Raw genomic sequence first — 114,989 nt, 5'->3', positions numbered from 1 at the left:
AGAGAAAATCAGATGAGTAAAATCATTTTCAGTGAACACCAACAACGGATCTTGGAGGCGAACCCGAACGTTGCCTCCGTATCCAATCAGGCCATTCAGTACACACGGGAATTCAAAATCCATGCGGTGAAGGAATATCAGAAAGGCAAAGGCCCTGCCCAGATCTTTAGTGAAAGTGGGTTTAATGTTTTTTAGTATTATTTACTCTATTATGCTACTTGGCACATGTTTAAGACTTTTTTTGGTTAAGTATGCTGTTGAAAAAATAAAATGAGATAAAAGTCAAATAAAAGCTGTCATACTTGTTGATGGATATGTTGAAAAAACAATTATGTAGCGGTTAAAAAGGAGAATAATTTTGCATAATGAAGAAGGAAATTTATATATAACATCAGTTCATGCCATGAATTTACGAAAATTTAAAGAAATTAATGTAGAATTCAACAGAGGTTTTAATTTTTTAGTTGGCCCAAATGGAAGCGGAAAAACTTCAATTCTTAGAGCAATAGCGATGTGTCTTTCACATTCTTCAATCGAGGATTCGAGGATAGGAGATTCCTCAGAATTATGGACCGATTTCACTTGTAATAATAGAAATTATCGTATAGGGTTTGGCACAGGATGGGCTGAAACTACGAGTTATAGAAGTACGAGGTTTAAGAATCTTAATTATCCGGCTAGTCAAGAAAATCGGCAATCTTTTGTCTTTACTACAATTAAAGATGTTATTCCTGTGTTTGCTCCACTTTTTATAGGTGCATATAGAAAATTCTCGTATCAATTGATACAAGGAATGTCAAGAGAAGAAGGTCCGAGTCAACGTAGAGAATTTTATCGAGATAATGCTGCTGCTAGTTTGAACGGTACATATCTCCCGAATGTTAAACAGTGGCTGATAAATCGGTATTTTATTATTGATAAAGAGTGGGCTGAAATTGAAAAAGTAAATTGGAATTGGTTGCTTTTAAATTTGAAATTATTAGCTCCAGCAGATAGTGATTTTTCCTTTATAGAAATTGGAAGAGAATTGGAACCGAAATTTTCTCTATATGGAAAAGAAACTTACTTAGAAGAATTATCTTCAGGATTTCAGTCCATCCTTTCCATTGTGTTAAGTATTTTTGAATGGGTCGAATCAACAAATGAAAGAGAAGGGCAAGAAGTTAGAAAAGCGAAGGGCACTGTAATTATTGATGAATTAGACGTTCATCTTCATCCAGAATGGCAGTTAACAATCAGCAAATCTTTAAAGACTATATTTCCTGAATTACAATTTATAGTAACAACACATTCCCCTCATATTATTGCCTCTGCAGAAAGCGGAGAAATTATCACTATACCGAGTGAAGATACTTTTAATGTTAAACCTAAAGAACAAAGTTATTCGGGCTGGACCACGGATCAGATTTTAGAAGACATTATGAATGTTAATAGTCTCGAAAATAAAATTTATTCGCAATTAATAAATCAAGCATATAATTTTATAAAGAAAGAAGATAAAAATGGTTTGAAAGAGACGCTGCTTCAAATGGAAAATATAATTCATCCAGCTGATACAGTAGCAGAAGTGTTGAAAATGAAATTAGCACAATTAAACTTAACAGAGGAGGAAGGGAATTGATTTATTTAGAAAGGCCTAAATCCCCTCCCAATGCCCTAATTACTAATGCGGCTCAATGGAAGAGTGCCTTAATAGATGCAGTGAATCAATATGGCGGATATAAAAGTATTCCTAAAGACCTAAAAGAGGCTTTGATTGGACATTACAGACATGATGAAATTAAAGATGCTCTTTTTAAAATGAGTATTTATAAATGTGCATTTTGCGAGAGTAAGCCGGGGGAAAGCGGGAATATAGAAGTTGAGCACTTCGCTCCAAAGTCCGAATATCCAGAGCTAACTTTTGAATGGGGGAATCTTTTGCCTGTATGTAGAAAGTGTAATGGAGCAAAAGGAAATTTAGACACCAAAAGCTATCCAATAGTAAATCCTTGCGAAGTTGATCCAGAAGACTACTTTGAATATGAAAGCTTATTTATCATTCCGAAAAAAGATCAGCAAGTAAAAACAGAGGCCGATAGAACAATACAGGAAGTTGATTTGAATTCGCCGAGACTTTTTAAAGGAAGGGCAGATTTACTGGTCAGTTTAAGTGCGTATATAGTAGAATTAAACAACTGGTTATCAGAGTTGAAAAACTTAGAGAGTGGAAGAGCAAGGCATAACCGTATAATAAAATTGAATAATTCTTTAGAGTTAATCGAATCGCTAAAAACAAGTGAAGCAAAGTATTCTGCTTTTACAATAGCTTTTTTAAAAAACAACACAATCTACGAGGAAGCAAAAAATCTTGTTAACTCTGAATTATTAACATAAATGTAAGAGTCGCCTGTATAAAAGGACAGGATTACTAAATAAAATTGTAAAGAAAATAAAGTTTTGTCTAATGTTGCGGTCTTATATATGTTAATAAACTGCAATTGCATAGAGATAAAGCTACTTTCAATCGAACCAATCGATTTCGAAGGTGGTTTTCATATTTTCAGCGGAGTTCTAAGTATTCATAATTGAGCCATTCACAAAGACCTTTTTGGAGCAATACATAATTTTTGACTGTCTCTAGTAAAGGTTTGTTTCTCATAGCTGAAGCCTTAAAAAGCCCAATTTAGTTGGAATCTTCCACACTAAATTGGGCTTTCAAATTAAACGGTAATTTTTGATTTTTGGATGGTGAAATCCATTTCTGGGTAATAGGAATCTTTCACCAACGAATTCGGTCACCAAAGCATTTTGCCACCGGGCAATGGCAGCCGATCATTTTCGCTAACGGCCGTTCGAGCCAGCGGTCAAGCATGGCGGGCAGTGAATCATTCTGGATATTGCCCATCGCCGGTGTATCGTCAAAATCAGTGACGATGACTTCGCCGGTGAAAATATTGACGTTTAACCGGGAGCGGCTATCCGGGTCGTTGCGGACGGTGACGTTTTTGCTTGAGTGGATGCGATTCAATAATTTAGTGTCTTCTTCGTTTTGGTTGCATGGGTAAAACGGCAAGGTGCCGAATAACATCCAGACATTTTCGTCGCGCACGCATTTCATTTCTTCCATGATCTGCTTGTGGATGTTCTTTAAATGAGGCAATATTCGTTTGTTCAGCATCGTTTCTGCCGACACCATCATGCCTGCCTCGGACAATGCACGGCTGTTGTCGATCATACGCTGAAACTGTTCGGCCCGTCGTTCTCTGGAAGGTTTGCGTTCCATATTGGCAAACCCGCCATCGACAAAATCATCGATCGTGCCCCAGTTATGGGAAATGTGCAGGACATCCAAGTAAGGCGCGATTTCCATATAGCGGTCAAGCGGCCTCGTCAAATTCGAATTCATTTGGGTGCGGACGACGCGTGTAGATGTCATTCCAGGAATTGCCCGAGTTGAAGCTGATGCGGTCATATTTTTCGTAATCCAGAAAAGCCGTGAGTTCGGTCTGAAGGAGCGTAATAACTGCTGTCTCCAGATGCTTGCGGAAAACTTCGGAGATGTTTTCTTTTTTTACTAGAGCTTGCATGATATCTGTTGTAAACTCAGTCATAGGGAAGGCCTCTTTTCTGTGAATTGGTTGTGGTGACTTAATTCTACAAGAAAAGGCCTTCCTTTTTCTATTTATTCATTCATTTACACAAGATATTTTACGCTCTCGCCGAATCCTAAAAGTTAGATCTTTTTAACTGTTTATATATGAATAATTTTAATTACTATTTATACATTAATTGTAATATGATTGTTTTAGCAATTATAAAAAATAAAGAATCTATTATGGGGAATCTAACAATGGATTTTAATTATTCGTATTTTAAATTCTTGTAAAAGAATTACCAACTGGAAAAGTGTAAAATTAATACCTCACTTCTTTGAATATTGTCTAGGGTTTATTTTGTTTAGGAAATTCGGACGGCACTGTTTTTTCTATGCTCGTGTGTCGGTTCACAGCTCTTTAGCGTTTAAGAAAAACTATATTGGATCGGTTTACTTAATAATCATTAATTTTCTGTAAGACAAAAAGACGTTTCTCGACAACGTTATTTTACAGAAAGTTTTTAAGTTAGGAAGAGTCAAAGGATAATACCAATAACAACGAGTTAGAACATACTGGAAGGGGATTATGTGAGTAATTATGAAAGAGAGTAAAGAGAAATTTAATCGAAAAGAAGAGCACTTTAGTTTTTTAGGTCTTACTCTTGAACAAACTAGATTATTATATAGTCTTCAATATCGTTTAGTCTCCTCAGATATAGTGTTAGAATCAACCAGTTCTATTCGTCAAAAAAAAGGGGAATGGCTTTTGCAATGGAAAGAAACAATGGAGGAATCATTAAAGAGTTTTGCTGCTCGTGAGTTTGATGGCAAGACGCCAAGCGACAACTTTGTTGGTAGTGAAGCGATAGGAGAAGGTAGCAGTTACAGACCTTTATCTATACTCCAGGATAGCCAAGGAATTATTAAACTGATTAGAAAACTTAAATTGGAATCACAAAATTTAAATACTCAATTTTACTTGATTTTGTTGGAGACAACGTTATTCGTTCCATATACACCGCTAGATTTAGAAGATAAAAATAAATATAAAAAACTTAAAATGAATGAAAAGGTAGTAAGAGATGAACTTATTAAAATAGCTGCCATGCTAGAAATAGATCCTTCTTTCATAGATAAGTATAAAAGTACTTACAAAAGTTCTTTAAGGAGCATTTCAGGGTTTTGGACAAAGGTACTAGCAGGGGGAATCGCCGGGGCTATCGTCATTGGAATCACTGGCGGACTGGCAGCTCCTTTCGTTGCTGGATTAGCAGCACCTGCCGGATTAGCAGGCGCTGCAGCAATAAGTGCTGGGCTGGCAGCACTTGGAGGTGGAGCAATAGCTGCTGGTGGTTTTGGAATGGCTGGCGGAATAGCAGTAATCGTTGGGGGAGGAACTATATTAGGTGCTACTAGTGGAACGGTGGCAGGAGCTCTATTAAGTTCTTCATCTGATTTTACTCTACAGCAAGCAGCGAAACTTGAAGTTGTAATGAAGGAAATCATCCTCTTTGCACAAAAGGATGTAAAATATGCTCAAAAAGTATTGAAAGAACAGCAGAGATTTATCGAGGCGCAGAAACTAAGACTAATAGAACTTGAGCGAAATGAGAAAGGGAATGCTGAACAGATAAAAATTTTAAAGAAATCACTTGAATACTTGAAGAAAGTTTACAATCAGAATTCCGATTTAATCGAAGGAGCTATTTCAAATGGGTAAAATTATAGACTTTGATGGCGAATTTGATGAAATAGAAACGAAATTAAACGACTTAAATGAAGATACTAAAGAGGTGCAGGGAAGACAAATTGAGAACGAAAAAGAAATAAACGAAATGCAAAAGCAAATAGAAAAAATGTTAAAAAAAAATAATATAAAGGATTTTCCTTCGTATGATTCTCAGTTAGAGGGCCAATTAGAATGGGAAAATAATTTATTTCTCAAAATAAATAAAGAGAAAATCAGTGAACAAGTACAGAAAGAAATATACGAAAGCCCCTCCTTACTTCCTAGCCTTACAGCCACTGATTGGGCGATAGTTGGATCTGCTGGGATTCTTGCTGCATTGATTGATATTATTATGGTGCGAACACCCAATGGCAAGATAACTTTCAAGCTGTTTGGAGAGAAACTAATGGATGGAGAAGCTTATTCAGATAAGTTTCATCCCACTACTTTTTTAAAGAAAAATTTAGGAGTAGATGAAGAAGGAGACCTCACAGGTGTTTTTAAATGGTTGGAAGATAAATGTAAAGTTCCCTATGATCAGAGCATAAATCCCGACATTGCAGGTTTTACTCCTAAGACTCACCGACTTTTAAATTTAGCACATGACCCTTTGATTGGATTGTTTTTCAGCGTGTTTGATACAATAAATGGATCAATGACTGCTATCGATGCAAAAGGAAATTTTCATGTGGTAAAAACAGTAGCGGAAGAAGATCCTCTTGCTTTTGAATCTGTGCTTTTTACTCCTCTCGTTTGGATCGGACATTGTATTTCCGACGTTTGTACAAAAATGGGTTTGCCAATACCGGGATGGGGTTTAACACAGCTTCTTCAATTTGGGGAATTTGGAGAAAAGGATAGAACAGTCGCTGATATCACAAGGTATATGTATTTGAAGGGATATGATTTGAGACACTTTGCAACTATGTCGAGTGGTCCAGCAGTAATAGAAATTATTGTGAAAGCTTACCATTTATTGAGCGATCATCTGACCTCAAAAGAAGTACTTTCATTGAACATAAACGAATCAGTTTTAGAAAAAGAATACAGAGCTACACAATTGAATATGAAACTGCACAAAATGTTATTTTTCTCCCATCTAATCGCTACTAGTGGAAATGCTCTGAAAGTGTTTGCTTCTGGTAATGATCCTTTGTCTTTTAACCTACCTCAATGGATTGCATTTATAAAAGAATGTCACTCAATGATCTTGGTCTCTACAAGAACCAAAGAGCCGGAAATGATTATAAGGAATAGGGAGAGCATAGACATGGAATGGGATTCATTAAATTCTAAATGATTTATTGTTTAGTGTTTTTCATTGAACGACTCCTTCTTACGGAAACTATTTAGTTTATTTCTAGCGACGTGAGGTGAAAAATTGAGTCGCCAAATAATCAGTTTTTCGACGACTCTCTTATGTACCCAGAGTTGACCATTGGCTGGGATGAAATATTCTATTCAATCTTGAAAATACACTATATTATATATAGCATTCATTAATAGCTTTATAACATTACTGTTCTTAAATGGGTTTTCTATATTTGTTCACCATTATAAAATATTTGAGGGTTGTGACGCTCCTTCGGAAACTGGATTTAAACCAAAATTTAAGACCCACCATCCAATTTCGGGTGACAGGTCTTTTTTCTTATTTGAAGATATGTTATTCAGAAATCCCCTCCCAGGGAGAGAAACAATACTAAATGATTTTGACTATAAACTACAATTGCATATAAAAGATACTCTATCCTTTGAACATACGGTTCGCGGGATAGAGTTTTATTATTTGTGCAGAAATTGGAGTTGTCAGGAGATGTGCCGCTCCTAGAGAGGTGTTTACACGAATTTAGTAAATTCATTAAAAGCAAGATTATTATTTATTTTCAAATAATTATGATAACATTATTTTAAATGGGTTTCGTACTTTTAATAATGATATAGGATGCCTTAACCAATTTTGATACTGGGTTTCAAGAGGATGCACTTTAATAGATATTCAGCTTAATACTTTGAGAAGGGGAGGAAAAACGATGACGAAGGTTTCGTGGTCAAGGTTTTTATTCTTTTCAATGCTGATCTTTATATTGGCTTTGGCAGCATGTAACAATGAGGATACTTCAAATGAAGAATCAACTGAAGATCCGGATGTTGCAACAGAAGAAAGTGCTGGTGATTCAGCTGAAGAGTCAACTGAGGACTCAGATGCTGCAACAGAAGAAAGCTCAGATGCAGAGCCTGCAGAAACTGAACCTAAAGTTACTGAGTTTGAACCGGCATTTCCAGAACAAACAAGAGCACCTGCAGTAGTGACTGAAACAGAACTTAATGAGGAAGTTATTGTTGACGGTCTTGGCGTGTCTTGGGGGATGGAAGAGTTTGAACCGAACCGCTTGCTTGTTACGCAAAGAGATTCAGCAGAGCTTCTTATTGTAAACCTTGATGAGTTCGCTGTTTCTGAACCAATCGAAGGCACACCGGAAGTAAATAGCGAAGGTCAGGGCGGTTTGCTTGATGTCGCCATTGCACCTGATTTTGACGATTCAAGATTAGTATTTCTAACGTTTTCTCAAGACGTTGAAGGTGGTACTTTAACGGCTGTCGGTAAAGGTGTTTTATCAGAAGATGAAGCCTCACTTGAAGATTTTGAAGTAATCTTCCAAGCCGAACCAGCATATGATGGTGACTTGCACTATGGTGGACGTATTATCTTTGATGAAGAAGGAAACCTGTTCTTAACAACGGGTGAACGTTCCGATGATCCAATTCGTGAACGTGCGCAAGACTTAGATGCTTACTTAGGTAAAGTCATTCACATTACACAAGACGGGGAAGCAGTGGATACGAATCCATTTATCGAAGATGAAGACGCATTGGACGGTATTTACAGCTACGGTCACCGGAATATTCAAGGTGTGGACTTCCACCCTGAAACAGGAGACTTATGGATTGTCGAATTCGGTCCACAAGCCGGGGATGAACTGAATATTATTGAACCAGGCAATAACTATGGATGGCCGATTGTTTCTTATGGGATTGAATATACAGGTGAATTGATCAATGATGGGATTTCAGAGCACGAAGCGCAAGGTTTTATTGAACCAAGATATTATTGGGACCCAACAAGTGCACCAAGTGGCAGTTCATTTTATGATAACGACGCAATTCCTGAATGGGAGAATAACTTGTTCATCGGTGGTTTAGTATCGAGCTATATTGCACGTGTTGTTATTGAAGATGACACCATCGTTGGAGAAGAGCGTCTACTGACTGACGAAGGCGAACGTTTCCGCGATATTCTTGTAACGGAGGATGGCGCGCTTATTGCAGCCACTGATGGCGGTAAGATTTATAAGATTTCTGCTGCAGGTGAATAAAAGACGCGTCCCTGTGTCAAAAGGGTTCAGTGTACTAACTAGAAGTATATGAAGAAATAGCCGTATCCGCTAACCTCAATGGTTAGTGGATACGGCTTTCGTATTTTTATCAGTAAAATTTATTGTTCATGAATGTTTCGGCACAATAACGATTTGAAGACAGCTGGAAAGGTAATCTTCCTGTTGTGCTTTGGAGATTGCCTTCGTAAAGACATCCATTGTAAACATTCTGAAGCCCGGCTCTTGCAGTCGGTTTTTTTAGTAGCTATTTTTATTGATTATCGGCATGATGAAAGAAAAAGGGAGGCTGGATCATGGGCAAACGGGTTTTGATCGTTGGAGCGGGAATCGGTGGATTGACGGCGGGTTCGCTGCTCGCGAAGCATGGCATGGAGGTGACGCTGCTCGAAGCATCGGCGGAACTGGGCGGATGCGCGAGCAAGTTCAAGCGTAAAAAGCTGCTGTTTCCGGTCGGCGCCACGCTTGGCATGGGGCTGGAGGCGGGCGGCATTCATGAGCGGGTATTCCGTTTCCTGGACAAGTCAATGCCGCTCGAACCGCTCGACCAAGTGATGGAAATGGTGCATCCTCATGCAACATTTGTATTTTTGAAAGACCGCAAACAGCATGTCGATCGCATTGTACAGGAATTCCCAAAATATGAACATAATATTCGCAAGTTTTATAAAGAAATCTATCGGACCGCTTCAACTGTTCGGACGCTGATGGGGCCGCTTCCTGCTTTACCGCCTGCAACTCTCAAGGAATGGGCGTTTCTGTCCGCCTCCATCCGCCCTCGCCATGCGCGGCTTCTGCCATTTGCCAATCAAACCTTGGAGCAGCGCCTGCATAAGCATGGACTGGATCATCTGGCCGCTTTTCGTCACATGCTGGACGGCTTGTTGATCGACAGTATGCAAACCGGCAGCGAAGACGTCTCGTATCTGCTTGCAGCAGTGGCTCTCGATATCTACCATGAAGGCGCCTATTACGTGCCGGGTGGACTTTACCGTCTGGCAGAAGAGATGGCCGAAAGCATCAAAGAGCACGGCGGCACCATAAAAAAGCCGCGCACCGTCCAGAAACTCGAACGGCACGGCGGCGTGTGGCAAGCGTGGGATCATCGCGGCAATGTATATGAAGCGGAAGATGTGGTGCTCAACGTCCCGGTCCATCAGTTGCCGAAAATCCTGGCGCCGGATAAATTAAACCAACTGAAAAAAACGTTACGCGAAGCGACCGTAAAACCGATGTGGACGACGCTGACGCTGTATATTGCGGTGGATTCCACGAAGCTCGGCGAACCGCTGCCGCCGTTCCGCCAAATTTCCACTGGCGAAAGTATGTCGGAAGGCGGCCACTTTTTCATGTCAGCATCACTTCCGGATGACCGGCTGCGCGCCCCGGAAGGCATGCAGACTATGACGATTTCCACTCATTCCGAAGCGCAGCATTGGAATACGAAAGAAAAATACGACGCCACCCGCAGCAGGCTGACAGAACGGATGCTGGAAGCGATTGAAGCAGTAGTTCCCGGTTTCCGAGATGCGATCGTCCACATGGAAACCGGCGCGCCGAAAGGCTGGGAACGTTTCACCGGAAGGCCGAACGGCTTTGTCGGCGGATTTCCACAAACATTGGATGCCTCCCTCTTCAATTCCGTTTCCCACCACTCCGGGCTGCCGAATCTCTACATCTGCGGAGATCATGTGTTTCCGGGCGGCGGCACAATTGGCGCTGCAACCAGCGGTATCCATGCCGCGCGGTCGATTGCCGGACATCGGCTGATTTAATTTTGTTACTGCATACGTGCCAAAATGAATTGTATAACGGAGAAATCAGTATAATTTGAGTTTATTTCCTTCTAAGAGTAACCTTGAATTAGAACTGAGAGGAGTGAAAGTGAATGGAAAAAGCGATACCAGAAGTGACATTGAATGATGGAACGAAATTGCCGGTGACGGGGCTCGGTACATATGGACTTTGGGGCAATGCCGGAGCGAATGCGGTGAGCAGCGGAATCAACGCCGGTTATCGGCTGATCGATACGGCTTATAATTATGAGAACGAGGGAGCCGTCGGGGAAGGCATCAAGCGCAGCGGCATTTCTCGCGAAGAGTTATGGATTACTTCGAAGCTGCCGGGACGTTATCATAATTATGAAAAAGCAATGGTAGCGATTCAGGAATCGCTGTACCGTTCGAATCTCGATTACTTCGATCTTTACGTGATTCATTGGCCGCTTCCGAAACAGGATCTTTACGTAGAAGCGTGGCAAGCTTTGATTGATGCGCAGAAGTGGGGACTGGTCCGCTCGATCGGCGTCAGCAATTTCTTGCCGGAACATTTGGAGCGCATTATTCAAGAGACAGGTGTTACGCCGAGTATTAATCAGGTAGAACTGCATCCGTTCTTCAACCAGGAAGAGCAGCGGCGCGTGAACGAACAACTTGGGATTCAAACGCAGTCCTGGAGCCCGATTGCGCGAGCGGCTGATATCATGTCGGAAGAAACAGTTCGAAAGATTGCCGAAAACCACCATAAAACGATTGCGCAAGTAGTATTGCGCTGGCAATACCAAATCGGTTCGGTTTCGATTCCGCGTTCCACTTCGCCGCAGCGGCAACGGGAAAATATTAATATTTTTGATTTTGAGTTAAGCGAAGCGGAAATGACGGCAATTGCCGGAATGAGTCGTCCAGATGGCAGATTATTTGGGATGGATCCGGCGACGCATGAGGAGTTTTAAGGATTTTCAACTTGTTTGGTATACAGAATATGCAGAACCAAAATCATAATTTGTAAGGAAGTGCTCGGTTAGACTAGGCGCTTCTTTTTTTATGAACAGAACTAATAACAAAGTAAATCATAATTTCGAATTAGAGAATGAGATGATTAATTTAAGACTAATCGAATTAACCTTTGAGTAGAAACTTTGATATGAGATTAATTAATTTAGGAACAAATATGCTCCGCTCAATTTTTTCTGTCATTCCTTACTTTTTTATCCTTTTATTAAAAAATAAGGAGTTATTTTCTTGAACACCTGTTAAACTAAAATTCAATAAACTTAGTTTTATTTAGGAGGAATAGTGTGGCTGCAAATGAAGTTTCCATAGGTAAGATAGAAAAAATGTTGGATTGGGCATATGAAAAATCATTAGATGGTATTCCAGGAACGGATTCAGCTTATGAAATGGCCGAGAATTTTTTATCGAAACATGATACTGCTGATCAAGCTATCGACAGCTTAATTCGGTGGCAAAATACAAAAGCAGCCACTAGTGGCTTTCTTACGGGGTTAGGTGGGATAATTGTTCTGCCTGTTACATTACCCGCAAATATTGCTTCTGTAATGTATGTACAAGTTCGAATGATTGCAGCTATTGCACATATGAAAGGTTATGACTTAAAAGACGATCAAGTTAAAACTTTCGTTTTTGTATGTCTAACAGGAAAATCAGCTTCGGATATATTAAAAAAGACTGGCATCCAAGCAGGAAATGCCTTCGCTAAACAAGCCGTCCTGAGAATACCTGGTGAAGTCATTAAAGCAATAAATAAAAAAGTCGGTTTTAGACTGGTAACTAGGTTCGGGCAAAAAGGTGTAGTGAATTTAGGTAAAGCAATACCTATAGCTGGGGGAATTATCGGGGGGACAGTCGACGGAATAGGAACGGGGATAATTGGGAAGACTGCTAAGAAAGTGTTTGTTTGAGCAAAGTGTTTAAGAATATCTTCTAGGGACCATACTTCCTAAGCTTTATATTTAAAGACTGGCACTTCCAAACGTTAAGAAGTTTTACGAGATAAATTAATTTAATACATTCATTCGTATTAAAAGCAGAGAGACAGATTAATTTACTGCCCTATCAAGTGTAATAATATGTAAGGAGCACATACAGATGAAAAAAAGATTAGTCGGAGTTATTATTTCAATGTTACTCATCGTAATAGTTGGTTTAATTTTTTTACTTCAATTTAAGCCAATTGGAAGCAATGCTAGCCAAAGCTCTCATACATCCTTGCTACAAGAGAGAATTGTAGAAATATCAGAATTAGCTACGCTAGAGTATGAGTATAGTAAAGCAATGGTAAACCGGGATGACAAGAAAATTCCACTAACTGATATTCGCTTTGCAGAGACGATAAAGCTTATAGAGTATAAGGGATATTTGAAAGCCGGATCCGATCTATCGAAAGTAGAAATAATAGACGATGAAGAGGCAAACCGAGTGACAGTCAGAGTTCCAAAAGCAAAAATTCTCGATAATGTTGTGCAGACCGAGAACATGAAGATAGAAGATGTAAAAGGAAATATCTTCTCAGACCCTCCTACTCAGGAAATTATTGATGATATTAACGAAGAGAAAATGAAATTTGAAGAAGAGAAAATCGACCAAGGATTTTTGACGGAGGCAGATAAAAGAACAGCGGAAGTTTTGAAATCTTTCTTAAGAGTCGATGAAGATGAGGAAATTGTCATTGAGTTTTATTGAAAATATTGTTCTAGAAAAAGCTGAATTCTAAAAGATTTTTATCATTAAGTTAAAAAATGAATAAGACCTGCCATCTGTTTTCGAGAGGCAGGTCTTATTTTCATCTTTGAGGTGATTAATAATCATTGATGAACTTCCGTGACCTCTCTTATAAATTTAATCCAATCTTCCCGCTTAACCGCTCATTCAACTATGGAGCGGATTTTTTTATACCCACTTGTGTAAGCCCACCCAAAATAGGGAACCCTTTTAATTAGCAGGGAAACCTGAACGAATTTTGGAGGAGGCTTTCAAAATGCCAGATAAAAGAGATGAAATCATTTTGCGGGGACTCCGTGAAAATAACTTGAAGAATATCGATTTGAATATCCCGAAAGAAAAAATAAATGTGTTTACCGGGCTGTCTGGTTCGGGGAAAAGTTCGGTCGTCTTTGATACGCTTGCGACCGAAAGCAGAAGACAGATGACGTTGAATTATCCGCTTTATGTCCGGCACCAGATGCCGCGATATGAGCGGCCGGAAGCGGATTTGATGCAGAATTTAAGTCCGGTGGTCGTGGTGGAACAGAAACCGGTCCGGGGCAATTCGCGCTCGACGGTGGGCACGTATACAGACATTGATCCGCTCGTCCGGCTTCTGTTCTCACGGATCGGCAGCCCATCGATCGGTTCAGCTACTGAGTTTTCGAGTGACAGTTCTTTCGGGAAATGTCCGGAATGCAGTGGATTTGGAGAAATCGTGGCACCGGATGTCCACAAACTCATCGATCATTCGAAGTCACTGCGAGAGCGCGCGGTGAGATTCAAACCGCTCGCACCTCCTGGCTGGCAAGGGAGATGGATGGTGGACGGCGGATTGTTCGACCCTGATCTTCCCATCCAAGATTATCCGGAAGATAAATACAATCTGCTCGTTTATGGCCCGAAGGAAGGCGAGCAGGCATTCAGCAGATATTATTACAAAGTGGGCAGCCGGAACATCGAATGGGATGGCATTTTGCCGCGATTTATTCGCTTGTACATCAACCGGGACCTCACGAAGTTGAAAAACGTTTCCCAGGAAGATGTGCTCGCGGTGACTTCCCATACGCCGTGCCCGACCTGCGAAGGTTCTGGATTGAATCCGAAAGTGCTGGAATCCAAAATCAACGGCCTCAATATCGCTGATTATGCTCGGCTGGAACTGACGGAACTGCTCGGTGAACTGGAAAATATAAAAAATCCGGTCGGCACCTCCATCGCCGAGCAAGCCTACCCAAGTGTCAAACAATTGGTGGATCTCGGTCTAGGCTATTTGAGTCTGACACGGAAAATGGGGACATTGTCGGGCGGGGAAGCGCAGCGCGTGAAAATTGCACGGCACCTCGGCAGCAGCTTGAATAACATTACGTATATTTTCGATGAACCGAGTGCCGGGCTTCATTCAGAGGAGATTGATATGCTGACGCATATGCTGGAAGATTTACGGGACAACTACAATACCGTCGTCGTGATCGAGCACAATTTAGTGGTCATTAAAACGGCGGATGAAATCATCGAACTGGGTCCAAAAGCGGGCGTGGGCGGCGGCGAAGTGGTTTATCAAGGCACACAGGATGGCTTGAAGAAAGCTTCCGCCATCACCGATTTAGATCATAAAGTCATCATCAACAAAAATCCGCGAAAGGCGGACGAGAGCTTCTCCATTAAAAATGCCTCGGCCAATAACTTGAAGAATGTCAGTGTGGAAATCCCGAAAAATGTGTTGGTTTCGGTCTGCGGCGTTTCCGGTTCCGGCAAGAGTTCTTTATTGTTCGGCGCATTTGCAGACAACTATCCCGAAACCATTGCGGTGAATCAAGGCAGCATCGGAACGTCGAGCCGTTCGACACTTGCAACCTATATGGGGATCATGGATGACATCCGTTCGATTCTGGCAAAAGAAACCGGACAACCGGTCGGATTGTTCAGCTTTAACTCGACCGGAGCTTGTCCGGTCTGTGAAGGAAAAGGCGTCACCACGCCGGACGTGGCATTTGCGGATCCCGTGACGGTCACCTGTGAAGCCTGCAAAGGAACGCGGTATTCCGACGAAGCCTTGTCGCATCGTTACTTAGGAAAAAATATCGTGGAAATCTTAGAGCTGTCGATCGACGAAGCCAATCAGTATTTGAAAATGCCGAAAATCATCAAAAAAGTGGATACGCTAAAAGACGTCGGCTTAGGCTACCTGACACTCGGACAGACGACCAGTTCGCTCAGCGGGGGCGAAGTGCAGCGCCTCAAACTCGCCAGCCACCTAAAAAAAGAAGGACAGATCTATTTGCTGGATGAGCCGTCACTCGGTCTGCACACAAAGGATAATGCACTTCTATTAGACGTTTTCCAAGGGCTCGTCGATAAAGGAAATTCGGTCATCCTCATTGAACACAACTTGAACTTTATCGCTGCGAGCGATTGGGTCATCGAAATGGGTCCAGGTGGCGGGAAAAGGGGCGGCGAAGTCTTATTTGAAGGAACACCGGAAGAGATGTTAGAGGCTGATACGTTGACGGCGCAGTGGTTGAAGAAGGGTGTGGAGGGGTGAAAGATTCATTTTTAACTCTCTTTAGATGAACCATATAGAAAAACCTCCCCAAGCTTGGGAGGTTTTTTCCTTGTCTTATTTTCTTAGCTAAAGCAAACCACTATTCACTGATGAACTTCCGTAATCTCTTTCATCAACTCGATCCAGTCTTCCCGTTTAAAGTCATACAGGTCCAGTTCGATTTTTCGCAGAACCAAATGGATGCTGTCGAACTGTTCATTTGACCGGAATCGCCACCAACTTTTCACGGTCGGCGCTTTAACGCCTGGCGCGTAGTACATTAACGTGCGTTCAGGATTGACGATGTCTTCTACCCGGTCCGCGTCCAAGTAATCGTGCGGGAAATCGATATAGAGGCCAAGGGCTGCTTTATGGGGCGTGATGTACCCAATTTTATGCAGGGAATCCCGGTCCTTCTTTTCAAGAGAATCACTCCAAGGCACCGGTTTGCTGCTGGCAATCAAAAACCGGCCGTCCTCTTGCTGTTCAATCGTGCAATTCGGTAGGCTGTTAAATACTTCGAGCACTTCGCCCATTTGTTTCGTTACGGATTTGTTCACGTTGCCACTCCTTCAATTAAACTATTCGTCCTATCATAATTCAAAACCCTATTGCTGTAAATAACCATAGGCTCTCTATCAGAAGAATCCGCTTGATCGAAATGAAAAATCGCCCCGCTTTCATAAGATGAAAGAGTAGGCGATTTGAGAAGAATTTATTATCAGTCGGCTTTTGAAATGGTCCGTCCGCTTTTGCCGAGTGCATAATAGATGCCATGCTGCAGGCTTTTCAGGCATTCGAATTTGTTCAAGTCGTTGCCGGATTGGGCAATCACCATTGCCAGTTCCGGCGACACGCCGACCAATATCGTTTCGATGCCGAGCAGGCGGGCAGAAGCGCCGAGTTTATCGATCAGCCGTGCTGTGTGTTCGGAAATATGTTTGTGCAGTCCCGTCAGGTCAAGCAAAAGATAATGCGCCCGGTGTTTCGGCAATTCACTCAAAGTGTTAAGGATCAAATCTTCCGAACGGTCTTCATCGTAGTTGCCGATCATCGGCACGACAACGATATTTTCCAATACCGGAATGATCGGGGACGAAATTTCTTTCACCAAATTCTGCAGCATCTTCGTTTTCTCATCCACCATTCGCTCGAGTTCTTGAATCTTTAAAGCTTCCTGTCTTCTGGACATTTCGTGGATGTTCGATTGCACGGTGATGTCGGAAGGATAGTATTCAACGATGCTGTAGGCATTTTCTTCATTCTGATATTGGACGGTTTTGTACCAGAAGTTCGTGCCGAAAAGGCCGGTGAATACGCCGGCGTAATGGGAAGGCACAAATATGCCATCGAGGCCTTTCTGTTTTTGCTGGTTCATTTTAAATTCCCAGTCGTCCTGTAGATGAAGAGTGAAATGTTTCGTTTCCTCGTCTATCTTCACAATTTTGGCTTTCCCCCATCCAGCGGAAGCATATGTATTAGCTAACCATTCGACTACATTGGACGTGTTGATATTTTTCATGTGCAAAAACCCTTCGCCAACGACGACGCCTTGGCGGAAACCGGTCGTTTCCAACACGAGTTTTGTTGCTTCCGTCCCTGCTATTTCCCGGATGGAGTCAAAGAAAGTTTCCATGGCTGAAATCCAAAAGAACACGACGTCTCCGCCATCGAATAATACTTCCGCTGTCTCTAAATCCCATTTCAAATCCACATCGCCGACTGTAATTTGTTTTTTCGTCATCTTAAGTACTCCTCCGATTTGCTGGCTATTCTCATTAGTTAACTAATGTTGAACATAAGTTCCGTATGTTATTCCCTAAGCTGCAGAAAACTATGCACTCCAAAATAAATTTTTTTTGTCTATAGAGCGGAACCTACGCGGGTTATAATCACTCCAGGAGAATTCTCGGAAACTTAAATAATCGATAGATCTCTTGGAGGCATGGTGTACTCAAGGGGAAATCAATGGGGGGCAATATGAAAACACATTACTATTTAGGATGGTTCACGCAATTCTTTCCGGAACAACTCGGGAAGTGGATACAGAAGGATATTGCGGACAGAAAGTCGCTTGTGATGATCAGCGGGAATCCTTGGCTTGATGAGGAAGACGGGGCTGCGGAACTGTCGTGGCTTGCTCATGAAGGGATTCAATTTGATGAATATCATCGGATCCACTCTCAAGTGCCGATGGATGAGGCTCATACTTTGCTTCAGAATGCTTCCGTCATTTTCTTGTTGGGCGGCTATACACTTGAACAAAACCGCTTTTTGGCAGAATATGAACTACTGGATGTAATCCGAAAAAGCGAGGCTGTTGTGCTCGGAGCAAGTGCGGGTGCCATTAACATGTCAGCCAAATGGCTCTGCTCAAGAAACTTTGGATATGAAGTAGAGGAGAGTTCCGTTTACGATGGCGTGGGTCTTGACGATTTTTCAGTGCTGTCCCATTTTGATCTGGAAAACAATATGGACATGGTTCAAAAAGAGCTGTCCCATTTATCGAAGGAAATGAACATCTATGCGTCGAACAAGGATTGCGGCATTCGCGTTAATGGAGAAAAAATCGATATCTTCGGCGATGTATATTTGATTTCCCATGCAGAGATTCGGAAACTGGATGAAACGTCTGTTTCGGAGCTAATTTAATCCTTAATATATGCATATGACTTTCTTCTAAAGTGGTTGGTGGGAATGGAAGCGGCGACTCCTGCGGGAACAGCACGAGCGGAAGACCTCTGACTGAGCACAGCGAAGGAAGGTCTGAAGCCGTGCCCGCGGAAAGCGTCCGCTGGAATGGACACCAGCCACTTTTGGGACAACTCCGTTTTTAATCCATTAAACGCTTCCTGCTTTTATTCAAATTCCGAACGAGCCAAAGGATAAAAAGAAGCAGCAACGCCGAGCTGATAATTAGCGTAATAAGGTTTGGCACAGCTTTTGTATTCAAGTCGTTCATGCTCGTCACCACCAGCCATTCTGGAAAAGAAGGGTCGACGGCGTATTGGAAAACAAAGAGGACGTTGTTGAACAGGTGGAGCAGAATCGGTACCAGCAGCGTGCCGGTTTTCAGGTAAAGGAGCGACGCCACTACTGCAAATAGGAAAGCACCGAAGATATTGATGTGGAACGCGCTGAAAATGAGGCTGGATAAGCCGACGCCTTTCCATAAGCCGAGCGATGCGACGAGCCGGTGCATGAGCACGCCGCGGAAAACGAATTCTTCTGCAATCGGCGCAATGACCGCGATGATGAAACCATTCGCTGCGAGATACCAGAACCCGCCGGGGAGGGGCTGCGGTGTGAGCGCGATTTCCACTGCGGCCGGAGAGACGGACACGAGCCCACGCAGCATCAGCCAGTAGACGCTGATGGAAAATGCCAGGACGAGCAAGGTGAGTCCGGCAACGGGCAATAGCCAGCGTACGGTGCCGGTGAGGAAGAAAATTCGGCGCACTTTGATGTTGTACTTCCGGAAATAGGTGCCGCAGATCCAAATGGGCAGGACAGTATAAAAAGCTAGGAGAAAGACGAGCAATTGAAGATAGCTGTTGCCGGTGGCTTGCAGCAAGAGAGAAATCGAAACGAAGGCCGCGACTGTCATAATGCCGATTACATACCGGGACCGCATCTCCTCAAACATCTGCATCGCCGCCTTTTGTAAGGTTTTATTCATACTCGTAATTGATTTCATCATATCATGCCAGGTTATTTAAAATCTAAAAATTCAGATAAATTATAGATTTTAATTGGGGGAAGGCGTATAATGGGTACGGAAATATTTGCAACGGTTGATTTTAGAAATGGTTACAAACAAGAGGGAGGGCTACGCATCGGAAATCAGACACATCATCTAGTTTTATTACCAGCAACAGCAACTGACAGGGAAATCGAAACTATTTTACTGACGACTTAACTGGAGAAGAGGAAAAAACGATGCTTTACAATATTGTGTTGTTTCTCCATATTGCGGGTGCGGTGATCATGTTTATGGCGATTGCGATTTTGGCTTTGTCGATGCTTTCCATGCTGCAATCGAAAGACACAGAAAATGTGAAACGGTGGTCGGGCCTTGCGGTGAAAACGGATGTCTTGTTTCCGATGAGCACATTGTTGATCATCGTGCCGGCTTTGTATCTTGTCTTTTCCACTTGGGGCTGGGGCACGGCTTGGATCAACGTCTCTTTGGCAGCACTTCTTGGTGCCAGCTTTTTAGGTCCGGTCATTAATCTTCGCCGGCTAAAAGGGATACTGGCTGCGGCTGAAGCGGAAACGGATATGGTTCCTTCGATCAGCTTGATGAATAAAATAAGGGACCGGGTTCTGTGGAATTCCGTTTCGATTATGGCCATGCTGGCTGTAGGGATTCTGTTCTTGATGGCGGTGAAACTCGCCTTGTTCGGTTCACTCATTACGATGGTGCTTGCTGTCGCCATCGGCTTTGGCTTGGCGCAGTTCGTCCTGAACAAAACGAGACCGGAGACTACTGCGGATCCAGTATCATTTTAATAAAAAGCCGTATCCATTGAGGGATACGGCTTTTGTCTGTTTTATTAAAGTAAATGCTTCGCCAGCAACCGGTAAGCATCGAGGCGCTTTTCCTGCGAATGGGGGATGCTGCAGATCATCGCTTCTTCAAATCCGTATTGCTGCTGTTCTTGCTGCAATTGGTCGGCGACGTCTTTTGCGGAGCCGACTAAATGGATGTTGCGGCTCGCTTGGATTTGCATGCGGTCCATTTCGGTGAGTGCCGAATTCTGCGCTTCTTCCGGTGTCATGAGCGGCATGATGCGGCCTTTCATTAACATCAAACGCGAAATGTCCTGCGGCAAGGCTTCGTATTCCGCTTCTTCTGCGGTTTCAGCTGTTGTCACTAAATACGAAACGGAGATTTCCGGTTTTTCCATGAAAGCGGACGGGACGAAATTCGCCCGGTACGAGTCCAAAATGTCTTTCGTCATACCGCCGGTGAAGAACTGGGCAAACGAATAGCCGACGCCCATTCTTCCTGCTTCGTATGCGCTATTGCCGCTTGAACCCAGCAGCCACGCTTCCGGCAGCTGGATATGCGTCGGGGAAGCGATGGTTTTGTTGTAGATGCTGCTTTCCGGCACTTCGTCGTTGATCAGTTTCAGCGCCGTGTCGAATTTGCCGTACATATCATCGGTCATGGCCCGGCGTCCTTGGGACAAGGCATAAATCGAACTATGGTCGCCGCCCGGTGCGCGTCCGACGCCGAAATCGATGCGGCCTGGAGCAAGGGCACTCAATGTCTTAAAGACTTCCGCGAGTTTCAAAGGCGAATAATGCATCATCATGACGCCACCTGTGCCAATGCGGATCTTTTCCGTTTTCGCGCTTAAGTAAGCGGCCGTGACTTCAGGGGCGGAGCTTGAAAACGCACCCGAGCCGTGGTGTTCCGCCATCCACATACGCGTGTAACCTAACTCGTCAGCGAGAACGGCGAGTTCCACCGCTTTTTTCATCGCTGCTTCTGCTGTATTTCCTGCTGTGACAGGTGCTTGGTCCAAAACACTTAATCTCATCTATCTAACTTCCTTCCTTATATGGCAAGTTTGCATAATAAGGAGTATAGCAGTCTGTCATGGTGAAATCACTTTATCTGTTTGAAGGAAAAAAAGCCATCCCGCAAGCTGTCTTGATGACCTGTCGGAATGGCTTTTGTCTTTTATTGAAACAGTAAATAGTCTTTATCGTTGATATAAGAAGGGCTGATATCGACGAATAGGAAATACTGGTCCGGCAGCGGATAGCTGAAGGTGCGGATCATTTCACCGGTTTCGATATCCGAATACGTATCGGATAGAATGCCGTGGTGCAGTGTTCGCATGCGCATCGTATTCTCTAAGAAATACGGACGGAAAGCCCAATGCGAGCCTTTCTGGTGAGGTTCGACTTCCCAACGCTCTTCGCGTTTTCGGAAGTTGGAAGACACTTGCTGGCCTTCGCTATCGCAAATGTACATCCGGAAGCTTTCTTCATGGAAAGGCGCTGTGATGTTCTCGATGAAGCGGTCGGCTTCAAGTTCTCCGTGCCACTCTGGAATCGCCTTTTTCACTTTGGCTTCACAGAGGGACGAAAACGTCAGCCGAGCTTCGATGAGCGATTTCTCGCGTTTGACGAATTCTTGTATATGCGCCCGCGTGTCGATGGCCAAGGAATCGGCCAATTGAAAATCCGGTTTCGCTAAATAAAAACCTTGGTAAAAGCGGCCGCCGTTTTTCCAGGCAAATTGCAGCTGGTGGCTATCTTCGATATTTTCATACAGGAATACCGAACCTATCCGGCGAGCCAAAACCGTCAGCGAGTAAATGATGTCTTGAAAGACGCCGGGGTTGTTGTTGCGGATCAATCCCGTATCGATTTTGAAGATATGCGGCTTTAATTGGCGGATACGGTCGATGTTAGAGCTTTTGGCCCCGACATGGTCGACAGCGATTTTGATGCCGTAAGTTTTATAGTAGAGAAGCAAATGGTTCAGAACATCGAAATCCTCTTCAAAATCATGCTCCGTGATTTCCAGCACAATCCGTTCCATCGAAAACCCTTTTTGTTCAAGCTGCCGTAAGGTATGTAAGAAATCTTCGCCGCCGTTGATCAGCAGCTGTTTGGCATTTCGGTTGATGAAAAGGAAACCGGAGTTGTCTGCTTCAAGCATCTCCGTTACTGCTTTTTGCAGGAGGTCTTGGTCGACTTCAATTTTAAATTCATCCGGAACATCCGGATCATGAAAGAAATCACCCAGGCTTATCCAAGTGCCATCGTCTTCAAACCGACCGAGCACTTCGTAGCCGATGACCTTGTGTTTCTCGGCACTCACAATCGGCTGGAAGGCAGGCTTCGCTTTATGCAGATTTTCAAGAATAGTTAACGGATCCATTGCGGAACCTCCTTTGCGTCGTCGTGAATAACGTCGATTTAAATAGTTTAGCGGAATTGAGGGAATTGTTCAAATACACTTCTCCGTTTTCAAAACCAAAAAGGCAATGCCAGAAAAATCACAATTCTAGCATTGCCTTTTTTTAAAAAATATTCCATTGATTTTATTCCGCTTCCGCCGCTGCCTTCGTCGTACCCGGATTGAAAAACTTATCCACTAGATCGTAAATCATGATGAGCTCATACAAAATCTTGAACTCAGGCGGAAACAGGGTCGGGTATAAGGTGTCGCTGGTCGAGGCACTTTTGCTGTCGTCCCAGAAAAAGTCGGTAATGATTTTTAATTGGTGCTGATGCTTTTCGTGATTGTAGCTGGTGGAATTCTGCAAGTCGTCTGCCAGTTCCGCCACTGCATGCATAATGATGTTCCGCTCCGCCGGGGTCCACTTTAAATTGTCCAGTGGGATCCGGAGCAAAGCGTCTAAATGGAATTCGAGATTATGTAAAAACAGCAATTGCCTTTCCGCCATCTGAAGCTTCGTTTCCCGGTTGCGGACTTTTGCGTACAAACTGAAATCATCCCGCTGGAACTGAATCAGCTTCTCCGCCTTTTGGATTTCCGTCGTCAGCCGCTTCACAAGCTCTTTGTCTTCCTGCAAGTTTGCATCGCCTTCAAAGAGGATGGTGTGGAAAGTGTGTTCGAGCATTCTTCCGGCCTGGGCACTGATTCGCTGAATGCTTTTTAGAATGTCCCGCTGGTAGTTCGGCGGGAAAATGAGCATGTTCACGGCAGTAGATACAAGAAGTCCGATCGTCGTTGTGCCCAGCCGAATGAAGAAGGCAATCAAGACATGATCATGGATGACTTCAATCATCGCAACGGCTGTCAATGTGGCAACAAGCAGACCGTCATGCAACTTAAGTCTGGAGCAGACTAAAATCGTCGCAACTGCAGCGAGGGCATACGTAATCGGGGAATTTCCGAACAGGGATATGAAAAGAACCGCAAAGGCAGAACCGATCGCAGAAGCAGGGAACCGGACTAATCCCTTTTTAATGGAATCACTGACTGTCGGTTCGATTGTTACAATTGCCGTGATAACCGCAAAGACAGGCGGCCAGCCAAACCATTCGCAAATGATGGCTGTTAAAAAAATGGCGATCCCGGTTTTTAAAATCCGGCTGCCATTGAAATGAAAGGGGCGCATAAGGTTTTGACCACCTCTCCTTTTCTAAGAAATTTTACCGAAGTATAGTATATCATCTATTACAAGTCGGACTCTACGAGAATTTTATCTGCGGGCTATTTTCTTCGAATTTAAAACTAACTCCCAATTTCACCCAGTTAAATGTTAGAATAAACACACAATTAGTTTATGGGGTGTTTAAATGGAGGCAGGAAACGATAATGTATTATCAATCAAGAATTTAACGATGAGCTATGGCAGCAAGAACGTATTGAACGGCATCAATCTTGAAGTGAAGAAAGGCGAGATCATTGGCTATATCGGACCAAACGGGGCTGGAAAAAGTTCCACCGTCAAAATCATGTTGGGGCTGATTGATGATTACGGGGGAGATGTGGTGATTTTCGGACACAATATTTCAACCGGCGATCCGTCGTATAAAAGGAAGATCGGCTACGTGCCGGAAAATGCGGAAGCATACGACAACCTGACAGCGATCGAGTATTTGATCTTTACCGGAGAGCTGTATGGCATGGAACGGGACGTCGCAGAGATGAAAGCGGAGCGGCTGCTCGAGCAATTCGAATTGCAGGATGCCCGCCATTCGAGGCTTTCTTCGTTTTCAAAAGGCATGAAGCAAAAAGTGCTGATTACGGCGAGCCTTCTGCATGATCCGGATTTGCTGTTTTGGGATGAACCGCTCAGCGGACTGGATGCCAACAGCATGATGGTCATCCAGGAAATCTTGGCGCAGCTCGCAGCACAAGGGAAAACGATCTTTTATTCCTCGCATATTATGGACTTGGTGGAGAAGATCAGCAACCGCATTGTTCTTTTAGTCAAAGGGGAAGTGGTGGCGGATGCGACGTTTGAAGAGCTGAAGGAAATGAGCGAGGAAGGTTCGCTTTCCGGGATTTTCAATCAATTGACGGGCTTTACGGAGCACCGCAGCAAAGCCCGCGACTTTGTATCGATTGTGCAGGGAGGCCAAACGGATGCGTGAATTCCAGTCCTTGAAGGTCCTTTCAGTATTTAAAGGCATTTTCACAAGGCTCGGTGTGGATTACGCGGTGATGGAGAAAATCCTGCAAATCAAATTGACGATGGACGAACGGCGCGTACCCACGATTTTCAACGATACCGGCAAGAAAAAAGAAGGCAATCAATTCCTGAAGTCGCTTTGGGTGTACGGCTTGTACGGATTGATCCTCATTCCGTTTTTGTTGATCGGGGAAAATTACATCTTTCAGATGAGCCTCGCTTTTGGCATGATTCTCTTCATTTTGATGACATCGATGATTTCCGATTTTTCGGCTGTGCTGTTAGATGTCCGGGATAAAAACATCATCCAGACAAAGCCGGTTACGAGAAGGACAATTGCTGCGGCGAAGATCGTCCATATCATGATTTACATAGCGTTTGTGACCGTAGCTTTTACAGCCATTCCGTTCGTTGTCGGATTGGTTAATCACGGCTTTTTCTTCGCGGTGATCTTCCTGGTTGAATTGATATTGACCGTATTGTTGGTCGTCGTCCTTACTTCGTTATTGTATTTGGTGATTTTGCGGTTCTTCGATGGAGACAAGCTCAAAGACATCATCAATTATGTGCAGATCTTGTTGTCGGTTGGGGTAGTGGTCGGCTATCAAGTATTGATCCGGGCGTTTGACTTTGTGGATTTGGATTTGGCGTATTCGTTTAGCTGGTGGCATTTGCTCATTCCGCCCATTTGGTACGGAGCACCTTTTGAAGTGTTTTTAAACGGCGGTTCTGCAAATTATTTGATCGTCTTTACGGTGCTTGCTGTACTGGTGCCGATCATTGCGATTTTAAGTTATGCGAAGCTGATGCCTTCGTTTGAACGCAATTTGGAGAAATTATTGAGCGATACGAAGAAGCGGAAAAAGAAAAGGAATTGGGTGGATGAAATGGGAGCCAAGCTCTTATGCCGCTCGAAAGAAGAACGGATTTTCTTCCGTTTTGCAGCGTCGATGATGAAAAAAGAACGGGAATTCAAATTGAAGGTGTTCCCGGCGCTTGGCATGTCGCTGTTCTTCCCGTTTCTTTTCGTTTTCACTTACCCGAGAGAAGGCGGATTGGAAGAAATTGCGGGCGGCAACATGTTTTTATTCATCTACTTCTGCAATTTCATGATTCCGAGCCTTGTTTACATGCTGCGGTTTTCGGAAGGCTATAAAGGGGGCTGGCTGTTCAGGGCGGCGCCGATTGAAAAAACGTCTCGTGCCTATAGTGGAGCATTGAAAGCTTTTTTCATGAAGTTGTATTCGCCAGTTTTTCTCGTAGTTGCGATTTTCTTTCTCTGGATTTTCACAGCGAGAATCCTGCCTGATCTTGCAGCGGTCTTCCTTGGCGGTCTTTTGCAAACCTTGATCACGCATAAAGTGGTGACTGAAGACGAGTTTCCGTTCTCTGCGTCGTTTGAGTTCGCCCAGGATGCAGGCACCGGCAAGATGCTCGCTCTTACCTTAATGACTTTCGGTTTTGTGGCTGCCCATTTCATCGCAACCGCAACAACTTGGGGAATATACGTGTACCTCGTTGTTTTACTGGCAGCATTGTGGATTGGCTGGAAACGGGTTTTTCCAGAAAATCGAAGGAGAGAGAAGGAAGACTCCGGTTTTGCCTTGGATCATATGGAATAAAGAAACGGTTAAGTTAATCGTTTCAACAGGAGATGCTTTTGGTATTGGAGCAAAGACAGCTGAACTAAAAGGGAAAAACACGGAAGTGATTTTCGTTGAAGCGAATACATCGGCGATTGATGGCGGTTATACGGGACAGTAATTGATGAAGTTTTATAAAGAAGTGGGCAGCCAGAAATGGCTGCCTTTCTTTTTTGAAAAATAATAATACACAGCTAGTGGAAAGAGCGAATTCTTTACCAAAGCTTAATAATTCCTTAATAGACTTCACTTATACTGAGAACATAGTACTAACGTTGAATTGACGATAAAGGAGACGAATCCCATTAGTTTCAGTAGCGCAATCGAATTTATCAATTACATAAATGAACATCAAGAAGCGCTTTTTGAAGCCAGTATGAAAGATAAAGAAGTCAAAGAGCTCATGTTCCATGAAAATTTCAACACCGCTTTTCAACCGATCCTTTGCCTGAAAGAAGAGGAGACTATTGGCTTCGAAATACTGAATAGGCCAAAAAGCACAATCAACTTCCCTACTACGGAAGAATTTTACTCCTATATTGGCAAGAGCAACAATGTTTTTAAAATGGAAGGATTTCTGCGAAACCTGTCGTTGAAGAGATATGCAGAGCAGGCAAAAAAAGCTGAAAGCCCTGAAGAAGGGCTGATTTTCTTGAATATCCAGCCGCAAGTATTGACGGATCCTGCTTATCGCAGCGGAATGACCTTGGATTTATTGGAGAAATACGGGCTTTCGCCGGACAGGGTGGTGCTGGAATTGACAGAAAAAGAGGCAGTGACTGATTATCGAAGCTTTGAAAAAATCATCAGCAATTACCGCAAACAAGGTTTCCGCATTGCTATAGACGATGCAGGGACAGGATACAATAGCCTCAAAACGATTCTTTCTTTGAAACCTGAATTCATCAAAATTGATAAATTTCTCATCAACGATATTCATCTCCAGCCTGCTCAACAGCAATTAGTCGGATTGTTGCTGGAATTTGCAACCCGATCGAATACATTTATGGTGGCTGAAGGAATTGAAAACATTGAAGAATTGCTGTTCCTGAAGAAGTTAGGCGTCCATTACGGGCAGGGGTACGCTCTTGGCCGACCGGCACCGATGTTGAAAAAAGGAAAAGTAGAAGATTGCAAAGTCCTGGGATGATATTTAAGTAAGTACAAAAGGAGAAATAGGGGTCATGATGTATATAGGTGAGATTGCGCAAAAAATAGTATGTGTATCGTTTGATGCTCCCTGTGGTCAAGTAGACCGCTTATTTCAAGAGAACCAGGGGCTGCAGGGGTTAGTCGTTTTAGAAGACAATCATTCCGTCGGTTTAATCACCCGCACGAATTTCTATCAGAAAATGGGTACACGCTATGGCTACAATCTTTTCCTGAAAAGACCTATACAGCTGCTGGCTAATAACTCCCCACTGGTTGTGGATTATTTCGCATCTGTCATTGAAGTCAGCAAACAAGCGATGGAGCGGCTTGAGGAAGAAGTATACGATGATGTCATCATTAAAAAAGAGAATGCAGTATTTGGTGTTGTCAGCATCAAGGAATTGCTGCTTAAAGTAGCGGATATTCAAGCTGATATCGCACGTTATTTGAATCCGCTGACTTTGCTGCCAGGGAATTACATCATTGATGAGAAATTGAAAAATCTTTTCAGGCATCCATCTGATTTTACTTTTTTGTATATAGACCTAGACCGCTTTAAACCGTATAACGATCTCTATGGTTTCCAAAAAGGCGATGAATTTCTGCAGTCTACTGCCAATATTCTTAAGGAATGTTTTACTTCACCGGATGTTTTTATCGGACATATCGGCGGAGATGACTTCGTCGTCACTTTTAATCATTTTGAATTTGAACGTTATTGCGAAGATCTGATCCAGACTTTTGACAACAAATTGCATTACTTCTATTCGAAAGAGCATTTCGAGAACAAATCCGTGTTCAGCGAAAATCGTTTAGGCGAAATGGAGAGGATTCCGTTAGTTTCCATATCGATTGCTGTTGTTAAAAATGAGAAAGGCCGCTTTAAGAGCCCGGAGGAAGTGGTAGCAGAAGCCACGCGCCTGAAAAAGATTTGCAAGATGAAAAGCGGAAGTTGCTATTATCTCGAGCCTTATGTGATGTCATAAGTTTCTTTTTCATTTCTGCAATGGCTAGCTTAGAGAGCTGGAGAAATTTTCATTAATAAATAGGGAGGGAACAAATCGGCCAGATTGGATTTGTTTCTTTTTTTTATTAAAATTAATATTTAAAAATAAAGTCTTTTAATTCTGTTAATTTGAGAGTATGATGTATCTAATAGATATATATCTTTTAGATAGGATGTGCCAATTGAAAACTTACAATCAAACGACTTATGCCATTCTTGGATTATTAACAACTGACTGCAGATCAGGCTATGCCATCAAACAGATGATTGACCGAAGCTTGAACCATTTCTGGAAAATCAGCTACGGCCAAATTTATCCGACCTTAAAGCTGATTGTCGACGAAGGTCTGGCAACCATTAATGCATCATCCGAGGATTCGAAGCCGGGCAAGAATGAATACGAGCTGACGCCAAAAGGAAAAGAAGTGTTGAAAAGTTGGCTCGAGGAACCGATTGAGCAGATCCCGGTAGAGCGGAATGAGATTTTGCTGAAGCTTTTTTTCGGCAGCCATCAGTCAAAAGAAAAAACCAGCGAGCAATTGGAAGAATATAAATTAAAATTGGAAACCCGCTACGCTGCGTATTCCGGAATTGAACAGATGCTCACGAATGATTATGGGGAAGGAGAGGACACGAAATATTGGCTCTTCACATTGGACTACGGAAAACGGACTGCCAAAGCCGCAATCGAATGGTGCACGGTTACGCTTGAAGAGGTTTCGAAGGAGGAATAGAAATGGCTAAAGAAGTTTTCACCGGACGTTTCACGACCGAGAACCATGAGAACATCGTCGTTTTCCTTATCGGCATGCGAATCAATAAATGGCACGCAGTAAGTAAGTGGCTTCCTGTTTTTAACGCCATGCCCGGAATGATCAAAGAGCTCTATACCCATAAAGAAGAACTCGGCTTCATCTCAATGGAGAATTATTTTGGACTGCGAACCACCGTCATGATCCAGTATTGGCGGTCAACGGAAGACCTCATGGCTTATGCAAAAAACGACAAGCACCTGGCTGCATGGAAAAACTTCAACCAAAAAATTGGCAATAACGACGCCGTCGGAATCTATCACGAGACCTATGAAGTGCCCGCAGGAAATTACGAATCTGTGTACGGGAATATGCCTCTTTACGGTTTAGGAAAAGCATTGAATCATATTCCGATTACGGCAGAGCGCGGGTCGGCACGGAAGCGGCTCAGTAAAGAGGCGTTGAGACAGGCAGATGTTCAATAGAAGTTATAATGTTAAAGAATAAATGGAGAACAGCCATGGACAGATAATAAAGCCGAATTCCTTAAGTAAATTGAGGAATTCGGTTTTTGTTTATTGCAAGGAATTTTATTGTTTAAAAATGGGAATTAAAGCTTTTATAAATTATCATTTATGGTACTATTTACATAATGATTTAAAGTAGTTAAAAAGGTTCATTTGAAAAAGTTATACATTCTGTTTTATGTTGAAAGAAGTGATATGGATGATCAGTGAAATCAAAGGGAAAATTTCAAGCACGGGGAGCAACTTAAGTGATCGGCTCGAAGATAAACTAACCGGTGACTTTTTTGGCGCACTCCGTTATTTGCCTTTTGAGCAGGGACTTAAAGGGATATTAGAAGAAGTAGAATTTACGAATGCAGTTGAAAACGAAGAGTGGGTTCAATTTCTTAATAGACAGTCGGGGTTTGATTTGGATTATCGATTTTGGCCGCGTCATTCAAAAGGAGAAATTGATTTGCTTTTGGAGTTTGAAGATACCTTAGTAGGAATTGAAGTGAAATATCGGAGTGGGATTTCTTCGGAGGATAGCGGCGAGATTGTCAGCTACGACCAGAGTCTCCATCAACTTTCAAAATACTCGCATATGATGGAAAGCTTGGCGAATACGAAAAGAACGTACTTAATATTCCTAGCGCCATTTCCAATACAAAATCTTGTTCAACAGGGAATTGGAATTGACTTTAATATAGCTTCTTCTGTGCCAATGGGATTTATTAATTGGGAAGATATCCATACGAAGTTAGTGAAGATGGAAAGCCCCACTTTAGAAGGCACGCCGAAATATATCCTTTCAGATGTAAGAGAATTACTAGAAGTAAAAGGGTTAAAAAGATTTAACGGATTTGAAAATCTTTTAGAAGAAGTTAACATTCACTATTCCCCGTATAAATATGAAGGGTTGAAAACAATTTCAAAATCATCATGGGCTTGGCCAGATTATCAATTTGAAGAGGAGAATAATGCATATGTCTATCACACAAACAAAGGGTGGAAGTATCATTCAAGCAACTAAGTTATTGAAAGAAACCTATAGAAATTTGAATATACTTTTTCAAGAGTTGGATCGAGTCGGAGAGGAAGAAGGCTATGTAGCCATCAATCCTAAATACATGCGTTATAAATCGGATACGGATACGACGGGATGGATGACGACTAACTTTATTAAATTGTATGTGAAGACTGATAAAATCCTTGAATCTATTGAAGATATTAGAGACTTGGATTGGTACGGGGTCATGGTGGATTTAACAGATGATGATGAAAACGTGATCCCTATAGTCTCTATTATTCGTTATCAATACGATCAATCACATTGGAGCCGGCTTCCTGCCGTATCAGACCACTGGATATTCTGGTCACCATTTTATGAAGGAGACTATACGATTATCCGAGGAGATAACAAATGGCATATTGACGCAAAAGGCAAAGCAAAGAAAAAGCACAACGGATTCGAAAAACTGGCAGCTATAGATGTACCGCTATTTGATTTGAAATCACCGGAAGATGTTCGCGAAAAGGTGTTTAAGAATTTTGAGGGATTGGAATTCTAAACTATTGTGGAAGGAGAAGATTAAGATGAAAGAAGTATTGTCAGTACCTGGAGGAAGAACAATAAAGATTGTGAAAAAATATTTGATTCATGCACATCCACATCCTCGATCATATAAGGCTGCTCAATATATGACGATTCGTGAACGTGGAGGTATCATGGATACACTTTACAGTGTTCAAAGTGAACTTATTCTTAGACCTTTAGAGAACAATTGGGAAAAAGAAATTAAAATATTTAATGAAGAAATTCAAAAAAGATTAAAAAGTTATATTGCTGACAGAGCAGCAGATTTTGGGTTTGGAGAAAAGGAAGAGTATAAATTTTATCTCTTAAATATTGAAAAAGAACTGAAGCATAAACCTCGAACTGATGGACCTCTTCAAACTCATTCATATTATACATTAGGTGAATTAACTAGTGGTAGAGAGATAGTTCTTAGCGAATCGAAACTAAATAAATAATTAAATCGTATTACAGCCATAAGGGGGGATAAATATGAATGAAGAGTTTCTTGAAGTGCGTTGTGTTGAGTGTGGAGATTTTTATAATAAAGCTGCAATGAAATGGAATCTTTGTTACTCATGTTCTGGAGAGGAAGAAGATGAATATAATGGAGATTTCGAAGAATAGATGATTGTCATATAAGTTTTAAAGAGCTTTTGATTAAGAAATTCAATGATAAAGATTAAAGGGGGAATTATTGAATGGGGAAAAATCAGCATGTGACACCTAAAGCGGACGAGTGGCAAGTTAAAGGTGCTGGCAACTCAAAAGCAACTAGTATTCATAAAACACAACAAGAAGCTATTGAAGCTGCAAAAGAAATTAGTAAAAATCAAGGAAGCGAACTTTTTATTCATTCTCGAAAGGGGAAAATTCGAGAGCGAAATACTTATGGTAAAGATCCATTTCCGCCAAAAGGATAAATAGAAAAGAGCTTTCGCACTCAAATGCGGAAGCTCTTTTTGTATAAATCAACTAGCTTGCGGAAACTCGTTTTCCACTTTTTCAGCCAGTTTCTTATTGATCGTTTCATTGTAAATCAGCTCTTCATCCAAAAGAATCAGATAGCCTTCCTGCGGTGAAGGGGAGTCGATCAGTTCATATGCTTCTAAGTAGGCTTCTAACTCGTACGTGTATGCTTCGTCTACGGATTCTTCATCAGCTTGCTGGATCAATGCCAAAGATTTCTCTGGATCCATCAACATGTAAAATTCGGCAAGCGTCATCAAATCATCAATCCGGTGTTTAGGGCCGCTTGTTTCCAATCGATTTTCCATGAAGGCAATCGCCTCATCAAACTGATCCTGCATGAGGTAAAGGTCTGTCTGCATCCAAGCGAGTCGAGCTAGCTCTTCGTCTGAAGCCGATGCAGAGAGCTCGTCAATCAGCGCTTGCGCTTCTTCATGGTCTCCATTGTCAAGCGCTTCATAGGCAGCTTCGTATGTTTCGGATTCGGCTTTGCTTTCTGCCATAAGGTCATCAAGGAACGTTTCCTGGAATTCAACGAGCGTCATACCAGTCGTTTCTTCCAGCATTTTATAAAATTCGCTTGGCATTTTAGCTGCGAGGAATGATTTTAATTGATCTTCTCCATAAGCATCGGCAAGCGACTCGACCGCGAGTAAACTTTGGACGTAAGGGTCGAAGTTCCGGGTGTAGGTGTCATGGAAAGTAAAGTTGTGGTCCATGAGATGAAAATCAATGGGTTCAACTTCTTCCATCTCATACCAGTCGCTGCTTTCACCTGCCAAGTATTCAGCGGTTCCTTCTTCAAACCAAGCCGGCAAGCGTGTTTCTGACAACATCTGTTCTTGCGAGTAAACATGGCTTTGGTGGTGGCTGTATTCGTGAAGCAAGGTGATGTCCCAGGAATACTCGTCCGGAACCAGATGGATTTCCTGCGTATAATAATCATAATAGCCCAACGCGTCTTCAATGCCAGAGGCTTCAGACAATGTATCAAAATCATCGTGGAAAACAATCGTCAGTTCTCCTGTACTTTCGTTGCCGAAGAACTTATCAATTCGTTCTTTTTCCTGTTCAAGGAGCGCATCGACTTTATCGATTTCGTCTTTTGTGGAATTGGTATACGAATAGGAAATTCCATTTTTCTCGATCGTGCCTGCTACATTTTGAGTAGCAGTGCTGTTAAAAAACGAGGAAGCCAAGGTTTGCGTTTTTTCTGCCGCTGTAAAATCCTTCGTCAGATCTTTCGCTTCTATCAACGTATTGGCGAGTGCAAAGAGACCAATAGCCGAACTGAGGTAGATGGTCAAAATCAGCAGGCTTGCGATTTCCATCCGATTAGCCAAACGCAGTTTTGCGAGCTGTCCGATATGGAGGCCGTAAAGGCTGAGGGCCACCACCGCTAAACAGAAAATCAGCAGGATAAAAGCAAGGAATAGTCCAAGGATCAATCCTTGGCTAAAGATGAGCCAATAACTGCCGATGCTGATCCCGGTAAATAAAATCAATAAAAGTAACGCTTTTCCCAGAAACTTCATGTTGTTCTCTACTTTCTATGTGAAATTCAAACCGAATAGATACCGGATAAAAAGAGGAGGTTGCAAGAGCAGCGACCAGCTTTTTTTCGTTCTAGACATTGCCCGTGATTCTGATTAATTATCTTCTATTAAGTTTTCTATAGATTACCATTTATATGTGATGGAACATATAAATTTTTCATAAGCATTTGGACCTTATTTGAAAGGATTAAAGGAACGGAGAGTAGGGCGGAACCACGCTCTTTGTATAGAAAGGAAGCAAGTTCATCCCATCTATAAGTTTACAAACTTCCAATCGATTGCTATATTGGGCATTAACAAGACTTATTTTTACAGAATATTAGAAAAATATGAACGTGATTAATTTGGAATTTATTCGATTGCGAAAGGAGATTTTCACATGGAAACAGTGACCGACATCATCCTCATCGTATTGCCCATCCTTATCGTAGGGGCGATTGCACTTTTTGTTATTCAAAGCCTTAAAGCCAAGCAAAAACGAGGCACAAATGGAAAGAAAAAAACAACAGAAGCTCAGACCTGGCTCGATAGTATGATTCCGCTCGGCATGGTCTTTGGGAGCGCTGGCGGGGTAGTTTTCAGCCTCTTTTTCCCGGTATCTATGGCTGCAGCCATTGCGTTGGGAGGGGCACTTGGTTTACTGAGCGGCTATTTTGCTTACAGTCATTACAGTAAAACAGTAGAAACCTCATCTTGAATTAAATAGAGAAGAAGCCCGTCCGATTTTTCCGGACGGGCTTCTTTTGTTGGATCGCTATTTTCTAATACTCCGCATAGAGCGCGGCCCAAGTGTTGGTACCGACTACGCCATCTACTTTCAAGCCTTTATCAGCCTGATATTTCCGGACGTTTTGTTTGGTCTTCGGTCCGAAAATGCCATCGACCGTTGTTTGCAGCCCATACTCATTTAAAGTCCATTGGAGAAGTTCGACTTCGATGCGCTTGCTGCCTTCACGCAGGATAAATTGATGTTCGGGTGCAATGTTCATGAGATTTTTGAGCTTGGCTGGCAATTGCCCGCTTGGTTCTGCCGGTTTCTTGTGCTCGGCATAGAGCGCAGCCCACGTATTCATACCGACCACCCCATCGACTTTCAAGCCTTTATCTGCTTGGTACTTTCGCACATTTGCCAAAGTTTTATTGCCGAAAACGCCATCGACCGAGGTTTTCAATCCGTACTCATTCAAAGTCCATTGGAGGAGTTTCACTTCAATCCGTGTGCTTCCTTTGCGCAGCGTAAACTGATGCTCCGGGGCAATATTCATGAGATTCGCAAGGTTCGCTGGCAGCTTGTTTTCCTGGGCGGCAGTAGTATGGCTTGTTGCTTCCGCTGGTTGAATAGCTAGAGGGGATGCGACCAATAATCCGAATGCCAGCAACGTTGGAACCCATTTTTTCTTCACGGTTGATTCCTCCTGGATTTATATTTTGCCACCTGTATACCCTTTAGTTAAATAACTGAAACGATAAGTGATGGTGTTAATTTACTTATTTTTTATTTCCTTCATAATAAAATCAAACTTCTAAAATGATTTTGATCAACTCTTAACTAGGCTAGTAAAGGAGGTACACCATGTACAAAAAGAAGCAATACGTCTTTGACGGCGAAACACCCGTGGCGGCAACGATACGCAATTACAACGCATCTGATTTCCCGGAATTGATCGCAATCCAGCAGGAAAGTTTTCCGCCTCCGTTTCCATCGGAGCTTTGGTGGAACGAGGAGCAATTGGCAAACCATGTGGAATTGTATCCGGAAGGGGCGATCTGTCTGGAAATCGCTGGGGAACTTGCCGGTTCCATTACAGCGTTGCTGATGGATTTTGATCCTGATCATCCTGAACATACATGGGAAGAGGCGACGGATAGTGGCTATATCCGCAACCATAATCCAGACGGCAAGACGCTTTACGTCGTCGATATTTGCATCCGCCCGAAATTCCGGTCGTTGAAGCTTGGCCACCTGTTGATGCAGGCTCTATATGAACGCGTCGTGCAGGACGGATTGGAGCGAGTACTTGGCGGCGGCCGGATGCCGGGATATCACAACTATACCCAGACGCTCACTGCCGAACAATACGCAGAACAAGTGCTGGAAGGGAAATTGAAAGATCCGGTTATTTCGTTTTTGCTTCGCTGCGGAAGAACGCCGGTAAGTGTCGTACCGAATTATTTGGAAGACGAGGAGTCTAAAGGATATGCCCTATTGATGGAGTGGAAAAATCCTTTTTGGGATAAGTAACTTTGAGTGGAAATCACTAGAGTGTAGGAGGAAAAGATTGGACAGGAATACTGTCCGGTCTTTTTTGCTTTTCCAACTCAAATCATAGAGAGAAAGGGGAAAGAACTCAGGGAAGTCTATTTGACAGAATAAACTGTCATTGTTACGATTATTATCGGAAAATAATGAAAATAAAAGAAGTCGGTGTACGGAATGCGGCAGGCAAAATAACTCTGCCTGCTGGTATGAAAGGTGTCGGTTTCCAAAGGAGACTGGAGGATGGAAAAGGTGAAGAAAAGAAGGTTTGAAATGCCGGATGCGTTTGTCATCATCTTTGCGATTTTGTTGTTGGCGGTTCTATTGACGTATGTTGTGCCGGCAGGGGAATTTCAGCGTGAAGAGGTCGATGGACGAAGTCTGGTAATTGAAGGGACATACGAACGCATTGATAACGACCCAACGACGCTGCTGTCGATTTTTACATCGATTCAGCAAGGGCTCGTCGATTCTGCGCCCATCATTTTCATGGTGTTGATCATCGGCGGTGCAGTGGGAGTTATTGACCATACTGGGGCTATCAATTCAGGAGTCAACGCTTTGATAGGCCGGGCGAAAAATCAAAAATACATATTGGTTGCTGTCTTTATCATGATTTTTGCCGTGATGGATTTTGTCGGCATTAGCGGAAATGCCATCATTGCTTTTATTCCGATTGGGATTATTTTAGCAAGGGCGTTAAAGTTGGACCCGATCATCGGTGTGGCGATGGTGTATCTCGGGCAGTACGTCGGAGTCGCAACTGGGACGTTCGATCCGGTCATCACGGGGCTTGCTCAATCGATTGCTGAATTGCCGCTGTTCTCCGGATGGCATCTGCGGCTCACGGCATTCTTTATCTTGCTCGCGATTACGATGACTTACATTTTGCTTTATGTGAAACGCATTAGTAAAGATCCAGCGAAGAGCATCGTCAAGTTCTCAGAGACAGACGGTGCGGATGAGCAAAAAGCAGAAGAGTTTGGGCCATTCACGGGCCGGCATAAACTGGTGCTTTTGACGTCCTTGCTTTTTATGGCATCGTTCATCTACGGCGTATTCCAATTTGAATGGAGCACAAATGAACTGGCTGGAATATTCATCATGATGTCAATTGCCGCTGCGATTGTGGGCGGCCTCCGCATGAACGAATACGTGCAGGTGTTTATCAAAGGTGCCCAAGGGATTGTTTACGGTGCACTGGTTATCGGATTGGCGAGATCAGTCGTCATCGTGCTCGAAAATGGCAAAGTGCTCGATACAATTGTCAACGCAGCATTTATCCCGATGGCGGAACTTCCACTATTCTTGGCAGCCATTGCCATGTTCATCTTCAACCTTTTGTTCAATCTGATCATCACATCAGGGACTGGTCAAGCGGCGATCGTCATGCCGTTTATGGTGCCGCTTGCGGATATGCTCGACATTACAAGACAGACGGCGGTACTCGCCTTTAAACTTGGCGACGGCACAACGAATATTATTGCCCCGACTTCCGGAATTTTGATGGCGGTTCTTGCTGTCGGAAAAATCCCGTACTTGAAATGGTTCAAGTTCGTCTTGCCGCTTATGCTCCTTTGGGTGCTCGTCGGCATCATCATGGTCGGGATTGCCGTCCTTACCGGCTATCAATAAACATTTCAGTACGTGGGAAAATTAAGCGAAAGAGGTGGCAATGATGGATCCAGTAATGAAGTATATGGAAGAACATCAAAAAGAAATACTTGAAGATATTCGCTATCTTGTGGAAAGTGATTCGCCTTCGCTCGATAAAGAACAAACCGACCGCTGCGGAATGCGCATCCAGGAATTGCTGGAGCGCCATATTGACAAGCAAGCGGAAGTGATTCCGGAAAAAGAATACGGGGACCACTATAAACTTGAATTCGGCGAAGGGGAAGAGAAAGTACTCATCCTCTCCCATTTTGATACGGTATGGGATCCAGGTGAATTGACATACCGCGAGGAAGCGGGCATCGCATATGGGCCAGGGATTCTCGACATGAAAGGCGGGCTTGTCCAGGGAATCTGGGCGCTAAAAGCGATTAAAGAATTAGAGCTCCCGATGGAAAAGAAAATTGTCTATTTGTTTACAAGCGAAGAAGAAATCGGCAGTCCGGCTTCAAGAGAAGCTATCCGTCGCGCAGCAGAAGGCTGCAGTGGAGTTCTTGTAACGGAACCGCCGGTAGTCGGGACAGGCGCTTTGAAAACGGCGCGGAAAGGATCGGCCCGCTACACGATCCGCTTCACAGGGAAATCCGCTCATGCCGGGAACAACCATCATGAAGGGGCGAATGCGCTACGTGCGGCTGCGCGTGCAGTCGAATACTTGGAATCGCAGACGGATTACGAAAAAGGCACAACCATTAATATCGGGTTGGTTAAAGGCGGCGGCAAATTGAACGTCGTTCCGGACAGCGCAGAAATCGGTGTGGATGTCCGGGCGACTTCGAGCAGCGAACAACAGCGCATCGACCAATTGATCCGCGGCTTAGAGCCGTTTTTGGAAGGCACGGAACTTACAGTTGATGGGGACATTTCGCGTCCGCCGATGGAGCGTACTGAACAAACTGCCCGGCTGTTTGAAATGGCGAAAGCAGCTGGTTCAGAACTTGGTTTAGAGCTTGACGAGGCCTCGGTCGGCGGAGCAAGCGATGGCAATATCACCGCTGCTATGGGAATTCCAACAATTGATGGCTTAGGGGCAATTGGTGTCGGCATTCACGCGCGAAATGAACAAATCGTCATTTCGGAACTGCCGAAGCGGGCGGCACTCATTGCAAAACTGCTTTTGAAAATTTAAAGATTGATTGAAGAGTGCAGTGGGATTATTTTCCGCTGTGCTTTTTCTTTTTACATTTTTAGGAGAAGCTGTCATTCGGTTTGATATCTCGTTATACTGGAACAAAGAACAGTATAGGAGGCGGATATCTTGGGTTTATTCGATAAATTAGGCCTTTTCAAAAAGCCGGAGCAAGAAGAAAAAATCAGCGGCATCTCGCTAAAGAAAAAAGCGGCAACGATTGTGTTGGAGAAGAAAAAACTGACGGATGTCTCGGCGAGAGTGGGGATTGTGCTAGATATCTCCGGATCGATGAGAAAACTTTACAACGAAGGCGTCGTCCAGGAAGTGGTCGAACGGGTGCTGGCGGTCGCAAGCCAGTTTGATGACGACGGCGAATTGGATGTCTGGGTCTACGACAACGAATTCTCCAGGCTGCCGAGTGCCACCGAAGCGACCTTCATGGGGTATGTGGAAAAGAACATTCTGTCGAATACCGGCGTCCATAAATTCGGCCGCAATGACGAGCCGAAAGTGATGGAAGACGTCATTCGCAAGTACACGAAACAAGAACCGGGCGATGAACCGGTATTTCTGGTGTTCATCAATGACGGCGGGTGCAAACCCGGCATCAAGAAATTCATCGTGGAATCATCGGACAAGCCGATTTTTTGGCAGTTTGTCGGAATTGGCGATTCGAATTTCGATGTTTTGCGGAAACTCGATACCATGGGTGGCCGCGTGGTCGACAATGCAAACTTCTTCCATGTGGATGATATCAGCCAAGTATCAGACGAGGAATTATACAATCAGCTGTTGAATGAATTTCCGATGTGGCTGAAAGAAGCCAAAGATAAAGGGATTTTGAAATAAAAGAGTCCGGTTTACAAAATCTTGCCCCATTGGTATATTGAGCGTGAACCGAACGATTACAAAATGCATAAGGGAAAGAGGTTGGACAAATGGATGTAAGATTTCCGATTGGAAAATTAGAAGTTCCTGAACATGTGAAAGCTGAAAATCTTCAAGAATGGTTCAGCAAAATTGAAAGTTACACGACGCGCTTAAGAGAAACGGTGGATTCGTTGGATGATGCAGAGCTTGGCAAGCGTTACAGAGAAGGCAGTTGGACTGTTCGCCAACTCGTGCACCATATTGCGGATTCGCAGCTCAATATGTACCAGCGGCTGAGACTCGCATTGACAGACGACAATCCGACAGTTCCTGCTTTTGACCAGGAAAAATGGGCAGAACTCCCGGACAACGCATTGCCGGTGGAAAGCTCCATCCGGATGCTTGAAGGGCTGAATGAACGGATTGTGGCACTTGGGAAACAAGTGACAGAGGATCAATTGAAGCGTGTATTCACTCATGAAACAAACGGTGAAATCAGTGTCGCAACGAAACTCGCGAAGTTGTGCTGGCACGAAGAGCATCATTTGGCACATATAAAAATAGCTTTGGAAAACTGAATCAGCAGAAGTTCTAGAAGCACATTCCGCAGTTTGCGAATGTGCTTTTTTCAATGAAAAGACGGAAGAGCTGAAAATTAAGCTCTTCCGTCTTTTTCCTTACGATGCAGCGGCAGGTATAAAATCAAATTTTACTAAGCCATAAAAAAGAAAAGAGCTGCAAGCGCGACAAATATCAAACCTGTCGCGAGAAACATGATTGGCAGGATCATCTGCTCTTTGGAATCATTCATCATCCAGCGGGTTGGTTTTGCGGGATCGTAATTGACGGTTACTTGTTGGCCGCGCTCGTAGCCATTGCTGACATGAATGCTGCCGAGCCTCTGTTTGGTAATGGAAGCCGAATTCCGCTTGCGGTACATTTTTCCGTTTGCTTGAAATTCCACCACCGGATACAGGCGGTCCGGACTGCCTGCTTGGTCTACGATTGTGCCAACCGTTTCAGCGGTGCATTTTTTCTTTTTTCCTATTTTGAAGTAGTAAAAAGTGTAGAAACCTACTGCCAGCATAATCAAACCGATGGGCAAGAGAATGTAAGCTGTTGCTAACAGTCCTTGTTGTTCTGTCATTGTAAATCCTCCTATTCATTAGTTGGTAATATTTTATTCAAATGGATAATAAAAGTATATCACAAAAGAAATAAACATTGAGATCCAAGGAGGAGTTCATTTCTTGGGCAGCCTTTTTCGGGAAAGTCGTTTTGCCGCAAAGCCAATTAGGGAAGAGAGAAGGAAGGAGGGGTTACGAATGGATTCTTTTAAAGCAATTGTCATTAAGGAACAGGAAGGCGAACTGGCTTACGGAGTGGAACAAATTGATGAAGACCAATTGGCGCAAGGTGAGGTCTTCATCAAAGTGGCGTTTTCTTCGATCAATTATAAAGACATGCTGGCGGTGCAGAAAAATGGCGGCGTGATCCGGAACTACCCGATGATTCCCGGAATCGATTTGAGCGGTACGGTGGTGCGTTCGGAAGATTCCCGTTTTAAAGAAGGACAGGAAGTCATCGTCACCGGATTTGAAATGGGGATGAGCCATACCGGCGGATTCGCTGAATATGCGCGGATTCCAGCTGATTGGGTGGTGCCGCTGCCAGCGCATTTAAGCTTACGAGATGCGATGATTTTCGGTACTGCCGGATTCACAGCGGCTCTTTCGATAATGGCATTGGAAAAAGCGGGCATGGATCCAAAAAACAATCCAGCGGTGCTCGTGACGGGGTCAACCGGCGGAGTCGGAAGCATCGCCGTACAGATGCTCGCAAAAATCGGCTACGAAAACATCACGGCATTGGTCCGGAAAGACCATCAAGTAGAGGTAGCCAAATCTCTTGGCGCTCATACGGTCATATTCCCGGACGACCTAGGCGAACTGAAAAAGCCGCTGAATAAACAAAAGTTCGATTATGTACTGGATACCGTTGGAGGAGACGTGACGTCCGTCTTGATTCCACAGATTTCCTATGGCGGCAGCATCAGTACATGTGGAATGGCAGCCGGTGTCGAACTGAAAACAACGGTCCTGCCGTTTATCTTGCGCGGCATCAATTTGCTGGGCATCGATTCCGTCAATGTGCCGATCCAAAAACGGCCGGCGATTTGGGAAAAGATCGCAACCGACTGGAATATTGCGGGAACAACATTGGTGGATGAAGTTGCGCTTGAAGAAGTGCCGACAACCATTGATGCCCTTAAAAATGGAGAACATTTAGGCCGTACGATTGTGAAATGCTAAGAGAAAATTAGAAAGGATGAGGACATTGTGACTGATCAAATGCTGAAAAAAACGCAGCTGTTCGCGATATTGAATCTGTTGTTTTATTTTTTGACGCTTGGCGTGAATTACCTCGGTTCGTCCGGGTTCTTTAATGGACAGAGCCAAGGGGATATTTCCGACCAATACTTGACGCTAATTTCCCCGGCGCCTTTTACGTTTTCGATTTGGGGCGTCATTTATAGTTTGTTGTTCATTACCTTAGCCTATTTCTTCATCAAGAGAAAACAGAGAAATGTCAGTGAGCTGATCTTGCTGATTTCTCCTTGGTTTATCTTGAGTTCGGTGTTTAATATGGCTTGGATTGTGGCGTTTTCTTATGAGCGACTGGGCATCTCGACGATTTTAATCATCGGCCTGCTGTTTTCATTGCTCGTCATCATCGGGAAAATCTACACGCACCGTTTTGAAGTTCCGTCTACGCTTGCGGGGCTTAGTTTCACGCTTTACTGTGCATGGGTGACGATTGCGACAGTCGTTAACACTTCTTTGCTATTGGTGCAGCTGGAATGGAACGGTTTCGGCATTTCCTATTCGGTTTGGACATTGATCATCTTAGTGGTTGCGATCGCCTTTGTCCTTATTTACATCTCCCGGTACAAAAACGCGGCTTACCCGCTGCCTTTGGCCTGGGCGTTCTTCGGAATCTACGGTTCGTATAGAAGCGGGCGCGTCGATCCGGAACTGTCGACTGCTATTCAAGGGCTTCTGATTGCGGGCATCGTGATTTTCTTGATCGCAGCGATATGGAGATTCATCAAAAATGGAAATGCGCTGTTCTTGAAACATGCGCGTTAAAGGCAGTAAGCACGTAAAACAGGCTTAAGAATTTCTTATGCCTGTTTTTTTTATTGTCCGCCTTCCGGCAAAAACAGTTCGTTTAGCTGAATTTGCAGCGGGTAAATAAAGGAATGTGTTTCATTTAAAACAACTAACAAAAAGAGGTGTCTATTCATGAAAAACGAAGTGACGATAAAGAATAAACTTGGGCTCGGGACTGCGCCGCTTGGCAATATGTTCAGAGAAGTTCCGGAAGATGAAGCGATGGAGACCATCCGTTCTGCCTGGGATGAAGGAATCCGGTATTTTGATACAGCGCCGTTCTACGGGGCGGGGCTCGCTGAGTTGCGGCTAGGTGAAGTTTTATCTTCCTATAACCGAGATGAATTTCTCTTAAGTTCGAAAGTCGGCCGGATTATCCTCGATGAAAAAGAAGAAAAAGAAGGGCTGTTTGAAGATGGCCGGCAAAATAAAATCGAAACAGATTATACGGAAGACGGCACGCTGAAATCGATTGAAGACAGCTTGAAGCGTTTGAAAACGGATCGCCTCGATATGGTTTTCGTCCACGATCTGTCCCCGGACTTTTTAGGGGATGAATGGATTACGAAATTTGACGAAGCACGCCATGGCGCTTTTAAAGTACTGGACCGTCTTCGTGATGAAGGGGTCATTAAAGCGTGGGGGCTTGGCGTCAATACAACGACTCCAATTGAAGTGGCGCTTGAACTGGAAGAAGCTCATCCCGATTTGAGTTTATCAGCGACCCAATACACCATTCTGCAGCATGAACGGGCTCTTGAACGCATGATGCCGCTGGCGCTTGAAAAAGACGGCGGACTTATCATCGGCGGTTCCTTCAATTCAGGTGCGCTGTTTGGCGGAGATTATTTCGATTACAAAGAAATCACGCCCGAACAGAAAAAGAAAGTCGAGCGCTTTACGGAAATCGCTAAAAACCACGGCGTTAACTTAAAAGATGCCGCGATTCAATTTTCAACAGCGCATCCTGCTGTTAAAGCAGTAGTGACGGGTTCGACAAGACCGGATCGCATCAAAGAAGACATGAAGGCATTGAAAGCGGTCATTCCAGCGGCCTTCTGGCAAGAGCTGCTTGAAGAGAAGCTGATTTCTGCAAAAGCCGTATTGCCGAAATAAGCACCAGCCACGAAAATAGTCCAATAAATCCAAAATGGCCCCAGTCCATTTTGGATTTATTTTGTTCGAGCAGAATCTCCTATTCCGCGAGCTAGAATTCTTGTAGTCCACATGAGCCTATGCTAATTTGGATAAATGAGCCAATAGAAAAGGGGAATATAATAGATGAAACCAGAATTCAATGCTTTATTCGAAGAAATCAAATTGCCGAACGGCGTCGTTTTGAATAACCGCTTAGGCGTTGCACCAATGACAACATACTCAGGAAATCCGGATGGTACGGTATCGGATGAAGAATTGCTTTACTACCGCCGCCGCTCGAATATCGGCAGCTTGTTCATCACTGCCTGCATCGCCGTTTCAGAGAATGGCATCGCATTCCCAGGGCAATTCATCGCGTTCAAAGAAGACCTGATCATGCCACGTTTGAAGCAATTGGCCGCTGAAATGAAAACAAACGGCAATAAAGCCATTCTGCAAATGCAGCACGGCGGACGCCAAGGTCAGCCGGAACTGATTGAAGCAAATGAAACGGTAGCACCAAGTTCAGTTGGGGGAACGCCTGAAAAAGCAGCACCCCGTGAATTGACAGCTGAAGAAATCACGAACATCATCCGTGACTTCGGCGAAACGACGCGCCGGGCAATCGAAGCTGGTTTTGACGGCGTGGAAATCCACGGAGCGAATACGTATTTGCTTCAGCAATTTGTCTCGGAAGCGACCAATCGCCGCGAAGACGAATGGGGTGGAAGCTTTGAGAACCGTTTGAAATTCCCGCTCGCTGTTCTAGCGGAAGTGAAGCGCGTAGGGGCAGAATTCGCAAATGAAGAATTTATCGTCGGCTACCGTTTGTCTCCAGAAGAATACAGCGATTTGGGCGTTGGCTACACGATCGAAGAAACAAAAGTTCTGACTGAGAAGTTGATCGAAGGCGGCATCCACTACTTGCACGTATCGTTGATGGATTATAAAAAACGTCCGCACAACGAAGCGATTGAAGGGACAATCGTGGAGATTCTGTCTAAGCAAATCGCAGGTCGCGCAGCGTTCGTCGTTGTCGGAAACGTAAGAAAACCGGAAGACGCCGTTGCAGCACTTAAAGAAGGCGCGGATATTGTCGTGATGGGCCGCCAAGCATTGGTTGATCCGGAATGGACGGAAAAAGTGAAACAAGGAAAAGAAGACGAGATTTTCCACAGTGTTCCAAAAGAGCGGAACGGCAAGCTTGATATCCCGGGACCGCTTTGGCAGTTGATGTCGATGTACAAAATGGTCGAAATCGAAGAAGAAGTGAACGTTTAATTTTCGATATCTTTCAAAACAAGAGGCAAGCGCCATTTTTCAGCGCTTGCCTCTTTTATTTATTTTCCGAAAATCTCTTCAGATACTTCGACGATATAGCGAAGCTTGTCCCATTGCTGCTGTTCAGTGAGGATATTGCCGTGGTGGGTTGAGGCAAATCCACATTGCGGACTGATGCATAGTTGCTCAAGCGGGACATACTTGGCGGCTTCTGCTACACGTGCTTTAATGATTTCTTTGTCTTCGAGTTCGCCGTTTTTCGAAGTAAAGACACCGAGTACCACTTTTGGCCCGCCAGCGGGAATGTGTTCAAGCGGTTGGAAACTGCCGGAGCGGTCGTCATCGTATTCCAGGAAGAAGCCGTCCACTTGTTCTTTGGCGAATAGGGTCGGGGCAATCAGCGCGTAGCTTCCTTCAAATGCCCAGTCGGACTGGTAGTTGCCTCGGCACAGATGGGTCGTTACGGTAAGGTCTTCCGGTTTGCCTTCAAGGACGCCGTTTGCGACGCGCAGTGCAAGGTCGATCAAGTATTCGCGGCTATACTTGCCGTCGTTGAACGGGATATCCGGAGACGATAAGCCGGCAATATAGACATCGTCAATTTGAATATAGCGCGCTCCTAAATCATAGAACGTTTTAAAAGCATCACGGTAAGCTTGGATCACGTCTGTTGCGTAGTCTTCAAGATCCGGATAGAAATTTGCATTGCGAATGCCTTCATTGAAGAATTGGTTCGGACTTGGAATCGTCAGTTTCGGAATTGCACGGCCGCCGACAATTTCTTTGAACTCGATAAAGTCTTTGATAAAAGGATGATTGTCGTTAAAGGAAATTTTGCCGATATTCCGCACATCATACGCTTCAGTTTCAACATTTTTGAATCGATAGCCCGTTTCCGGCGTATAGCCTTCAAAACCGTTGATATGGGCCATGAAATCAGTGTGCCAGAATGTGCGGCGGAATTCGCCATCAGTCACAGCCTTTAAACCGACTTCGATTTGCTTGTCGACGATGCGCTTGATTTCAGTCGTTTCCACCTCCCGCAGCTGTTCCTCTGTGATAAGGCCTTCTTTAAATTCTTTTCGTGCTTGATGGATGCTGTCCGGACGGAGAAGGCTTCCGACGTGATCTGCTTTGAATGGAGCATTAACTACAGTTTTCGGTGTTTCAGTAATTGGGTTTGTCATGTGGAATTCCTGCTTTCTGTTTTTAGTTTGGGTCAAGCCCGTTTTGCAGGGCTCTCATTCAAATGAAAAAGAGCCCTCTTCAATAAAGAAGAAAGCTCCCGTCAGGAAATCTGTTCTTCTCATCTTCTAGGCTTTCGCCTATTGGAATTAGCACCTTGCCCGTGGGCGGTTGCTGAGACATCGTAGGGCCAATTCCCTCCGTCTCTCTTGATAAGAAATCGATTATTCAGTTTGTTGTGATTCGATGTTTATAACCATAAGCCAGTTTGGAAGGAAATGCAAGGATATTCGGGAAATTTATTTTTCTAAACTTATTGAGGGAACATCAGTAGAACATGAGGCGTCTAAAAAATGCTGTCTAAAATCATCCAGTTATACTACGATAAGTGAAGAGAAATAAGAAAAAAGAGGGAATTGAAGATGGGGAAAATAAATGCATTCGTCAAGACAAAATGGAAGTATCTATTGGCCGTCGTCATTGCTTTTGCAGTCGGCGGAAGCCATGGGTTTTTACAATCCCCGACATATAGTTCTACAACCGATAATCAAAAAAAGCAGGAAAAGCTCGAAGCGTCCACTAAAGAATTAGCATCAAAAGTGGAAGCGTTGGAAGCAGCGAACAGCGAGTCTGATAAAAAAATCAATGAATTGAAAGCGCAATTGAAAAAAATGGAGACACCTTCGCAGCAGCAGGCGGTTGCTCGCGCAGATAACTTCTTGAAATACTCGCCTTTTTCAGAGAGCGGGTTGATTGAACAATTAGTGGTTGCGGGCTATAGCGAGGGAGATGCCATGTATGCGGTTCAAAGCTTGGAAGTGGATTGGCAGGCCAATGCAGTAGAAGAGGCGGAAGGCTATGTGAAGTATGGCGCTTTTTCGCGTAAAGAGTTAATTGATCAATTAAAGTCTGGCGGCTACAGTGAAGAAGATGCCACGTATGCAGTAGATTCTGTAGGGTTATAACAATAACAATAAAGATGGGAAGTTCTCTATTAAAAGAGAACTTCCCATCTTTTGTACATTTCTTAGGTGTAAATTTAAAAGTAAACAAAAAATAATCACTTTGTCGCGTTTAATGTAAATAAATGTATTAATTTAGAAACCTATAGACTACAATGAACAGAAAGAGTGGAAAGAAGGAATAATAAATGGAAAAAATTCTAAGGTTTGTTAAACATAATTGGAAGTATATAATAATAGCCTTTATTGCTTTAATTATCGGTGGTAGTTTTGGGCCTTCACAATCAGAAGTAGATGCCTCTACAACTGAAAATCAAAAAATGCAAAAAGAACTTGAATAAGAAAATGAAGAATTGGTATTGCATATTGAAACACTTGAAGCTGACAATAAAGAATTTGTTGAAAAAGTTAAAGAATTAGAAGCGAAAGTAAAAGAAGCAGAGCCGTTTTTCCTATTAGAAGAAAAAGAAAGAAAAGCGAAAGAAGCGGAACTGAAGAAAAAAGAAGAGGAAGAAAAAGCGAAAAAAGCAGCTGAAGAAAAGGCTGCTAAAGAAAAAGCAGAGGCTGAGGCAAAAGCGAAAGCAGAAGCGGAGGCGAAAGCAAAAGCCAAGGCCGAAGAAGAAGCGAAAGCAAAAGCTGATGCGGAGGCAAAGGCACAAGCCGCTAAAGATGCAGAAACACTCTCACAGCAACAGGCGATCGGGATGGCTGAGAATTATCTTGGGTCTATGGCTTTTTCGAAATCGGGTTTGATTGAACAATTAGTTTACGAAGGCTTTAGTAATGCAGATGCTACGTATGCAGTTGAAAGCATTGAAGTGGATTGGAGTGAACAGGCAGTTAAAACTGCTGAGAATTATCTTGATTCGATGTCCTTTTCAAGATCCGGTTTGATTGAGCAATTAATATATGAAGGCTTCAGTAACGCAGATGCCACGTATGCAGTAGATTCCGTAGGGTTATAAAAAATAGACGCTGAGCTCCCCGATTTCTAGGGAGCTCAGCGTCTTTTATAAGGGAAGAATTAATGGATATCCCGTTTTTTAAAGTTTCCGCCTCGGACTTCGGCAACGTCATAAACCGCTACGAATGCGTTTTTGTCGATTTCGTAGATGATTTCTTTCATTTTGCTGTCTTCCAAACGGTTGATGATGCAAGTGATTTCTTTATACTGATCGTTTGTATAAGCACCTTTTACCAAGCTGTAAGTGGCATTTCGACCAAGGCGGTCGTAAATCGTCTGCACAAGAAGATCCGGTTCTTGCGAAATGATTTTATAGGTTTTCGAGCCGCTGAACCCTTCTTCAACAAGGTGGATGACTTTAGAAGCGATGAAATAAGCGATTCCGGAAAGGAAAGCCCCTTGCAGTCCGAAAACGAATGAAACGACGATAAAGACAAATAAATTTAAGAATAAGATCATGTCACTCGTACCGAATGGCAATTTACGCGAAAGCAGCACAGCGAGCATGTCGATTCCATCTAAAGCGCCGCCGTTCCGCAAAGCGAGACCCATCCCGAAGCCGATAATGATTCCTCCAATAACTGTGACGAGCAGCGTATCGCCTTCGATAATGGTTGGAATGTGGTGCATGACGGTTGTCGCATACGCTAAGGAAGCAATGCCGATGATGGAATAGATGGCAAAGCTTTTCCCGATCTGTTTATAGCCAAGATAGACGAATGGAATGTTGAGGACAGCGATCAGTAAGCCAAGCGGCAAACCGAATAATTGCGAGCCGACGATGCTGAGGCCGGTGACGCCGCCATCTGAGACGTTGTTTGGAATTAATACAGCTTCAAGTCCATAGGCTGTGATAAAGGCGCCGATGATGATCGGCAATGCTTTTTTGATTATTCTCCCGATGCTCATTTTACGTTTTTCGGATATTGCACTCATATGCTATTCCTTCTTTCCAGCAGTTTCTTGAATATTTTTTTACTCTAACTATTAAATATAAACTTTTTTATCCTTTTTTAACAGGATAAATGGAAAAAATCAGCACATGAAAGATTTTATCTGTACTAATATAATCAGAAAATTCTGTTTTATTTAAGGCGTTAGCCGCGTATAATTGACTTAGGAAGTAGTGAGGCTTTCTCCATACATAACAGCTTGCTTCCTAGACCGAGGAAAATCCAAGGGAAGGGCGGAATGTTGATGATTGAGAATCTGTTTTATTCACAAGAAAATCACGGGCCATTTGAGATTTATGAGCTAGGGGATTTTAAGTTGGAAGAAGGGGGTACGATTCCCAATTGCCAATTGGCGTATGCAACGCATGGCCAATTGAATGAAGCGAAGAATAACGCCATCCTGATTCCAACTTGGTTTTCAGGAACCAGCAAAGATTATGAAACTTACATCGGGGAAGACAGAGCGCTTGATCCGGCAGAATATTTTATCGTGGTGATCAATCAGATTGGGAATGGCTTGTCGAGTTCGCCGCATAATAGCCTAGAATCCATCAGTATGAGCGGTTTCCCGAAAGTGCGCATCGGAGACGATGTACGGGCGCAGCATCAATTGATAACGGAAAAATTCGGAATCGAGGAATTAGCTTTAGTGGTCGGCGGGTCCATGGCAGCGCAGCAAACTTACGAATGGGCAGTTCGATTCCCAGATATGGTCAAGCGGGCGGCGCCAATTGCAGGCACTGCTAAAAATACGGTCCATGATTTTCTGTTCACCCAGACGCTGATGGATGCCATCACTTCTGATCCGGGTTGGAATGGCGGCAATTACACTTCCCATACAGAAGTCGCGGGCGGCTTGAAGCGGCATGCCGATATTTGGGCCGTCATGGGCTTTTGTCCGGAGTTTTTCAATCAAGAAAAATGGGATTTGTTTGGTGTAGCGACTGTGGATGAATTGGTCGGCGGTTTTTTGGAGCCTTTCTTTCAAGCGATGGACCCGAATGCGCTGCTTGCCATGGGCTGGAAGTGGCAGCGCGGCGATGTCAGCCGGTTAACGGACGGAGACTTGGAAAAAGCGCTTGGGCGCATTAAAGCTGTCACGTATGTCATGCCGATCGATACCGATATGTTCTTTCCGCCAAGCGATTGCGAAAGGGAACAGAAAATGATTCCAAATAGCGAGCTCCGTGTCATTTCAAGCATCGCCGGCCATTTCGGATTGTTCGGCGGAGAAGGGGAAGCGTATCACGGCCAAATCGACCGTCACTTGAAAGAGCTGCTTTCGGTGCCAGTAAAACAAGGTGTCCATGATTGATTGGAGCAAAAAGGAATTTCGATCAACTCATGGAGGGGATAATAAAAGAAAAGCATACAGAAAAACGCGGCCTTCATTTTGAAGGCCGCGTTTTTATTTCGTTAACGATGCTGGTGAACGTGTTTATGGCTTAACGCTTTCAAGCCGATTTTCGCGAGCTTTTCGTGGCCGGCTTTGGTCGGATGAATGTCCCCTTTGATTAAATATTTTGCTTGGTTATCGCCAAATGCATGGTAGGAATCTGCCAATTTCACATTCTTATGTGAGTTAGCGACGTCTTTATACATGGCGTTAAGTTCCGGTAAGTACAGATCAGCGACTTTGTGGAATGGGCTGTTTAAGTGGAACGGGTTGTACAAGTTGTACAATACAACTTTCGCTTTCGTCAACGAGCGAATTTCTTTGACGATGGCATGGAGATTTTTGAACGCATCATTTTCGGCTAATTTTTTCTCAAGCAAACGGTGGAACAATTTCGTATCTCCGCGGCTCTCTGCATAGGCAGCTCTTAAACTGGCAAGGAAATCATTGCCGCCAATTTGGACAGTCACATAATCCGCTTTTTTCACTGACTGGCGGAAATGTTTATTCTTTTTGAGTGCAGCGAGCAGGTCATCGGTCTCTGCACCGGAAACCGCCAAATTTTTCACATGCAAATCGGCTTTCTCTCCGATCAAATACGGATAGGCGTATTTCGCAGGCTTTTCGTTATTGCGCTCGGGGCTAAAGCCGAACGGGATGGAATCTCCTAAAGAAACTAGGGAATCGTGATGGCGGTCATTATGGGCAAAAGCAGTCGTCAAAGGCAAAGAAAGAGCCATTACCAACAGAATGACAATTCGTAACAATTTGCTCATCAGGCGCACCTCCTTTCCTGTTTTTTTACTCAAAGTGTAATCCTCTGTAAGTAGAATGTCTGTAGTCAGAAAAGACTGTTTTTTAATAAAATATCAATTTATTAATAATCCTATCTTTTGAAGAATAACGGATGAAACAATCTAACAAAGGGTATAGGGAAGAAAACTGGAAAGGGTGATGGGGAATGAAAGCAAGATTGAACTGGAACGGTGGAATGGCTTTTGATGGCTTGACGGAATCGGGCCACCGGGTGCTGCTCGATGCGGGGGAAGAAAGTGGGGGCGCGAATAGCGGACCTCGGCCGCCGGAAGTATTATTGCATGCGGCGGCGGTTTGTACCGGAATGGACATTGTCTTAGTGCTCAATAAAATGCGCTTAAAAGTGGATGAATTTTATATGGATATCGAAGGCACTCGTGCTGAAGAGCATCCAAAGCGTTTCACTGAAATTGCCATCACGTATTATTTAAAAGGAGAGCTTCCGGAAGACAAAGTCATTCGAGCGATCAAATTATCGAGCGAAACTTACTGCACTGTCATCCATTCACTCAATGCCACGACCAGCTACCATTATGCGATCAATGATGAGCCTGTAAAAACCGTGGATTAAGGAAGGCAATTCAAAAAAACACCTCCGACAAAAATCGGAGGTGTTTTTGTATATCGCTTATTACGGGTTTGTTGACCAAAGGCCAGCTGATTTCAAGAGAACGCGTGGGTGAAGTTTCAATTGAGCCACCATCATTTCAGCCAAATCTTCCGGCTGCATGACTTTCTCCGGGTTGCCGTCTGTCAAGTTTCCTTCAATCGCAAGGTCGGTAGCGACGGTGCTTGGCGTCAAAGCCGTCACACGGATATTGTGTTTTCTGACTTCCAGCATTAACGACTCCGTCAATCCCATAACGCCGAATTTCGAAGCGCTGTATGCGCTTGTTACTGGCGCGCCTTTTTGTCCAGCTGTTGATGAAATGTTGATGATGTCGCCGGATTGGCGCTCGATCATTTGCGGCAATACGGCACGGGTTACGTAATAGACACCCATTAAATTCGTATCGATCGTGTTTTTGAATTCTTCAGCCGATAATTCAAGGAATTTACCGAATTTGCCGATTCCAGCGTTGTTGATCAAAATATCAATCGGCCCAAGTTCAGCCGTGATGTGCTCGACTGCTGCATTGACCGCGTCCATATCTGCTACGTCTGCAACAGCAAATACTGTTTTTACCCCGTATTGCTCAAGTTCTGCAGCTGTTTTTTCCAAATTGGCTGCCGTACGTCCGACAAGCCCTACATTGATGCCTTCTGCTGCAAAAGCAATGGCTGTTGCGCGTCCGATTCCTCGGCCAGCTCCTGTGATCAATGCTGTTTTTCCTGTTAAGTTTTGCATATATACCGCTCCTCTAGTGTGAAGAAATAAGTTCCATTCATCAGTGTAGCAAAATGCGGTGAAAAAACTAACTGAAGCGCTCAGGAAAAAAGAAAAACAGCAGGAAAAATTCCTGCTGCGGGTGAAACGGGTTTATTCGGCTTCTGCAGCGACTTCGATGTGCCGGAAGCTTGCAACGTCGAACAAGCCGCGGTCGGTCAATTTCAAATGGGGGATCACCGGCAATGACAAGAACGACAAAGTGAGAAAGGCATTGAAATGAATGGGCGCACCGATTTGCAGCAAACTTTCATCCAAGGTTTTGAGCTGGCTATAAACGGCAGTAAAGGGTTCTTTTGACATGAGCCCGGCAATCGGAAGTGACAGGCTTGCCAAAATTTTACCGTCTTGAACAACAACGAGTCCGCCTTGCAATTGGTGGAGCGCATCCGCTGCATATTTGATGTCTTCATCATTCGTCCCGACGGCAATGATATTATGCGAATCATGCGCAACGGTTGTCGCAATGGCCCCATTTTGGATGCCGAGACCTTTGACGAGGCCAAGCCCGATATTGCCGGTCGCCCGGTGGCGTTCAATCACGGCCATCTTCAAAAGATCCTGATTGGCATCTGAAACAAAGAAGCCATTTGAAACAGAGGCTTTTTCGATGAGATGCTCCGTGATGAGATTGTTCGGGTTGATGCCGATGATATGGGCTGCCTTGCTTTCGCCTAGAGGGATCTGCAAATCGCGAATCGATAGCTCCGCCATTTGAACAGTGTCTTGGACTAAAGATGCATCGCTCATTTCTTCGTTTGGCCCCGTGTAGCGGCCTTCTTTTGCAGCAAGCACGCCGCCTTTAAAGACTTCTGAAATCGTGAAATCTTCCAAGCTATCGAGCAGCAGGAAATCTGCATCATAGCCAGGGGCAATCGCGCCTTTTTGAGTTAATCCAAAGCATTGCGCCGCATAAAAGCTGCCCATTGAAATGGCTGTGATCGGCTGGATGCCTTGTTGGATGGCAACGCGTACGTTGTAATCGACGCTGCCTTCTTCAACTAAGTCATCTAAATGCTTATCGTCTGTACAGAACAAGCAGCGATGCGCATTTTGTTCTGTGACGCCTTCAAGCAATGCATGGAGGTTTTTCGCGACGGACCCTTCACGCAGCATCACATATAAGCCGCGTTCAAGGCGTGACACCATTTCTTCTTTAGAGACGCATTCGTGGTCGGTTAAAATACCGGCAGTCCCGTATACATTGATGTCGTTTTCGGAAAGTCCCGCCGCATGGCCATCGATTTGCGGGCTGAGCAAAAGCTTATCCAGCATGGCATCGTCTCCGCGCAAGACAGCAGGGAAATCCATTACTTCCGCCAATCCGAGAACTTGGCCGCGCTGAAGAAAAGGGGCCAAGTCTTCGGCGGAGAGCTTAGCGCCGGCGTTTTCAAAAGGAGTGGAAGGGACACACGAAGGAAGCATCACTTTGATGTCGAGCAAAGTGGATTCTGCGTCTTTTAGCATGAATTCAATTCCATCAGTCCCGCTGACGTTGGCGATTTCATGTGGATCCGTTATCACGGTCGTAACTCCGTGCGGCAAGACGACTTGTGAAAATTGCCGTGGCGTCACCATCGATGATTCGATATGGACATGGGCATCGATCAAGCCAGGTGCGATAAATTTTCCAGCTGCGTCGATTTCAACTGCGCCTTCGTAATTGCCGATGCCGACGATCATGCCATCAGCAATGGCCACATCTCCAGTCGTTAAGCTTTTTGTGAAGACGTTGACGATGGACGCGTTTCGAATGACGAGGTCCGCCTTTTGTTGCTTGTTGGCGGCGTCGATTCTTTTTTTCAATTGGGATTTATTCACAGTGCTCAGGCTCCTTTGAGTGGTTTCGGATAAAATAAACTATGCTTCATTTTACCTGAAAAAGAATGAAGGGACAGCAACAAATAAGAAAATAAAAAAGCGGCTGCATCTGCCTGCAGCCGCCTTTCAATTCGTTAAATAGATGCTTTCGCTGTATTTCGTTTCTTTTCGTTTTGGTCGATTACAGCAGTTCCGACCAAGTCGCCGGTTACGTTCAAGGCAGTACAGCCCATGCCGACAAGTGCATCGATGGCTGTCAGCAAGGCCACAGCTTCCATAGGCAAGCCGAGTTGGACAAAGACTGTCGCAATCATGACGATGCCGGCTCCTGGAATCCCGGCCGTTCCGATGGAAGCAAGTGTTCCGACTAGCACGACCAATAACATATCTGTAAGGCTCAGAGGATCGCCGATTAGATTAGCGGCAAACACAGCCGACACAGCGATTCGGATGGCGGCGCCGTCCATATTGATCGTCGCACCGAGCGGAATGCTGAAGCCGTAGAGGCTTTTCGGTACGCCAAGATTTTTCGCCGCTGTTAAAGTCAGCGGCAACGTGCCTGAACTGCTTTGCGTAACGAAGGCCGTAAGCATCGGTGTACGCGCTTGTTTAAAGAATCGGCCAGGTTTGACTTTGAACAGGATCAAAATAAGGGTGTAGAGAACGATTTGAACTGCAAGTGCCGCATACAAGACAAGAATCATTTCCCCTAAAGAGAAGAGCGTATCCAAGCCTTGGCTGCCGATCGTTTTCGCCATGATGGCAAAGACGCCGATTGGCACGTATTGAAGGACGATTTTCAAAATCAGCAGCGTCGCTTCATTCAATGCTTCGATTGACTTATAAAGATGGCCGCCGAGTTCTCCGAGTTCTGAGGAACTGCGCATATAAGAAATGGCGATGCCGAATGCGAATGCTGTGAAAATGATGCCAAGCAAATTGAGTTCGCTGAACGCAGTGAAAATATTAGACGGTACAATATTCAACAGAACGCTGACGATGCCTGGGTTATCCGGAACATCAAACGTTTCGCTGCCGTCCAGCTGCATGCCGGTTCCCGGCTGGAAAATGCTCGCTACTGCCAACCCGACTATGATGGCAAATGCGGAACTGAACGTGTAGTAGAGGAATACTTTCCCGCCCATGCGTCCTAGGTCGCCGATCTGGGTCTGGTTAACGCCGACAATAAGAGTGAATAAGATCAGCGGGATGATTAAGAACGTCAGCAAATTCAAAAGCAAATCGCCGAATGGAGCGAGTGCAACAGCGTCTTCTCCGAAAATGACGCCGACCACGATGCCGAGAATAAGTGCAACGGTAATTTTTAAAATTAACGAGGCATCTAAATATTTTTTCCAAATGGCTTTCATAAACTAAGGTCCTCCTGAAGGGATAATTAATTATCTAGTTAATGCTGATAGATTTACTAGGAATTATATTTTAAGTTATAGCACAAAAGGAATCTTGTCAAAACCAATGCTCAAATTACAGGATTATCAGAAGGAAGCAAAAGAAAAAGATGCAAAACGATGATCGCTTTGCATCTTTTCAATTCTTTACTGTTTATCATTTTTGTATTGCATATAGACGACTTGAGTGGCCAGGAAATCTTCCATCCCGTGTTTGCCATCAGCTCCGCCAAGTCCGGACTGGCGCATGCCGGCATGATAGCCTTGAATGGCCTCGAAATTCTCCCGGTTTACGTAAGTTTCACCGAATTTCATTTCATTAACGACGCGCATCGCTTCGTTCAAATCATCTGTGTAAACGGAAGACGATAAACCGTAGACGGTGTCATTCGCTTTTTCAATCGCTTCGTCCAAGGTTTTAAACGTAGTGATTGGAAGGACGGGCCCGAAAATCTCTTCCCGGATGATCGCTGAATCATGTTCTACATTCGTCAAAATGGTTGGCTTGTAGAAAAAGCCGTTGTCAAAATCAGGGCGCTCTCCGCCAGTCGCGACTACAGCACCTGCAGCTACGGCTTCTTGTACCATTTCTTCAACCGTTTCAAGACGGTCTTCGCTGATCAGCGGACCTACTTCGACGTCTTTGTCCTGTCTCGGATTTCCGAGTTTTTTCGCTTCAAATGCTTTGATCAATTTCTCGGTCAATGCTTCCGCTACGCTTTCATGGACATAAACACGTTCTGCATTTGTGCAGGCCTGGCCGCCATTTGCAAGACGCGAAGTGGTGATCGCTTCAGCTGCAAGATCCAAATCGGCGTTCTGTGTCACGATGGCTGGTGCTTTGCCGCCCAGTTCCAAGTTTACTTTCGTGATGTTCTGTGCCGCCGCTTCCATCACTTTCGTCCCGGCCTGGACACTGCCCGTCATGGTGATCAATTGCACTTTTTTGTGGGAGGCAAGTGCGTTGCCGATTTCAGAACCGGTACCCATCACCACGTTGTAAACACCAGCCGGAATTTCTTCCATTGCATCCACGATCTTGGTGAATTCCATTGTGGTATTTGGCGTCTGCTGGCTCGGTTTGATAACAATCGTACAGCCTGTCACTAAAGCCGTCGCAACTTTACGCGCTAAAATGAAGACCGGGAAGTTCCATGGAATGATCCCCGCTACAACGCCGATCGGCTTTTTGTAAACGAAGATATTTTCATTTGGGCGGTCGCTTGGCACGATTTCACCTTCAATTCTTCTGGCCCATTCGGACATATAATGGAAATAATCAATGGCTAAATCCACTTCTCCACTCGCTAATTCATAATCTTTTCCTTGTTCTTCCTGCAATAAATCAATGAACGTATCGCGTCTTTTCGCGATTTCGTCACCTAGTTTCCGGACAATCTTCCCGCGTTCGATATTTGGGGTCAATTCCCAGGCTTGCTGAGCTTGAAAAGCAGCTTCGACGGCTTTATCTACATCTTCTGCCGTGCCTTTTGGGATTCTGGAGATGACTTCTTCAGTGGAAGGATTGAGGATATCAATCCATTCAGCGCCGGTGGATTCTACGTATTTACCGTTCACGTACAATTGGTGGTTTTGCAAATCAATTCCTCCTAATATTTTGAGTTTAGTGTATTTTTCCCTTAAACCAATTTACTAAACTGAGGATAATACACTAAAAATAGGATAAATTCGTTGTACAAAAAATTCTTTCTTTTGAAAAATGGGCGTGGGAAGAAATAAATGAAATTCATGTATAATGAGGTAAAAGTATGAGTCAATTAGGGAATCAGGAATCGATCAATTTCCAAAAGGAGGCTGACCATGAATATTGGGATTATCGGAACGGGTAATATTGCTTCGTATCTATTGGAACAAATCAATCAGTATCAAAAGGTAGAGGGACGGGTCATCGCCATTTTCGGGCGCAACGAAGAAATGGGCCAGCAATTGAGCGAACGGTTTGAAGCTGATTTCTATACGGACATTCAAGGCTTCTTGAATCTGCCGCTTGATATTGTAGTCGAAGCAGCAACGGTCGAAGCGGCGGGCATTTATGTGAAAGATGTCGTGGAGCATCAAAAGGACCTCGTCGTCGGCAGCATCGGTGTTTTCAAAGACATGCCTTTTCTGGAAGAACTGAAAAGTTTGGCGGAAGCGAAAGGGACCAATATTTATTTGCCTTCCGGTGCACTCGGAGGATTGGATGTACTGCAATCGGCGAAAGCGGCTGGCGGGTTAGAACGTGTCCAAATCACGACCCGGAAATCTCCGGCATCACTCGGCGTTGAAGCAGAAGAAGAAAGAGTGATCTTCGAAGGCTCGGCGTTTGAAGCGGTTGAAAAATTCCCGAAAAATATCAATGTGGCTCTAGTGCTTGCGATTGCCGGCATCGGCGTTGACAAGACACGCGTCCGCATCATTGTCGATCCGGATATCGAGCGGAATACCCATACGATTGAAGCGGAAGGGACATTCGGCCGGATGAAACTGCAGGTTGAAAACAATCCGATGCCAAGCAATCCGAAAACAAGCTTGCTTGCAGCTTTGAGTATCCTTTCAGTGCTGCAGAATCGAGGGAACGCGCTGCGGATCGGGAATTGATTTGGGAATAATAGACATAATTTTTTCTGCTGTATGTTACACTTGTACTAGCAAAACAAATGAAAGAATCATTGCGATTGAAAGAATGGTTCTTCATTCCAACACTCTGCAAGGAGGGCTAAAATGAAAAAGACATTTGAAACAACTTACGAAGGACGCAGCATCGTAGTGGAAAATCGCTGGCTGGATGGCGAAAAGCTGTTCATCGATGGAGAGCTGCAGGATGAAAATCTGGGACTCAGTTTTCAGGGGAATCTCACGGGGCAGTTGAAAGGCATGAATGGCATGCAAAATGTAAAAGTAGCGATTGGCGGTTTCTTTACAATTGAATGTAAAGTGTTCGTGGATAACGCTTTAGTTTATTCAAGCAGCTATTAAACTGAATAGAAACAGTGAAACAGTGAAACCCCTGAATCCCAGGCCGTTATTAAAAGGCTCTGGATTCAGGGGTTTTTTAAAAGAACGATGAAGTTAAATCAGTTTTTCCGCTCTTCTCATTTGCCGCAGCAATTTGATGAAGAGGAAGATGTACAGAATGACGACAGCACTTACTAAGACCAGTGCAAATTTTGACAGCAAGTTGCCATTCCATGTCAGCACAATGCCGATTTGGCTGACGAGCATGCCGATGAAAATAGCGACATAGAAAAGCAGCATTCGCTTATACATGCTTTTAATGGAAGCGGGATCGGAATAAATCCGTTCGTCTCCGATTGTATTTCTGTCGGCACGGAAATAATGGTATTGGCCAAGCTCAGTTTGCATATGCTCTCAGCCAGCTTCTTTATAAAGCTCGAAATATTCTTCGCTCGATTCCTGAAAATCCGTTTGGTAGATATACGATTTCGATGGATCTTCTTCGAAATAATAAAATCCCCAACGGTATTTATAGAAATGAAATCCTTTCGCAGACATTTCCGTCAGCCAATTGGCTTCTTTTTCGATATCGTAGGCGAGCGTGAGTTTAAATTTCTTCATCGTCTTCATCTGTTTCAGCTCCCTTCAAGATTTCATCGCTGATGGTCAGCATCTTTTTAAAGCGCTGGTACTCCAGTTCGAAAACCGTTTGCCCTTCATCTGTCAGCCGGTATGTCTTTTTTTGGCGGCTTTCTTTTTCAGCGGTGACAAGTTCGATAAGTTTTTGTTTCTGCAGATTGGTCAAGACGCCGTATAGAGTACCCGGTGCGAGGACAATGTCCCCGTCGCTGTATTCAAAAATTAAAGAGGAGAGATTTGTTTCTTGCCGCAAAGTTCTTGGTAAGTTAGCATACAAATTAAGATGAAAAAGCACCGCGCAAAGGGGGAGAAGCGATTGAATATCACGCCGGACATGATCGATAATGAATTAAAGCTGCGGGGAAAACTTTTGGACCGCTTGGTAACCAAATCGACGGAAGAAAAGTTTATCGCGTCCATGCATAACTCCAAGAAACAGATGGATAAAAGCAAAGGGAAAGATGTAAAGGGCCTGGATTGCAACGAAGTGCTGATCAGCCGAAAAGATGATTCCTTGATTCGCGTGCGCATCTATAAACCGCTTTATCCGGTGAAAGATGTTCCGGGGGTGCTATGGATGCATGGAGGCGGCTACGCGCAAGGGGTGCCTGAAATGAGCGGCAAGATGTATCAGCGTTTGATCGAAACGAAAGATTGTGTGATCATCGCACCGGATTACCGGCTATCGGTTGAGGCACCGTATCCGGCGGCGCTTGAAGATTGCTATGAAGTTTTAATGTGGATGAAAAACCATGCAAACGAACTGGGCATCCGAGCCGATCAATTGATGGTTGGCGGGGAAAGCGCTGGAGGCGGATTGACGGCTGCTCTCTCCCTATATGCACGGGACCGGGGAGAAGTGAATCTCGCTTTTCAGATGCCGCTTTATCCGATGATGGATGACCGCATGGAAACAGAATCCGCACGTGAAAATAATGCGCCGGTCTGGAATTCGGACACGAATCGCTGGGCATGGAAATTGTACCTAGGGAAGTTGGAAGGTCAAGACGTACCTGCCTATGCGGCGGCAGCACGGGCAGCGGATTATCGAGAGTTGCCGCCGGCTGCGACCTTTGTCGGCGACATTGAGCCGTTTCGGGACGAAACTGTGCAATACGTCGAAAACTTGCGGAGCGCAGGTGTGCCGGTAGATTTTAACATCTACAAAGGTGCTTACCACGGTTTTGATATCATTCATTCAAAAGCGGAAATCAGCCGCGCAGCGAGAGATTTCCTAATGGACTCTTTCAAATACGCTGCAGAAAATTACTTCGCACCGCAAACTTAAAAGAGCTCGGCAGATGAGTTGATCTGCCGAGCTCTTTTTTTTAGGAGTTTCGAAGTGCAAGTGCGAGGTAGATGACAACTGCATCTTTGAATTCAGTTGGATCTAATCCTGTCAGCTCACGAATTTTTTTCAAGCGGTAAGTCAATGTGTGGCGGTGGATGTTCAACCGTGCAGAAGTGTCCGCATGGTTTTTATTGCATGACAGGAATTCGGTCAAGGTCTGGCATAAGGTATCGCTGAGTCCACTCAGGATCCGGTCTGTGAATTTCTCAAGTTCATCTTTTGGATTACGCTTCAGGAGGGCCATCAGCTCCACGTCTTCAAAATAGATCAATTGCTGGCCAGGCTTGCCGAATCTCAAAGCGTTTCGTGCAGCCAAGTAGGAAGTGCGGATATCGAAAATGCTGTCGACCAGGATGCCGACCCCGATTCTGCCAGGAGCGGTTTTCTGCAGGAAATGAAGCAAGCTGTAAAGTTCCTCTTCGAGTTTCGACGGTCCGGCACCTGCAATGAGCAGGAAGATTTCGTTCAGCTGTGAATGGCCGGCGATGACGGTTTGGCTATCAAAATGCGATTCGAGCTGTTCGATGATCCGCTGCGAAGAAGTAGGCGGTTTTTTCAACTCAATCAAGAGGGTGGTAAAAGACATCTTCCCTTCAATGCCCATTTGGAAGATCCGTTCATGGACGGCAGCGGATAAAGGTTTGCCGCTCGTCAATTCTTCGAAAATCAATTCGTTGCGCTTCCGGTTCCATTCAATATGGGAAGTGATGAGCGACTGGTGGACCATCATCTCGGTCGTCAGTTGAACGAGTGTCGAGATTTCTTTCAGCTCTTCCGGGTTTCCCGTGATGCCAATCACACCGACGAGATTTCCTTGAAAGTGGATGGGCATATTGATGCCGGGTTTGACGCCTTGCCATTCCGTGAGGTCTGCTTCTGAAATCGCAACAGTTTCGCCGGTTTTTGCAACCCGTGCTGCGCCTTCATGAATTTTTTCAATCCGCTCCGCCTCCCCTGAAGCCAAAATCATGCCTTTTGTGTCCATGACATTTAAATTGCGGTTTAGCCGGATCATCGTTTGTTCGACAATTTCTTCCGCTAGCTGTTTTGTAATCATGATTACTCCTTAAGGTATATATATTCTCATTATTTTGTTAATAAAGTTGTACATCAAGTATAATGTATCCGCTTTGCCTTTTCACTATAATTTCATGTAAGCGCTTTATTCACAAGGTAAGGGGGTTTGGGCAGTGAAGATTTTAGTAGCACCGGATTCATTTAAAGGCAGCTTGTCTGCAATGGAAGCAGCTCAAGCAATGAAAGAAGCGATAGCGGAGTTGGATCAAAATCCAGAAATCGTATTGCTGCCGGCGGCAGACGGCGGGGAAGGCACTATGGCAACCATGGTGGAAGCGACTGAAGGCAGCTTGGTCAGCCATTCCGTCGAAGATCCGCTCGGCCGCCAAGTAGCAGCCGCTTATGGTGTGTTGGGTGACGGCAGCACCTGTGTCATCGAAATTGCGGAAGCGTCGGGACTTATGCTTCTCGGTCAACATGAACGGAATCCTTATACGGCTTCGTCATACGGCACAGGAGAATTGATCCGCCATGCACTTGATGCAGGGTTCCGGAATTTTATCATCGGGCTCGGTGGAAGTGCCACAAATGATGGAGGCGCCGGAATGCTTGAAGCACTCGGCATGAAGTTTCTAGATGAAAAAGGGGAAGTGCTTCCACGCGGCGGCGGCTCGTTAGGCGACCTTGTGATGATTGATGATTCCAGTTTTGACAAGAGGATTTCAGAAAGCCGTTTTGTCATCGCGAGTGATGTGGAAAACCCGCTTGTCGGATCAAACGGCGCCTCCGCTGTATTCGGTCCGCAAAAAGGAGCTTCCAAAGAAGCGGTCGAGAAGCTTGACGCCAATCTTCGAAACTATGCAGACGTTGTCGAGCGGCAGACGGGCATTGCCCTCCACGACAGAAAAGGAGCGGGAGCTGCAGGTGGTGCAGGTGGTGCCATGCAGGCCTTTTTCGGAGGACAGATGCAGCGCGGCATCGATGTCGTACTGGACGCCATTCTTTTCCACCAGCATCTCGGGACAGTCGATCTCATTTTAACGGGAGAAGGAAAAACCGATAGCCAGACTTTATCCGGCAAGACGCCGCTCGGCATCGCTGAAGCGGCACAAAAAGCAGGCAAGCCCGTTATTTTAGTTTCCGGTATGGTGGACGCAGCAAGCCTGCCACTTCTCAAGCCTTACTTTACAGAAATCCATGCGGTCGTCGGGGAAGATGTAACAGCTAAACAGTCAATCGCTGAACCCTATCGCCAATTGAAATTGAAGACAAAAAAAGTCATGACAGCTTATTTAAAAAACTAAAAGGGGTGTTGAGATGTTATTCGTGATTATTGCTTTAAGTGTTGTCCTGGTTGTGTTATTGACGGCCGTATTCAAGCTCCATCCGTTCTTATCGCTATTGATTGGCGCGTTCTTCATGGGAATCGCTTCCGGTATGCCGCTTGCAGATGTGGTCTTAAGCGTAAATGAAGGCTTCGGCGGATTGATGACCAGCATCGGGATAGTCATCGTTGCCGGAACCATTATCGGTGTCATTTTAGAAAAATCAGGCGCCGCTTACCGGATGGCGGAAGTGGTATTGCGCCTGATCGGTGAAAAGCGGCCGCAGCTTGCGATGTCGATCATCGGCTTTATCGTTTCGATTCCCGTTTTTTGTGATTCTGGATTCATTATTTTATCAAGCTTGAAAAAAGCTTTGGCGAAACGTGCAAAAGTCTCGATTGCTTCGATGTCTGTTGCACTTGCAACCGGTTTGTATGCAACGCATACTTTAGTGCCGCCGACGCCAGGCCCGATTGCAGCTGCCGGCAATATCGGCGCTGAAAATTACCTCGGCACAATCATTTTAATCGGTTTGATCGTCGCGATTCCTGCTGCTGTGGTCGGTTATTTCTGGGCAGTCAAAGTCGCTTCGAAAATTGAAGTCCCTGAAGATACCGTTAAAAGCGGGGATTTGAGCTATGAAGAAGTCATCAAGTCGTTTGGTGAAATGCCATCTACTTTTAAAGCTTTCTTGCCGATTGTTCTTCCGGTTATCTTGATCGGTGCGGGTTCTGTAGCAAGTGTGCTCGGTGGAGAGGATGGATTTACGAATGTCTTGAAATTCCTCGGTTCGCCGACTGTTGCCCTTTTAATCGGTGTTTTCGCAGCATTCTTCTTGCTGCCAAAATGGAATGAAGAAAGTTTGACCGGTTTAATAGGCGAAGGGCTTGTCAGTGCGGCGCCAATCCTATTGATCACTGGCGCCGGCGGAGCTTTCGGCCGCGTCATAACCAATTCCGGTGTCGCAGATTTGATAGCGGAAATGGATTTGTCGGCACTTGCGGGCGCTTCGCTGTTCCTTTTGATTCCGTTCCTGATTGCTGCAGCTTTGAAAACAGCGCAAGGTTCTTCAACAGCGGCACTTGTCATCACTTCAACATTGATCGCACCGCTTCTGCCGTCGCTCGGCGTTGAAGGGGCTGTACCGTTAGCGTTGGTCGTTATGGCAATTGGTGCCGGCGCCATGACAGTGAGCCATGTAAACGATAGTTTCTTCTGGGTCATCACCCAGTTCAGCGGCATGAAAGTGACCGATGCGTACAAAGCGCAGACAATGGCCACTTTGCTGCAAGGGGTAACGACGATTGTCTTTACGATGATCCTATGGACGATACTCGTCTAAAGATAAAGCCATTTTCCTTCGGGAAGATGGTTTTATTTTTTATTAGTATTTAGTGAGTCGAAGTATTTAGTCGCATTAAACTTTTGATGCATGAATTTACAGGAGATTGGCTGGAAATAAAGACTAAAGAATTGAAAATTCAAAATACATTTACTATTCGTTTTAGGCTTGTTATGCTGATTTCGGTAAAGTAAATAATTTGAAGAAAAAAGAGTCTAAGGTTAGGAGAATTTAAAAACTAAGGGAGTGGATGTTTTTGAAGAGGAAGTTTGCTAGTACGCTTGGGGTATTGGGTTTATGTACGGCACTGGCGATGCCGGTATATGCGGTAGGCAATGATGTAAAGCCGGCCACGCATCATCACGACAACAGTATTTCTGGATTTATCGATTATCAGGAACTGCAAAAAAGTTTGCGGCAAATTGAATCGACAAGTAAAGGTGTTGTTCAAGTAGATGTAGCTGGGCAATCGCATGAAGGCTTGGACATTTATACGGCAAGAGTGGGTACTGGAGACAAAGTCTTGTTGATTCAAAGTGAAATTCACGGCAATGAAAAGACTGGAACGGTAGCGATTTTGAACTTGCTGAAAAATTTGTCCGGCAATTCGAAGCAGGCACGTGAAATTCGCGAAGAAGTCACGCTTGTATTCATGCCGATGATGAATCCAGACGCTTCTGAAGCCGACAAGCGCCGCAATAGCCTGACATGGACCGAAATGCTTGAGAGCTTCCCGCAATTAGAAGGTGCAGCAAAATCATGGAATTATCTCGACCGCGGCATTAGCCAGAATTATGACTACGGTGCGAATCCTGGATTTGATGTAAACCGCGACTTTAACCCGGATCTCAATTATGTGCCAGAAGCCCAAGATTTTCCGGGTGCATCCGATCAGCCGGGCTGGTTTATCACACCTGAATCGCAAACTTCCCGTGATGTCTACAAATCCTTGCAGGAAGAGTTTGGCAACGTTGATGTGTTCGTCGACTTGCATCACCAAGGGCTTTATTATGTCGACGGAACGGCTGATCCTGTAACGCTTTCCTTGTCTGCCGAATTTGTGCCGGATCCGACAACGCCTGCTGGCTCGAAATACGCAGCCTATGCGGATAACTACAATTTCGATTTCTCGAGACAATTGAATTTATTGGCCTACAACGAACTTCAATCTTACGGCAACTCGAAATTCACGAATATCTCCCTGTATTCGCAAGACCTGGATCTGCCAGGGACGGCGCTCGGCTCGTATGCACTCAATGGCAGCGGAACTGTGCTTTTTGAAGTGCGGGGACAGACGCAGAGCTTAGGGCAGAAGGAAAAAGGGCAGCTGGTCAAATCGGTTGAGCGCGGACTTTCCGCTATTATCGAAGGAGTAGCCGATGATTCGGTTAACCAATTGAATCCGGAAGACTATGAAGATATTCCGCTTACTTCCTACAGCCCGGCTTTTTAAAACTTGTAAAACCTGCAATTCCTTTTACGGAGCTGCAGGTTTTTTTCTGTTTTAGAAAACTTATACAATCATTATATTTACCAGGTTTTTAAAAGCTCTAGGGAGGGAATAAAGAGGATTATGGCTATAGCTGAAGAATCTTTACGTTAAGGTTAAAGAGGGGGCTATAGAAGAATATCGGGGGGAAAGAAGGGCGGTACATATATGGTGAATCAGAAAAAATCCGTAATTGTGATTGGAGGAGGCCTTGGCGGTTTATCTGCTGCGATTTCTCTTGCACAAAAAGGCTATAAGGTTTCTTTATATGAAAAAAATGAACACATTGGCGGGAAAGTGAACCGGTTGGAACAAGACGGTTTTGGCTTTGATCTTGGCCCATCCATTTTAACGATGCCGCATATTTTCGACCGATTGTTCCAAGGCAGCGGCAAGCGCTTGGAAGATTATGTACCGATCCAACGGCTTGAGCGGGAATGGCGTTCATTTTTCCCGGACGGCACAGTGCTTGACCTTTTCCACGATCTTCGGTTGATGGAACGGGAAAACCCGTCGCTGTCCAAAAAGGACATGAAAGAATACTATGCGCTGCTGAAGTACGCTCGCCGCATCTATAAAACCACCGAGCACAGTTATTTAAAAGAAGGCTTTGAATCGCCAAAAGAAGCGGTTGCCCAAAACGGCATCCTTGCGACTTTGACCGGCTTCGATTTGACTTCGACAATGTACAGCGCAATCTCTAAACGCATCAGCAATCCGCATTTGCGCGATATGCTTTCTTATTATGTCAAATACGTCGGCTCGTCGCCTTACAGCGCACCGGCCGTACTTAATATGATGATTTATATGCAGCATGCACAAGGCTGCTGGTATGTAAAAGGCGGTACGCATAAATTAGCAGAAGGCTTGGAAAGGTTGGCGCGGGAAGAAGGCGTACAGATCCATACGGGTATGGGCGTTGTTCGCGCGCACACCAACCAGAACAAAGAAATTGCAGGCGTTGAACTGGAAGACGGCTCGTTCAAAACAGCTGACTACTATGTTTCCAATATGGAAGTCATTCCGTTCTATAAAAAAATGGTCAAAAAGGATGAGAAGTTTGTCGAGAAGCTGGAGAAGAAATACGAACCGGCAAGCTCCGGTTACGTGCTTCATCTGGGCATAAACCGGCTATATCCACAGCTGAACCATCATAATTTCTTCTTTTCCGAGAATTTAAAAGAACAGATGGACAAAGTGTTCGAAAAGCACGAGCTGCCGGACGATCCGACAATTTACCTTGTCAATGTCAATAAAACCGATCCAACACAGGCACCGCCAGGACATGAGAACATTAAGATCCTGCCCCATATTCCGTATATCCAAGACAAGCCGTTCACACCGGAACAATACCGGGAATTTGAAGAGCGCGTGCTCATTAAATTGGAACGGATGGGACTTCATGGCCTGCGAAATCACATCGTAACGCGCGACGTCTGGACGCCGCATGACATTGAGCGGGTTTATGGCTCAGACCGCGGCGCGATTTACGGCACGGTTTCCGATAAAAACAAAAACGGCGGCTTCAAGCATAAAAAACAAAGCGACCTTTACGATAATCTGTATTTCGTCGGCGGCACCGTCAACCCGGGCGGCGGCATGCCAATGGTGACGCTCAGCGGCATGCAAGTAAGCGATAAGATTGTAAAGCGCGATTACTCCAAGAAGTGAAAAGTTATAGTTTGATGTTGAAATGTCATTTTGTTGAACCAAATCGGTTTCAATGGAATGGCATTTTAAAATGCTAAAAAAGAAAAGCCACATCAAAAGATGCGGCTTTAAAAGGAAATTTATTTTGTTATTTCAAATTCTACAATTTGATCATCTGAAAGGTTTTCATAGCTTTCTGTTGCGTAAGGTCCTGCAATAACTAAGCGAACTTTTTCAACTTTAGCAGGATCGGTTTTTATCACTACACCGACTTCACCAGATTTGCTGACAGCCCCGTAGTAATCTGAGTCTTGTGCTTCATCATAGTCGATGAAGTCTTTCCAGTCAGTAGCGATATCAATTTTTTCTTGTTTGCCTTCTGAGAATAAAACAATTTCGCTGATTCCATCAAAGGAAACATCTTGGTCTGAAGTGTTTTCGGCATTATACTTCACATAAAAATAATTGAATTCAGAACCTATTGGTTCATCTGTATACATACCATTTATGGAGGACTGCTGATCTTCAGAGACATTGCTTGCTTTTTTGATAGAAGCCTCTTCAATCGTCAAATTTATTGGGTTTGCATTATAAGGTTTATTTTCAGCAACAATTGTTAATACTTCCGAAGTTTGCTCTGGCAAGTCTTCAGCTTCTTCTGACTCAGTGTCACTGCCATCCTCGTTGAACATATCTTCTAACTGAGAAATATTTGCAAAAATAGCTTCCGTTAAGCTTTCATCATCTACGATTTTAAAATTGCCTTCATCATCTTTTTCTAAATTAAATTCAATTGTACGAGTAGCAAGGGCAGCATCTTCTGCCGTCATGTATTTCATCATCGTCTTTTCAGTCATTTCTTCAAAAGCGGCATCGGATGCTTCGCTTTCTTCATCAAATGCGCTGGCGAAAGCTAGTGGCATGATTTCGGCCATTGTGCTTGCCATAACGGTTCCCATATCAAGAGAAGTAATTTCGGCTTTAACGACAGCTTTGTCTCCGTCGGCCGATACTTCCTCAGGTTTTTTGAATTCATATGTCTTTGAAATATTTTCAATCATCGTTAAAGCTAATTCCTCATCCGCCTTATCGCTTTCTTCTTGTTTAGTTGTTAGACTTTCTGTGCCGCCTTGCACAAAATTACCAGCTTCTTCAAAGTCATTTTTCTGAATAGCAGTTAAAAAACTGTCAACTGTCGCAGTAGGATTTTCTTCCCCGCAGCCCGTCAATAATCCTAAAATTAAGCCACTAAACATAACACCACTTAAAAATTTCTTTCTCAAGTTCTATCCCATCTTTCATTTTTACTATAAAGCCTAATAAATAGTAGCATTTACTGGGTTATAATGGAATAGTAAATATGATATTTGTAATAATTATATATTTCGAATCTAGTCTTTTATTGTTTGAGATTACCGCATCTTTCATAATGTGTTTTACATTTGTCATAAAAGACAAAATCTCAGTTTCTCTAGATAGAGATACTGAGATTACTTTTAAGTTTGCAGTTAGTTCGTACTTTTAACAATCGGACAAGAGGGGTCGCTCGCCCATTCATTCATCGATCCATCGTAGACAGCCACGTTCGGCTGGCCAAGCTTATTCAAAATCAAAGCATTCCAAGTGGCTGCAATGCCGCCGCCGCAATAAGTAATGACTTTTTTGCCTGGATCCAGGGCGCCGGTATGTTCAAACAAAGCCCGGAGTTTGTCGTCGTCATAAAGCGCTTTTGTTTGCTCATCCGCATGAAGTCCGAAAAAGACGTTCTCACTTCCGGGAATATGGCCGCTTCTTGGGTCATCTGTTTGAGTGCCGGCAAATTCCTCCGGTGACAAGCTGTTGATCAAAATGGTTTGTTCATCGTCCATCGCTTTTTGGACATCTTCTTTGGTAGCGAGCATGCTAGCATCACGCTGTCCGGAAAAGTTCGCTTTCGGGTAGTCAGACGTCTCCGTTGATAAGGGACGTTCTTCTGCAAGCCATTTCTGCAAACCGCCTTCTAAAATCGCCACTTGGCCGAATCCCTCATAGCGCATCTGCCACGAAAGCCGCGATGCCCAGTAGGAAGAGGCGATGGATTCGCCGACTAACGCGTTTTGGTCATAAATTACGGTATAGAGGCCGTCTCCAATTCCAAGCTCCGTCATTTTTTCAATGAAGGTTTCACGGGAAGGCACGGTGAACGGAAGAGCGGAATCCGTGTCCGATAATTCACCGACAATGTCCGCATAAACTGCTCCTGGGATATGGCCATTCTCGTAAGAAGCTCTGCCGGACTCGACTTCAGGCGGCCCGCCGGCTTCCGGAAATTTCATGAAGACTGTTGCATCAACAATCCGCAATTTTGGATCGTCGAGATGTTCAGCAATCCATTCGGTTGTTACGATTAATGGAATATCATTCATTTAAGTTCCTCCTTTGCCTCATTGCTTCCACTCTACGCTGTAGGAAAGAAAGGCGTCAAAAGTTATGCATTCACTTTATTGGTGGAACCGCCAAACCAATTGAGAGCCTTTTAAAAGCCATTTACATTAAATAAACCTTTAGAATTATTTTTATTGAATTAATTAGGTATTTTGCTTCACTCAGGAAGTATAATAGAAAGGAAGTAGATGAAACGAAAAGGAGCTCAAATGACGATGAAAATGAAAAATGAATCTAAACGTTTTGTATTAATCGGACTTGGTGCAAGTTTAATCTTTGCAGGTGGTGTTGGAAGTGTTTTTGCAGAAGGAGGTCAAACTTCCTATGAATTAATGCAAGTGAAACAGGAAGCCAAGTATTCAAAACAAGTCATGCGCGAGTTGCGGGAGGAATTGGGTTTCGATAAGAAATCTACTGTGCATGATAGTGAAATCGAATCCATACCAAAAGTAAAAGTGATGGATCTTTATCTCGCTTCATTCGGTAAAAAAATTAAAGGCAAAGAAGTTCGAAAAGCCGTTGAAGAAGTGTTCTTTGTCGACCTCGATATTATTTCAAAAAACAATTACGGATCGCAAGTGAGCATTTATTCAGAACAGGTCATGAACAGTTTGCGTCTTTCATTCAACGAAAAGGCTGACTCGACAAAGCAAGATGCCCGCATCATGAAGCTGAAGAAAAGTGAAGTGATGGACCGTTACATCAAAGAGCACGATGAACAGTTGACGGGCGCAGAAAGCCGTATCCTGATCAACCAAATTTTCGGCGTGAACTTGGACGGCATTTCGACGTTGGAATATTCACAGCTGGCCATTTCTTCAAAAGGGCAGTGGATTTTGAAAAGCGATACGGATCTCTTTATCCTCGAATCGAGCCTGGACGATGTCGATGTTTCCGTCTATGCGACTCCATACTTCGAACAAGTGACCGGAAGCAACAAGTTGCCAGAGTCCTTGAAAACGAAATTGATGAGTCTTGGATTTACGTATAATGAGGAAACGGAACTGCTGTACTATATAAATCCGACAGGCGAATCGGTCCCGGATGCATTCAAGGGGCAAGTGCTTGGCATTATTGTAGGGACGATTATGGGGGAGTACAAGTAAGATTCAGGATAGGTGGTATGTTGTAATTCTGGCTTTTTTGTGGAACTTACTAGGAAATATTTTCTTGATAGCAAATAATACTTGCCGATCGCCGAATAAAATAAAAAAAAGCGCACTCCATTTTCAGGAGTACGCTGTTAATCATTAATATTTATAAGATTGACCGCCATCGATCGGGATGACGGTAGCGTTGATGAATTTCGCTGCATCGGAGAGAAGGAAAGCGACAAGGTTGCCGACTTCTTCCGGTTTGCCGAAGCGTTTCATCGGGTTGACGCTGACAAATTCTTTGCCCGCTGCTTCCCAATCATCGCCTGCCATTTGTTTCAAGGAGCCTTCGACCATTGGCGTCATGATGGCACCTGGTGCGATGGCATTGATGCTGACGCCGAATTGGCCGTATTCGATTCCGGAGTTGCGCGTCAAACCGACAACGCCGTGTTTGCTCGCTGCGTAGCCGGACTGGTTGCCGACGCCGCGGATCCCGCCGACGGAAGCCGTGTTGACGATTGAGCCATAGCCTTGTTCTTTCATCACTTTCAAGACATGCTTCATGCCGTAGAAAACGCCGTTCAAGTTAACGCTCACGACTTTGTCGAATTCATCAGAGCCGAAGTCTTCTGTCAGATTCTGTTTGCCTTCGATGCCCGCATTGTTAAAGAATCCGTCGATCTTGCCGAATTTGTCGATGGTGAATTGAACAAAGTTCTTCACTTCTTCTTCGTTCGTCACATTCGCTTCGACGATTTCAATTTGAGCTTCTGAAGCCGCTGCAAGGATTTCTTTTTTTGTGTCTTCCAAGCTGCTTTTGTTCATGTCGACAAGGACGAGTTTGCCGCCTTGTTGGGCGATGGAAAGTGCCGCTGCGCGTCCAAGACCGGAGCCGCCGCCTGTGATAATAACCACTTTATCTGTGTAATTAATCATCTGATATCTCTCCTTTTTAATGGGTATGCTAAACTGAATTTATTGGATCTATCGCTAGTGTAAGCCTTTGCACAAAGAGCTTCAATCAGTAAAAATAGCGAATGCGTTGAGTAATGCGACAGTTTCGTTGAAAGTGTCGATTTTGGAGGAAAAAGATGATGGATGTGAAAAAAGAAAAGCTTTCTCCGCAAGCCGAGCGGACAAAGCATCAGTTTAAGCAGGCGTTCACCGAGGTGATCAATGAAAAAGGATATAGCCATGTATCGGTGACGGACATCGTCCAGTGCGCGCAATATAACCGGGCAACTTTTTATCTTTATTACTTGGATAAGCCGGATATAACGGAAGAGCTGCGAAAAGAAATGTTCCAACAGATCAAGCGTACGAGCATGGAACGCTATGAACCGGGCAAGGAAATTTCCACAGAATCGATGGACGCCAATTCTTTTGAGCTCGTCGCATTCATCTATGACAACCGTTCGTTTTTCAATCTCTATTTGATGGAAGATACAATTCCTGGCCTGTATCAGGACTTGCCGCGCGCTATCTTCGAGTTGTTCGAGGAACAATTCACGTTTACGCCTATCGGCAACCATGATATCAATTCCTCTTCTTTTAAATTGTATATGGCGCATGGAACAGCGGGTCTGATTCTTGACTGGGCAAGAAATGGCTATCAGAAATCACCGCACGAGGTGTCAAAGGATCTGATCGGAATTTTGCAGGCGATTGCTTCAGGTTTTAAAGTTGGGTAAATTTCATTGTATCAATCACACGTAAAACGACTGCTTAGGACAAAGGGGTTTCTTATGGAAATAAATTTATTTGCAGAAAACGATTTTCAAAAATGCATCATCACTTTCATTGAAGTCTTCAACGCGGAGCCATGGAACGACCAGTGGGAAGAAAGTAGAGCAGAACACTACCTGATGGATTTTGTCCGCACCCCGGGATTTATGGGAATTGTCGCAACGGAAGGCAAAGAAGTTATCGGTTTCCTTTTTGGTGCAAAGCGCGCTTGGTGGAGCGGGGACGAATTTTTCATTTATGAGATGTGCGTCAAAGCGACTGTACAAAATCAAGGAGTCGGGAAAGCGCTGCTCAAGCATCTGCTTGAAAAGCTAGAGTCAGATAACGTAGCCACTGTTTCTCTTTTGACCGACCGGGGCATCCCGGCAGAAGCATTTTATAAGAAAAATGGATTTGAGGAAATTGAACGGCTCGTGTATCTCAGCCGGGAAGTTCGGATGAATTTATCTTAATTGAAAAGGAAGTAGACTTAATTGATGGAAATAATTTACGACGTGACGGAAGAAGCATTTATTGATTTTAATTTATACCATTCGAAAAACTCGAAAACCTATAGAAAGTCGATGGCATTGCAGCGCTTTCTGATTCCCGTGATGTATGTGATGCTGGCCGGGATTTTCTCTCTTATTTTGGATATGCCGCTGCTGTTTTTATTGATCCCCTTTTTGATCCTTTCAATTGTATGGGTGATTTTTTCACCATCGCTGTATTATGGGATGATTAAAAGGACAGCCCGTAAGATGATTCGTGAAGGGGATAATGGAAGCATGCTGGGAGAGCATTCGATGGTATTTACAGAAGAAGGCCTCAAAGAAATCAGCAAGACTGGCGAAGCTTCGGTTTCATGGTCCGGGATTGTGGATTTCGGAGAAGATGATTCGAACTTCTATCTGTACAATAGCAGTTTGTCCGCATATATACTGCCGAAAAAAGATTTGCAGGACGCAGAAGCGTTAAGAAAGCTGATCCATGAGAAAGTGAAAAAAACAGCTTGATACATAAACAAACCCGCACCAGCCTATTGCTGGTGCGGGTTTGTTCGTTTTATCCTTTCGGCAATACGAGCTTTCGGTAAAGATGGACGGTGAAGAAATAATAGCTGCCGTAGATGGCCAGGAAAATGAGCAAGGAAATCCACAACCGGTAATACGGATCGATGATGACGAACGTGAACATCCGCATGCCGACGAATACGTGGAGCAGGCCGAGCAAGGCAGGAAATAAAAAGACGATGAAGATTTCTTTTGAGATTGATGCTTCCAAGGCTTTTTTTCGGACCCCGAGTTTTCGGAGGCTATCATAGCGGCGGAGATCGCTGTTTGCCCCTGAGAGGATTTTGAACATTAAGATGCTCGCCATCATGGTCAAGAAGGCAAGGCCGAGGAAGAAGCCCATGAAAAACGTGCCGCTTGCAAATGCATATTGGCTTTCGAAATTCGAATACTTGCTGGAAAGCGATTCGTACTCAAGGTCCAAGGGGATATACAGTCTCGATTCTTCCTGCAACTGCAGCCGGTCCAGTGTTTGCCATTCTTCAATATAGCGAGAAAACCCTTCACTTTTTGCAAGGACGATCGTTATTTCTTCTGCATCAACTCGTTCGAATGCTTCCGTTGAAACAAGCCGGTGCATCCCTAAAGTGGAAAAGGCGGGATTAATCGTCTCAAGGGCAGTTGTCCAATCATCTCCAAGATTTTGGTAGCCTCCTTCATCAATTTCAAGATTTTCAGGTAGCGGGTCAGGACGCTTTGTTCTATAGCTGATCCAATCGACGATCCAAGGCGGATTGGCCTCAAGCTCATCTTGGACATAATAAACAAATTCTTCGTCCATTTTAAAACGGTAAGAAAGCCGTTCTTCTAACGGAATCATCTTCAATACCTCTTCTTCTGCCTCCCCGGGATTGTAAAGGGCTGCATCGTATAACCGCTCTTCGTCAACAGATAACAAAGCATTGTTCTTGAAAGCGAAACCACCCGCAATGGCGCCAGCCGATAAAGTGATCAGCATAGCAATCGTTGCAAGCACCCATTTCAATTCATTTAGCCGGAAACTGAGCTGGGCGAATGTGAACGCGTTGAGCCCTTTGAAATTCAAGGCTTTATTGCGCTTCCATTTGCGGACGATGATTGGCATTAGTGAGATGAACAGCAGATACGTGCCGATCGTTGTCGCTGTCGGCGCAAGGAAGAGCCCGATAAACCGGAGGATCTCCATAAAGAAAAGAGCGATATAGCCGACCCCTAAAAAGATAATTCCAGCAAAGATCATCAAAGCCGAATGTTTAGGCTTTGACGGCAATAGGTCGTTTTTCACATCCGCTTTCAGCAAGTCATTGATCGATGCTTTCGCAAGCTTCCGGTTGTTAATGAAAGAAACCGCATAAGCGACAGTTAAAAAATAGACGATTGTCCAAAAGGCAGCCGGCCAGTAGAAAACCTTGAAAGCAGTGAATTCGACATTCAATTGGGCTGCTAAAAGACTGGACACAAGCCAGGAAAGCAGCGAGCCTAAGAGAATGCCAATCCCGAGAGTTGCTGCTGCAATCATCATTGTTTCAAGCAGGAAAACTTGCTTGATTTGCTTTTTCTTGGCGCCGATCAGTTCATACATGCCAAATTCTTTTTTCCTTAATGAAAGAAGGAATGCATTTGTGTAAAAGAGGTAGAAAGAAGTGATTACGGATAAGAGAACAATGCCGACGATGAACACCAACTGAATGTGGTTGATGACCGAATTGCCGGTGATGAATTCTTTGTTTAAAGCTAAAGTCAGGAACATATAAAAAACCGCGATGGAGACAATGAGTCCGGTAAATAAGATAAAATAATCGCGTTGTTTCCGCTTTAAGCCTTCAAGCGATAATTTTAGGATCATCTTGCATCACCTGCGGCAGCACGCTGGTCCGAGCCAGCAAGCACTTCCAAGATTTCTTTGTAGAACTGTTCCCGGTTGCTTGCGGCATAGAGTTCCTTATCGATTTTTCCGTCCTTGATGAATAGCAGGCGGCTGCAATAGCTTGCGCTGAGCGGATCGTGCGTCACCATTAAGACGGAGACTTTTTGTTTTTTGTTCAAATCGCTTAAGGTTTCCATCAAAATTGCTGCATTTTTCGAATCCAAGGCGCCGGTCGGTTCATCAGCGAGAAGCAAGGCCGGGTTATGGATAAGCGCACGCGCGATAGCTGTCCGCTGTTTTTGCCCACCTGAAATTTCTGCAGGGAATTTCTCCAGAATGTCGTTAATTCCAAGGAGAGACGAAACTTGTTGGACCGTGGCAGTTATTTTAGGAACCGCTGTATTCCGGAGAGAAAGCGGCAAGGCGATATTTTCAAAGACGCTCATGTTTTCGAGTAAATTAAAATCTTGGAAAATGAAGCCGAGCTGTTGGGACCGGAAATCGGACAGTTCTTCTTCGTTCATTGTGGACAAGGAAGTTTCGCCGATTGTGATTTCGCCTTCAGTGACAGGATCCAAAGTTGCAATCGTATTCAGTAAGGTCGTTTTGCCAGAACCGGAAGGACCCATGATGCCGATGAATTCTCCTTTTTCCATGGTGAAAGATAGGTTGCGGATGGCGGTATAGGCAATTGCCCCTTTTTTTCCATATACTTTTGAAATGTTTTTAGCGGTTAAAATGGCCGTCATATGAATTCCTCCATTCATTGTTAACACTTACTATAACGAGGAAAAGTGAAGAAATTCCGTAGGGAAAAATGAAGGATTTCTTAAGAAACAGCTATGATTTTTAAAAAATTCATTTTTTGCCGTTACAATTGCCCTTGTTTGGGGAATATAAAATTAAGTGCCATAAGTACCATAAAATTATTCAATCGTTAGTTGATCGAAGTTCAGACTCTAAAAAGCAAGGAGTACATAGGATGAAGAAAAAACAACAAGATATTGAGATACCGTTTCTATTAGCTCTTATTCCACTCGTTACGATGATAGCCATTATGGCGGTCACGATTATTTTATTTGAAGGCAGCCCGCATATTCCGCTGGCTGCGGGCAGTGTCGTTGCCGCATTTATCGCTTGGCGGCTCGGCTATAAATGGAAAACGATTGAACAAGGTGCTTATAAAGGCATTCGTTTGGCGCTTCCGGCAGTATTGATCATCATCGTGGTGGGAATGATCATTGCTTCATGGATTGGCGGCGGTGTGATTGCTACGATGATTTACTATGGACTTCGAATCATTACCCCATCCCTCTTTTTAGTGACAATCTGCCTTATTTGCGGCGTTGTCGCTTTTGCCATCGGGAGTTCATGGTCAACAATGGGCACAATCGGAGTTGCTGGCATGGGAATTGGCATGAGTATGGGAATCGCACCTGCCATGGTAGCGGGAGCGGTTATTTCGGGTGCTTATTTTGGCGATAAAATGTCGCCGTTGTCGGATACGACCAATATGGCGGCAGGTGTGACAGGGACGAATCTGTTTGAACATATTAAACATATGACGTATACGACGATTCCAGGGCTTGTTCTGGCTTTGATCGTCTATTTTGTACTTGGCAGGCAGTTCGGCGGAGCGGATGTGGATGAAGAAAATATTCAAGGCATCTTAACCGCGCTCAACAGCAATTTCATTATTTCACCATGGCTAATGTTGGTGCCGGTTGCGATTGCTGTACTGGTTATCATGAAAGTGCCAGCACTTCCTGCGTTGATAGTTGGGGTAGTTTTAGGTTTTCTTTGTGAGATTTTCGTTCAAGGCGGAAATGTCGGAAATGCAATCAATGCGCTTCATGATGGTTATGTGATGTCATCCGGCAATGAAATGGTGGATGAACTGTTTAACCGCGGCGGCATCGAATCGATGATGTTCACCGTCTCATTGGTTATTTTCGCCATGGTATTTGGCGGCATATTGGAACATACGGGAATGCTGCAAGCAATTGTAAAACAGATATTGAAAGTCGCGAAGTCGGCAGGCAGCTTGATTGCGGCAACGATTGTTTCCGCGTTTTTCACGAACGCGACTGCATCTGAACAATACATATCTATTCTTTTACCAGGCAGAATGTATGCAAAAGCCTATCAGGATAAAGGGCTGCATCCAAAGAATCTTTCCCGTGCCCTTGAAGACGGAGGTACGGTAACTTCACCTTTTGTACCTTGGAATACATGCGGCGTCTTTATCATGGCGACGCTTGCTGTGCATCCGTTTGATTATGCCCCTTATGCCGTGCTCAATTATGCCGTGCCGATCATCGGAATTATACTGGCCTTTACCGGATTTAAAATTGAACTATTAAGCGAACAAGATATGAAGCAAATGGAAAAAGAACAGGAAAAAACAAATCGCGAAACTGAATTAGAAGGTGTATAAACACTGAAAAATAGAGCCTCCCAAGAAAAAGTGGGAGGCTCTATTTAAGTTATAATAAAAGGAAAAAGGGGTTTTGGCTATGGTTGAAAAACAGCTGATTGACAAAAAGGCAACACAGGACTTTTTCGTTTACATGTCGAATCGGGGAATTGAGAGCACGTTTCCTTTAATTGGAGAAGACCCGTCTGCGCTTTTGAAGCGTGCCTACGAGGAGGTCGGCATGGGCTACACGGCTTTGTTCATATACAAACGGATGGCTATCGTTGAGTTGGACGAGTGGACGGATCTATCTTTAGCGGACGTCGGACAGCCTAAGTCCTTTCGGAATTTCCTCTTTGTCCAAGTGCATCCGCAGAGTGAACACATCGCTTTTTCTGCTTTTGAAAAATACGAAGATTTCTATTCGCTGAAGGAAGCAGTGGAAGCTGCTCAAGAATCCATAAAACAGAAGCAGCAGGTTTATCCGGGAAGGAAATTCACTGTTGTCTGTGCGGCTTTTGTTGCTTCACATAACTGGCATTAAAGAAAGGAGAGTGGCTGTATGCAGCAATTAATGGATCAAATCAATAGAAAGCTTCGGCCTTATTTCGGTGAATTTTTAAACGGATCTGCAACCCTTGAGGAAATCAGTCAAGCTGAGGAAGAAATCGGCATCGGTTTTCCGGAAGATCTAAAAGGATTGTATCAATTACATAATGGAAATGCAGATGAAACGGCGGGGCTGTTCTTTGGGATGGCCTTCCTGCCGCTTGAAGCCATGCTTTCCGAATGGCGGTTTTCAGCGGGTATAGTTGATGAGGATCTGAACGATGAAATTCCTTCCTACTCTGTGCCGGCAGGAGCGATCAAAGAGCTGTACTTCAATAAAAAATGGATACCGCTTGCCCATGATTCCGGAGGCAATTATTTAGGGCTCGACTTCGACCCTGGTGAAAAAGGGACAGTCGGGCAAGTCATCAACTACGGACGCGACGAAGAAGTGAAATATGTTATTGCAAGGAGCATCAAAGACTTTCTAGCTTTTATCCTGAAAACGCTGGAAGACGGATTTTACACCATCGATGAAGAAGAAAGCTGGAGCTACGGCCAGTTAGAAGACACCCATATTTTTGACGCGCTGAAAACGCTGGCGCTGCCGGTCATGCAAAGAGAGGCAAAAGGAACTGAAGTGGCCGCATCATTAGATGAATACGGAGAAGAATGGAAAGCACGGATTGAAAAAGAGTATGGCAGCTTTAAAGTGTTTATTGGAAAAAAGAACTTGTATCTCGGCGCAAAAGGAATCCGGGAGATTGCGCCTCTTGCTGCATGCAATGATCTTCGGGAACTGGTCTTGAGCAGCAATGAAATCTCAGATCTTACTCCGCTGGAGAATTTGAAATCACTCAAGCGGCTTTACATTGGCGGCAACCCGGTAAAATCAGTGGAAGCTTTAAAAGGACTTGAGAATCTGGATTATTTATATTTGGCCCATACCCCAATTACAGATGGAGGGCCGCTGATGTCCTTAGCTAAGTTAAAAGAGCTCAATATGGCCAATACCCATATCGAAGATTTTAGTTTTTTAAAACAGCTTCGAAACTTGAAGACCTTGTCTGTTTCGATTTACAGTCCAAAACAATTGAATGCTCTAAGCGAATTGCCGAAATTAAAACATTTGACGATTGAACAAATGGCAGGCGTAACACGCGGTGATTTGACTGCTTTTTATCGCTTAAAGAACTTGGAGTCATTGACGATTAAACATGCAGCATTTCGGGAGCTTTCTTTTTTGACAGGCTGCAACAAATTGAAGACTCTCCACTTGATCGATTGTTCAATAGAAGATGCCAAAGAGTTATTAAAAATACCGGTTGAAAATCTAGAGTGTGAGGGCACATTCATCAATAATTTAGAAGTAATCGCTGAATCAGCGTCGCTGCAGTTTTTTGCTGGCAGTTTCCAGCAATTCTGGACCTTAAAGCAAAAGGTCAGCCGGCCAATTGACTTCTCCAAAATCTCAGGACCTATGACCGAAGCTGAGGAAGAACTATGGCTCACTAGCCTGCGTGAGGGAAGAAAAGGCTGAAGAATGGGTAATTGAGCTGGGAGAGTGAGTGCATGGGGTATCAAGAGTTGATTGGGAAAGAGGGGGTATTATCTCTCTTTTGAAGGGTTTGAACAGACAAAGGAAGCAAGCAAATTATTAAATGTACGTTTCGATGGAAGCTCTAACGAAACGGATTTGCTCATCGGGAATCCGCAGACTTTGGAACGCTGGCAAATCAGATTTTCTTCCTATGCATTCTATTCTGCGACGTTTGAAGACTTTACAGTAGCCAAGGAACATGAAGTGTATCAAGGGTATGCGTTTCGGATCTTGGAGAAGTCAGATTTGATGGATTGATTAAGAATGGATACAAACTTAGAGGCGCAGGAGAAAAATAGAGGGAAAATCTACCGGCATTATTCATTCGCTTGTATGGAATACCAAATTGATTTGGTGTCAGGTGATGAACCCATTACAAAAATGCCCTGTTCCTATTCCAATTAAAACAGCCGAACTCTCCACTTTGATGGACGAGTTCGGCTGTTTTTATGAATTAAGCTCTTTTCAGCAAGACCTTTTGCAGAAATTTCTTCGTCCGTTCTTCTTTAGGAGCTGTGAAAATATCTTCGGGCTTTCCTTGTTCGACAATGTGCCCATTTGCGATAAATACGATGCGATCTGAAACTTCTCGTGCAAAATCCATCTCATGCGTTACGATAACCATGGTTTGACCTTCTAAGGCGAGCTCCTGGATGACCGTCAACACTTCGCCAACAAGTTCAGGATCTAGTGCAGAAGTCGGTTCATCAAATAATAGGAGATCCGGTTTCAGTGCGAGAATCCGGGCAATCGCAGCCCGTTGCTTTTGGCCGCCCGACAATTGTTCCGGATACTGGTTTTTATGTTCCAAAAGTCCAACTTTTTCCAGCAATCCTTCTGCTTCACGCACCAATTCCTGCTTGTTCCGTTTTTGCACGACAAGCGGTGCTTCAATAATGTTGTCAATCACGGTTTTATGCGGAAATAAATGAAAATGCTGAAAGACCATACCAGAAAATTGGCGAACATCAACTTTTTGCTTTTTACTTGGTGTTTTCCCAGTGAATGAAACATGGACATCATTGATTTGAAGTGAACCGCCTGAAGGCGTTTCTAAGAGATTCAGGCATCTCAGTAAGGTTGTTTTGCCAGAACCGGATGGGCCAATGATGCTGACAACTTCGCCTTTTTTTATTTCCAATGAGATGGATTTCAGGACTTCTACCTGTTTGAATTGCTTGCTTAAATTTTCAACTTTGATCAATTTGGGAACCTCCTATCAGGCAGTGACATAGCGGTTTGCTTTTTTCTCTAAATAATCTTGAAGCAAGGTGACAAGGATGCAAATGGACCAGTAAATGAGTGCCACGAGAATATATAAGGTTAGGCTTTCATAAGTTTGCCCGACCACCACTTTAGCGCGGTAGAACATTTCAGAAACAGTGATGACCATCGCTAGCGAAGTTCCTTTGATGATATCCATGAAAGTGCTCGATAGTGGAGGCAAAGCAATGCGCGTTGCCTGCGGCAGAATGATGCGCGTCATAGTTTGCCAATAGCTCATCCGAAGCGTCTCAGCAGCTTCCCATTGTCCTTTCGATACAGAAGAAATGGCAGAACGGATAATTTCGGCCGTATAGGCAGAAAAATGAATACTGATGCCGATAATGGCAGCAGTAAGCGGCTGCATTTCAATGCCGATCATGGGGAAGCCGAAATACAGGATAAACAGCATCACCAAAAGCGGAGTGCCCCGCATAAAGGAGATGAAAAGCCGGGCTGGGAGAGACAGTCCGATAAAGCGGTTCATTCGGGCAAGGGCTACAAATAAACCGAGGATCAAAGCAAATACTAGGCTGACCAGTGCAATCAAAATGGTTTGCCAAGCTCCTTCCAGAATAAAAGGAAGAGAATCAATTGCGATTTCTACATTAAAAAGATATTCCCATTTAAAGTCGGCCATTGGAAGACTCCTTTACTTAGTATCTAGAAAAGAGGAATCCAAGGATTCCTCAAAAAATGTTTATTCTTCTTCAAGCGGCTGTGTTACATCAGCACCAAGAAATTTAGTTGAAATTTCTTTCAATGTGCCATCAGCAAGAAGCTCCTCAATAGCACCGTCAAGTTTTCCTTTTAGCTCTGGGCTATCTTTCGGCATTACGATAGCACTGCTGCTGAATGAGAATCTAACATCTTCAGCCAGTTTCAATCCCGGTTTATCAAACTGTTCAAGTGAGCGCAACAAGACAAGATAGTCATTTAGCGTAGCATCGACGCGGCCGCTGACGATTTCTGGAAGCACCGTGTCAGAGCCTGTGTAGACAATCACTTCAGCCCCTTGTTCTTGAGCAAATTTCGAGTAGTTGCTGGTCGCAGAACCCCCGACTTTTTTGCCTTTCAAATCTTCTACTGATTCAATGCCGGAGTTGTCACTTTCACGGACAATGGCTGAACCATATGAATGCTTGACTGGAATCGTGAAATCAAATATTTCTTTGCGTTCGTCGGTAATCGAAAAATCATTCGCGGCAATATCAATTTGGCCATTGCGAAGAGCTGGCAGCAATCCGTCAAATTCCATTTCTTTGAATTCAACTTCCAATCCAAGCTTTTCTCCTAAGGCACGAGCAAGTTCTACATCATATCCTGTTAATTCTTTTGTTTCTTCATCGTGATATGTAATCGGGTAGTAAAGCCCTTCTGTGCCGACAACGATTTTGCCTGCTTCTTCAATTCGATCCCAAGTGTTCTGTTCCTTGTTTTCTGTTGAAGCATTCACTTCATTTGAAGATTCATTGCTGCTGCATGCGGTTAGAAATAAACCGATTACTGTAATTGCGACGATCCATAAAAGCTGTTTGGTGTTTTTCATGTCTTTGCACCTTCCTTTTCTATTGGTTTACTTGGTTTTAAGTTAATAGAATTGTCCAGATATGAGGGCAAACAAAAAGCCTCTTCTATAAGAAGAGGCAGGCATGCGAAATCACATTGATATTCTGCTCTTCTTATCTCTCAAGCTAATCAAAGCTTGTTGGATTTGGCACAGTGCTCTAAAGTGAGCCCGCTGCCGAGGTTTCGTAGGGCCAATCCCTCCACCTCTCATGATAAGAACAAATTGCTATTAAACTATGTTGACAACTGTATCATCATTATATTTTACCGTCAACACAAAATTCTGATAAATCTCATCTTATTTTTTATTAGAAGTTGTTAAACGTTCAACAATCCCCTGAATCCCCTAGCGGCATAATACGAATCCGCTCCGTTATGATACAGAAACACTTGCCCGTAGCGGAAATCACAGAAAAGAGCACCGCCGCGATCTCTGATTTCAGCAGGAGTCTGCACCCAGCTCGATGTCTTCATATCGAATTTCCCTAGCGACTGCAGCTTTCGGTATTGTTCTTCTGTCAGCAATTCAATTCCCATGTCCGCCGCCATGCCGATGGCGTTGTTTTCGGGCTTGTTTTTCTTGCGCGATTCCAGTGCTTCCGGGTCATAGCAGACGCTTCTGCGGCCAGTCGGGCTTTCCGCGGAGCAATCGAAGAAAATGTATTCATCGGCTGCAGCATCATAATCCACAACATCCGGTTCGCCGCCAGTCCGTTCCATTTCATGAAGCGACCATAATTTGTCTTCATTCGCTTCCAGTTTGTCCTGGATTTTGGCCCATTCGAAGTTTTCGTGGCGGGTGATGTTTTTCTCGAACCGCTCTTTTAACGTGTTGAGAAATGCTTCGCGTTGTTCGGGTGATAATTGCTTGCTCATGCCGATTCCTCCTTTAATGGATTTTGCTATTGATGGTTTTAGTATATAAGAAAGCAGCGGGATTTTGGAGAGGTGCATCTGTTTTATTTTCAGTAGAGGATTGTCTGGAGCTTTTGCAGAATAAGAGAAGCAGACAAGCAGACAAGCAGATCGTTTTTCATTCAGTAAATTGAAGGAGGAGTGTATGTGAATATCTTGATCCTTGGAGGGACCCGTTTTTTGGGGAGATTTCTGACCGAGGCGGCTCTCAGCAGCGGCCATGAAGTGACCTTGTTCAATAGAGGGAAAGCGAATCCGGATTTGTTTCCAGAAGTGGAGAAATTGATCGGCGACCGGTACGGGGATTTACAAGCGTTGAGGGGGCGGAGATGGGACGCCGTTATTGACACATCTGGCTATCTTCCATGGTCCGTTCAGGAATCTGCGGAACTGCTGGCGAAATCCGTAGGGCATTACACATTCGTTTCAAGCGCATCGGTTTACGTCGATTTAGAATCTCCGGGGATAAATGAAGAACACGCAGTCGGCCAGCTTTCAGCGGACAAGCTGGAAGAATTGAAAACGAAAGAGGCGGAAGCTGCCATCAATGAACATTACGGTGAGTTGAAATTTTTGTGTGAGCAAGAAGTGGAACGTGCGTTTCCGGAAGGTGCCCTGAATATCCGGCCGGGACTTATCGTCGGACCATATGATTTTACGGATCGTTTTACCTACTGGGTCAACCGCGTGGATAAAGGCGGTGAAGTGTTGGCGCCGGGGCGGCGAGATAAGGAAATCCAGTTTATCGATGTCCGGGATTTGGCGGATTGGATTCTCCGGCTGGTCGAAGAACAACGGACAGGCACATTCAATGCGACCGGACCCGAATCCGCATTGACGATGGAAAAATTCTTGGAGGAATGCAAGGCCACTCTTAAGAGCGATGCGGATTTTATCTGGGTGGATGAGCAATTTCTGTTGGGCCACAAAGTGGAAGGCTGGTCCGAATTGCCGCTTTGGATTCCGGACAGCATGTATATGAATGGCTTTCTCGGAGTGGATATCCGAAAAGCCGTGCAAGCCGGACTAAGGTTCCGACCGCTCAGTGATACTATTCGCGCCACTCGTGAATGGGAAATGACACGGGAAACGGCTGAACGAAAAACGGGGATGGATCCGGAAAAAGAACAGGCTGTGCTGAAGGACTGGCAGCAGCGTGCACTTTAATAGGGAAAAAACGAGTTTTCACGGGATGAAATTTATCCAGTGAAAACTCGTTTTTGATTTATTACAGTTTAATCGGTATACGTTTTGTCAGCATACGGGTAGCTATGATCAATACGGCAATCAAAAGGAGCGAACCGATGACGGCCATCAGCAAGCTTGCTTCAGTTGGAATGTACGGAATCCAAGGGATGATGGTGCTTAAGCCTGCTTCTCCCCAGAAGAATCCATTCAAGCTGAGGGCCATAATCGCGAGCCCGACAAACCCGAGTCCAATCAGCCAATTAAAGCGGTAATAGCCGATGCCGATCAGCCAGCCGACCAAATAATAAGTGAACACGTTCAGGAAGAAGACCCCGATGGCAGAAAACCAGCCACTTGTCCGTTCGAAAATGGTCAGGCTATCTGATTTTACGGGCATGGAAACAAAGTTGGAAATAAGGTGTTCGATGGCATGGATAGCAAGCGGCACCACAGTGACGGCAATTGCGAGTCCGAAAGCGCCGATGACTACTCCAAAGAACATATCTTTTCGGCTGATTCCCTGCTGGACAAAATACGCCATGAAGCCGAAAGCAGCGATGATTCCACAGACGAGCATGAAAATGGCGGCTGAGTAGCTGGAGAAGACGAAGAATCCTTCCACATTAGCGTCATTGCGATTGGCGATAAACATACCGATGACATGGGCAAGTGTCAGGAATGAGAAAAACCAGATGCTCCATTTGAATTGCTCCAAGAAGGAGTCTCTTGCGATTTTCGTATAGAGTTTGACCGATTTCATATCAGTGTGCCTCCTCTGTTAAGTGGATGAATAAATCTTGCAGGGATACCGGACCGATTTCTAAGCCGAGCTGCTGCGCTTTTTGTTGGTCTTCTTCACTTAAAGCGCCGTAAACCATTACGGACTTCGTACCCCCAAGCTTTTGTTCATTTAAGACTTTTAATCCGGCGACAAATGCATCGACTTGATCCGCTGCACCTGTAATAGAAGCACCGCGGGAAGCGATTGTTTCGTAATCTTCGTTCAACACGAGGCGGCCTTGGTCGATGATGACGACTTGATCGAACAAATAATCCATTTCCGATACTAAATGAGTGGACAGAATGAACGTACGAGGATGCTTCGCCTGATCAGCCAGAATTTCCTGGTAAAAAATTTCACGCGCTGGTGCGTCCATGCCTACATAAGCTTCATCAAAAATCGTAATCGGAGAACGGCTTGCCAGTCCGATGACGGCATTCAACGCGGACTGCATCCCTTTCGACAATTTGCTGATCGGTTTATCCAATGGGAGTTTAAATCGTTTCAGCAGATAGTCGGCATATTCTTTATCGTAATTTGGCCGGTAATATTCCGGAAATTCAAGATACTGCGGAATTTTCTCGTATTCTTCTTTGTAGTCTTTGTTGTAAATAAAAGATACTTGCAGCATTTTATCGGCGTTTTCAAATACCGGTTCACCGTCAATGAAAACTTGCCCTTCCGTTGTCTCACGAAAAGCGGCGATTAAAGACAGAAGGGAAGTTTTGCCTGCGCCGTTTCGTCCGATCAAGCCGTGGATCCGATTCGATTCGAGTGATAATGACAAATCTTTCAATGCTTCAAATTTACCGAATTTCAATGTCACGTTATCCAATTTGATATGAGCTTCCATCATGTGTCACTTCCTTTCGCATTTTTAATCAGTTCAATGATTTCTTCTTGGGAAATGCCGAGTTTCTTCGCTTCCTGTACTAAGCCAACAACGTAATTGTCGACAAATGCTTTTTTGCGTTGATTTACCAATGTTTTTTTTGCTCCTTCTGCTACAAACATGCCAATCCCTCGCTTTTTGAATAGTATGCCTTCATCCACTAATTGATTGATGCCTTTAGAAACGGTCGCATGGTTAATTTTGTAGAAACTCACAAGCTGGTTGGTCGATGGCGCTTGATCGCCTTCTTTTAACTGGTCATTCACAATTTGGTCTTCGATCAATTCACGGACTTGAAGAAAAATGGGTTTGTTCGAATCAAATGGACTGCTCAATGGATGCACCTCCTTTTTTGTGTAGGATATATGGTTATATACTTATGTGTATAACCATATATCCTTATATTCGTTTTGTCAATCATTCTGATAAAAAATAAAGGCAGTGTTTGAAAATGAAATAAGGGGAAAAGAGAAAGGAGGAAAGGGGAGAGTCAGATGAAAGCAATCGTAATTGAAGCGTACGGTGGAAAAGAACAACTGAAAGAAAAAGATATGCCCATGCCAAAAATGGCAGACAATCAAGTGCTGCTTGAAGTCCATGCGACTTCGATTAACCCGATCGACTGGAAACTGCGGGAGGGGTATCTGAAAGAGATGCAGCCTTTTGAGTTTCCCATCATCCTTGGGTGGGATGCAGCGGGAGTCATTGTTGAAACTGGGAAAGATGTGAAGGATTTCAAAGTGGGCGACCGCGTATTCGTGCGGCCTGAACTCACAAGAGAAGGGACTTATGCCGAATTTATTGCGGTGGAAGAGCATTTACTTGCGAAAATGCCCGATGCGATGACATTCGAAGAAGGTGCGGCGATTCCGTTAGTAGGGTTGACCGCATGGGAATGCCTGGTTGAAGTGGCCGGCGTAAAAGAAGGCGATAAAGTATTGGTGCATGCAGGGGCAGGCGGTGTCGGGACGAACGCCATCCAAATCGCTAAAAGTTTTGGTGCCTATGTGGCAGCAACCGCCAGCAGCAAAAACAAAGAGCTGTTGGAATCATTGGGAGCAGACCAAGTTGTCGATTATAAAGAAGAAGCGTTTGAAGAAGTGATCCAGGATTTTGATATTGTCCTGGATACCTTGGGAGAGGACGTTCAAGAAAAAAGTTTCGATGTCTTGAAAAAAGGCGGAATGCTCGTGTCGATTGCGCAGCCGCCGGATGAAGAAACAGCCAAGAAGCACGGCGTCAAAACCGGCTATGTGTTCCTTCAGCCGGAAGGTGAAAAGCTGCGGAAGTTGGCGGATCTTTACGAAGAAGGCAAGTTAAAGCCGGTCATTGGAGAGACTTACGGATTTTCTGCAAAAGATTTGCAGGATGCGCATGCTGCGAGCGAAACGCATCATGCGAAAGGGAAGATTGTCATTAAAGTGAAGTAAGTGAGGAAGCAGGTCCAATCCAAATGGGCCTGCTTTTTTGTATGGGTTGCTCGTTAGTGAGTGTGAGTTTCTCTTAAAGACTGCCGAGTTTCCCGCAAATCCCTGCGAGTTACCCTAAAGCCCGTATTAAGCTTATGCGAACTGCATATATTCAAACTCAGCTGTTCTTTCTAAAATAATTCACAACATAAACAAGCAGAAATCTATCAATAAATGATATGATTAGAAAATGACCAACTCGTGCAGGCTGGAATTTTGATGAGCCGCAAGATTGGCGAATGGCGGATTTTTTTAGTTTTAAGAACAGGTGATTAAATGAGTCAGGCAAAAGCAAATGCATATAAAACTTCTATACGAATGACGAATACGGCTTCGGAAAAAATGAGAGGGTTCGGAATCAGCGAACGCTCGTTTTTTGTTGTGGACCGTCCTTTCAAGGTATTTCTGGAACGCTATCCGGCAGCGGCGGATGGCTCTCTTTCGGTTGCGTTGATTTTTGAGCAGGCGGAAAACGAGCGGCTGTCTTCAAAAGAATTGGGGCAATTGGTGGTGTTTCACTGCATTTTTGCGAATCATCGTTTGCTGGTGACAAATGTGACGCTGCGAAAAGCCTACCAAACGCTCGGGACGAACTGGCAGCGGGAAGCATACATCACTTTCCTTGATTCACGCGAACCGGCTCCGGTCGCTTTGATCAACATGATCAATCGTATGACGCCGGCGAAAGAAAGATCGGAATACGTGAAAAAACGGATTTCGAGCTGGGAAGGCTATTTGAAGATCCAGGAACGCGGCATGGATATTCCGGATATCAAAACTTCTTATACAAAGCTTGCATTCAGCCATGATTTCAGCCGCATAACGCTGACAGGCTGCCAGATGAAAGACACGGAATGGAAGTCGCTGCGAAATTTAAGTGTAAGGCTGACGGGAATCGATGGCGATGTCGGTACCGTCATAAAAGCAGCGAACCGCACCGTAGAAATCGAAATTCAAAACTACGCGGTCAAACAAATGCGTGAAAAAGCCCATACACTGAATAAAAAAGAAGTGGTGTTCAGCAATTTTGCCGCGCTCAGCCAGATCAGAAGACTGCGCCAAGGATTTACGAATCTGGAAAAAGGCTTGGCAGTCAATCCGAATCTCGACCGTCTTTTATTTGAAGAAAAACCGCCCGTGAATCCGCTCCAGCAAATCGACAAGCTGCAATTTCATAACCGGCTGAATGAGTTCCAGCAGCGGGCAGTCTCCGGTGCTGTTGCGGCGGACGATTTGTATGTAATTCAAGGGCCGCCGGGAACCGGCAAGACCACGGTCATTGCGGAAATCTGTTTGCAGAATGCGAAAAAAGGCTTGAAAACGCTCGTTGCTTCGCAGTCGAATTTAGCGGTCGATAATGCACTGGGCCGGCTGCTCGTGAATAAAGATATCCGGATTTTGCGTGTGGGCCGGACGGAAAGCATCGAAGAAGAAGGCAAGAAGTTCATCGAGGAAAACGTTGGACAGTATTGGAAAGACAATACGCTGAAAGAAGTATCAGCGCAGTATGAAATCCGGAAAAACCGGGAAGCGGTGCTGCAAAGTGAATTGGCAGCGAACGAACAGGCGTATTTGGAAACGCAGCCGATTTATGAAAAACTGGCGATTCAAATCGAAGAAAAGAAAAAGGCGCAAGAACAGAATCGACAGCTTCAAAAAGAGCTTGAAGAGGCGCAAACAAAATGGCGGTCATTTGAAGGGCTCGGTGAAGGAGCCGAACAGCAAAAACAGGAAATCGAACGGAAAATGCAAGCTCTTCAGGAAACAATCAAGGAAAATCAGACGTTTATTGAACAAAAAGCACCAAATTGGTTTGAGGAACAACAGCAGCGCATTGTGGATGAAATCAGCCAATTGGAGCGGGCGCGAAAGCATCAAGAGCTTGAACAGGAATTGGCGCAAAAGAAACAGGAAATCAGCCTGGTCCTGGATAAGCGAAATCAAGTAGGGGCTGTCATCAAGCAAAAGCAAGCCCTGATTGATGAAGTGGAAACCATCAAAAAAATCGATGAGTTGAACCGGTTTATGATTGATCAGAAAATCGAGGAAACGCCAGCCATTACGTACGCGATCAATAAGCTGGAAGTCGCGCGTGAAAGAATTAGTGAATGGCAGAAACTCAGCAAATACAACGAAAGCATTGCTTCTGCGATTTCGTATGTGGAGAAGCTGTTGGCGTCTTCATCAGACTTGGCGAAGCTGAAAGAAAATGCGTTAGCCTCTGTTGAAATGTATACATCAGCGGAAGTCGATTCGTTTTTGGAAAAGCTCCGGGAGTTGTTGAAGGGTCCGCAGCGAACCGATTCAGCGGTTCTGTCAAAAGCACTTGCAGGACTTTATAAACGCCAAAATAATTTGTGGCGAAGAGGAGCGAAGCTCAAGACCGCTGAAGCTTATATCGAGGAATCGAAACGGACTTTCCAGCAGCTGAAAACCGCTTTAGCTGCGGAATTGGTGAAGCAGCAGGAACAATACACAGCAGTTGACCGCAAATGGCAGGAACAGCTGGAAAAACTGCAGCAAGCGATGGCGCCTGTGGAGCAGCAATTCAAACAAATGCCGAATGCCGCTTATCTTCCTTCCGATATCGAAGGGACGATCCAAGAGCGGAAAGCGGAACTGGGCGAGTTGAAAAATGAAAAATTGCGTATTGAAAAAGCGCAAGGACAATTGGCAGAGGCTAAACAGAAACTCATAGATGAAACAACTGCTTTGGAAAAAAATGATGCCCGGATTGTTGAAATTAGGGATGAGATGGCGCGATTGAAAGAGGCCATTTCTGAGAAAAAGCAAGAAATCGGTGCGCTGGCAGAAATTCTGTCGGCCAATTTTGAACAACTATACGAGGAAACAGCGAAGAAACTGGCCAGCTTGTCATTTGAGAAAGAATCGCTCAAACAGGAAATGAAAAATCTTCCGATGCTTCAATCGGTCCAGAAAAAATGGCTGGATTTATTGGAAGGAGCGAACGAGCACGATTTGGACGAGATCCGCAAATTGTACATCAAGCATGCCAACGTGATCGGCACGACTTGCGTGGCTTCAGCGCGTAAAGATTTCATCGACAATTATCCGGTGTTTGATGTGGTCATTATTGACGAAGTGTCGAAAGCGACGCCGCCGGAATTATTGCTGCCGATGCTAAAAGGCAAAAAAGTTATCCTGGTCGGCGATCACCATCAATTGCCTCCGCTTCTCGGCAACGATACTTTGGAAGAAACACTGGAAGAAATGATCAAAGAAAACAGCGGCTTCGAAGAAAAGCGCGAACTCGAGAAGCTGCTGGAAGAATCGCTATTTGAGCGTTTGTACAAAAACTTGCCGGAAGCCAATAAAACAATGCTTGCTATCCAGTACCGCATGCATGAAGACATCATGGAGACGATTGCGCCGTTTTACCGCTTGGAAAACAAGCAATTGCAATGCGGGCTCCAAGATTCAGATCGCGAACGCGACCACTTGCTGGAATCCAAAACAGTGTCCCGCAGCAATCATTTGATGTGGCTTGATCTGCCGAATGAATCGGCGTACTTTGAAGAACGGATGAGCGGTGGAAAGAGTTTGTATAACCCTGCTGAACTTCAGGAGATCTCGGGGTTATTGGTGGAAATGGATCAGGCTGTGGCAGAAGCGAAGCAAGCAGGAAGACTGGATGCTGCCTATCAGAAAAGCGTCGGCGTCATCAGCTTCTACGGCGAGCAAGTCAAGCGCTTGCAGCGCATGATCGACCAGGAATTGCGGCTGCCGCATTTGACGATCCGTACAGGAACAGTCGACAGGTTCCAAGGAAGCGAGATGGAAGTCATCCTTCTCAGCATGGTGCGGAACAACCACAATCCACATGGCGATATCGGCTTTGCGAAAGACTACCGCCGCTTGAACGTCGCGCTGTCACGTGCCAAGCAATTGCTTGTGTTGGTGGGAAGTTCCGACATGTTCACCAAGCGGGCAAAGAAAAATGAAACAAAACAAATGTACAAGCATGTACTTGAAACGGTTAAGCGAAAAAATGGCTTGAAAGTATTGGAAAGCAGCAGGGGGTGAGAATGTGGAGAGGTTGATGAAAGAACTTCGGACAAATCTCGAAGCGAATTCCGATGTTTCGGTTATCAAACAGCAGACGTGGAAATTGCCGATCGTTTTATACGACCTTGGTTTTAGCCGGGTGAAACGGCTGAAGATGGATGTCTTGATGAAGATGCTGCTGTTTGCTTTTCAGGAAACGGAGATCCACAGAGCTACCAATCTTGCGGAATTATTGCTTGTCGAAGAATTATTCATCCGCGATTTAATGGAGAAGATGCAGCGCACCGGGCTGATCCAACTGGAGAAACGCGGATACCGCCTCACAGCAAAAGGCTTTGATTATCTTGAGAAAGGGATTTTCGATGAAGAAATGGAAGGGGACGACACGGTGATGTCGTTCAGTTCCGTTCATGACGAGTATGCCCTCGCTTCACAAAACGAACATCCGGAAGCGAGTGAGGCAATGCCGCTTTATCGCTATTTCAAAAAAGCTGCCTTGAATAAAGAACGCGTGCAGCAATTGCTATTGAGTGAAATGGTCTTCCCGGAGGAAGAGGGCTTCCAAGTCATCACGACCGATGTCACAAGCTGCATCGAACAAGAAACGGATTTTATTCCATGCATTGAATTTCAGCTTTATGATTCCAAGCAAGACTTATTTTATGCCCGCATCTGGAATACGTGGAGCGGGACATGGGATGAAACGCTTGCGAAGCAAATCGAAGAGCGTGAAGTCGTGAGATGGCGAAAAGCGATGGAAGAATCGAAGAAATGACAGCCGCATAGTGAACGTGCGGCTGTTTTTTTGTTTAGTAGTTAAGAAATATTGCTTCACATTGCAAAGATTTACTTTCCAATAGACAAAAAAAAGGCAAAGCCGATGCGTAAAACATCGGCTTTGCCTTTAAACGCTGTGATTATAATTTCGCAATTTCCGGATCGGCGACTTTCACCAATTGTTTTCCGAGATTGCTTCCTTCGAACAAACCACGGAACGCTTCGAGTGTCTGGTCAAAGCCTTCAACGACGGTTTCTTCGTATTTCAACTTGCCTTCCTGGAACCATTTGGCCATCTCAACTGCGCCAGTCTTAAGTTCAGATGCGTAGTCGCCAAGCGTGAAGCCTTTCATCATCGAGCTGGTCGTGATGAATTTCCACTGGATGCGCGGTCCAAGATCTTCTGCAGGATTATTGTAAGAAGAAATGGTTCCGCATAAGACAACACGTGAATTCCGGTTAAGTTCCAGAATGACGGCATCGGAAACGGGGCCGCCGACGTTATCGAAATAGACATCTACGCCATCAGCAACCGCTTTTTTCAAATCGTCTTCAAAGCTGTCTTTCTTATAATTGACGGCAGCGTCGAAACCAAGTTCGTTGACGAGGTAATCCACTTTCTCATCAGACCCTGCAATCCCGACAGCACGCGCGCCTTTCAGTTTCGCAATTTGCCCAACGATGGAACCGACTGCTCCGGCAGCTCCGGAAACAACGACCGTTTCGCCGGCTTGCGGCTTCCCGATATCAAGCAGGCCGAAGTATGCAGTGAGGCCAGTCATGCCAAGTACCCCGAGGCGAGTCGTGATCGGTGCGATGGCTGGGTCGACTTTTTGGACCGCATTCGCATGGACGATATTGTATTCTCCCCAATTCAGCGTACCAGTCACGATATCCCCTTTTTGGAAACGATCTGATTTCGAATCCAGGACTTCTGCCAATACGCCGCCGTTCATCGGCTCGTTTAATTTATAAGGTGCGACGTACGATTTTACATCGCGCATCCGGCCGCGCATATAAGGATCGACGGATAGATATAAAGTCTTCAATAATAATTCGTTTTCTTTTATGGAAGGAATGTCTTTCTCGACAAAGGCAAAATCCTGATCTGTCGGTGTTCCTTCCGGACGATTGATTAAATGGATTTCTCGGTACGTTTTAACTGTCATGAAAATTCCTCCTTCAATTCTATTCGAAGAAGAGCTTACCATTGCCTAGACAGTGAATCAAAAATTTTAGTCTCCTAAGTTTATATTCTTGCACCTGTCCAAATCCTATGTTAGTTCAGCGGAAAAAGAACACGCTTTCAAAAAAGTTGAAAGTAAAAACCCAGTGATACCAACGCTTAATAAAAAAACTGAAAAAAAAGTTAAAATTCCGAGTTTAAATAGTTTTAATTCGAGATAACATGGGGTATAAATAAGTTGTATATTAATTATACAAATACTATGCAGGAAAGAGGAGAGGTCAACATGAAGAAGATTTTTGTTTCAATGTCAGTCGCAATGGTATTGGTATTATCGTTGCTCGCATCGGGAGTTATGGCTGCCGGGGATATGGCGAAAGTTAGAGTGGTACACGCTTCACCGGATGCACCCGCAGTAGATGTCTATGTAAATGGCGATTTGACATTGGAAGATGTACCGTTTAAAGCGGATTCCGGCTACCTGGATGTTCCAGCTGGTACACATAATGTAGAAGTTTTTGCAGCAGGTAGTGAGTATGCAGAAGGTTCAGCAGTTCTACAAGCAGATTTGACAGTAGAAGCTGGAAAAGCTTATACAGTTGCAGCAGCAAACACAGTCGATTCACTTGAATTTGTTGTAGCGGAAGATTCAATGTCTGTTACTGAAGGCAAAACAAAAATTCGTGTCGGCCACCTTTCTCCAGATGCACCAGCTGTTGATGTAGGCTTGATCGGCGGAGACGCAGTATTCAGCGGAGCTGAATTCCCAGGAATCACAGACTACATGGAATTGGATGCAGGAACTTACGACTTGGAAATCCGTTTGCCGGATGGCACACAAGTATTGCCGCTTGAAGGAACTGAGTTAAAAGCGGATACAGTATACAGCGTATTTGCAGTAAACACAGCGGATTCACTTGAAGTCTTGGCTTTAGTTGATTACGAAGGCGCCGCTTCACCAGATGGCATGCCGACAACTGGCCTTGGAACACCTGAACAAAACCAAATGAACTGGGTTCTTGTAGCAGGAGCACTTGCAATCGCAGCAGCTGGCAGTGGTGTATTTTTAAGAAAACGGTTTCAAAACTAAATTCTTCTTGTTCTTAGTGGGTTCGTTCGTTTTCCTGTCAGGTTGCCAGGCGCAAGCAGATGAAGTCAGTGAACGCACGGAAGATGTGGGATTTACTACAAAACAGCCGCAGCCTGCCAAAACGCTTGAAATGACCAAGACAGCGCCAGCAGAAAATCCGATCAATGCCCTTTCATTGAATCAAGGCATTCAACCGGAAACGCTTTCCATTCCGGCAATCGGCATTGAGGCAGAGGTGCTGCCTCTTGGTACAGAAAAAGACGGCCGAATGGCAGTCCCGAAAACACCGGATGAAGTCAGCTGGTTTGAACCGGGATACCTGCCTGGGGAAAATGGACGGGCTGTGATAGCGGGGCACGTAGATGCAGTGGATGGCCCAGCCATCTTCTGGGACTTGGCCGACCTTAAAGCTGGCGACGAAATTATGGTTGCCGGTGGAGAGAAAGAGCTGAAGTTCAAAGTATACGCAATGGAGTCCGTTGAGCTGGACTTAGCTGATGTAAAGGATATATTCGGCTACCGTTCCACTCCGGAACTGGTCTTGATTACTTGTTCAGGCGAATTCGATTATGAACGGGGGACGAGGGAAGAACGGCTCGTCGTTTATGCCGAACTGATCAACCCTTAAGAATCGAATAAAAGATGAACAATAAAAGCGCACTCTGCTGAATAGAGTGCGTTTTTTTTGCATTTCTTTTTTCGTCCTTCTCTCACTAGAAAGAATTTTGATATGCTAAGTTTAGAAGAAAAGAGAGGCGGGGGATGAGATGGAAATCGAAATTAAAAAACCGGAAGCCAGACATGCAGAAAAGATTTCGGAAATTTGTTCCATAGGATGGCGGCAAACAGTCGAAGGGAAACTAAGTGAAGAATATCAAAGGCAAAACATTGCATTTTGGTATAACCCCGAACGGATCAGAGAGGATCTGCGTGCAGGCGTTTATTCGCATATTGCACTGGTTGGAGAGGAAGTGGCGGGGGTCGTTGGCGGCGGTATGACAGCACCCGGTACAGGCGAAGTTTTCGTTTTGTATATGGATCAACGTTTCCGTTACCAAGGAATCGGCCGGCTGCTTTTGGAAGCTTTAACTCAAGTTCAATCGGCGCAAGGGGCAAGCGAACAATGGGTGTCGGTTCAAGAAGGCAATCAACTCGGCATTCCATTCTATGAAGCGAGAGGTTTTAAACTCCAAGGAAAGAAAACCGAAGAAACGAAAACGGGAGAACGGCAAGTGTCTCTCCGCTATTCGCGGCCAATTTAAAAACCCTGCCGGACACAAGCAAGTGTCCGGCAGGGTTTTCCTATGCTTTAGTTTAGTTGGTCACCCAATTTTTCTTTGCTCATCATAAAGGCTACGACGAGTGCAAGTGCAGCTGGGACAATCGCCCAGAGGAACGTGCTCGCAATCGAAGATGATAAAGCTTCGGTCAATCGGTTTGTCACTTCAGCAGGGATATTGCCGCGGGCTTCAGTGGAAAGGAGGGCGCGGGAATCTCCTGAAAAGTTAGCTGCATCAGCACCAAAACGCTCGGTTAAGCGATTAGCAAATACATGGCTTTGGATGATGCCGAAAACCGTAATGCCGATGGTCATCCCGAAAGTACGCAAGAAGCTGACGGTAGAAGTGGCAGCTCCGCGCTGGCGAACGGAAAATGGATGGATCGCTGCGGAAGGCAAGACAGAGAACGAAGCTCCGATGCCGACTCCGGCAATGATCATAAAGACGATGACCGTGAAACGGGACGTATCGATTGATAAAGTGGCAAGCAAAATCATGCCCAAAGTCAGCAGCGCGAGTGTTGGGATTAAGAAATTGCGGTAAGCGAACTTCGCCATTAGTGCACCGCCGACAGACGCGCTGATTACAGAACCCACCATCATTGGCAATAAGACAAGGCCGGAATTCGTAGCATTTCCTCCTTGCACTCCTTGGATGAAGAATGGAATGTAAACAGAGGCTGTGATAAAAGCAGCACCGCTGAAAATGGAGATAATGCCGCTAGTTGCAAATAAACGTTCTTTGAACATGGTGAAATCGATAACCGGTTCGTCTGCACGGCGCTCTGCAAAAACAAAGACCAGTGCCAGCACAGCAAATCCGGCAAATAGGCTGAAGCTTTGAGCGGATACCCAAGCGAATTCCTTGCCGCCAAGTTCAACTGCGAACATAAGGGAAACGATGGCACCCACCAAGGTGATGGCGCCAAGCCAATCGATTTTTTGTTTTTTGCGCTCAACGGATTCTTTATAAAAGAACGCGACCATGATAAAGGCAATAAGCCCAAGTGGAATGTTGATAAAGAATACCCATGTCCAATTGATGTATTCGGTAATGTAAGCGCCGAATAATGGACCGAAAACACTCGAAATCCCGAAAACGGCACCGAACATGCCGCTCATTTTGCCGCGTTGTTCAAGCGGCACGACATCGAACATGATGGTAAAGGCGATTGGCATCAATGCACCGCCGCCAATTCCTTGGATTGCCCGGTAGATGATCAATTCATTAATGGTATCGGCTGTCCCGCATAAAATCGAACCGATCATGAAGACCAAGAGACCGAAGATGAAAAATCGTTTCCGGCCGTACATATCTGAGAGCTTGCCGAAAATCGGCATCCCTGCCAGCGATGCCACAAGGTATGCAGAAGTGACCCAGACGAATTTGTCGACGCCGCCAAGCTCGCCGACAATCGATGGCAGTGCAGTTGTAACGATCGTATTGTCCATTGATGCAACAAGAATGGCTAATAAAAGACCGCCAATGACCACTTTAATATTGCTTTTTCCATTGTTATTCATGAACTTCACCCTGCCATTTCTTTCGATTTGTTTTTTGATGTTCATATCATAATCCCGCATATGAATAAAAAACAAATTTGAATGCTCGAATTTAGTTAGAAAACCGAAACTTTTTTCACTCGGTTAGTTTGAACGGCATTTTGTATAATTTTATATTGCTTTTGCTTTAGCCAATTTTTAGATTTGGCCATTCAATAGAAAACAAAAAAGCCTTCATTGCAGAGAAGGCTTTTAACATTGCTTTACTTTTGGCGTTATAAGTTTTTCAAATCGGGATGATTTTTTGTTTCTTGGTCGGACAAGATTTCCGGTTTGAAGCCATTTAAATCGATAATTTCGCGACCTTCGCCGCGATAGACAATTACATAGCCTTCGTAAGGCGTCGCTTCGAGCCGGTCGAATTCCAATTGTTGCTTGGCATAGAAATCGGTAATTTTTTGTTTGGCTGCTTCACTGACAACTGGTTCATCCGCTTGCCATAATGCCCGGTGCCCGCCAGATGGGACAGATATTTCACCATCGATTTTCGGCTCGCGCTGATTGAACAACCCTTGCATTAAACGGATGACTTCTCCGAAACCGAGAAGCAGCGATCCGTAAATGGCCCCTTGAAGGAAAATTTCAAAAGCGGCTTGTCCACCAATCCATTCAACGGAATTTATCGCCCGGAATAGATTAATCACGATAATAAGCAAGCCGACGCCTTGCAGAATATAGGCCACGACATTTTTGGTGTTGGTCATTTTCTCTCCCCCAAATAATCTTTTTCTTCTATATATAGAGTTTCGCTGCCGGGAAAGAATTCCCTCTATATTCCTAAATAGGAAAGCCTTTAATAATAGGAACTTTAAACAAGGAATAGGTAAACTCTCTAAAGAATGGTAAAATTTTACTGGAAATTAAAAAAGAGTGAAACGTTTTAAAGAGCTGCGGACTCTAATGAATAAAGAGAGGATGAGGCGGATGCAGCACGATGAGGAAATGGTTGCAGCGGCAATAAAAGGCGACCGGCTGGCACTCCAGCATTTATTGAAAGATGAAAAAGAAAAATTGTACCGCATGGCATTTACATATGTGCGAAATGAAGAAGATGCAATCGACATTTTCCAACAAACCGTTCTTCAAGCAATTGAATCGGTGCATCAAGTAAAAGAAGCGGCTTACTTTTCAACATGGCTGACACGCATTTGCATCAATAAAGCATTGGCGCTATTAAAGAAGAATAAAAAGCTGATTGTCCTGGATGAATTGGAAGAGAGAAAAGCCCCCACTGATTCCATGGATATTGCCCAGCAATTGGATATGGAAAAGGCGCTTGGGTTATTGCCGGAAAAATACAAAACGGTTTTAATGCTTCGTTTCTATCAGGATTTCACGGTAAAGCAAATTGCTGAATTTATGGAATGCCCGGAAGGTACAGTGAAAACCCTGATTCACCGGGGACTTGCGATGCTGAAAAGAGATTTGAAGGGAGTGTATGCAGATGAATGGCAAAGAGAATTCAATTAAACAAGCTTTAGAGAAAATCGAAGTTCCAGAAGCGCGTCTGGATGCAATCATCGAAGAATCATTTTGGGAAACAGCAGCCGCTCCGGTTAAAGCGAGACGCCGGAATCGCTGGATGCCAGCGGTGGCAACCGTCGTTCTTGTAGCCGGTATTTCGGCAGCCACATTGTCAACCGCTCCGGCACTTGCCAATTACATGGCTCAGTTGCCTGTGATCGGAAATGTCTTCTCGATATTCGCAGAAAATAAACACGGTGTTGCGGCATTTGATCAATTTAGTGAAGATGTCGGTCTCATTCAAACGAGCAATGGCATCACCATTAGCATTGATGAAGCGATTTATGACGGCACAAAATTGACCTTTACGTATCAAGTCGCTTCTGAAGCGCCATTGGATAACTCGGCTTATTTATCCAGTTTTCCGGAGCTGCTCGAAGCTGACGGACCGACTGGCGGGATGCAGTCGGAAGTGATTGATGGAGTTATTGCAGGGATTGCAGAAATCACCCATCTCGATGAAGATGCTGAAGTTGTAAATGTCGTATGGGAGCCGCAAGTTCTTTTCACAGAAGAAAAAGCGATTGCCGGAGATTGGAAATTCGAATTTGCGGTGAAGCAGTTAAAGCAAAAACCGATTACCCTGGATGAAAAAGTATCATCGGATGGAGTGACTGTCCACCTGCAGGAATTGACCATAACGGACATTGCTGTCAATATCGCTTACCAGCAATTAGTGGATCCGGCAATTGTCGAAGCGGGCAACTTCGTTGAAGCCGAATTGATCGCAGGAGACGATTTAGGAAATGTTTATCGAATGCCGTTTAATGGCGGAAGTACTCCGGGAGATGCCCTGACCGCGGAAGATTTTGAATGGACCGCATCGCTCCGAGGATTGGACCCGAATGCATCGACACTGACTTTTTATCCTTTCGGCCATATTAGTGGACCGGCCATCGATCCGAAGCGTGTGGAATTCGATGCTTTGGAATTTAATTTGAAAGAGGGGACATATCAGCTTATCCAAGATCCGGACATTCCGGAACCTCCGCCATTTGAATAGATAAGACGAATCCGCTCGTGCAATTTGCAGAGCGGATTTTATTCATCAGAGAAATCTCACCGTATTTGAAACTTTTCATGGTTTGGTTACGTCTTTTTAGTAGTGAATCCATTGTGAGAAGAATCTTTAAACTGTCATTCTTACCCAAAGTTTAGTAGAATAGAATATGTCATTCTTTGTAAAACTACAAGAGACATTTTTAAACTGGGATGGTTCATTACCATTACAATAATCCTCAACAACGAGAAGGTGTAATATGAATAAATTCAAAAAAATTGATAGAGAAACGTTCAATAAGTTTATCCCGTTTTATATATTCGCGGTGGTTATGCTTTGGATGAAAACGTATATCTCGCAAAAAACGCAGTTTAAATTGGACGTCGATGGGTTTTTGCAGGAATTCCTGCTGTTTATCAATCCGCTCGGTTCCGCTTTATTGCTTTTGAGCTTATCGTTCTTTTTCAAAGGGACACGGAAGTATTTCTCGCTATTGATCATTTATACGCTGATGACGATTCTTCTGTACGCGAATGCGGTGTACTACCGATTCTTCAGTGATTTCATCACGCTTCCGACATTATTCCAAACACAGAATTTCGGTGATTTGGGCGGCAGTGTCATGACATTGATCCAACCATGGGATGTTTTGTTCTTTGTGGATGTTGTTTTCTTGGCCGTTTTGGTTTTTTCGAAACGCTTCAAGAAAGACAAAACCAATTTCAGAACCAAAGTGGTCCTTCCGATGATCACCGCTGCATTAGCCATTTCATTCTTGAACTTGGCGATGGCAGAAGGCGACCGCCCACAATTATTGACACGCGGTTTTGACAGAAGCTATATCGTGAAATATTTGGGGATGTACAATTACGCCCTGTATGACACGGTAGAAAGCTTAAAATCCTCTTCGCAGCGCGTTATGGCGGACAGCGATGATGTAACGGAAATCTTGAACTATACAAAATCCAATTATGCTTCGCCGAATGAAGAGTATTTCGGTGCAGCTGAAGGAATGAACGTAGTTTACTTGCATCTGGAATCATTCCAGACATTCCTGATGAATTATGAATTGAACGGCGAAGAAGTGACTCCGTTCCTGAATTCGATGATTGAAGAGAAGAACACGCTTTACTTCGATAATTTCTTCCATCAAACAGCTCAAGGGAAAACTTCAGACGCGGAATTCATGTTAGAAAACTCTTTGTTCGGTTTGCCTAAAGGCTCGGCTTATATTACAAAAGGCCAGAACACTTACCAGGCAGCACCGGCAATCTTGAAAGACAAAGGCTATGAATCAGCCGTTTTCCACGGCAATAATGCAACATTCTGGAATCGTTCTGAAATCTACAAATCTTTCGGATTCGACAATTTCTTTGATATCGAGTCTTATACGAACCTGGAAGAAGGGGATATGGCAGAATACGGCGTAATGGACAAGCCGTTCTTTGACCAATCCATGGATATCCTAAAAACTTTGCCAGAGCCGTTCTACACGAAATTCATTACGGTCGCGCATCATTTCCCTTATGATATCGACCAGGAATTGACGACAATCGGCAAAGGCACAACAGGCGATGCAAGCGTGGATAATTATTTCCAGACAGCGCGCTACGCGGATGAAGCGATTGAACAATTCTTCACAGACCTTGAAGAATCTGGTTTAGCTGACAATACGATGATCGTCATGTACGGCGACCATTATGGAATTTCAGACAACCACAACAAAGCGATGGAACAGGTGCTTGGAAAAGAAATCACACCTGTAGAAAATACGAACTTGCAGCGTGTGCCGCTCTTTATCCACATTCCAGGAATGGAAGGCGGAATCGATCACACATTCGGCGGCCAGATCGATTTGCTTCCAACCTTGATGCATTTGCTGGGAATCGATACCCAAGACTACCTGCATTTCGGCACCGACATATTATCGGACGAGCATAAAGAACTGGTGACCTTCCGAAATGGCGACTATGCAAGTCCAGAAATCTACTCGATCGGTGATGTGTTCTATGATCCGAAAACCGGCTTGCCGCTTGAAGAAAGCCAGCAGGCACAAGCAGAAGAACTCCAAAAACAGGGCAATCTCAAATTGCAGCTGTCAGACGAAATCGTCAATGGCGATTTGTTGAGATTCTATGCCCCAGAAGGATTCACGCCTATCGATCCTTCTGAATACAATTACCAAACTGATTTAAATGAAGAAACTGAATAACAAACAAAAAACGGATCCCTTAAGGGGTCCGTTTTTTCGTATAAGAAACTACTTGCGCCTCGCATTCTGCCTTAAGCCTATCGGGGCTAGACAGCTGCCTGCGCTTTTCTTATTGTCCAGCTCCGGCAGCTAGCCCCTCCGGGTCTTAAGTCAGCCTGCTGCGGCGGCAACAGCCTCCTCGCATTCTGCCTTAAGCCTATCGGGGCTAGACAGCTGCCTGCGCTTTTCTTATTGTCCAGCTCCGGCAGCTAGCCCCTCCGGGTCTTAAGTCAGCCTGCTGCGGCGGCAACAGCCTCCTCGCATTCTGCCTTAAGCCTATCGGGGCTAGACAGCTGCCTGCGCTTTTCTTATTGTCCAGCTCCGGCAGCTAGCCCCTCCGGGTCTTAAGTCAGCCTGCTGCGGCGGCAACAGCCTCCTCGCATTCTGCCTTAAGCCTATCGGGGCTAGACAGCTGCCTATGCTTTTCTTATTGCAGTAATAATGTGATGAAAATTCCGCATGCGGTAATGAATCCGACAATTGGGCCAGCTTTCTCATACGCTTCGGGCATCATCGTGGAACAAATCATAGCGATGATGGCACCAGCTGCAAAAGATGAGAGGATGGCTTGGCTGTCTTCTGACATTTGATCAAGCAAGGAATAGCCGGCCAATGAACTGAGCGCGGAGGCGACAAGGACGAACGTCCACATCGATAATACTTTTGCTGTGCTGAATCCGCTTTTCTTTAAGCCGGAGGTGCTTGATATGCCTTCGGGCAAATTGCTGATGAAAATGGCTGCGATCAAAGCGACGCTGACGCCATTTCCGCTAGCCAGTGCAAGGCCGATCATGGCTGTTTCCGGAATGGCATCCATGATGGTTCCGATGAAAATTGCGATACCTGAGTTCGGCCCGTCCGGCGAATCTTCTCCATGGCCGGAACGCTTCCGGTGGCGGGCGCCTCGATTACTGATAATGATGTCAAAAACAGTGAAAATCGCAGCACCGCCTAAAAATCCTAAAGCGATTTGGGTCAATCCGCTGATTTCCATTGCTTCTCCTAATAGTTCATAAGCGACGGCACCGATTAAAGCACCCGTTCCGAGCGCCATTATGTATGCGATTAAGCGCTGCGGAAGCGAGACCAGCAAAACAATGACCGCACCCAGCAAGTTGGCAGCCCCTGCAATGCCTCCCCATAACAATGCTTCTCCCATATCGATTCACCTTCCTAATATATCTATAAGAGCTTTCTACCCTTTTTGCTGTTTTTCAAGCCTTTTCTCACCTGAAATCATTTATTTCCTGGAAGTGTGTGTGAATGATGAAGATTCAGCGTATAATTAAATATGAAAAAAGACACCGTAAAAATCGTTGGAATAATTTGGAAACCAACAGGATTTAAGATTTAAGAAAAGGAAGAGTTGATTAGGCATGAAAGCATTTATGATGTATGCAATGGCTATTCTAGGCGGTTATGCGTTAAGCGAACTGTCCCAGCTTTGGTTTGGGAGCGAGTGGATTTTCGGTATTCTGATTGTGGCTTGGTTTGCGCTATTTCTGCAAGTATGGGAACGTTTAAAACCAGGTGGGGCTGGCCTCATTTTAGTTACCTTAATTACGCTGCTTAATATCGGGTACGTTTTCTTCGTGCAATATAGCATGAAAGCGATTTTTAGTTTCCTTATCGGTTTATTGCTTCTCCGCTTCTATAAGGGGAATAAGGATGTCGTATTGACATCTCTAGCCATTACTGTGAGCTATATCGCTATCAATATCGCACCAGGAAATCAGTCGATCATGTGGGCGCTGTTCCTAATCGGCGGCGTATCGACAATTATCGGCTTCCGCTATCAATTTCAATGGTTGAAGCGCTGCTTTATCGCTGTTTTCGGGATTGCGGCATTGTTTTTGCTGGTTCTGAACTTTAACGTTTTATCGGATGTTCTCGTTTTTGCTTTGCTCCTTGGAGTAATCGGGTTGTCTTATAAATACTCAAGATACAGAGTGAAAACTGTAAAATGATGCAAGCTGGGCTCTCCAATAGTGGAGATGGCCCGGCTTATTTTATTTTAAGAAATTTAAAGTCGGCTGGTTTTTCTGAAGAATTGGTAGAGGTAGAGAGAAAATGAAAGCTTTATTAAGAGGTGCTCGATTCAGTAAAAACGAATATTGGCAGCGTCCGGGGGACAACCATTCAAGCCGGATTTCGTATGCGTTGCCGATCACTGAAAGCAATTTGCCCTGCACTTCGAAACAGGCGGATGTGGGTGTTCCATGATTATTCACTGGGTTTTAAGGTAAACTAGAATGTATCTTATTTATAAATTCGGCAACGTGAAGTTGAAAATCGTTAACAGATTGGAGAAATGACAATGGATATTGCAGTAATTGGTTCGAATATGGTCGACTTGATCACTTATTTAGACCGGATGCCGGAAGAAGGCGAAACAATTGAAGCGCCGGAATTCGAGATGGGATGCGGCGGAAAAGGCGCCAATCAAGCGGTGGCAGCAAGCCGTTTAGGTTCCGATGTATTGATGGTGACGAAAGTCGGAAGTGACTTATTCGGGCAGAACACAATCGAAAATTTCAAAAAGAACGGCGTCCGTGTAGAAGCCGTCGAAGTCGGAACGAAAACGAGCGGCACAGCCCCGATTTTCGTAGATCCAAAAGCAAAAAATCGCATCATTATTATACAAGGCGCCAATAGTGAACTTCTCCCGGAAACGCTTGAGAAGCACCGCGACCGTATCGGCCAAGCAAAACTAATGGTGCTTCAATTGGAAATTCCGCTGGAGACGGTCTATCGTGCGATTGAAATGGGCGAAGAACTCGGAATTCCCGTGCTATTAAACCCAGCTCCAGCCAATCCTGCACTGGATATCGAGTATGTAAAGAAATGCACGTATTTCGCTCCGAACGAGTCGGAACTTGGCATCTTAACAAATATGCCTGTAGAAACATCTGATGAAATCAAATCAGCGGCAGCTTCACTAGTGGAAAAAGGCGTACAAAATTTAATCGTTACAATGGGCGACAAAGGCGTCTTATGGATGAATGCAGAAAAAGAATTATTCATAGAAGGTGAAAAAGTCGCGGCTGTGGATACGACAGGTGCCGGAGATTCCTTCATCGGCTGCTTCGCGCATTTTGTCACCAAGGGGAGTCCAATCGAAGAAGCGCTCCAAAAAGCCAATCAATACGCAGCGCAGGCGGTCCAAAAACGCGGGACTCAAACCTCTTATCCAACACGCCAGGAATTTACAGCTTATTAATGTGTACAGCCCTTTAAGGATTATTTTTCAAGCAACGGGGTAAAGATTAAAATAACGTATTTTACAGGAGGGATTCCCATGACGAGAAAAGGAACAGCTGGACGTACACCGCAACAGCATAACGGCGCCCCCGATTCTGCCATCGACCAAGCCATCAAAAAAACAAAAGAAGTGTTTGACGGCGAAAATGATGCAGTAAATTACGAGGACCTTAAAGGCCAGGATGAAAAAGAAGCGGCAAAAGAATATTCCAAAAAAGCAGCAAACGATCCGTCCCATGAGTCCAATAAAGAATAGCAGATAAAATTTAACTGAAGAATGAATAACAAATGCCGCATCCAGTGTAAGAAGCTGGATGCGGTATTTATTTTTGTTGGAAATTTAAATTGAAATTTCAGATAGAATATTTTACGATTCAAACAAGAACATAATTGGAGGAGGAGATAATATGATAGCTCGGGTAGGCCAGATTATGCTTTATGTCAATAACCAGGATGATGCTGTGCGGTTTTGGACAGAAATTGCAGGTTTTAAGGTGAAAGCTGATGAAGACAACGGCGAAATGCGTTGGATCGAAATCATGCCAGCGGGTGCAGAAGAAACCAGCATTGTCCTTCATAATCGCGAGGCCGTTGCCCGTCTGTCTCCTGGCTTGAACTTGGACACGCCATCTCTGATGTTTTTCACAGAAGACTTGGAGCAATTCCGTCAAAAACTAACGGAGAACAATATCACAGTCGGTGAAATTGTTGAAATGCCGGGTGGCCGCGTTTTCAACTTTGCAGATTACGAAGCGAATTATTTTGCGGTCATGGAACAGAAGAAAACCCAATAACTATGTTTTAAGTGACGGGAAGAAGTGAATAAGTAACTAGCAGATGTACGAAACGCCGGTAAAGTAGATGCATGCTTTGCGGGCGTTTTTTTAGTTTGCGGAAACCCGTTTTTACGGAATATGTTACCATAGTAAAAATATACGGTTTATCTAATCCGATTAATTCTAATGAGAGGTGAAGCATGAAAAACGCCACACAAGTCTTTTATTATTCAGTAATCATTTCAGCTATCGTCGTTTTTTGGGGAGCGATTGCTCCAAAAAATCTTGAGTCTGTCACTGCTTCAGTGACGAGTGAAATAACCAGCAAGTTCGGTTGGTTTTACTTGCTCTTAGTTGTTGCCATCTTAGTATTCTGCGTCTATATGATGTTTTCGCGTTTCGGCAATATCAAGCTCGGCAAGAAAGACGATGTCCCGGAATTCAGCCGGGCTTCTTGGTTCGCTATGCTGTTTAGCGCGGGAATGGGGATGGGGCTGGTTTTTTGGACCACGGCAGAACCGATTTCCCATGCGTTCATCAGCAGCCCTTCTGCAGAGTTAGGCTCTGATCAAGCCGTTCAAGATGCCTTGAAGTATTCGTTCTTCCATTGGGGAATCCATGCTTGGGCCGTTTATGGAATCGTCGGGCTCGTTCTCGCTTATTTTAAATTCCATCGGGGAACGCCAGGGCTGATCAGTGCTACATTAACGCCATTATTCGGCGAAAAACTGATGCAAGGGGCTTTAGGTAAAGCCATCGATATCTTGGCAGTATTTGCAACCATTGTCGGAGTGGCAGCAACGCTCGGCTTTGGTTCTGCACAAATCACAGGAGGCTTGTCTTTCCTCTTTGGCACGCCGAATAATTTTACCGTCCAATTGATAGTGTTGATTATTGCAACGGCGCTGTTCATTTGGTCAGCCTGGTCAGGAATCGGCCGGGGAATCAAATACTTAAGCAACATCAATATGGTGTTAGCTGCTGTTTTGCTTGTCTTGCTATTCATTGTCGGACCGACGATGTACATCGTCAATATGTTCACGCACACGCTTGGAAGCTACGTCACCGATTTCTTTAGAATGAGTTTGCGATTAGCTCCTTTAAACGAAGAGAATAGATCATGGATTAATGGCTGGACCATTTTCTATTGGGCTTGGTGGGTTTCATGGGCGCCATTTGTCGGCATTTTCATTGCCCGCATTTCTAAAGGGCGGACCATCAAGGAATTCATGTTCAGTGTCTTATTGCTGCCGGCGCTTGTTTGTTTTATTTTCTTCTCTGTGTTTGGGGTATCTGCTTTAAATCTGGAGCAAAAAGGGATTTCTGCGATTTCCAGCTTTTCACTCGAAACCTCGACTTTCGGTGTGCTGGCAGAATATCCGCTCGGGACTTTGTTGTCGTTCATTACGATTTTCGTCATTGCGATTTTCTTCATCACTTCGGCGGATTCGGCGACGTTCGTTCTTGGCATGCTCAGTACAAATGGTCTATTGAATCCATCAAATTCCGTTAAGATCACGTGGGGACTGATCCAATCAGCTGTCGCTGCTGTCGTCGTCTATTTCGGCGGGACGCAAGGGCTACAAAATATGCTCATCATTGCGGCCTTGCCGTTTGCCATCGTCATCATCCTGATGGGCGCTTCGTTCCTGAAGGATATTCAAAAAGAAGTGCGGCCAAGAAGAAAATAAAAAGAAAATTTTAAAAATAAGCTTGTTCCGTTTCATCCAGTTATGGGAAAATACATGGAGAGAGCGCTGCTGAATACCTATAGGTTGTCGGTAGCGCTCCTTTTTTAGGATTAATGCCTTACGTTATAGGGTAATCTTTGCTTATAAGAAGACAGTTTGCCAAGCAGGAAAAAAATCACTATTAAAGGAGAATGATGATGGAAATTTTAAAACGGTTCAGAGATATTATGACGAGCAATATTCATGCGCTATTGGACAAAGCGGAAGATCCGGAAAAAATGATCGATCAATATTTGCGCGACCTTAACAGTGATCTTGGAAAAGTGAAATCGGAAACCGCTGCAATCATGGCGGCTGAAAAGCGTGAACGCCGTGAACTTGCGGAACTGCAAAAAGAGATTGAAGATATGCAGCGTTACGCTGTAAAAGCAGTAGAAGCTGGAAATGACGACGATGCGCGGAAATTCCTTCAGCGCAAAGCTGAGCTTTCAGAACGTGAAAAAACGATGCAGACATCTGTTGAACTGGCAGCAGCGAACACGCAGCAAATGCGCCAAATGCACGAGAAGTTGGATTCCGATATTGCGGAACTTGAATCCCGCCGCCAGGAATTGAAAGGGAAAGCGGCGGTGGCGAAAACGCAAAAACGCATGAACGAGTTTAATTCCTCCATGGGCAGTGCTGGAGACCGTTTGTCCGCATTCGATCAAATGGAGCAAAAAATCAATCAGGAACTGGATGAGGCCATGGCGATGCAGGAGCTCAATAAAGGTTCAGGCACGGATATTAAAGACCTTGCCGCAAAATATGAGACAAAAGCCGATGTGGAAAGCGAGCTTGAATCACTCAAATCCGGCATCAATGTAGACGATGAACTGGCCGCATTGAAGCAGGAGGTAAACAAAAGCGAGTGATGGCATTGATGAAGGCCATTTCCTTTAAAGGGAAAGGGGGAACACGGAGTGGTCACTCAGTATAAATGCCCAAACTGCGGATCGGATATGGCATTTGATGCCGAGTCAGGCAAGCTGTCCTGCCCGAACTGCGGCCGCCAAGACGATATCGAAACGTTTCCCGAGGAAAATATCCTGAAGGAATTCGATGCCGAAGAGGCAAAAGAATACCATTGTGAAAATTGCGGTGCCGTGATTCTCACAGAAGCGAATACAACCGCGACGCATTGCAGTTTCTGCGGTGCGCCGGTGGTATTGGCGGAACGGTTAAGCGGTGAATTTGCACCGGCTAAAGTGATTCCATTCACCATCAGCAAAGACGAAGCCGTGGCTGCATTCAAGAAATGGACGCGTAATGGAAGGCTGACGCCTAGAGGGTTCATGAGCGGCGACCGGATCAAAAAGATGACAGGCATGTATGTGCCATTTTGGCTTTATGACATCAACGGAACGGCGGAAGTGGCTGCAATCGGCACCCGGGTCCGAAGCTACACAAGAGGCGATACGATTTATACAGAAACTGATTTCTACGATGTTTACCGTGGAATTGACCTCAGCTATTTAAAAGTGCCGGCCGATGCTTCGGAAAAGATGGATGATGAATTGATGGATAAGCTTGAGCCCTATGACTATTCGGAGTTAAAAGATTTCAAAATGCCTTATTTGGCAGGTTACCTAGCGGAAAAATACGATTATGACGATGAAGCTCTTTTCTCGCGGGTGGAATCCAAAATCGTTCCTTATATTGATTCGTATATCCAATCGACTATTACAGGCTATTCGACTGTCAGCTACACGAACAAACAGATCCAGGCGAATAAAAGCAAGGTCTACTATACTTTGTTTCCTGTTTGGATGGTTTATTATGATTTTGAAAATAAGGAGCATACTTTTGCGATGAACGGGCAAACCGGCAAAGTGGTCGGGAAGCCGCCAATCAGTTCAGGAAAAGTAGCAGCGTGGTTCGCTGGCATTGCCGTTTCAGGCTTTGTCGCATTAAAAGGCATCTCTTATGCAATGGGAGGTGTGCTATGGTGAACCGGTTAAATTGGAAAGCGCCATTCTTGTTTTTGTTGCTGTGTTTGGCTGTATTTGCAGGCGGCACGGTTGTTTTTGCTGCCGATTCGCATATCTATGACAATGCAGGACTCTTAACGGAAAGCGAAATCGTCGAACTGGAAGCGCTCGCTGAAGAGCATAGCGAAAAACATGGAGCAGATTTTTTATTTCTGACGACAACCACTACAAACGGCCAGCCTGTCATGACCTATATGGGCGATTTCTTTGATGAATGGGCAGATGAAAACAATCAGGAAAATGCCGTGCTGTTGACGATTGATATGGGCAACAGGGAAGTGTATTTGGCCGGTTTCGGAACAGCAGAAACGAAGCTCGACAATAATCGTGTCCAGCAAGTACTGGACCGCATCATGCCTTATATGGGCGCCGGCGATTATGGCGGTGCTTTCCGGGAAACTGTTACAACAGCCAGCCGCTACATGGAATTCCGGCCGGGAGCCAATCCAGAAAGCATCTTTCATAAGCTCTGGTTCCAATTAGGGGTTCCGCTATTGATTGCCGCTGCGGTGGTCGGTTCGATGGTCATGAATGCAGGCGGACGGATCACGACCACTGCACGTACGTATGTTGACGGCACGAATACGAGAGTCAGAAGCCAGCAAGACCGATTCCGAAACAAGACGGTTTCCAGGCGCCGTGTACCGAAAAGCAATGGCGGAGGCGGCGGTTTCGGCGGCGGTGGTGGAATGACTGGCGGTGGACGCTCCTTTAGCGGAGGCGGACGCAGTTTCTAAAACCAAAGGCAATAAAGGAAGGAATGAACAATATGGCTTTTTTCGGAAATCAATTTTCAGATGTTGTCGAATGGAATGAATTCAGGGACGACATGATATTTTGGAAATGGAACAACGATGAAATTAAAAAAGGCAGTAAGCTGATTATCCGTCCAGGACAAGATGCCATCTTTTTAAACAACGGGAAAATCGAAGGGATTTTTGAAGATGACGGCGAGTATGACATCGAATCGCAGATTGTCCCGTTCCTTTCTACCTTGAAAGGATTCCGTTTCGGCTTTAACAGCGGCATGCGTGTTGAAGTCCTGTTCGTCAATACGAAAGAATTCACGGTCCGTTGGGGAACACAAAACCCGATTAATATTCCTGCACCGCAAATGCCGGGCGGTATGCCAATCCGGGCGAATGGCACGTTCCAGTTTACCGTAAATGACTACACGACATTGATCGATAAAATTGCTGGAGTCCGTGACAGCTACCTAGTTGAGGATGTAAAAATCCGGATCACAGCGATTCTCGATCAGCTGCTCATGAAATGGGTCACTAAAGAAGGCAAGGATATGTTCAATCTGCAAGCTAATGCGCATGAAATCGGAAAAGGAATTTCAGATGACCTTAATATGGAGCTTATGGATGATGGCATGAAAATCACCGGTTTCCAAGTCATGAGCTTTAACTATCCAAAAGAAATCCAGGATATGATCAATAAGAACGCTTCTATTGGCATGGTCGGTGATGTTGGCAAATACCAGCAAATTTCAGTTGCGGATGCCATGGCGAAAGGCGGTTCGTCCGGTTCGAGCAGTGCAGCCGATATGGCTGGCATGATGGTCGGTATGAATATCGCTAAAGACATGGTAGAAACGATGAAGGAATCGAATTCCGGCAATCAGCAAGCGGCAGGCAGCCAGGGGCCGAATTTCTGTCCGAACTGCGGCCAGAAAAACGAAGGGGCTAAGTTCTGTCCAAACTGCGGACAAAAGCTGGCTTAGATTTTTTAAGAAAATGACCTTTTAATTGATAAAAAACGATTTTTAAAAGTGGGAAAGAGGAAACCTGTTGGAACATTTAATCGAAAGCATGAAAATCATCGGGGATGATACGATTCAACGCACCCAATTGAAACATCGGATGTCTTTAGTAGAATCGTTTTCGATTCAAAAAGGGATGTCCGTCATTGAAATTGGCTGCGGCCAAGGAGATACGACGGTCGTTTTAGCGGATGCAGTAGGCGAGGCGGGCCATGTACTTGCTGTGGATATTGCTTCTGCGGATTATGGTGCACCGATTACGCTTGGCGAGGCAACAGCGGCCATTGCGGCATCCAAACTTGGAAAGCAAGTTGAATTCTTGCTGGAAACCGATTTGCTGGAGCTGCCGGAAACGAAGTTCGACGTAGCTATCTTGTCGCATAGTTCTTGGTATTTCCGGAATCCGGATCAATTGCTCGCGTATTTGACAAAATTGCGGAGCATGGCTGACCGCCTTTATCTGGCAGAGTGGAATCTTGACTTTAGCCGGCTTTCTCAGCGCAGCCATTTTGCGGCAACGGCGATCCTTGCTTTATACAGTGAGTTTGTCGAAAACGAAGGGAACATCCAGTATGTCTTCGATCGTGCGCAGTTCCAAAATTTATTGGAAAAAGCCGGATGGACAATTCAAAAGACTGAAGTCGTAGATGCCCACTATTTGCAAGATGGAAGTTGGGAAACGGCCTACGCAAAATCCATCCAGCAGGAATTTGCCCAGACTCCGCCGCGCATCCAAACACTTGTTAACAGTTTATATTCTTTGTTGGAGATTGAAGATGCAGACAGTCTCGACAGTTTAGTGATATTCGCTGAATGATTTTTGTTTGAGAAGGACCAAGCTGATTTAAAGTTGAGGAATAAAACTTGCATTTTAACCGTATACTACCTATAATTTGATACATTGTGTCTGAGCTTCGAAAAGGCTGAAAGAATTGTCCAGCCTTTTTTTGCTGCATTTTTATAGGTGCTGAGAATAGTATGAATGGAGATTTTTTAATGGATAAGCTTTACAATTGGCTCATAATTTTCGCAGGATCGATTTTACTTGGGTTCGCTTTTAATATGTTTTTATTGCCGCATGAGATTTTATCTGGCGGGGTTACAGGGATTGCGATGATTTTCAGTTTAATGCTGCCGATCAACGCAGGGATCTGGCTTTTTGTTTTGAACATCCCGATTTTGATACTTGGCTGGATGAAACTTGGCAAAATGTTCATCATCAATAGTATTTACTCCGTAGCCGTAACATCTATTTCCATGTTGTACATCCCCGTCATGAAAGTCACAGAAGACGTGTTGCTTTCATCTGTATTCGGTGGCGTGCTCGTCGGCATCGGCGTCGGGTTCATCATCCGTGCATACGGTTCGACGGGCGGTTTTGATGTAATCGGTCTGCTCTTGACGATGAAACGAGATATTCCTCTTGGGTTTATGGTTTTTGGCTTGAACAGTCTCGTCGTGTTCGTTTCCGGTTTTATCTTTACATGGGAACTGGCAATGTATACGATGGCTTCAATCTACATCACGGGGCTTGTCGTTGACCGTATCCATACACGCCATATCAAATTGAATATGCAAGTGGTGACAAGCAAAGGGGACGAAGTCAAAAAGCAATTGCTCGAAAACCTTTACCGAGGCATCACGGTTACAGAAGGCGAAGGAGCCTATTCGGGCAATAAAGTTAAAATCCTGCACAGCGTCATTACACGATATGAGCTGGCATATGTCCGTCC

General features: G+C 44.5%; 114 protein-coding genes, 2 pseudogenes and 2 riboswitches (1 of these 118 only partly in view). Of the genes and pseudogenes, 78 read left to right on the top strand and 38 right to left on the bottom strand.

Going from position 1 to position 114,989, the window contains the following annotated elements:
* The first annotated feature begins 12 nt into the window (after positions 1–12).
* The 3 genes from NFU07_RS15345 to NFU07_RS15335 all read left to right on the top strand — a co-directional run bounded on the left by NFU07_RS15345 (position 13) and on the right by NFU07_RS15335 (position 2,376).
* Positions 13–195 carry a hypothetical protein gene (locus NFU07_RS15345; protein ID WP_397443740.1) on the top strand — a complete coding sequence of 61 codons (183 nt, stop codon included), beginning with the start codon at positions 13–15 and terminating at the stop codon, positions 193–195.
* 163 nt (positions 196–358) lie between these two features.
* Positions 359–1,621, top strand: coding sequence for an AAA family ATPase (locus NFU07_RS15340; protein ID WP_251479571.1), 1,263 nt, complete (start codon positions 359–361; stop codon positions 1,619–1,621).
* Positions 1,618–2,376: an HNH endonuclease gene (locus tag NFU07_RS15335; RefSeq protein WP_251479568.1), complete on the top strand. Its 759-nt coding sequence runs from the start codon at positions 1,618–1,620 to the stop codon at positions 2,374–2,376. The genes NFU07_RS15340 and NFU07_RS15335 overlap by 4 nt, the downstream gene beginning before the upstream one ends.
* Positions 2,377–2,702: 326 nt before the next feature.
* On the opposite strand, the pseudogene NFU07_RS15330 reads toward NFU07_RS15335, so the two are convergent.
* Positions 2,703–3,406 (bottom strand): annotated as a pseudogene (locus NFU07_RS15330) (radical SAM/CxCxxxxC motif protein YfkAB); the annotation flags it as partial.
* Positions 3,393–3,593 (bottom strand): annotated as a pseudogene (locus NFU07_RS15325) (transposase); the annotation flags it as partial. The pseudogenes NFU07_RS15330 and NFU07_RS15325, both read right to left, overlap by 14 nt.
* Positions 3,594–4,175: 582 nt before the next feature.
* Between NFU07_RS15325 and NFU07_RS15320 the strand changes: the two are divergent.
* From NFU07_RS15320 to NFU07_RS15280, 8 genes are all read left to right on the top strand, one after another.
* On the top strand, positions 4,176–5,297 hold the full coding sequence (locus NFU07_RS15320) for a hypothetical protein (RefSeq protein WP_251479566.1): 1,122 nt from the start codon (positions 4,176–4,178) through the stop codon (positions 5,295–5,297).
* Positions 5,290–6,606, top strand: a complete 1,317-nt coding sequence (locus NFU07_RS15315) for a hypothetical protein (protein ID WP_251479565.1) — start codon at positions 5,290–5,292, stop codon at positions 6,604–6,606. Before NFU07_RS15320 ends, NFU07_RS15315 begins: the two co-directional genes overlap by 8 nt.
* A gap of 733 nt (positions 6,607–7,339) precedes the next feature.
* On the top strand, positions 7,340–8,683 hold the full coding sequence (locus NFU07_RS15310) for a PQQ-dependent sugar dehydrogenase (protein WP_251479563.1): 1,344 nt from the start codon (positions 7,340–7,342) through the stop codon (positions 8,681–8,683).
* A gap of 314 nt (positions 8,684–8,997) precedes the next feature.
* Entirely contained in the window at positions 8,998–10,476 is a 1,479-nt protein-coding gene (locus NFU07_RS15300; protein ID WP_397443739.1) for a phytoene desaturase family protein, read from the top strand.
* Positions 10,477–10,589: 113 nt separating this feature from the next.
* Entirely contained in the window at positions 10,590–11,432 is an 843-nt protein-coding gene (locus NFU07_RS15295) for an aldo/keto reductase (RefSeq protein WP_251479561.1), read from the top strand.
* A 345-nt stretch (positions 11,433–11,777) separates the two neighbouring features.
* Positions 11,778–12,401 (top strand): EcsC family protein, encoded by a 624-nt coding sequence (locus NFU07_RS15290; protein ID WP_235198326.1) that lies wholly within the window; start codon positions 11,778–11,780, stop codon positions 12,399–12,401.
* 187 nt (positions 12,402–12,588) lie between these two features.
* Positions 12,589–13,182, top strand: a complete 594-nt coding sequence (locus NFU07_RS15285) for a DUF4230 domain-containing protein (RefSeq protein WP_251479549.1) — start codon at positions 12,589–12,591, stop codon at positions 13,180–13,182.
* Between the two features lie 295 nt (positions 13,183–13,477).
* Positions 13,478–15,748 (top strand): ATP-binding cassette domain-containing protein, encoded by a 2,271-nt coding sequence (locus NFU07_RS15280; RefSeq protein WP_251479547.1) that lies wholly within the window; start codon positions 13,478–13,480, stop codon positions 15,746–15,748.
* A 104-nt stretch (positions 15,749–15,852) separates the two neighbouring features.
* Here the strand turns inward: NFU07_RS15280 and NFU07_RS15275 are convergent, their stop codons facing one another.
* A complete protein-coding gene (locus tag NFU07_RS15275) occupies positions 15,853–16,308 on the bottom strand; it encodes a hypothetical protein (RefSeq protein ID WP_251479545.1) in 456 nt (151 codons plus the stop codon).
* Between the two features lie 161 nt (positions 16,309–16,469).
* A complete protein-coding gene (locus NFU07_RS15270) occupies positions 16,470–17,492 on the bottom strand; it encodes an STAS domain-containing protein (RefSeq protein ID WP_251479543.1) in 1,023 nt (340 codons plus the stop codon).
* A 236-nt stretch (positions 17,493–17,728) separates the two neighbouring features.
* On the opposite strand from NFU07_RS15270, the gene NFU07_RS15265 reads away from it, so the two are divergent.
* Positions 17,729–18,400, top strand: coding sequence for a Type 1 glutamine amidotransferase-like domain-containing protein (locus tag NFU07_RS15265; protein WP_251479542.1), 672 nt, complete (start codon positions 17,729–17,731; stop codon positions 18,398–18,400).
* Between the two features lie 181 nt (positions 18,401–18,581).
* Here NFU07_RS15265 and NFU07_RS15260 read toward each other — a convergent pair whose 3' ends face one another.
* Positions 18,582–19,394, bottom strand: a complete 813-nt coding sequence (locus tag NFU07_RS15260; RefSeq protein WP_251479541.1) for a CPBP family intramembrane glutamic endopeptidase — start codon at positions 19,392–19,394, stop codon at positions 18,582–18,584.
* 123 nt (positions 19,395–19,517) lie between these two features.
* Between NFU07_RS15260 and NFU07_RS15255 the strand changes: the two genes are divergently transcribed.
* Both NFU07_RS15255 and NFU07_RS15250 read left to right on the top strand, forming a co-directional pair.
* The gene (locus tag NFU07_RS15255) at positions 19,518–19,667 is read left to right on the top strand and encodes a hypothetical protein (protein WP_251479540.1); all 150 of its coding nucleotides are present in this window, start codon (positions 19,518–19,520) and stop codon (positions 19,665–19,667) included.
* Between the two features lie 20 nt (positions 19,668–19,687).
* Complete coding sequence (locus NFU07_RS15250; protein WP_251479539.1) at positions 19,688–20,260, top strand: DUF2269 family protein; 573 nt, start codon at positions 19,688–19,690, stop codon at positions 20,258–20,260.
* A gap of 44 nt (positions 20,261–20,304) precedes the next feature.
* Here NFU07_RS15250 and NFU07_RS15245 read toward each other — a convergent pair whose 3' ends face one another.
* From NFU07_RS15245 to NFU07_RS15235, 3 genes are all read right to left on the bottom strand, one after another.
* Entirely contained in the window at positions 20,305–21,297 is a 993-nt protein-coding gene (locus tag NFU07_RS15245; RefSeq protein ID WP_251479538.1) for an MsnO8 family LLM class oxidoreductase, read from the bottom strand.
* Between the two features lie 143 nt (positions 21,298–21,440).
* The gene (locus NFU07_RS15240; RefSeq protein WP_251479537.1) at positions 21,441–22,652 is read right to left on the bottom strand and encodes an EAL domain-containing protein; all 1,212 of its coding nucleotides are present in this window, start codon (positions 22,650–22,652) and stop codon (positions 21,441–21,443) included.
* 163 nt (positions 22,653–22,815) lie between these two features.
* On the bottom strand, positions 22,816–23,859 hold the full coding sequence (locus NFU07_RS15235; protein ID WP_251479535.1) for an aromatic acid exporter family protein: 1,044 nt from the start codon (positions 23,857–23,859) through the stop codon (positions 22,816–22,818).
* A gap of 181 nt (positions 23,860–24,040) precedes the next feature.
* Here NFU07_RS15235 and NFU07_RS15230 point away from each other — a divergent pair, with 181 nt between their 5' ends.
* The 12 genes from NFU07_RS15230 (at position 24,041) to NFU07_RS15180 (ending at position 32,437) form a co-directional block, all read left to right on the top strand.
* The gene (locus NFU07_RS15230; RefSeq protein ID WP_251479534.1) at positions 24,041–24,841 is read left to right on the top strand and encodes an ABC transporter ATP-binding protein; all 801 of its coding nucleotides are present in this window, start codon (positions 24,041–24,043) and stop codon (positions 24,839–24,841) included.
* Positions 24,834–26,501, top strand: a complete 1,668-nt coding sequence (locus NFU07_RS15225) for a putative ABC exporter domain-containing protein (RefSeq protein WP_251479533.1) — start codon at positions 24,834–24,836, stop codon at positions 26,499–26,501. Before NFU07_RS15230 ends, NFU07_RS15225 begins: the two co-directional genes overlap by 8 nt.
* The gene (locus tag NFU07_RS15220; RefSeq protein ID WP_251479532.1) at positions 26,479–26,643 is read left to right on the top strand and encodes a hypothetical protein; all 165 of its coding nucleotides are present in this window, start codon (positions 26,479–26,481) and stop codon (positions 26,641–26,643) included. The genes NFU07_RS15225 and NFU07_RS15220 overlap by 23 nt, the downstream gene beginning before the upstream one ends.
* 255 nt (positions 26,644–26,898) lie before the next feature.
* Positions 26,899–27,672, top strand: a complete 774-nt coding sequence (locus NFU07_RS15215; RefSeq protein ID WP_251479531.1) for an EAL domain-containing protein — start codon at positions 26,899–26,901, stop codon at positions 27,670–27,672.
* 34 nt (positions 27,673–27,706) lie between these two features.
* Entirely contained in the window at positions 27,707–28,660 is a 954-nt protein-coding gene (locus NFU07_RS15210) for a GGDEF domain-containing protein (protein WP_251479530.1), read from the top strand.
* Between the two features lie 202 nt (positions 28,661–28,862).
* Positions 28,863–29,414 (top strand): PadR family transcriptional regulator, encoded by a 552-nt coding sequence (locus tag NFU07_RS15205; protein ID WP_251479529.1) that lies wholly within the window; start codon positions 28,863–28,865, stop codon positions 29,412–29,414.
* Between the two features lie 2 nt (positions 29,415–29,416).
* On the top strand, positions 29,417–29,917 hold the full coding sequence (locus tag NFU07_RS15200) for a DUF4188 domain-containing protein (RefSeq protein ID WP_251479528.1): 501 nt from the start codon (positions 29,417–29,419) through the stop codon (positions 29,915–29,917).
* 241 nt (positions 29,918–30,158) lie between these two features.
* Entirely contained in the window at positions 30,159–30,971 is an 813-nt protein-coding gene (locus NFU07_RS15195; protein WP_251479527.1) for a hypothetical protein, read from the top strand.
* Positions 30,925–31,509 (top strand): hypothetical protein, encoded by a 585-nt coding sequence (locus tag NFU07_RS15190; protein WP_251479526.1) that lies wholly within the window; start codon positions 30,925–30,927, stop codon positions 31,507–31,509. The genes NFU07_RS15195 and NFU07_RS15190 overlap by 47 nt, the downstream gene beginning before the upstream one ends.
* A 25-nt stretch (positions 31,510–31,534) precedes the next feature.
* Positions 31,535–31,972, top strand: coding sequence for a hypothetical protein (locus tag NFU07_RS15185; protein WP_235198344.1), 438 nt, complete (start codon positions 31,535–31,537; stop codon positions 31,970–31,972).
* Positions 31,973–32,006: 34 nt separating this feature from the next.
* A complete protein-coding gene (locus NFU07_RS17715) occupies positions 32,007–32,141 on the top strand; it encodes a hypothetical protein (protein WP_260107726.1) in 135 nt (44 codons plus the stop codon).
* 74 nt (positions 32,142–32,215) lie between these two features.
* Entirely contained in the window at positions 32,216–32,437 is a 222-nt protein-coding gene (locus NFU07_RS15180; RefSeq protein WP_235198345.1) for a DUF2188 domain-containing protein, read from the top strand.
* A gap of 48 nt (positions 32,438–32,485) precedes the next feature.
* On the opposite strand, the gene NFU07_RS15175 is transcribed toward NFU07_RS15180, so the two are convergent.
* Positions 32,486–34,018: a tetratricopeptide repeat protein gene (locus tag NFU07_RS15175; protein ID WP_251479525.1), complete on the bottom strand. Its 1,533-nt coding sequence runs from the start codon at positions 34,016–34,018 to the stop codon at positions 32,486–32,488.
* A gap of 400 nt (positions 34,019–34,418) precedes the next feature.
* Here NFU07_RS15175 and NFU07_RS15170 point away from each other — a divergent pair, with 400 nt between their 5' ends.
* Positions 34,419–34,736 carry a hypothetical protein gene (locus NFU07_RS15170; protein ID WP_251479524.1) on the top strand — a complete coding sequence of 106 codons (318 nt, stop codon included), beginning with the start codon at positions 34,419–34,421 and terminating at the stop codon, positions 34,734–34,736.
* 64 nt (positions 34,737–34,800) lie between these two features.
* Here the strand turns inward: NFU07_RS15170 and NFU07_RS15165 are convergent, their stop codons facing one another.
* Entirely contained in the window at positions 34,801–35,442 is a 642-nt protein-coding gene (locus NFU07_RS15165; RefSeq protein WP_251479523.1) for a peptidoglycan-binding domain-containing protein, read from the bottom strand.
* Between the two features lie 170 nt (positions 35,443–35,612).
* Here NFU07_RS15165 and NFU07_RS15160 point away from each other — a divergent pair, with 170 nt between their 5' ends.
* The 5 genes from NFU07_RS15160 (at position 35,613) to NFU07_RS15140 (ending at position 40,550) form a co-directional block, all read left to right on the top strand.
* Positions 35,613–36,281, top strand: coding sequence for a GNAT family N-acetyltransferase (locus NFU07_RS15160; RefSeq protein WP_251479522.1), 669 nt, complete (start codon positions 35,613–35,615; stop codon positions 36,279–36,281).
* 258 nt (positions 36,282–36,539) lie between these two features.
* Positions 36,540–37,931, top strand: a complete 1,392-nt coding sequence (locus NFU07_RS15155) for a YfcC family protein (protein WP_251479521.1) — start codon at positions 36,540–36,542, stop codon at positions 37,929–37,931.
* Between the two features lie 43 nt (positions 37,932–37,974).
* Positions 37,975–39,099 carry a M20 family metallopeptidase gene (locus NFU07_RS15150; protein ID WP_251479520.1) on the top strand — a complete coding sequence of 375 codons (1,125 nt, stop codon included), beginning with the start codon at positions 37,975–37,977 and terminating at the stop codon, positions 39,097–39,099.
* 183 nt (positions 39,100–39,282) lie between these two features.
* The gene (locus tag NFU07_RS15145) at positions 39,283–39,951 is read left to right on the top strand and encodes a vWA domain-containing protein (protein WP_251479588.1); all 669 of its coding nucleotides are present in this window, start codon (positions 39,283–39,285) and stop codon (positions 39,949–39,951) included.
* A gap of 89 nt (positions 39,952–40,040) precedes the next feature.
* A complete protein-coding gene (locus NFU07_RS15140; protein ID WP_251479518.1) occupies positions 40,041–40,550 on the top strand; it encodes a YfiT family bacillithiol transferase in 510 nt (169 codons plus the stop codon).
* Between the two features lie 134 nt (positions 40,551–40,684).
* Here NFU07_RS15140 and NFU07_RS15135 read toward each other — a convergent pair whose 3' ends face one another.
* Positions 40,685–41,119 carry a DUF3592 domain-containing protein gene (locus NFU07_RS15135; RefSeq protein WP_235198358.1) on the bottom strand — a complete coding sequence of 145 codons (435 nt, stop codon included), beginning with the start codon at positions 41,117–41,119 and terminating at the stop codon, positions 40,685–40,687.
* A gap of 178 nt (positions 41,120–41,297) precedes the next feature.
* Between NFU07_RS15135 and NFU07_RS15130 the strand changes: the two genes are divergently transcribed.
* The 4 genes from NFU07_RS15130 (at position 41,298) to NFU07_RS15115 (ending at position 45,563) form a co-directional block, all read left to right on the top strand.
* The gene (locus NFU07_RS15130) at positions 41,298–42,284 is read left to right on the top strand and encodes a YhdH/YhfP family quinone oxidoreductase (protein WP_251479515.1); all 987 of its coding nucleotides are present in this window, start codon (positions 41,298–41,300) and stop codon (positions 42,282–42,284) included.
* Between the two features lie 27 nt (positions 42,285–42,311).
* Positions 42,312–43,121: a tryptophan-rich sensory protein gene (locus tag NFU07_RS15125; RefSeq protein WP_251479513.1), complete on the top strand. Its 810-nt coding sequence runs from the start codon at positions 42,312–42,314 to the stop codon at positions 43,119–43,121.
* 156 nt (positions 43,122–43,277) lie between these two features.
* Positions 43,278–44,261 carry an aldo/keto reductase gene (locus NFU07_RS15120; RefSeq protein WP_251479511.1) on the top strand — a complete coding sequence of 328 codons (984 nt, stop codon included), beginning with the start codon at positions 43,278–43,280 and terminating at the stop codon, positions 44,259–44,261.
* Between the two features lie 165 nt (positions 44,262–44,426).
* Positions 44,427–45,563, top strand: coding sequence for an NADH-dependent flavin oxidoreductase (locus tag NFU07_RS15115; RefSeq protein WP_251479509.1), 1,137 nt, complete (start codon positions 44,427–44,429; stop codon positions 45,561–45,563).
* Between the two features lie 59 nt (positions 45,564–45,622).
* On the opposite strand, the gene NFU07_RS15110 is transcribed toward NFU07_RS15115, so the two are convergent.
* The gene (locus NFU07_RS15110) at positions 45,623–46,750 is read right to left on the bottom strand and encodes a 5-methyltetrahydropteroyltriglutamate--homocysteine S-methyltransferase (RefSeq protein WP_251479505.1); all 1,128 of its coding nucleotides are present in this window, start codon (positions 46,748–46,750) and stop codon (positions 45,623–45,625) included.
* Between the two features lie 116 nt (positions 46,751–46,866).
* Positions 46,867–46,967, bottom strand: a riboswitch (SAM riboswitch).
* Positions 46,968–47,170: 203 nt separating this feature from the next.
* On the opposite strand from NFU07_RS15110, the gene NFU07_RS15105 reads away from it, so the two are divergent.
* The 3 genes from NFU07_RS15105 to NFU07_RS15095 all read left to right on the top strand — a co-directional run bounded on the left by NFU07_RS15105 (position 47,171) and on the right by NFU07_RS15095 (position 48,675).
* Positions 47,171–47,713 (top strand): Ltp family lipoprotein, encoded by a 543-nt coding sequence (locus NFU07_RS15105; protein WP_251479503.1) that lies wholly within the window; start codon positions 47,171–47,173, stop codon positions 47,711–47,713.
* Positions 47,714–47,898: 185 nt separating this feature from the next.
* Positions 47,899–48,051, top strand: coding sequence for a hypothetical protein (locus NFU07_RS15100; RefSeq protein WP_251479501.1), 153 nt, complete (start codon positions 47,899–47,901; stop codon positions 48,049–48,051).
* A gap of 18 nt (positions 48,052–48,069) precedes the next feature.
* Positions 48,070–48,675 carry an Ltp family lipoprotein gene (locus NFU07_RS15095; protein ID WP_309296785.1) on the top strand — a complete coding sequence of 202 codons (606 nt, stop codon included), beginning with the start codon at positions 48,070–48,072 and terminating at the stop codon, positions 48,673–48,675.
* A gap of 59 nt (positions 48,676–48,734) precedes the next feature.
* Here NFU07_RS15095 and NFU07_RS15090 read toward each other — a convergent pair whose 3' ends face one another.
* Entirely contained in the window at positions 48,735–49,610 is an 876-nt protein-coding gene (locus NFU07_RS15090; RefSeq protein WP_251479498.1) for a YitT family protein, read from the bottom strand.
* A 261-nt stretch (positions 49,611–49,871) separates the two neighbouring features.
* On the opposite strand from NFU07_RS15090, the gene NFU07_RS15085 reads away from it, so the two are divergent.
* Entirely contained in the window at positions 49,872–50,942 is a 1,071-nt protein-coding gene (locus NFU07_RS15085) for an alpha/beta fold hydrolase (protein ID WP_251479496.1), read from the top strand.
* Between the two features lie 101 nt (positions 50,943–51,043).
* Here the strand turns inward: NFU07_RS15085 and NFU07_RS15080 are convergent, their stop codons facing one another.
* Positions 51,044–51,799 carry a GDSL-type esterase/lipase family protein gene (locus NFU07_RS15080; RefSeq protein ID WP_251479494.1) on the bottom strand — a complete coding sequence of 252 codons (756 nt, stop codon included), beginning with the start codon at positions 51,797–51,799 and terminating at the stop codon, positions 51,044–51,046.
* Positions 51,800–51,984: 185 nt separating this feature from the next.
* On the opposite strand from NFU07_RS15080, the gene NFU07_RS15075 reads away from it, so the two are divergent.
* The gene (locus NFU07_RS15075; RefSeq protein WP_235198366.1) at positions 51,985–52,410 is read left to right on the top strand and encodes an OsmC family protein; all 426 of its coding nucleotides are present in this window, start codon (positions 51,985–51,987) and stop codon (positions 52,408–52,410) included.
* 60 nt (positions 52,411–52,470) lie between these two features.
* Here NFU07_RS15075 and NFU07_RS15070 read toward each other — a convergent pair whose 3' ends face one another.
* From NFU07_RS15070 to aldA, 4 genes are all read right to left on the bottom strand, one after another.
* The gene (locus tag NFU07_RS15070; protein WP_251479492.1) at positions 52,471–53,187 is read right to left on the bottom strand and encodes a 3-ketoacyl-ACP reductase; all 717 of its coding nucleotides are present in this window, start codon (positions 53,185–53,187) and stop codon (positions 52,471–52,473) included.
* 132 nt (positions 53,188–53,319) lie between these two features.
* Positions 53,320–55,047 (bottom strand): adenine deaminase, encoded by a 1,728-nt coding sequence (ade, locus tag NFU07_RS15065; protein WP_251479490.1) that lies wholly within the window; start codon positions 55,045–55,047, stop codon positions 53,320–53,322.
* A 134-nt stretch (positions 55,048–55,181) separates the two neighbouring features.
* Positions 55,182–56,417, bottom strand: a complete 1,236-nt coding sequence (locus NFU07_RS15060) for a dicarboxylate/amino acid:cation symporter (protein ID WP_251479489.1) — start codon at positions 56,415–56,417, stop codon at positions 55,182–55,184.
* Positions 56,418–56,603: 186 nt separating this feature from the next.
* Positions 56,604–58,055, bottom strand: coding sequence for an aldehyde dehydrogenase (aldA, locus tag NFU07_RS15055; protein WP_251479487.1), 1,452 nt, complete (start codon positions 58,053–58,055; stop codon positions 56,604–56,606).
* 222 nt (positions 58,056–58,277) lie between these two features.
* On the opposite strand from aldA, the gene nadX reads away from it, so the two are divergent.
* Both nadX and NFU07_RS15045 read left to right on the top strand, forming a co-directional pair.
* A complete protein-coding gene (gene nadX, locus NFU07_RS15050; RefSeq protein ID WP_251479485.1) occupies positions 58,278–59,057 on the top strand; it encodes an aspartate dehydrogenase in 780 nt (259 codons plus the stop codon).
* A gap of 123 nt (positions 59,058–59,180) precedes the next feature.
* Positions 59,181–59,435, top strand: a complete 255-nt coding sequence (locus tag NFU07_RS15045) for a hypothetical protein (protein WP_251479483.1) — start codon at positions 59,181–59,183, stop codon at positions 59,433–59,435.
* Positions 59,436–59,528: 93 nt separating this feature from the next.
* Here NFU07_RS15045 and NFU07_RS15040 read toward each other — a convergent pair whose 3' ends face one another.
* From NFU07_RS15040 to NFU07_RS15030, 3 genes are read right to left on the bottom strand one after another with little or no spacing between them, the layout of a single operon-like run.
* On the bottom strand, positions 59,529–59,822 hold the full coding sequence (locus NFU07_RS15040) for a DUF2812 domain-containing protein (protein WP_251479481.1): 294 nt from the start codon (positions 59,820–59,822) through the stop codon (positions 59,529–59,531).
* Between the two features lie 6 nt (positions 59,823–59,828).
* The gene (locus NFU07_RS15035) at positions 59,829–60,044 is read right to left on the bottom strand and encodes a DUF2812 domain-containing protein (protein WP_251479479.1); all 216 of its coding nucleotides are present in this window, start codon (positions 60,042–60,044) and stop codon (positions 59,829–59,831) included.
* Positions 60,022–60,330, bottom strand: a complete 309-nt coding sequence (locus NFU07_RS15030; RefSeq protein ID WP_251479477.1) for a PadR family transcriptional regulator — start codon at positions 60,328–60,330, stop codon at positions 60,022–60,024. The genes NFU07_RS15035 and NFU07_RS15030 overlap by 23 nt, the downstream gene beginning before the upstream one ends.
* A 39-nt stretch (positions 60,331–60,369) precedes the next feature.
* Between NFU07_RS15030 and NFU07_RS15025 the strand changes: the two genes are divergently transcribed.
* Complete coding sequence (locus NFU07_RS15025; protein ID WP_251479475.1) at positions 60,370–61,341, top strand: alpha/beta hydrolase; 972 nt, start codon at positions 60,370–60,372, stop codon at positions 61,339–61,341.
* Positions 61,342–61,381: 40 nt separating this feature from the next.
* Here the strand turns inward: NFU07_RS15025 and NFU07_RS15020 are convergent, their stop codons facing one another.
* Positions 61,382–62,461, bottom strand: a complete 1,080-nt coding sequence (locus NFU07_RS15020) for a CdaR family transcriptional regulator (RefSeq protein WP_251479473.1) — start codon at positions 62,459–62,461, stop codon at positions 61,382–61,384.
* A 133-nt stretch (positions 62,462–62,594) separates the two neighbouring features.
* Here NFU07_RS15020 and NFU07_RS15015 point away from each other — a divergent pair, with 133 nt between their 5' ends.
* From NFU07_RS15015 to NFU07_RS15000, 4 genes are all read left to right on the top strand, one after another.
* Complete coding sequence (locus NFU07_RS15015) at positions 62,595–63,725, top strand: glycerate kinase (RefSeq protein ID WP_251479471.1); 1,131 nt, start codon at positions 62,595–62,597, stop codon at positions 63,723–63,725.
* 13 nt (positions 63,726–63,738) lie between these two features.
* Positions 63,739–65,088 carry a GntP family permease gene (locus NFU07_RS15010; RefSeq protein WP_251479469.1) on the top strand — a complete coding sequence of 450 codons (1,350 nt, stop codon included), beginning with the start codon at positions 63,739–63,741 and terminating at the stop codon, positions 65,086–65,088.
* A gap of 256 nt (positions 65,089–65,344) precedes the next feature.
* On the top strand, positions 65,345–66,541 hold the full coding sequence (locus tag NFU07_RS15005; protein WP_251479467.1) for a M14 family zinc carboxypeptidase: 1,197 nt from the start codon (positions 65,345–65,347) through the stop codon (positions 66,539–66,541).
* 204 nt (positions 66,542–66,745) lie between these two features.
* Complete coding sequence (locus tag NFU07_RS15000) at positions 66,746–68,248, top strand: phytoene desaturase family protein (protein ID WP_251479465.1); 1,503 nt, start codon at positions 66,746–66,748, stop codon at positions 68,246–68,248.
* A gap of 119 nt (positions 68,249–68,367) precedes the next feature.
* On the opposite strand, the gene NFU07_RS14995 is transcribed toward NFU07_RS15000, so the two are convergent.
* Positions 68,368–69,510: a hypothetical protein gene (locus NFU07_RS14995; RefSeq protein ID WP_251479463.1), complete on the bottom strand. Its 1,143-nt coding sequence runs from the start codon at positions 69,508–69,510 to the stop codon at positions 68,368–68,370.
* A gap of 225 nt (positions 69,511–69,735) precedes the next feature.
* Positions 69,736–70,632 (bottom strand): sulfurtransferase, encoded by an 897-nt coding sequence (locus NFU07_RS14990; protein ID WP_251479461.1) that lies wholly within the window; start codon positions 70,630–70,632, stop codon positions 69,736–69,738.
* A 207-nt stretch (positions 70,633–70,839) separates the two neighbouring features.
* Between NFU07_RS14990 and NFU07_RS14985 the strand changes: the two genes are divergently transcribed.
* Complete coding sequence (locus NFU07_RS14985; RefSeq protein WP_251479459.1) at positions 70,840–71,757, top strand: hypothetical protein; 918 nt, start codon at positions 70,840–70,842, stop codon at positions 71,755–71,757.
* A 144-nt stretch (positions 71,758–71,901) separates the two neighbouring features.
* Here the strand turns inward: NFU07_RS14985 and NFU07_RS14980 are convergent, their stop codons facing one another.
* The gene (locus tag NFU07_RS14980) at positions 71,902–72,684 is read right to left on the bottom strand and encodes a glucose 1-dehydrogenase (protein WP_251479457.1); all 783 of its coding nucleotides are present in this window, start codon (positions 72,682–72,684) and stop codon (positions 71,902–71,904) included.
* Positions 72,685–72,839: 155 nt separating this feature from the next.
* Between NFU07_RS14980 and NFU07_RS14975 the strand changes: the two genes are divergently transcribed.
* The 3 genes from NFU07_RS14975 to NFU07_RS14965 are packed head-to-tail and all read left to right on the top strand — an operon-like array spanning position 72,840 to position 74,489.
* Entirely contained in the window at positions 72,840–73,439 is a 600-nt protein-coding gene (locus NFU07_RS14975; protein WP_251479455.1) for a TetR/AcrR family transcriptional regulator, read from the top strand.
* Positions 73,440–73,493: 54 nt separating this feature from the next.
* Entirely contained in the window at positions 73,494–73,946 is a 453-nt protein-coding gene (locus tag NFU07_RS14970; protein WP_251479453.1) for a GNAT family N-acetyltransferase, read from the top strand.
* A gap of 24 nt (positions 73,947–73,970) precedes the next feature.
* Positions 73,971–74,489, top strand: coding sequence for a YcxB family protein (locus NFU07_RS14965; RefSeq protein ID WP_251479585.1), 519 nt, complete (start codon positions 73,971–73,973; stop codon positions 74,487–74,489).
* A 49-nt stretch (positions 74,490–74,538) separates the two neighbouring features.
* On the opposite strand, the gene NFU07_RS14960 is transcribed toward NFU07_RS14965, so the two are convergent.
* Both NFU07_RS14960 and NFU07_RS14955 read right to left on the bottom strand, forming a co-directional pair.
* Positions 74,539–76,371: an FtsX-like permease family protein gene (locus tag NFU07_RS14960; protein ID WP_251479451.1), complete on the bottom strand. Its 1,833-nt coding sequence runs from the start codon at positions 76,369–76,371 to the stop codon at positions 74,539–74,541.
* Positions 76,368–77,141, bottom strand: a complete 774-nt coding sequence (locus tag NFU07_RS14955) for an ABC transporter ATP-binding protein (protein WP_251479449.1) — start codon at positions 77,139–77,141, stop codon at positions 76,368–76,370. Before NFU07_RS14955 ends, NFU07_RS14960 begins: the two co-directional genes overlap by 4 nt.
* Before the next feature lie 233 nt (positions 77,142–77,374).
* Here NFU07_RS14955 and nhaC point away from each other — a divergent pair, with 233 nt between their 5' ends.
* From nhaC to NFU07_RS14935, 4 genes are all read left to right on the top strand, one after another.
* Positions 77,375–78,829 (top strand): Na+/H+ antiporter NhaC, encoded by a 1,455-nt coding sequence (gene nhaC, locus NFU07_RS14950; protein ID WP_251479447.1) that lies wholly within the window; start codon positions 77,375–77,377, stop codon positions 78,827–78,829.
* Positions 78,830–78,908: 79 nt separating this feature from the next.
* Positions 78,909–79,352, top strand: coding sequence for a hypothetical protein (locus NFU07_RS14945; RefSeq protein WP_251479445.1), 444 nt, complete (start codon positions 78,909–78,911; stop codon positions 79,350–79,352).
* A gap of 18 nt (positions 79,353–79,370) precedes the next feature.
* The gene (locus NFU07_RS14940) at positions 79,371–80,897 is read left to right on the top strand and encodes a leucine-rich repeat domain-containing protein (RefSeq protein ID WP_251479443.1); all 1,527 of its coding nucleotides are present in this window, start codon (positions 79,371–79,373) and stop codon (positions 80,895–80,897) included.
* Positions 80,898–80,948: 51 nt separating this feature from the next.
* Positions 80,949–81,215, top strand: coding sequence for a hypothetical protein (locus tag NFU07_RS14935; protein ID WP_251479441.1), 267 nt, complete (start codon positions 80,949–80,951; stop codon positions 81,213–81,215).
* 196 nt (positions 81,216–81,411) lie between these two features.
* Here NFU07_RS14935 and NFU07_RS14930 read toward each other — a convergent pair whose 3' ends face one another.
* The 4 genes from NFU07_RS14930 to NFU07_RS14915 form a co-directional block, all read right to left on the bottom strand.
* Positions 81,412–82,161: an amino acid ABC transporter ATP-binding protein gene (locus NFU07_RS14930; RefSeq protein ID WP_251479439.1), complete on the bottom strand. Its 750-nt coding sequence runs from the start codon at positions 82,159–82,161 to the stop codon at positions 81,412–81,414.
* Positions 82,162–82,176: 15 nt separating this feature from the next.
* A complete protein-coding gene (locus NFU07_RS14925) occupies positions 82,177–82,860 on the bottom strand; it encodes an amino acid ABC transporter permease (RefSeq protein WP_235198404.1) in 684 nt (227 codons plus the stop codon).
* A 60-nt stretch (positions 82,861–82,920) separates the two neighbouring features.
* Positions 82,921–83,769: a transporter substrate-binding domain-containing protein gene (locus NFU07_RS14920; protein ID WP_251479437.1), complete on the bottom strand. Its 849-nt coding sequence runs from the start codon at positions 83,767–83,769 to the stop codon at positions 82,921–82,923.
* Positions 83,770–83,899: 130 nt separating this feature from the next.
* A riboswitch (SAM riboswitch) is annotated at positions 83,900–84,008 on the bottom strand.
* A gap of 99 nt (positions 84,009–84,107) precedes the next feature.
* On the bottom strand, positions 84,108–84,665 hold the full coding sequence (locus tag NFU07_RS14915) for a DUF4256 domain-containing protein (RefSeq protein WP_251479435.1): 558 nt from the start codon (positions 84,663–84,665) through the stop codon (positions 84,108–84,110).
* A gap of 186 nt (positions 84,666–84,851) precedes the next feature.
* Between NFU07_RS14915 and NFU07_RS14910 the strand changes: the two genes are divergently transcribed.
* Positions 84,852–85,871 (top strand): NAD-dependent epimerase/dehydratase family protein, encoded by a 1,020-nt coding sequence (locus NFU07_RS14910; protein ID WP_251479434.1) that lies wholly within the window; start codon positions 84,852–84,854, stop codon positions 85,869–85,871.
* A gap of 61 nt (positions 85,872–85,932) precedes the next feature.
* Here NFU07_RS14910 and NFU07_RS14905 read toward each other — a convergent pair whose 3' ends face one another.
* Genes NFU07_RS14905 through NFU07_RS14895 form a run of 3 tightly spaced genes read right to left on the bottom strand, consistent with a single transcriptional unit; the run spans position 85,933 to position 87,900 of the window.
* Complete coding sequence (locus NFU07_RS14905; protein ID WP_251479432.1) at positions 85,933–86,652, bottom strand: hypothetical protein; 720 nt, start codon at positions 86,650–86,652, stop codon at positions 85,933–85,935.
* Between the two features lies 1 nt (position 86,653).
* Complete coding sequence (locus tag NFU07_RS14900; RefSeq protein WP_251479583.1) at positions 86,654–87,526, bottom strand: ATP-binding cassette domain-containing protein; 873 nt, start codon at positions 87,524–87,526, stop codon at positions 86,654–86,656.
* A complete protein-coding gene (locus NFU07_RS14895) occupies positions 87,526–87,900 on the bottom strand; it encodes a GntR family transcriptional regulator (protein ID WP_246809857.1) in 375 nt (124 codons plus the stop codon). Before NFU07_RS14895 ends, NFU07_RS14900 begins: the two co-directional genes overlap by 1 nt.
* Positions 87,901–88,059: 159 nt before the next feature.
* On the opposite strand from NFU07_RS14895, the gene NFU07_RS14890 reads away from it, so the two are divergent.
* From NFU07_RS14890 to NFU07_RS14880, 3 genes are all read left to right on the top strand, one after another.
* Entirely contained in the window at positions 88,060–88,995 is a 936-nt protein-coding gene (locus NFU07_RS14890) for an NADP-dependent oxidoreductase (RefSeq protein WP_251479431.1), read from the top strand.
* Positions 88,996–89,310: 315 nt separating this feature from the next.
* A complete protein-coding gene (locus NFU07_RS14885) occupies positions 89,311–93,078 on the top strand; it encodes a DEAD/DEAH box helicase (protein ID WP_251479429.1) in 3,768 nt (1,255 codons plus the stop codon).
* Positions 93,079–93,082: 4 nt separating this feature from the next.
* Positions 93,083–93,835, top strand: a complete 753-nt coding sequence (locus NFU07_RS14880) for a hypothetical protein (RefSeq protein WP_251479427.1) — start codon at positions 93,083–93,085, stop codon at positions 93,833–93,835.
* A gap of 142 nt (positions 93,836–93,977) precedes the next feature.
* Here the strand turns inward: NFU07_RS14880 and NFU07_RS14875 are convergent, their stop codons facing one another.
* Positions 93,978–95,006 (bottom strand): NADP-dependent oxidoreductase, encoded by a 1,029-nt coding sequence (locus NFU07_RS14875; protein WP_251479425.1) that lies wholly within the window; start codon positions 95,004–95,006, stop codon positions 93,978–93,980.
* A 303-nt stretch (positions 95,007–95,309) separates the two neighbouring features.
* Here NFU07_RS14875 and NFU07_RS14870 point away from each other — a divergent pair, with 303 nt between their 5' ends.
* From NFU07_RS14870 to NFU07_RS14860, 3 genes are all read left to right on the top strand, one after another.
* A complete protein-coding gene (locus NFU07_RS14870) occupies positions 95,310–96,113 on the top strand; it encodes a DUF4397 domain-containing protein (RefSeq protein ID WP_235198414.1) in 804 nt (267 codons plus the stop codon).
* A 16-nt stretch (positions 96,114–96,129) separates the two neighbouring features.
* Positions 96,130–96,741: a class F sortase gene (locus tag NFU07_RS14865; protein WP_251479580.1), complete on the top strand. Its 612-nt coding sequence runs from the start codon at positions 96,130–96,132 to the stop codon at positions 96,739–96,741.
* A 139-nt stretch (positions 96,742–96,880) separates the two neighbouring features.
* On the top strand, positions 96,881–97,375 hold the full coding sequence (locus NFU07_RS14860) for a GNAT family N-acetyltransferase (RefSeq protein WP_251479423.1): 495 nt from the start codon (positions 96,881–96,883) through the stop codon (positions 97,373–97,375).
* A gap of 47 nt (positions 97,376–97,422) precedes the next feature.
* Here NFU07_RS14860 and NFU07_RS14855 read toward each other — a convergent pair whose 3' ends face one another.
* Together NFU07_RS14855 and NFU07_RS14850 are read right to left on the bottom strand one after the other, a co-directional pair.
* Entirely contained in the window at positions 97,423–98,916 is a 1,494-nt protein-coding gene (locus NFU07_RS14855) for an MDR family MFS transporter (RefSeq protein ID WP_251479421.1), read from the bottom strand.
* 254 nt (positions 98,917–99,170) lie between these two features.
* On the bottom strand, positions 99,171–99,659 hold the full coding sequence (locus tag NFU07_RS14850) for a hypothetical protein (RefSeq protein WP_251479418.1): 489 nt from the start codon (positions 99,657–99,659) through the stop codon (positions 99,171–99,173).
* 220 nt (positions 99,660–99,879) lie between these two features.
* Here NFU07_RS14850 and NFU07_RS14845 point away from each other — a divergent pair, with 220 nt between their 5' ends.
* The 3 genes from NFU07_RS14845 (at position 99,880) to ltaS (ending at position 103,691) form a co-directional block, all read left to right on the top strand.
* Complete coding sequence (locus NFU07_RS14845; protein ID WP_235198420.1) at positions 99,880–100,425, top strand: sigma-70 family RNA polymerase sigma factor; 546 nt, start codon at positions 99,880–99,882, stop codon at positions 100,423–100,425.
* Complete coding sequence (locus tag NFU07_RS14840; RefSeq protein ID WP_251479416.1) at positions 100,400–101,482, top strand: DUF4179 domain-containing protein; 1,083 nt, start codon at positions 100,400–100,402, stop codon at positions 101,480–101,482. The genes NFU07_RS14845 and NFU07_RS14840 overlap by 26 nt, the downstream gene beginning before the upstream one ends.
* Before the next feature lie 256 nt (positions 101,483–101,738).
* A complete protein-coding gene (gene ltaS / locus NFU07_RS14835; RefSeq protein WP_251479414.1) occupies positions 101,739–103,691 on the top strand; it encodes a lipoteichoic acid synthase in 1,953 nt (650 codons plus the stop codon).
* A gap of 466 nt (positions 103,692–104,157) precedes the next feature.
* Here the strand turns inward: ltaS and NFU07_RS14830 are convergent, their stop codons facing one another.
* Positions 104,158–104,889, bottom strand: coding sequence for a ZIP family metal transporter (locus tag NFU07_RS14830; RefSeq protein ID WP_251479413.1), 732 nt, complete (start codon positions 104,887–104,889; stop codon positions 104,158–104,160).
* Between the two features lie 217 nt (positions 104,890–105,106).
* Between NFU07_RS14830 and NFU07_RS14825 the strand changes: the two genes are divergently transcribed.
* The 12 genes from NFU07_RS14825 to NFU07_RS14770 form a co-directional block, all read left to right on the top strand.
* On the top strand, positions 105,107–105,697 hold the full coding sequence (locus NFU07_RS14825; RefSeq protein ID WP_251479411.1) for a hypothetical protein: 591 nt from the start codon (positions 105,107–105,109) through the stop codon (positions 105,695–105,697).
* Positions 105,698–105,800: 103 nt separating this feature from the next.
* The gene (locus NFU07_RS14820) at positions 105,801–105,953 is read left to right on the top strand and encodes a hypothetical protein (RefSeq protein WP_251479409.1); all 153 of its coding nucleotides are present in this window, start codon (positions 105,801–105,803) and stop codon (positions 105,951–105,953) included.
* A 94-nt stretch (positions 105,954–106,047) separates the two neighbouring features.
* Positions 106,048–106,950 (top strand): ribokinase, encoded by a 903-nt coding sequence (gene rbsK / locus NFU07_RS14815; RefSeq protein ID WP_251479407.1) that lies wholly within the window; start codon positions 106,048–106,050, stop codon positions 106,948–106,950.
* 78 nt (positions 106,951–107,028) lie between these two features.
* Positions 107,029–107,247, top strand: a complete 219-nt coding sequence (locus tag NFU07_RS14810; protein ID WP_235198427.1) for a hypothetical protein — start codon at positions 107,029–107,031, stop codon at positions 107,245–107,247.
* Between the two features lie 151 nt (positions 107,248–107,398).
* Positions 107,399–107,785, top strand: coding sequence for a VOC family protein (locus NFU07_RS14805; protein WP_251479406.1), 387 nt, complete (start codon positions 107,399–107,401; stop codon positions 107,783–107,785).
* A 182-nt stretch (positions 107,786–107,967) separates the two neighbouring features.
* Complete coding sequence (locus tag NFU07_RS14800; RefSeq protein ID WP_251479404.1) at positions 107,968–109,458, top strand: glycine betaine uptake BCCT transporter; 1,491 nt, start codon at positions 107,968–107,970, stop codon at positions 109,456–109,458.
* A 197-nt stretch (positions 109,459–109,655) separates the two neighbouring features.
* Complete coding sequence (locus NFU07_RS14795) at positions 109,656–110,372, top strand: PspA/IM30 family protein (RefSeq protein WP_235198429.1); 717 nt, start codon at positions 109,656–109,658, stop codon at positions 110,370–110,372.
* A gap of 48 nt (positions 110,373–110,420) precedes the next feature.
* Positions 110,421–111,449, top strand: a complete 1,029-nt coding sequence (locus tag NFU07_RS14790; protein WP_251479402.1) for a TFIIB-type zinc ribbon-containing protein — start codon at positions 110,421–110,423, stop codon at positions 111,447–111,449.
* Positions 111,443–112,225 carry a TPM domain-containing protein gene (locus NFU07_RS14785; RefSeq protein ID WP_251479400.1) on the top strand — a complete coding sequence of 261 codons (783 nt, stop codon included), beginning with the start codon at positions 111,443–111,445 and terminating at the stop codon, positions 112,223–112,225. Before NFU07_RS14790 ends, NFU07_RS14785 begins: the two co-directional genes overlap by 7 nt.
* A gap of 32 nt (positions 112,226–112,257) precedes the next feature.
* Positions 112,258–113,217, top strand: a complete 960-nt coding sequence (locus NFU07_RS14780) for an SPFH domain-containing protein (protein ID WP_251479398.1) — start codon at positions 112,258–112,260, stop codon at positions 113,215–113,217.
* A 67-nt stretch (positions 113,218–113,284) separates the two neighbouring features.
* A complete protein-coding gene (locus NFU07_RS14775; protein WP_251479396.1) occupies positions 113,285–114,073 on the top strand; it encodes a class I SAM-dependent methyltransferase in 789 nt (262 codons plus the stop codon).
* Between the two features lie 179 nt (positions 114,074–114,252).
* Positions 114,253–114,989: the 5' portion of a YitT family protein gene (locus tag NFU07_RS14770; RefSeq protein ID WP_251479394.1), read on the top strand. The gene runs 121 nt beyond the window's last position; 737 of the gene's 858 nt are visible here — the first part of the coding sequence; its start codon is at positions 114,253–114,255; its stop codon lies off the right edge, out of view.

Origin of the sequence: Planococcus sp. NCCP-2050, assembly GCF_023708025.1 — a bacterium.
Taxonomy (GTDB): domain Bacteria; phylum Bacillota; class Bacilli; order Bacillales_A; family Planococcaceae; genus Planococcus.
Note: the sequence above shows the minus strand (reverse complement) of the source record. Positions and strands in the feature narration are given on the sequence as shown.

What these genes read in the sequence shown, in the direction of transcription:
- NFU07_RS15345 (WP_397443740.1), top strand. Translation starts at nt 13, where the DNA reads ATGAGTAAAATCATTTTCAGTGAACACCAACAACGGATCTTGGAGGCG.
- NFU07_RS15320 (WP_251479566.1), top strand. Translation starts at nt 4,176, where the DNA reads ATGAAAGAGAGTAAAGAGAAATTTAATCGAAAAGAAGAGCACTTTAGT.
- NFU07_RS15315 (WP_251479565.1), top strand. Translation starts at nt 5,290, where the DNA reads ATGGGTAAAATTATAGACTTTGATGGCGAATTTGATGAAATAGAAACG.
- NFU07_RS15310 (WP_251479563.1), top strand. Translation starts at nt 7,340, where the DNA reads ATGACGAAGGTTTCGTGGTCAAGGTTTTTATTCTTTTCAATGCTGATC.
- NFU07_RS15300 (WP_397443739.1), top strand. Translation starts at nt 8,998, where the DNA reads ATGGGCAAACGGGTTTTGATCGTTGGAGCGGGAATCGGTGGATTGACG.
- NFU07_RS15295 (WP_251479561.1), top strand. Translation starts at nt 10,590, where the DNA reads ATGGAAAAAGCGATACCAGAAGTGACATTGAATGATGGAACGAAATTG.
- NFU07_RS15285 (WP_251479549.1), top strand. Translation starts at nt 12,589, where the DNA reads ATGAAAAAAAGATTAGTCGGAGTTATTATTTCAATGTTACTCATCGTA.
- NFU07_RS15280 (WP_251479547.1), top strand. Translation starts at nt 13,478, where the DNA reads ATGCCAGATAAAAGAGATGAAATCATTTTGCGGGGACTCCGTGAAAAT.
- NFU07_RS15270 (WP_251479543.1), bottom strand. Translation starts at nt 17,492, where the DNA reads ATGACGAAAAAACAAATTACAGTCGGCGATGTGGATTTGAAATGGGAT.
- NFU07_RS15265 (WP_251479542.1), top strand. Translation starts at nt 17,729, where the DNA reads ATGAAAACACATTACTATTTAGGATGGTTCACGCAATTCTTTCCGGAA.
- NFU07_RS15260 (WP_251479541.1), bottom strand. Translation starts at nt 19,394, where the DNA reads ATGTTTGAGGAGATGCGGTCCCGGTATGTAATCGGCATTATGACAGTC.
- NFU07_RS15255 (WP_251479540.1), top strand. Translation starts at nt 19,518, where the DNA reads ATGGGTACGGAAATATTTGCAACGGTTGATTTTAGAAATGGTTACAAA.
- NFU07_RS15250 (WP_251479539.1), top strand. Translation starts at nt 19,688, where the DNA reads ATGCTTTACAATATTGTGTTGTTTCTCCATATTGCGGGTGCGGTGATC.
- NFU07_RS15245 (WP_251479538.1), bottom strand. Translation starts at nt 21,297, where the DNA reads ATGAGATTAAGTGTTTTGGACCAAGCACCTGTCACAGCAGGAAATACA.
- NFU07_RS15240 (WP_251479537.1), bottom strand. Translation starts at nt 22,652, where the DNA reads ATGGATCCGTTAACTATTCTTGAAAATCTGCATAAAGCGAAGCCTGCC.
- NFU07_RS15235 (WP_251479535.1), bottom strand. Translation starts at nt 23,859, where the DNA reads ATGCGCCCCTTTCATTTCAATGGCAGCCGGATTTTAAAAACCGGGATC.
- NFU07_RS15230 (WP_251479534.1), top strand. Translation starts at nt 24,041, where the DNA reads ATGGAGGCAGGAAACGATAATGTATTATCAATCAAGAATTTAACGATG.
- NFU07_RS15225 (WP_251479533.1), top strand. Translation starts at nt 24,834, where the DNA reads ATGCGTGAATTCCAGTCCTTGAAGGTCCTTTCAGTATTTAAAGGCATT.
- NFU07_RS15215 (WP_251479531.1), top strand. Translation starts at nt 26,899, where the DNA reads ATGAAAGATAAAGAAGTCAAAGAGCTCATGTTCCATGAAAATTTCAAC.
- NFU07_RS15210 (WP_251479530.1), top strand. Translation starts at nt 27,707, where the DNA reads ATGATGTATATAGGTGAGATTGCGCAAAAAATAGTATGTGTATCGTTT.
- NFU07_RS15200 (WP_251479528.1), top strand. Translation starts at nt 29,417, where the DNA reads ATGGCTAAAGAAGTTTTCACCGGACGTTTCACGACCGAGAACCATGAG.
- NFU07_RS15195 (WP_251479527.1), top strand. Translation starts at nt 30,159, where the DNA reads ATGATCAGTGAAATCAAAGGGAAAATTTCAAGCACGGGGAGCAACTTA.
- NFU07_RS15190 (WP_251479526.1), top strand. Translation starts at nt 30,925, where the DNA reads ATGTCTATCACACAAACAAAGGGTGGAAGTATCATTCAAGCAACTAAG.
- NFU07_RS15185 (WP_235198344.1), top strand. Translation starts at nt 31,535, where the DNA reads ATGAAAGAAGTATTGTCAGTACCTGGAGGAAGAACAATAAAGATTGTG.
- NFU07_RS17715 (WP_260107726.1), top strand. Translation starts at nt 32,007, where the DNA reads ATGAATGAAGAGTTTCTTGAAGTGCGTTGTGTTGAGTGTGGAGATTTT.
- NFU07_RS15180 (WP_235198345.1), top strand. Translation starts at nt 32,216, where the DNA reads ATGGGGAAAAATCAGCATGTGACACCTAAAGCGGACGAGTGGCAAGTT.
- NFU07_RS15175 (WP_251479525.1), bottom strand. Translation starts at nt 34,018, where the DNA reads ATGAAGTTTCTGGGAAAAGCGTTACTTTTATTGATTTTATTTACCGGG.
- NFU07_RS15170 (WP_251479524.1), top strand. Translation starts at nt 34,419, where the DNA reads ATGGAAACAGTGACCGACATCATCCTCATCGTATTGCCCATCCTTATC.
- NFU07_RS15160 (WP_251479522.1), top strand. Translation starts at nt 35,613, where the DNA reads ATGTACAAAAAGAAGCAATACGTCTTTGACGGCGAAACACCCGTGGCG.
- NFU07_RS15155 (WP_251479521.1), top strand. Translation starts at nt 36,540, where the DNA reads ATGGAAAAGGTGAAGAAAAGAAGGTTTGAAATGCCGGATGCGTTTGTC.
- NFU07_RS15150 (WP_251479520.1), top strand. Translation starts at nt 37,975, where the DNA reads ATGGATCCAGTAATGAAGTATATGGAAGAACATCAAAAAGAAATACTT.
- NFU07_RS15140 (WP_251479518.1), top strand. Translation starts at nt 40,041, where the DNA reads ATGGATGTAAGATTTCCGATTGGAAAATTAGAAGTTCCTGAACATGTG.
- NFU07_RS15135 (WP_235198358.1), bottom strand. Translation starts at nt 41,119, where the DNA reads ATGACAGAACAACAAGGACTGTTAGCAACAGCTTACATTCTCTTGCCC.
- NFU07_RS15130 (WP_251479515.1), top strand. Translation starts at nt 41,298, where the DNA reads ATGGATTCTTTTAAAGCAATTGTCATTAAGGAACAGGAAGGCGAACTG.
- NFU07_RS15120 (WP_251479511.1), top strand. Translation starts at nt 43,278, where the DNA reads ATGAAAAACGAAGTGACGATAAAGAATAAACTTGGGCTCGGGACTGCG.
- NFU07_RS15115 (WP_251479509.1), top strand. Translation starts at nt 44,427, where the DNA reads ATGAAACCAGAATTCAATGCTTTATTCGAAGAAATCAAATTGCCGAAC.
- NFU07_RS15110 (WP_251479505.1), bottom strand. Translation starts at nt 46,750, where the DNA reads ATGACAAACCCAATTACTGAAACACCGAAAACTGTAGTTAATGCTCCA.
- NFU07_RS15105 (WP_251479503.1), top strand. Translation starts at nt 47,171, where the DNA reads ATGGGGAAAATAAATGCATTCGTCAAGACAAAATGGAAGTATCTATTG.
- NFU07_RS15100 (WP_251479501.1), top strand. Translation starts at nt 47,899, where the DNA reads ATGGAAAAAATTCTAAGGTTTGTTAAACATAATTGGAAGTATATAATA.
- NFU07_RS15090 (WP_251479498.1), bottom strand. Translation starts at nt 49,610, where the DNA reads ATGAGTGCAATATCCGAAAAACGTAAAATGAGCATCGGGAGAATAATC.
- NFU07_RS15085 (WP_251479496.1), top strand. Translation starts at nt 49,872, where the DNA reads ATGATTGAGAATCTGTTTTATTCACAAGAAAATCACGGGCCATTTGAG.
- NFU07_RS15080 (WP_251479494.1), bottom strand. Translation starts at nt 51,799, where the DNA reads ATGAGCAAATTGTTACGAATTGTCATTCTGTTGGTAATGGCTCTTTCT.
- NFU07_RS15075 (WP_235198366.1), top strand. Translation starts at nt 51,985, where the DNA reads ATGAAAGCAAGATTGAACTGGAACGGTGGAATGGCTTTTGATGGCTTG.
- NFU07_RS15070 (WP_251479492.1), bottom strand. Translation starts at nt 53,187, where the DNA reads ATGCAAAACTTAACAGGAAAAACAGCATTGATCACAGGAGCTGGCCGA.
- NFU07_RS15060 (WP_251479489.1), bottom strand. Translation starts at nt 56,417, where the DNA reads ATGAAAGCCATTTGGAAAAAATATTTAGATGCCTCGTTAATTTTAAAA.
- nadX (WP_251479485.1), top strand. Translation starts at nt 58,278, where the DNA reads ATGAATATTGGGATTATCGGAACGGGTAATATTGCTTCGTATCTATTG.
- NFU07_RS15045 (WP_251479483.1), top strand. Translation starts at nt 59,181, where the DNA reads ATGAAAAAGACATTTGAAACAACTTACGAAGGACGCAGCATCGTAGTG.
- NFU07_RS15040 (WP_251479481.1), bottom strand. Translation starts at nt 59,822, where the DNA reads ATGCAAACTGAGCTTGGCCAATACCATTATTTCCGTGCCGACAGAAAT.
- NFU07_RS15035 (WP_251479479.1), bottom strand. Translation starts at nt 60,044, where the DNA reads ATGAAGACGATGAAGAAATTTAAACTCACGCTCGCCTACGATATCGAA.
- NFU07_RS15020 (WP_251479473.1), bottom strand. Translation starts at nt 62,461, where the DNA reads ATGATTACAAAACAGCTAGCGGAAGAAATTGTCGAACAAACGATGATC.
- NFU07_RS15010 (WP_251479469.1), top strand. Translation starts at nt 63,739, where the DNA reads ATGTTATTCGTGATTATTGCTTTAAGTGTTGTCCTGGTTGTGTTATTG.
- NFU07_RS15000 (WP_251479465.1), top strand. Translation starts at nt 66,746, where the DNA reads ATGGTGAATCAGAAAAAATCCGTAATTGTGATTGGAGGAGGCCTTGGC.
- NFU07_RS14990 (WP_251479461.1), bottom strand. Translation starts at nt 70,632, where the DNA reads ATGAATGATATTCCATTAATCGTAACAACCGAATGGATTGCTGAACAT.
- NFU07_RS14985 (WP_251479459.1), top strand. Translation starts at nt 70,840, where the DNA reads ATGAAACGAAAAGGAGCTCAAATGACGATGAAAATGAAAAATGAATCT.
- NFU07_RS14980 (WP_251479457.1), bottom strand. Translation starts at nt 72,684, where the DNA reads ATGATTAATTACACAGATAAAGTGGTTATTATCACAGGCGGCGGCTCC.
- NFU07_RS14975 (WP_251479455.1), top strand. Translation starts at nt 72,840, where the DNA reads ATGATGGATGTGAAAAAAGAAAAGCTTTCTCCGCAAGCCGAGCGGACA.
- NFU07_RS14970 (WP_251479453.1), top strand. Translation starts at nt 73,494, where the DNA reads ATGGAAATAAATTTATTTGCAGAAAACGATTTTCAAAAATGCATCATC.
- NFU07_RS14965 (WP_251479585.1), top strand. Translation starts at nt 73,971, where the DNA reads ATGGAAATAATTTACGACGTGACGGAAGAAGCATTTATTGATTTTAAT.
- NFU07_RS14960 (WP_251479451.1), bottom strand. Translation starts at nt 76,371, where the DNA reads ATGATCCTAAAATTATCGCTTGAAGGCTTAAAGCGGAAACAACGCGAT.
- NFU07_RS14955 (WP_251479449.1), bottom strand. Translation starts at nt 77,141, where the DNA reads ATGACGGCCATTTTAACCGCTAAAAACATTTCAAAAGTATATGGAAAA.
- nhaC (WP_251479447.1), top strand. Translation starts at nt 77,375, where the DNA reads ATGAAGAAAAAACAACAAGATATTGAGATACCGTTTCTATTAGCTCTT.
- NFU07_RS14945 (WP_251479445.1), top strand. Translation starts at nt 78,909, where the DNA reads ATGGTTGAAAAACAGCTGATTGACAAAAAGGCAACACAGGACTTTTTC.
- NFU07_RS14940 (WP_251479443.1), top strand. Translation starts at nt 79,371, where the DNA reads ATGCAGCAATTAATGGATCAAATCAATAGAAAGCTTCGGCCTTATTTC.
- NFU07_RS14925 (WP_235198404.1), bottom strand. Translation starts at nt 82,860, where the DNA reads ATGGCCGACTTTAAATGGGAATATCTTTTTAATGTAGAAATCGCAATT.
- NFU07_RS14920 (WP_251479437.1), bottom strand. Translation starts at nt 83,769, where the DNA reads ATGAAAAACACCAAACAGCTTTTATGGATCGTCGCAATTACAGTAATC.
- NFU07_RS14915 (WP_251479435.1), bottom strand. Translation starts at nt 84,665, where the DNA reads ATGAGCAAGCAATTATCACCCGAACAACGCGAAGCATTTCTCAACACG.
- NFU07_RS14905 (WP_251479432.1), bottom strand. Translation starts at nt 86,652, where the DNA reads ATGAAATCGGTCAAACTCTATACGAAAATCGCAAGAGACTCCTTCTTG.
- NFU07_RS14900 (WP_251479583.1), bottom strand. Translation starts at nt 87,526, where the DNA reads ATGGAAGCTCATATCAAATTGGATAACGTGACATTGAAATTCGGTAAA.
- NFU07_RS14890 (WP_251479431.1), top strand. Translation starts at nt 88,060, where the DNA reads ATGAAAGCAATCGTAATTGAAGCGTACGGTGGAAAAGAACAACTGAAA.
- NFU07_RS14885 (WP_251479429.1), top strand. Translation starts at nt 89,311, where the DNA reads ATGAGTCAGGCAAAAGCAAATGCATATAAAACTTCTATACGAATGACG.
- NFU07_RS14875 (WP_251479425.1), bottom strand. Translation starts at nt 95,006, where the DNA reads ATGACAGTTAAAACGTACCGAGAAATCCATTTAATCAATCGTCCGGAA.
- NFU07_RS14870 (WP_235198414.1), top strand. Translation starts at nt 95,310, where the DNA reads ATGAAGAAGATTTTTGTTTCAATGTCAGTCGCAATGGTATTGGTATTA.
- NFU07_RS14860 (WP_251479423.1), top strand. Translation starts at nt 96,881, where the DNA reads ATGGAAATCGAAATTAAAAAACCGGAAGCCAGACATGCAGAAAAGATT.
- NFU07_RS14855 (WP_251479421.1), bottom strand. Translation starts at nt 98,916, where the DNA reads ATGAATAACAATGGAAAAAGCAATATTAAAGTGGTCATTGGCGGTCTT.
- NFU07_RS14850 (WP_251479418.1), bottom strand. Translation starts at nt 99,659, where the DNA reads ATGACCAACACCAAAAATGTCGTGGCCTATATTCTGCAAGGCGTCGGC.
- NFU07_RS14845 (WP_235198420.1), top strand. Translation starts at nt 99,880, where the DNA reads ATGCAGCACGATGAGGAAATGGTTGCAGCGGCAATAAAAGGCGACCGG.
- NFU07_RS14840 (WP_251479416.1), top strand. Translation starts at nt 100,400, where the DNA reads ATGAATGGCAAAGAGAATTCAATTAAACAAGCTTTAGAGAAAATCGAA.
- ltaS (WP_251479414.1), top strand. Translation starts at nt 101,739, where the DNA reads ATGAATAAATTCAAAAAAATTGATAGAGAAACGTTCAATAAGTTTATC.
- NFU07_RS14830 (WP_251479413.1), bottom strand. Translation starts at nt 104,889, where the DNA reads ATGGGAGAAGCATTGTTATGGGGAGGCATTGCAGGGGCTGCCAACTTG.
- NFU07_RS14825 (WP_251479411.1), top strand. Translation starts at nt 105,107, where the DNA reads ATGAAAGCATTTATGATGTATGCAATGGCTATTCTAGGCGGTTATGCG.
- NFU07_RS14820 (WP_251479409.1), top strand. Translation starts at nt 105,801, where the DNA reads ATGAAAGCTTTATTAAGAGGTGCTCGATTCAGTAAAAACGAATATTGG.
- rbsK (WP_251479407.1), top strand. Translation starts at nt 106,048, where the DNA reads ATGGATATTGCAGTAATTGGTTCGAATATGGTCGACTTGATCACTTAT.
- NFU07_RS14810 (WP_235198427.1), top strand. Translation starts at nt 107,029, where the DNA reads ATGACGAGAAAAGGAACAGCTGGACGTACACCGCAACAGCATAACGGC.
- NFU07_RS14805 (WP_251479406.1), top strand. Translation starts at nt 107,399, where the DNA reads ATGATAGCTCGGGTAGGCCAGATTATGCTTTATGTCAATAACCAGGAT.
- NFU07_RS14800 (WP_251479404.1), top strand. Translation starts at nt 107,968, where the DNA reads ATGAAAAACGCCACACAAGTCTTTTATTATTCAGTAATCATTTCAGCT.
- NFU07_RS14795 (WP_235198429.1), top strand. Translation starts at nt 109,656, where the DNA reads ATGGAAATTTTAAAACGGTTCAGAGATATTATGACGAGCAATATTCAT.
- NFU07_RS14785 (WP_251479400.1), top strand. Translation starts at nt 111,443, where the DNA reads ATGGTGAACCGGTTAAATTGGAAAGCGCCATTCTTGTTTTTGTTGCTG.
- NFU07_RS14780 (WP_251479398.1), top strand. Translation starts at nt 112,258, where the DNA reads ATGGCTTTTTTCGGAAATCAATTTTCAGATGTTGTCGAATGGAATGAA.